We start from the raw sequence: 110,540 nt of genomic DNA, 5'->3' as shown, positions 1-110,540 counted from the left end.
CGACAAGCGATACCGCGGTGATTTCGGAGGCGCGAGGGTAGGTCTCAGATGTCGGCATAGGCGGATCCTTCTCGGTGCCGACGCGGCCGGGGGCAAAGCCGAGGCCGGCTGTGACCAGCAGCGGATGATCGGAGCCTTGGAGGGCTTCGCCGAGTGCCTCGATGGCGCGCCGGTCGGCGGCGCAGTTCTCTGCGAATTTCGAGAAATCATGGTTGAATGCCGTATGGATCACGGCGCCTGCCTCAGCCGCACCGCTTTTCAGACTTCCCAGATCGTCGAGCGTGCCGTGATGGACTTCGGCGCCGGCAGCGGCCAGTTGATCCGCTCCCTTGTCCGAGCGGGTGAGGCCGAGCACCTGATGCCCAGCGGCGATCAATTCATTGACGACAGCCGAGCCGACCCAGCCGGTGGCCCCAGTGACGAATACGCGCATGTGATATCTCCAGTTTTTGCCGGAGACAGATATCGGCTCTGTCGATATCATGGTAAAGTAGTGACATTATCATGGTATAAAGGCTAACAGGATGGGCGAGTTCGTCACCTCGGATAACCGGCTCGGTACCTATTTGAAGGACCGTCGCGTGCGGCTCGATCCCGCCGCCTTCGGCTTCGCGCAGGAGAGACGGCGCACGCCCGGCTTGCGCCGCGAGGAGGTGGCGAGCCGCGCCAATATCAGCCCGACCTGGTACACTTGGCTGGAGCAGGGCCGTGGCGGCGCGGCGTCTGCCGATGTGCTCGACCGGATCTCTCGCGCGCTGATGCTGACTGATGTCGAGCGCGAGCATCTTTTTCTGCTCGGTCTTGGACGCCCGCCCGAGGTGCGCTACCGCAGGCAAGAGGGGGTGACACCGCGGCTGCAGGGCGTGCTCGATGCGCTGGACCCGAGCCCGGCGCTGATCCGCACCGCGATTTGGGACGTCGTCGGTTGGAACCGGGCAGCAACCGTGCTCCTGACCGATTACGGCGCGCTGCCGCCTGAGGAGCGCAACGTACTGCGCTTCATCTTCCTCGATCCGCGCGTGCGCGCCGCCCAGTACGACTGGGAAAGTGTGGCCCGTTTCGTGATCGCGGCCTTCCGCGTGGACGCGGCCCGCGCAGGTGCTGCGGCCGAGGTCGAGCCTCTCGTCGACGAACTCTGCCGCAAGAGCCCGGAATTCCTGGCAATGTGGCGGGATAACGACGTGCGCACCCACGGCGAGGGCGCCAAACACATCCGCCATCCCATCCTTGGTCCACTCGCTTTCGAATATTCCGCCTTCCAGGTGGATGGCCGGCCGGATCTCAGCATGGTGGTGTACAACCCGGCGACGGCGGAGGATGCGGCGAAGATCAGGGGGTTGGTGGGCTGAGGCGAGGGCGGTTGCTTGAGGGAACCTCGGCAGCGCTTCTATTAGTTGTTGCCGATCCGGGAACTCCCCGCAGTCCCGGTCGTAAGAGTGGCGAACCGTGCGGAACATTTATGGCGAAGGCGAGCCCGGAGGGAGACCGAAGGGCACCTTCCGACCATCAAAGACCGTTGATCGGCGATTTCGGGGCGAGAACGTTTCAAGCATATAGGAGGACATCATGGAAGACAGAGAGCAGCGGTCGGACAAGATGGCCGGGACGCCAGACAGACACCCGGGCCGTGAGCCGCCGATCCGAGAATCGAGCGAGCAGCAAGGCATGGCGCCTAGCGTCTTTGACAAGGACCGCGTCATGCCCATCGGCAAACCGGGCGTCAGAGTCAAAGGCGACAAGAAGGGGTGATTGGTTTGCCTGATGCCGGTAAACCCGCACGCAGCGGGATGATGATTTTCGTGCTCGTCATTTTCGTCGTCGCCATTCTCCTGGCGCTCGGATATCTGCTGTTTGCCCATCCCGGCGAGGCGCCGTCGAACGCGCCGGCCGTCCAGTCTGCTCCGACCCAGTAGCGGGTTATGTGCGTCCGTCTCGGAGGTGACCGGCCGCCGACATGTCTCACAAGCGCCGGTAGCCTTCGGCTTCGGCGCCTTGAGAGGAGGCTGTCTTCAGCTTTGACGTCGCTAAGGTTAGAGCCAGGGCGAAGCCCCCCCCGAACGTGATAAAGCTGTGAAATGCTAAATTACTACCTTTGCTAGAAAATTTGTTGACCGAGCCGATCTCAGCTGCTTTCCTCCCGATAGACCAAGGCGAATGGATCTTGAAGGAGATATCCATGACAGTGATAAAACCTGTAGCGGTCGATGATGTCAGCAGCGCTTCCGAGAATGACGTGATCTCGGGCAATCTGCTGGATAATGATCTGGCCGGTGGCTCCGGCAACATGTTCCTCAACTTCTTCGATGGCGAGCGAGTTCTTGCCAAGACGGCCGGGCAGGTCACCGATATCGAGGGCGAACACGGCACGTTCCACATCAAGGCCGATGGCTCCTACACCTATACGCTGAACGAGGCCGCCAAGGCGGGCTTCATTGACGGAATGACGTTGACGGAGACGATCGGCTACAAGATTTCCGACGGCGCCGGCAACACCGATTTCGGCCATTTCAAGCTCGACATTCACGGGGTCACGAGCCCGCCGCTCGCGGTCGACGACGCCTTCTCCTTCCGCGAAGGAAGCGAGATGGCCCGCAACGTGCTTGCCAATGATCACGCGGGAGAGGCGGGCACGCTCTTCCTGCGTTCGGTCGAGGGCACGAGCATTCCTGCCGGTCAGGGGCAAGGGCAGACGACCGACGTGGCGGGTGAATTCGGCATCTTCCATTTCGCAGGCGATGGAAGCTTCACCTACGATCTCAATCCGGCCGTGAAGGCTGGCCTCGATGATGGCGAGCATGTCACCGAGAAACTCCAATATTACAAGGTCTCCGACGGCGCCGGTCACGCAGATGCCGGCGTGATTACTCTGACCGTCGACGGCGTGACGGACGGGAAGTCGTTGAATACCCATCATGTCGAGGCCCAGGCGGAAGTGGTGCGCCCCTTCTTGGACCATTACGAACTCCAGGGGGTCGCGATCGATCCGCTAACCGGCAAGTATTACGTCAGTTCCGGCCATGGTTTCCCAGATGGTCCCATGGTGAGCATTTACGACAACGCCGCGGCATTTGAAGCCGACCATGCCAGCGGCGCCATCTCTTTTGGCGACTATGACAAGGGCGAATATGACATCGGCGGAACCTATTTTTCTGTCCGCGGCGGTGAGATCATCGGAAGAACCAACGAGGCGAGAGGCCTGGAGGATCCTTTCCCCGATCAGACCTATCTCGCAAAGTGGGATGCCGCAGACGGATCGCTCGATCAGCGGGGCGACCCAATCCCGGGCCTTCTCGGTGAGAATTGGGCGGGTACGTTCGATTGGGGTGGATTCACGGCCGTCAATACGATGCAGGATTCGACCGGCATTTACGTCGTCGGCCGCATCAATGATTCCACCTGGCAGGTCTCCAAAATCGATCCCGAAACGCTGAGCCCGATCGAATCCAAGACCTTCGCCGCCGGTGGGCTCGGCTACGGCTTTGCCGTCGACGGCACGTTCTTCTTCGGCGATTCCTCCAGCAGCGAGCATATCGGCACGGCCTTCGACTTCGAAACCGGGGTCAAGACAACGGTTGACGTCAACATTGCCATACCGGGAGACGACTTGATCACCAACGCGGTCTATGACTCAGCGGCGGATAATCTCTACATCACCAACACCGGGATCGACGAAATTTCCGTGGTGCACAATATCTCGGACGTCCTGTTCGGCTAGCGCATGATGCCGAAAATGCGCGATTTTCGGAAAGCACGCGTCTCCGGCTGCCCCGGCAGCAAGAGCGGCGGGCCGTGCGGAACAAGGATGGCGGCCGACGCCTTCAGCGGCCGCGTGGACCGGTTTCGGCCGATGATTTGGAACCATGATCCCGCCGTACTGTTTAACTGGAAGGCGTGGAAGCGCCGATAACGGGGATGCCGATTGCCGGCCAACCCGGTAATGACGATCGGCCTTTCGGTTCGCCTAAGGAGGAACACGACATGCAGACGACCCGATCGAAAGAACTGGCGGACGAATACCTGCGGCTTGGCGGCAAACGGCTGGCGAAGATCGATGACAATATCGTTAAAATCCGCCACTGGGAGGATGACACGCCGCAGGCCGAGGCCTTCTGGCAGAAGCACATTGAGCCGCTGGATGAGAAGCGCCGCGTAGAGGTCGAAACGCACCTTCCCACGATCAATGACAGGTGATCGCGAATCAACGACTGGTGATCGCGGCGACTTCCCGGAGCGCATGACATTGAAGCACGACAGCGCTGCGCGTCTGAAAAGACGCGGCAGGCTGTCGTGCTTGGATATGTTGCGCCGCTGCGCTTACTGCAGCGTGCGCGTCTGGATCTGTTCGGCGGCGTGAGGCGCGGATGCAGGCAGCGGGCTGCCTTCCAGGCCGGTCGCCACCACCGAGACGCGGAACTTGCCGTCGAGGCTGCGGTCGAAGATCGCGCCGACGACGATATCGGCGTCTTCCTGGACTTCGTCGCGAATGCGGCTTGCCGCCTCGTCCACTTCGAACAGCGTCATATCCGAACCGCCGGAGATCGAGATCAGCACGCCCCTGGCGCCCCGCATCGAGATATCGTCGAGAAGCGGGTTGGCAATTGCCGCTTCCGCCGCCTTCATCGCGCGGCTCTCACCGGAGGCTTCGCCGGTGCCCATCATCGCTCGGCCCATGCCTGACATGACCGACTTCACATCGGCAAAATCGAGGTTGATCAGGCCTTCCTTGACGATCAGATCGGTAATGCAGCCTACGCCCGCATAAAGCACGCGGTCGGCCGTCATGAAAGCATCGGCGAACGTCGTTTTTGCATCGGCGATGCGGAAGAGGTTTTGATTGGGAATGACGATGACCGTATCGGCCGCCTGGCGAAGCGCCTCGATGCCGATTTCCGCCATCCGCATGCGGCGGTTGCCTTCGAAGGTAAAGGGCTTGGTGACGACGCCGACCGTCAGGATGCCGGCGGCACGCGCGGCACGTGCGATGACGGGTGCAGCACCCGTGCCCGTTCCGCCGCCCATGCCGGCGGTGACGAAGCACATATGCGAGCCGGCCAGGTGATCCATGATCTCATCGAGCGACTCTTCGGCAGCCGCATGGCCGACCTCAGGCAGCGAACCGGCGCCGAGACCCTCGGTCACATTCGCGCCAAGCTGGATGCGGCGCGTCGCCTTGGAGGTGGCCAGCACCTGAGCATCCGTGTTTGCGGCAACGAATTCGACGCCTGCCAGCTTTTCCGCGATCATATTGTTGATCGCATTGCCACCACCGCCGCCGACGCCGATGACTGTAATATGCGGCCGTAGTCCAGAAATGCCGCTCTTGGCGTCCGACATCGCGCTCTCCTTTGATGCTTCGTTCATGCCCACCCTCGTTTGCGGACGGCGAATCGTGTGTCAGGATACGCGAGCAACAAGGCAGAGGCGAGGCGAAAGACGCCTCGGCGAGAGCGGCGATGATGGGGAAGGGGACTGGGTTGTGGCTTTGAGGGGAGTATTACGCGACGCATCGCGCGATAAAATTTCTCGAATAAGTTGACGATTGTAGTCTATCCCGGCGATGCCGAACGCTTCGGTGTCAATCTCTTTGGGATTCGGGACTATCTTTCTCAGAGCTTGCAAGTGTGATGTCGCTTCATAACAGGGGAAGATATGGCGAGATACTTTGGAGACAGGTGGCCAGAATGCTGGACGCATCGCCCGATACCAGAAGATATAAAAAACGTTGTGCTGGATGCCAACGTGCTGCTTGATGCGGCTCTCATATCGGAAGGAGCGGGTTGGATAGCGCTATCGCTTCTCGCTTCTCGCGGCATTTCTTTCTATACGACCGAGCGCGCAAAAGACGAAGCTTTTGAGCGGCTAGCAGACTTCCGTCGCAACCTTTCCCCGATCGATCTTATCCTTACCAATTTCTTGGATGCCAACGTAAAAGTTTTGGCGAGCGGCAAAGATTTTGCCAGTATCAGTCAGCATGACGCTCATCTCGCAGCTCTGGCTGATGAACTGGCTGCTGTCGTCCTGACCGAAGACTTAGTCTTCGTGTACGATGCCAATATAGCCAAAATTCACGCCCGAACAGTCAGAGAGATCTTGCTTTCGGATCTTAGTTTCGCTCAGTCGAGCGATGCCAAATTTTTATTTTTCTTTGGAACTTCTTTCGGTGCTGATGGGCACATTTTTGTAAAAGCTATCGCAGACGAAAAGGTGTTTGCAGAAAATCGTGAATGGAATCTTTTCGCTATACGTGGGCTCGGTCGGCTCGCCTTTGATAGCGGAACAGCATCATTTTGTTTCTTTGACGACCAGGATCTGTTGCTTACGAAGGTTGATTTCGATCTTAGGGCCGGTGAGAGCTTCGCTGCCGTCCTAGAATATGCCACAGGTCACCGTACCGTTTACACGCTGAAAGTATCCCACGGTGACGACGAAAGCACATCGGTAGCTTCGGTCGAAAGAACTGCTTTAAAAAGGCCGCCGGCCTCGGAAGTTAGGTGGCTCAATCGCTACGATAAGCCAGAAGGCTGGCTCGGGAGTATTCAAGTCGGGACATTTGGGCCTTTCCGTTTGAACCGCAAGACATGGCGAGCCTGCCGAAGTTTAGTCGGGGTTGCTCCCAGCACGCTCACTGCAGACTTATCCTTTTCAGCGGCAATATTGTGCGAAGTGAGAGGAGACATGATGCGTCGACCAAGCTGGGACAACGTCCGAGAACTGACGTATTTTGGTTCTGGCGGGTTCTATCCAGGCAGTCGGCGCTCGGAACGCGATGACAAGTGGTTCGGTGACGATTAAGCGGTGCTGCCCTTTCACCGCCGCTCACCCCCGCCCAACACCCACCGCCCTAACCCCACCGGCAAACACAACACACACCGCAACCCCACCGCCCCATTCGCCAAGGTCGCCGAGATCCACGCCAACAAGTTCGTGCTGCAGGATGAGAGCGGCAAGGCGCTTGTTGAAACCGGCCGGGCTGGCGAGGATGGGGACCTTGTCGCGAAGGATGAAGCCGTCACCGTCCAGGAACGCTTCGACGACGGCTTTGTGCATGCGAGCCACCTTGTTCGCCACGATGGACGAACCGAAGCGCTGCGTCCGCTGAAAGGTCCGCCGCACAGACAGTTTGGAGATTTCGATCACAGGCGCTGACGGGCGTGAACCAAAGCCGCGCTGCGGTGTTTACCCACGCAGTTGATATCTCCGACACAGGAACGTTCCCATGCAAAGACTTCTTCTCTCAGGCATTGCCCTCGCCGCGCTCTCCGGCGTCGCTTTCGCGCAACAAACGCCCATCCCGCCATCGGCCGGCACACCGCCCGCCGTGCCCGAATCCAGCACACCGCCTTCGCCGCCGCCAGCGCCTCCATCTGCCTCCGGTGATGATGGGTCGACGATGGATGGGCCGACGATGGACCGGCCGGACGCGAGAGAACGTCCCGATGGCCCCGATCGCCAATGGCATGGCCCGAGAGGCGAGATGGGCTTCCGCGATGACGGCGGCTTCCGTGGCGACAGGGGCTTCCGCGGTCATCACCCGATGCTCCCGCCGCCCTCCAAGGCGGCGCATTTCCGCATAGAGGACGGCAACACCAGGATCGACCTCAAATGCGCCGAGGACGAACCGATGAAGGCCTGCGCCGATCTCTTGCTCCAGGTCATGGACCGCCTGCAGGGCCAGGACTGATCGTATGCGCGTGAGGCTGATGCCGCACGACGATGCTGTCGCCCGCGTCTTGCGGGCGGCTTTGGAGGTTATCGGAGGCGTCACTACGACCTGGATCGTAAAGATCGGCGAGCGCATGACACGCGTGCCGCCGCTCCATCCGCTCGCAATGCTGGGTCGATCCAGCGGCGCGGCGGCCGATCTGGGCCTGCCCGCCCTGTGTCGCCTCTCGAGGCTACATACAGGAGGACATGCTCGACGGCGGCATCGTCGTCAGCGCCAGCGCCATGCATGTCGAGATCAGACAAGTTCGGTGACGCTGTCGTTTTGACAGCGCACCGGCCGGGCCGAAGCTATTCTTGCGCTCTGAGATATACTTGTGCGATTGTAGTGTAATACATGCGATACTGCATGATGCGGGCGCAGGGGTTTCGATGACATCCGTGAAGGTCAATGAGCTGATAACGGTGGCGGGGCAGCCCGACGCCGCAGGTTTTGCCGCCTTCGCTGCTGATGGCTTTGCCGCCGTCATCAATGCCCGGCCGGATGGCGAGGAGCCGGGGCAGCCGGGCAATACGGCGGAAAAGACTTCCGCCGCCGCCGTCGGGCTCGCCTACAGCTTCGTGCCAGTGAAGGGGGCCGAGATCACCGAGGCCGATATCCGCGCCTTCCAGACGGCGGTGACGCAGGCGAAGGGGCCGGTCATCGCCCATTGCAAGAGCGGTACGCGGGCGCTGACGCTCTATGCACTGGGCGAGGTGCTGGACGGGCGGATGAAGCACGGGGATATCGAGGCCTTCGGTCAAAACCTCGGCTTCGATCTTGCCGGCGCGCGCCGCTGGCTGGAAAGGCGGTCGGGGCAGGCGGCTCATGTGAAGGCCTTCTTTGAGCCCCGCACCTGCAGTGTGCAATATGTCGTTTCCGACCCGGCGACGAAACGCTGTGCCATCATCGACCCGGTGCTCGATTTCGATGAAATGTCGGGGACGACCGGAACGGCCAATGCCGACGCCATCCTTGCTCATATCGAAAGTGAGGGGCTGACGGTCGAGTGGATCCTCGACACGCATCCGCATGCCGATCATTTCTCCGCCGCACATTACATCAAGGGAAAGACCGGTGCGCCGACGGCGATCGGCGCGCATGTCACCGACGTCCAGACGCTCTGGAAGGAGATCTACAACTGCCCGGCGCTTAAAACCGACGGCTCGCAATGGGACCGGCTGTTTGCCGATGGCAACACGTTCGAGATCGGCACGCTTAAAACCCGCGTGATGTTTTCGCCCGGGCACACACTCGCCTCGATCACTTATGTGATCGGTGACGCCGCCTTCGTGCACGACACGGTGTTCACGCCGGATTCCGGCACTGCGCGCACGGATTTTCCGGGCGGCAGTGCTAGCTCCCTCTGGCACTCGATCCAGGCGATCCTGTCGCTGCCCGAGGAGACCCGGCTCTTTTCCGGCCACGACTATCAGCCCGGCGGCCGGCACCCGCGCTGGGAAAGCACGGTGGCTGCGCAGAAGCGCGCCAATCTTCATATTGCGGGTGTTGACGAGCCCGGCTTCGTGGCGCTGCGCCAGGCGCGAGACCGCACGCTGCCCAAGCCGAAGCTGATGCTGCACGCGCTGCAGGTGAATATCCAAGGCGGGAGATTGCCGGAGCCGGAGGGGAATGGCCGGCGATATCTGAAGATACCGCTGGATGCGTTGTAGCCGCGTGGCGGCGAGGAAATCCACTGCTATGACCCTCGTTGCCTATGAAGGCGTGCTGCTTGCCGCAACAGTGGTGCTTCCGTCCCGTGAGGGCGCATTTTCGGCAGCGGTCGTGGCTGATGTTCTGTTGATCAATTCTCTCGCGGCGATTGGGCTCATCTGCCTGCATGCCGGCGCGGCAGCCGGCCGTGCACTCGTCGCAAGACAGCCGGGACCGCTGTTGTCTTAGGCTTGAGACGCCGGAAACCGCATTGTCTCCCGCAGCAACTCGATGGCCTCTGAGACCGATGGCCCTTTGACCGGTGGCGGCTCTGCGCGTTCGCAGAACTCCCGCCAGACAAACAGCGTCAGTTCCGCGCCATCCGTTGCGGTTTCCCCGGGTCCTTCTGCGAAATTCTTGAGCAGACGATATCGAGCGTCCTTCCAGAACAACTCCTCCACCCAGTCATATATCGGGATCACATGGAAATGGATCGGATAACCGGGCGCATGTCCATACCGGCCGATATAGACGCGCTGCGCATTCAATTGCCGTTTCAGCGTACTCTGAGCCCTTGCGAGCAATGGGCCGAATTCGGCCAAAGCGTCTTCAGGCAAATCCGACAGGTCGTTGGTGTCGGTCTTGGAGCTGATCATGAGGTAACCGGGAAGGGCGGAGTTCATGCGGTGGTTCACAAGCCATCCGGCCGTCTCGACAACGTGAAAGTGCTGAGGGATTTCCACGGACTGCCTCTTATCCTGAGCACCCTTCAGGGGCTTCGATGAATTCAGCTGGAGATGGTATTTTGGCGATGTGCGAAAGGGCGCTGTAACACATTGGATTGGTGCATCATTTTTATTCTTAAATCGACACCGATTTAAGGTATGGGTTGAGATGGCAGGCGGCAACGGTTATCTCAAGCCGACCGGCAAGCGGATCGTCCGCGAACGACAAGGCGCATAGCTTCCATGATCCCCGATTTCCTCGTCACCCATTCCGGTGGCTTTCATGCCGACGAATTGCTGTCGAGCGTCATCCTGACCCGGCTTTTCCCGCAGGCGCGTATCGTCCGCAGCCGGGCGCCGGAGTGGATCACGCCGGGCGAAGACCGGATCATTTATGATGTCGGCGGAGCCTATGATCCTGCTGCCGGGATATTCGATCACCACCAGCGCGCCGCGCCGCTACGCGACGATGGCCAGCCCTACAGCTCGTTCGGCCTGATCTGGAAGCATTATGGCCGTGATTATCTGGCAGCCTCCAGTCTTCCCGAAGCACATGTGGAAGCGATGCATGGCTCTTTCGACGCCAGCTTCGTGCTGCCGATCGATCGGACCGACAACGGTGCGCTTAGCCCGTCGGGGCCGCTGGCCGGGCTGACACTGCCGGCGCTGCTGGAGACCCTGAAACCGGTTTTCGACGAGACGGGCCCTGAAGCCGACGATCACGCCTTCCACGCGGCCCTTGCGATTGCCCGCAGTTTCGTCGAGGCCAGGATCGCCCAGAGTGCCGCAAAATTGCGGGCCGAGGCGATCGTGCATCGGGCGATCGAGGCGGCGGGAGAGGGGCGTGTTCTGGAATTGCCGAGGGGGATGCCCTTCCGTCCCGCCATCGTCAAGGCTGGCGCCGATCACCTGCTGTTCGTCGTTCATCCGCGCGAAAAGGACTGGTGCGTGACCGGCATTCGCCGCGGCGACGAGGGCTTTGAACTCCGGGCCGACCTGCCGGCGACCTGGGCCGGGCTCACCAATGGCGCACTGGAGGCGGTTTGCTGCATAGAGGGGGCGAGCTTCTGCCACAACGGCCGCTTCATCGCCGCCGCGAGGACCCGCGAGGCAGCGCTTTCCATGGCGGAGTTGGCGGTGAACGAGGCGCTTTCGATCGGGGCATAGTCGCGGCAGCTGAGGTGGCGCGGGACCTGCATCATCTGCGCCGGATCCGCCGACATCAGATTGCGTCCATGTGGCCCACTGGAACGGATTGACTTGCACCCGCGAAGGACTAAGCTTTAAGGATAGAACCACTACCCGCACGCGAATGATTGTGGAGGGTGCGAGTGGGTGGCGACCTTTGGGAGGATGAGGTTTGCCATGGATTACCGTGTTGTTCTGCTGATCGCCGCATCCGTTATTACCCTTTTCCCCGGTAGCGCCGGGGCGCAGGCGGGCGATCCGACGGCGGGTGCTGTCGTTTTCAAGAAATGCGCGACCTGTCATATCGCCGATTCCGATACGAACAAGGTTGGCCCGTCGCTGAACGGGCTGTTCGGCCGGAAGGCCGGAACGCACCCGAACTTCGCTTATTCGTCCGCAATGAAGGCGGCCGGAGACGGCGGTCTCGTCTGGGACGAGGCGACGCTACGCGACTATCTGCACAATCCTAAAGCGAAGGTGAAGGGCACGAAAATGGCCTTCGTCGGCCTGAAGGACGATCAGGAAATCACCGATCTCATCGCCTATCTGAAGCAATATTCAAAATGATGGGCAATATTCCAACTGCGGGCATTACTGCAAATGACGGTTCGCGGCCGGTGGCGCGTGCCTAAATTGCCGTAATTGCCGATATTTTCTATCTATGCGATAATAAAGACGGACTTTTTACGCAATGCGGTTTCACGGGTCACTGCTCGAGGAGGAGCGGACATGGCTGTCGTGCTGATTCTCGCCCTGATTGTCGTCGGCTCCGTGCTGTTCCATGTGCTGAGCCCGTGGTGGTGGACGCCGATCGCGTCCAACTGGACCTATATCGACAGCACCCTCGTCATCACCTTCTGGATCACCGGCATCGTCTTCGTGGCGGTGGTTTCGTTCATGGCCTATTGCGTCTTTCGCTTCCGGCACAAGCCAGGCAACCGGGCGCATTACGAGCCCGAGAACCGCAGGCTGGAATTGCTGCTGGGAGGGGGAACGGCGATCGGCGTTGCGGCGATGCTGGCCCCCGGCCTGATCGTGTGGAACCAGTTCATTACGGTGCCCAAAGATGCTGCATCGGTCGAGGTCGTCAGCCAACAGTGGCAGTGGAGCTTCCGGCTGCCCGGAGCCGACGGAAAGCTCGGCCGGGCCGAGACGCGCGACGTCACCCCCGAAAATCCGCTCGGCCTCGACAAGAATGATGCAAGCGGCCTTGACGACGTCATCATCGAGGGCGGCGAGCTGCATCTGCCGATCGGCAAGTCGGTGCACATCTTGCTGCGTTCGGTCGATGTGCTCCATGATTTCTACGTGCCGGAGTTCCGCGCCAAGATGGACATGATCCCCGGCATGATCACCTATTTCTGGTTCACGCCGACCCGGACGGGGACCTTCGAGATTCTCTGCGCCGAACTCTGCGGCGTCGGCCATCCGCAAATGCGCGGCACCGTCGTCGTCGACGAGGATGCGGACTACCAGACCTGGCTCGGGCAGCAGCAGACATTCACCCAGTTGACAGCGTCATCGGGAGAACCGCCGCCGGCAAACTGAACCGGCGTAGCGGTCACAGATCGCTTGCCGGTTCGGTTAACCGGCGGGGAAAGGGAAGAGAAATCATGGTCGAGATTCCATCCGGCAGCATTCCATCCGCTGAAGTCGAGGATGTCGAGCTTTATCATCCACATAGCTGGTGGACGAAATATGTGTTCAGCCAGGATGCGAAAATCATCGCCGTGCAATATTCGATTACCGCCATCTCGATCGGCCTGGTGGCGCTGGTGCTCTCATGGCTGATGCGGATTCAGCTCGCCTTTCCCGGCGCTCTCTCCTTCATCGATGCCGATCACTATTACCAGTTCATCACCATGCACGGCATGATCATGGTGATCTATCTCCTGACCGCGCTCTTCCTCGGCGGCTTCGGCAATTACCTCATTCCGCTGATGGTCGGCGCCCGCGACATGGTGTTTCCCTATGCGAACATGCTGAGCTACTGGATCTATCTGCTTGCCGTGCTGATCCTCGTTGCCGGCTTCTTCGCCCCCGGCGGCCCGACAGGAGCCGGCTGGACGCTTTATCCGCCGCAGTCGGTTCTGTCAGGCACACCCGGCGGCAAGGACTGGGGCATCCTCTTGATGCTCTCCTCTCTGATCGTCTTCATCATCGGCTTCACCATGGGCGGGCTGAACTATGTGGTGACGGTGCTGCAGGGGCGGGCGCGCGGCATGACGCTGATGCGGATGCCGCTTACCGTCTGGGGCATTTTCACCGCCACCGTCATGGCGCTGCTTGCCTTTCCCGCCCTCTTCGTCGCCTGCGTCATGATGCTGTTCGACCGCGTGCTCGGCACCAGCTTCTTTATGCCCGCCATCGTCGAGATGGGCACGCAGCTGCAGCATGGCGGCGGCAGCCCAATCCTGTTCCAGCACCTGTTCTGGTTCTTCGGCCATCCCGAGGTCTATATCGTTGCTCTACCGGCCTTCGGCATCGTTTCGGATCTGATCAGCACGCATGCGCGCAAGAATATCTTCGGCTATCGCATGATGGTCTGGGCGATCGTCATCATCGGTGCGCTGAGCTTCGTCGTCTGGGCGCACCACATGTATGTCAGCGGCATGAACCCGGCCTTCGGCTTCTTCTTCGCCACCACGACGCTGATCATCGCCGTTCCGACGGCCATCAAGGTCTATAACTGGGTGCTGACGCTCTGGCGCGGCGACATCCACCTGACGCTGCCCATGCTCTTTGCACTCGCCTTCATCGTCACCTTCGTCAATGGCGGCCTGACCGGCCTCTTCCTCGGCAACGTCGTCGTCGACGTGCCGCTGTCGGATACGATGTTCGTCGTCGCGCATTTCCACATGGTCATGGGGGTGGCGCCGATCCTCGTCATCTTCGGGGCCATCTATCACTGGTATCCGAAGGTGACGGGACGCATGCTCGACGAGGTGCTCGGCCAGATCCACTTCTGGATTACCTTCCTCGGCACCTATGCAATCTTCTTCCCGATGCATTATCTCGGCCTGCTCGGGGTGCCGCGCCGCTATTTCGAGATGGGACAAACGGCCTTCGTTCCGCCTTCGGCCCATACGCTGAATATCTTCATCACCGTCATGGCGCTTGTTGTAGGGGCTGGGCAGATGGTGTTCCTGTTCAATCTGGTCTGGAGCCTTTTCCGGGGCAGGGAGGCCGGCGGCAATCCATGGCGGGCAACGACGCTCGAATGGCAGACGCCGCAGACGCCGCCCGCCCACGGCAACTGGGGCAAGGATCTGCCGGTCGTCTACCGCTGGGCCTATGACTACAGCGTGCCCGGGGCGACCGAGGATTTCATTCCGCAGAATGTGCCGGCAAGCGACGGCATCACCCGGGAGGTTCCGGCATGAGCGTCGTGCTGATCTTCCTGGCCGCCATCGCCGCCATCATGATCTGGTGGCTTTCCGGGCAGCGGTTGACCTCGAAGCCCTGGCTCGAAACCGGGTCGGTGCAGATGCCGGATCATATCGGCACTGAGCGGCAACAGCCGCCGGCGGTGAAGATCGGCCTCTTCGTGTTTCTCGGCGTCGTCGGCGCCGTCTTCAGCCTTGCCGTCAGCGCCTATTTCATGCGTATGGCGTCGGCCGATTGGTGGGGCATGCCAATCCCCCGGCTGCTCTGGGTGAACACCGCAGCACTCGCCTTGAGCAGTGCGGCGCTGCAATGGGCGAGACGAGAGGCGGGGCAGGGCCGCATGGAAAGCCTGCGGCCGGCGCTCGTGACAGGACTTGGCCTTGCCGTCTTCTTTCTCGCCGGGCAGATCCAGGCATGGCGGGAGCTAACGGCGGCCGGCTATGTGCTGGCCGATAACCCCGCCAACAGCTTCTTCTACATGCTGACCGGCCTGCACGGCCTGCATATCCTCGGCGGACTCGCCGTGCTCACGCATACGACGGTCAGGGCATTTTCAACCGACGTCACGCCGGACAGGCTGCGCCTCAGCGTCGATCTTTCCGCCATCTATTCGCATTTTATGCTCGCCGTCTGGCTGCTGCTCTTCGCGCTCTTTGCCGGCTGGGCGAATGATTTCGTCGATCTCTGCCGCACCCTTCTGAATTAGGAGCTTTGCAGATGGCACAGACTATCGAGACACACGGCGAGCCAGGCCTCAGGCCGGCCGGTCTGCGCGGTGTCGCGGCCGATTTCAGCTCGGATCAGCGCGCCTTCAAGACCGCCTCCTGGGGCAAGGCGATGATGTGGATCTTTCTCTTGAGCGACACCTTCGTCTTCGGCTGTTTCCTGATCGCCTATATGACCGCCCGCATGTCGACGCCCGTTCCATGGCCCAATCCGAGCGAGGTCTTTGCGCTCCATATCGGCGGCCAGGACGTGCCGCTGATCCTGATTGCGATCATGACCTTCGTGCTGATCTCGAGCAGCGGCACCATGGCGATGGCGGTCAATTTCGGCTATCGCCGCGACCGCCGCACGACGGCGATCCTCATGCTGCTGACAGCGCTTCTCGGCGCAACCTTCGTCACCATGCAGGCCTTCGAATGGACGAAGCTGATCACCGAAGGGGTGCGCCCCTGGGGAAACCCGTGGGGGGCGGCACAGTTCGGATCGACTTTCTTCATGATCACCGGCTTTCACGGCACCCATGTCACGATCGGCGTCATCTTCCTCATCATCGTCGCCCGCAAGGTCTGGCGGGGCGATTTCGATGTGGAACGGCGCGGCTTCTTCACCAGCCGGAAAGGCCGCTACGAGGCCGTCGAGATCATGGGCCTCTACTGGCACTTCGTCGACCTGGTCTGGGTCTTCATCTTCGCATTCTTTTATCTGTGGTGAGGTCGTCATGAGCGAGACAACGGCGCATGCACAAGTCCAAACGCATGCACAGGCACACACCGGACAGCAGCATCCGCTCCGGCTCTATTTCCTCGTCTGGGGCCTGCTCTTCGTGCTCAGCGCGGGGTCCTACATGGTCGATTATCTCGGCGTCCAGAGCTACTTGAGGTGGACGCTGATCCTGGTGTTCATGATGCTGAAGGCCGGGCTGATCGTCGCCGTCTTCATGCACATGGCCTGGGAACGGCTGGCGCTCGTCTACGCCATCCTGCTGCCGCCGCTGCTGGTGCTGGTTTTCGTGGCGCTGATGGTGTCGGAGGCGGACTATACGATTTTCACGCGGGTGGCGTTCTTTGGGACGGGGCCGTAGGGTCGGTTGGACAAGATCGATTTCGGTCATGACTCAGGAAATCCGGCTCTTTGGCGCTATTGCGGTCCGACCTGCCGTCCTTGCTCTCATATCCCGGTTCGAAACTGCCACAGGATTCACGGTTGCGGTCAAGTGGGAACTCAATCCTGTCGTCAAGAAGCAGATTGAAGCCGGGGAAGCTTTTGACCTCGTCATCACCAATCCGAACCTGGTTGAGGATCTGACCGCCTTGGGAAAAGTCAAGGCGGGGAGCGAGGTCGCGTTCGGCCGGATCGCAATGGGGGTAGCGGCCAAGGCAGGCAATCGGCCGCTCGACATTGGGTCGGTGGGAGCATTCAAACATGCGTTGAAGAGCGCCAGATCAATCGCCTTCGCCAGTGAAGGAAGCAGCGGCGGCTATTTCTCCGGTTTGCTGGAAAGCCTGGGAATTGCCGATGAGGTGAAGCCCAAGCTGGTGGCCATATCAGGAGGGCAGACAGCGGCGGCCATCGGCCGTGGCGAGGCCGAGTTGGGCGTCGTTCCCGTGACGTCGATTCTCGCCGCTGCTCCCGAGGTCATGCTTGTGGGTCAATTTCCGGCAGAACTCCAAAGTTACATCGACTTCGCCATCGGCATCAGCGCTGATTCAACCGACGCAGACGCTGCCGAGCAACTGTCGGAATTTCTGACGTCAACCGCCGTCGACGACATCCTGGCGGCAAAGGGCGTCGAGCGCCGTCACCGGGCAGGCGCAACGCTCAAGAGAGCCTCATCCTGAGGTGCCCCGAAGGGGCCTCGAAGGGCGAGGCAGGTGTTCCGGCGTTAGATGCAATGGCGCAAGAAGCGGCGCTGCGGCGTGTCCTTCGAGGCGATCCTTTGGATCGCAACGTACAAGGATGAGGCGCGTTGGAGAATGCCGCGATCTGGCGTGGGCAGCTATCGGGCTATCTCCGTTGCCATGCTTCTTCGATCAACCTGTCGAAGATGGGTCGTTCCCCTTCTTTTCCCAGGATCGCAGTGCACGCCATAGCACCGTGTTGTCTGCATAACCCAGCACACTGGCAATCTCGGACATCGGTGCGGCATGTCGGTCGCCGAGATAGTGGGCGGCAAGTGTCTGGCGGTGCTGGCGAACGAGATCGCGAAGCGACACGCCTTCCTCCGACAGCCGGCGCTGCAGGCTTCGCGGCGACATCTTCAGTTCGGCGGCAAGGGTTGCGACCGTCACCGGCTTGCGGCCGAGATAGATGCCGATCAGAGCCTGGACCTTTTCCGTGACGATATCGCCGGCCGCTGGCTCGTTGACGAGATCGCCGATATGCCGCTCCAGGATCTCGACCAGGCTTTTGTCTTCCGCACGGTGCACACGATCAGCCTCCGCCCTGTTCATGACGATCCGGTTGCCGGATTGGGCAAACAGGATGGGCGCGCCACAGATGCGTTCCAGCACACCGGCGTCGCGAGGGGCGTGATGCTCGAGTTGGATTTCGATCGGCCGCCAGCCACGGCGGAAGCACGAGCGGACGAGTTGACAGGAGGCGGCGATCGTGAATTCGCTGTCCTGCCGGCGCGGCCACATCGCTGGATCGACGATCCGGTAGCTCCAGACAAAATCGCCATTTTCCTCGAACACGCCGGAACTGGTCGCGCCTTGTACCGCGTTCACATATTTCGACAGCCGTTCGAAAGCGCTGCGAATGGTCGGCGAGAGCGCAAAGAGCATGCCGATGGGGCCGATGTCGGCGGGCTTGAACCCGGTGCCCATGCGAGCTCCCAGTGCCGGTTCGCCGGTTATCGTCGCGGCCTCCTCGAACAGCGCGACATAACGCGCCATGGGCAGGACAGCGTAGGGATCGTCCAATTGCGAGCGCAAAATGCCGTGCGAAGCGAGAAGGAGGTCGGTTTTCCCGGATCTTTTATCGATTTGTTGCACCAGCGGGATCAAGACGGAGGCTCGAATTGAAGCAACTGTGGGCATGCGGCTGATCAAATGCGATGCAACTGCCATTTTCAGCGTCTCCGGTGACCGTCGTGGCGCGAATTATCGATTCATTGGCATAAACTGCAATTTCGGGGCCAGATCGCCGCGCTTACCTTCTTGGCAACAAACAAGCAAAGAGGGGTTCTCCATGACACTGGAAGCAAGCATGCCCGCACCATTATCGCCGGAGCGTCGTCTGGCCAGGAACTCGGTCGGCCTCGCCCACATCGTGTTCTTCGTCGTTGCCGCGGCCGCGCCACTCACGGCCGTCGTCGGCGCTTCGCCGGCTGCCTTTGCTTTTGGCAATGGCGCCGGCGTCCCCGGCGCTTTCGTGCTCGCCGGCCTGCTTTACCTGCTCTTCTCGGTCGGCTTCACCGCCATGAGCCGGCATGTGGACGGGGCAGGCGCTTTCTACACCTATATCACCCATGGCATCGGCAAGCCGGCTGGCGTGGGTGGCGCCTTCATGGCGCTGGTCACCTATAGCGCGGTTCAGATCGCCATCTACGGCCTGTTCGGTTTCTTCATGGCCAATGCCATAGCGCCCCTCGGTTTGGTCCTGCCCTGGTGGGCTTGGGCTTTCACAGCACTGGTCGTCGTGCTGGTCTGCGGTCAGCGCAACATCGCCTTCTCAGGCGCGATCCTCGGCGTCTGCATGATTGCTGAAATCGCCATATTGCTGGTTCTGGATCTCGCGATCGTCTTTTCAGGTGGCGGACCGGAAGGCATCAGCTTCTCCTCCTTCATGCCATCGTCGGTCTTCGCGCCCGGCCTAGGTGCGGCGCTGGTCTTCGTCATCGGTTCGTTCATCGGCTTCGAAGCTACGGCCATTTTTGGCGAAGAAGCCGAAAATCCGGAAAAGACCATTCCCCGTGCCACCTATGTCGCGGTGCTGCTCATCACACTCTTCTATGCCTTCTCCACCTGGGCAATCGTGCAATTCTACGGTCCAAGCAAGGTGCAGGCCACTGCTGCTGCCGGCCTTGACAGCTTCTACTTCGCCGCCGCCAATTCCGTGCTCGGCGCATGGTCGAGCCAGGTGATGAACGTGTTGCTGATCACCAGCCTGTTTGCCTGCATTCTGTCCTTCCACAATACGCTCAACCGCTACTTCTTCGCCCTGGGCCGTGAAGGCCTGGCCGCACAGGTGCTCGGCAAGGTTCACGGCAAGCATGGCTCACCCTATGCTGCGGGTCTGCTGCAAAGTCTGATCGCGGCCATCGTCCTTGCCCTATTCGTCATCTTCGGCGCCGACCCCTACACTGTCGTGTTCTCGTGGATGGCAGCGCTTGCAGGTATCGGTATCCTGCTGGTGCAGGTGCTGGTCTCCGTCGCGATCGTCATGTTCTTCCGCAAGACGCCGAACGGATATAGCGCCTGGACCACGATGATCGCTCCGGCGCTGGCGCTGCTCGGCCTCGTTGGTTCGCTGGTGCTGGTCAGTTCCAATCTTTCACTCCTTTCCGGCAGTGAAAGCCCGATCGTCAAGGCTTTCCCCTATGCCATGGTGCTGGTGGGCATTCTTGGCGCGCTGTTTGCGGTCCAGATCAAGAGATCCAAGCCCGCTCTCTACGCCTCCCTTGGAAAGGTCTTCGAATGAGTGCCGTTTTCGAACTTGCACCCGTCGATCGCCTTCTCGTTCTCGCGGTCGCGACCCTTGCCGGCGCAACATTGTTGGTTGCCATTGAAGCGCACGCCTTCTGCTCAGTGTTCTGCATTCATCGAGGCACGATGATGATCGAGACGCAGATCTGCTCCGGTCGATCCTGATCACCGTAGCTAGCGACGCGCCATGCTGCGTCGTCTCTTCCGAAACCAAGAGGCCCAAAGCCAAAGAGGTATATCCATGGACGCCGTTGTCGCAGTTACCCATCCGCTCGATCCTCTGAGCCTTGACGAGATCGCTTCTGCCGTTGCCATACTCAAGGATACGCAGACACTCGCACCCACCTTCCGCTTTCCGATAACCCGGCTGGAGGAGCCGACCAAGGCGGATCTTGCCGCCCATCGCTTGGGCGACAGGCTGCCGCGCCTCGCCTTCATCCTGGCGATGGATATCAGCAATGGCGAGACCTTCGAGGGCATCGTCAACCTGACTGCCGGCACGGTATCCTCCTATATCCGGCTGCCTCTCGATGAATTGCCTTATGGCCAGCCGCCGGTCATGCTGTGCGAGTTCGAAACCGTTGAAGGCACCGTCAAATCCGATCCGCGCTGGATCGCTGCCGTCAAGAAGCGCGGCATTACCGACGAGGATATTCCGCTCATCCAGATCGATCCTTTTTCCTCGGGCTATTTTGGCCGCGAATTCGAGAAGGGAAAGCGTATCGTCCGCGCCGTGTCCTATTGGCGCGAGGATGTCCGTGACAACGGCTACGCGCATCCGATCGAGGGCGTAGTCGCGGTCGTTGATCTGATCACCAACCGAGTGGTCGATCTCGTCGACGATGAGAAGATCATTCCGGTCCCGAGGAAGAAGCGCAATTATGGCCGCGAAACCTTCCCGGAACCGCGGCCCGATCTCACGCCGCTGCATATCGTTCAGCCGCAAGGGCCGAGCTTTACTGTCGACGGCTGGAAAGTCGAATGGCAGAACTGGAGTTTCCGTGTCGGTTTCACCCCGCGCGAGGGCCTCGTTCTGCATGAACTCGGCATCACGGATCAGGGCAGGCTGCGGCCCGTCGTCTTTCGCGCCAGTGTCACCGAAATGGTCGTGCCCTACGCTGATCCGACCGCGAACCACTATTGGAAGAGCGCCTTCGATGCCGGCGAATATGGTCTCGGACGCCTGGCCAATTGTCTCGAACTCGGCTGCGACTGCCTCGGCCATATTCACTATTTCGACGTGCCGGCGGCGGACGATTTCGGCCAGCCTTTCATCATGAAGAATGCCATCTGCATGCATGAGGAGGATTACGGCATCCTCTGGAAGCATTACGAATTCCGCAACGGTGTTTTCGAAGTGCGCCGTTCGCGCCGCCTCGTCATCTCCTTCTTCGCAACCGTCGGCAATTATGATTACGGCTTCTACTGGTATCTCTACCAGGACGGCACGATCCAGCTCGAAGCCAAGCTCACCGGCATCATCCAGACGGCGGCGGTCGCGACCGGCGAAATCTATCCATGGGGCGGCATGGTCGATGACAATCTCGGCGGTCCGACCCACCAGCATTTCTTCAATGCGCGCCTGCACATGGATGTCGACGGCGGCGACAATACGGTAACCGAGCATGAGTTCGTGCCGCGTCCCTGGGGTGAAGACAATCCCTATGGCAATGTCTTCGATACCAAGAGCCGTGTACTGAAACGCGAACTCGATTCGCCTGCACTCGCCAGTGGCGAGACCGGCCGTTACTGGAAAGTCTCCAACACCAACATAGAGAACAGCGTCTGCAAGGCGCCGGGCTACAAGATTGTCGTCATGCCGTCGCCGGTCATGCTTGCCCAGCCGGATTCGACCGTTGCCCAGCGCGGCGGTTTCGCCAAGAAACACATCTGGGTCACGGCCTTCGATGCCAAGGAAAAATATGCGAGCGGCGATTATCCGAACGTGCATGCCGGCGGCGACGGCCTGCCGAGTTACGTCAAGCAGAACCGCGAAATCGAGAATGCCGATATCGTGCTCTGGCATTCCTTCGGCCATACCCATGTCTGCAAGCCCGAGGATTTTCCGATCATGCCCGTGGAATATGCCGGCTTCACGCTGAAACCGAACGGCTTCTTCGCATCCAACATCGCCATGGACCTGCCGCCGGAAGGAAACAGCCAGAGTGTCGACAATCGCCTGCAACGTTCGGCCGATGACACCGGAAATGGTTCCTGCTGCCACATGTAGCTGCAATGCTCGACGGCCTGGCCCACGACTAACATCTTCCCGGTGAGGCGAGGCGCTGTAGAGATGCAGAATGTGTGCCCTACTGTCCCACCCCCGGAGGCTCCCTATGGCTGGGGTCTTGTTGTTTCATCACACACAGGGGCTGATCCAAGGGTGCGCGCGTTCGCCGCAAAGCCTCACACGGCAGGTCGGGAGAGCGTTAGCTCTGCCGGGCTGCTGCGATGAAATCGGCCGACTGGCAGATCACCGCATCTCCCATGAAGGCCATGTTGGCGAATGAGCGCTCGGCGGCCTCGGCATGCCCGGCGCCGCAGGCGTCGCTGATGACGAGCGGCACGAGCCCGAGGTCGGCACCGTGGCGAACCGTCGGCTCGATGCCGATTTCGGTGGCGACGCCGCAAATGGCGAAGCTGGTCAGACCCAGATCGCGCAGAATGATCGACAAAGGCGTGCCTTCGAAAGCAGAAAAGGTAATCTTGTCGATCACCGCCTCGTCGTAGCGCGGCTGAAGTTCGGGCACGATCTCGAAGCCTTCGCTTCCTCTGAGAAACCAGGGCTTGATGGCGGCCGGATCGTCGATCCTCTGCCAGGCCATGGCCTGACGGCGCTGGAAGGCGCCCATCAGAGCGAGCGGCATCGACATGTGCCGCATGAAGATGACGGGAAAGTTCGATGCTCGCGCGGCGGTCAGAACCGACAGGACGCGGGCGGTGATGCCGGCGCCGTCAGGCATTTGCCGCATAATGCCGATCTGCATATCATAGACGACGAGAGCCATTTGATCCGGCCGGCAGAAATCGCCGATCGTCTTGCCGGGGTGTTTGATGGAATGCATGCTCGGCCTCCTCTTTTTCCTGCCTATGTAGAGGAGATGAATTGCGTCCGGCAAGCAGAAGGTGACAGTTTCCGGGGCGAGGTTAATGTTGTCGGCGACCAACTGCCTGCCGGGCATAGTCTATGCCGGTTCTCGTTTGCTCTGAGCGGCTGCGAATACGCGACCCTCCAGGCTGAAGGGGAAGCCGATGTCACATCTTGACTCGCTCCGGCGCCGTGTCAGGCTTCAGATATGAGATGCTTCGGGTTCGCATGCTCTCGATACCCCTCTACGTCACCTCGGGGATTTCAGCCATGGATAACGCTCAAGGCAAGAAAGTGATCTTGGAATTCTTGCGCCGGCACACCCTGGCGGTGATCGCGACATCGCATGCGGACGGCAAGCCTGAAGCTGCGGTCATTGACTTTTCGGTGCGTGACAACCTCGAAATCGTGTTCGATACCTTCGAACAGACGCGCAAGTTTGAAAACCTGTCCGATAGGGGAAGCGTCGCACTTGTCGTCGGCTGGGACAAGAACATCACGGTGCAATATGAGGGCGATGCCATGAAGGTTTCCGCCTCCGACGTGCAGGAATACCAGAAGGCGCATCTTGAAAGCGTTCCAGTCGAGAGAGAGTTTGTCGAGAACGGCGCCGTGTTGTTTAAGGTCGTTCCTCGCTGGATACGATATTCCGATTTCACCAAAGACCCTGTCGAAGGTTTAGAGCTCCGCTTTTAGGCCACGCGGGCGTGCACTGACGCTCTACCCCAACCTTCCTTAGAAAGGCATATCTTCTGTTGCCGATCGATCGCCTGGCGGCTATGTTGCCGATGTCGGAAAAGGCATGATTTGGTGTGGTTGGCCCAAGTCCTTTCGGAAACGAAAGCTCTGTTCCTTGCCTCGTGCATGAGTTCTCCACGACGAACACGGACGCTGCTCAAGCGTCCCACTGTTCGTCCGTGTGGTTCTCGAAACGACGAACTGCTCCGGTCGAACGACCATAAAGGAGTAGTTCATGCCCGATTTTCTCATGATTCATGACGTTGTGATTGCTGGTGCCGGCCCTGTCGGTCTATTTCTCGCCTGCGAACTGCGGTTGGCCGGCCTCTCGGTGTTGGTGCTGGAGCAGGCCGAGGACCCGCATTCGCCGTTGAAACGGCTGCCGTTCGGCATGCGCGGCCTTTCCGCGCCGACCATCGAAGCCTTCTACCGTCGCGGGTTGCTGGATGACATCTTGGCGCCGCAGCGCGAAAAAGATCAATCGACTTCAGCGCATTGGATGCAACAGCCGCGCCGCCCGGGCGGCCATTTCGCCGGCATTCAGTTCTTCCACGACACCATCGACACCTCGAAGTGGCCCTATCGTCTGCCAGGTCCGGCCGGCACCAGCATGGCGGTCGAGATGGAGCGCCTTGAATCCATCCTGGCCGCGCGCGCAAGCGCGATGGGCGTGGAGATCCGGCGCGGGCTCGGTGTCGACGGTTTCGACCAGTCGGATGAAGGCGTGACCGTTCGCGGCGGTGGTGAGAGCTTTCGCGGACGGTGGCTCATCGGCTGTGACGGCGGGCGCAGCACCGTGCGCAGGGCAGGTGGCTTTGAATTCGTTGGCACCGATCCCGAGTTCACCGGCTATTCCGTTCTACTCGAGATGGCCGATCCGGAGAAACTCGCCCCGGGCCGCCATTACACGCCGACGGGGATGTATACCTACCAAAAGCCCGGCACGATCGCGATGGTCGATTTCGATGGCGGCGCGTTTCACCGAACGCAGCCGATCACGCCGGAGCATGTGCAGCAGGTGTTGCGGCATATCTCCGGCACCGATGTCACGCTGACGGGCCTCGATCTTGCCACCACCTGGACGGATCGCGCCTATCAGGCGACGGCTTACCGCAAGGGCAGGGTGCTGCTTGCGGGCGACTCCGCGCACATCCATTCCCCCTTGGGCGGCCAAGGCCTGAATCTCGGGCTCGGCGACGCGATGAATCTTGGATGGAAGCTTGCAGCGACGATCCGCGGCGATGCGCCGGAGGGCCTGCTCGACAGCTACTTCTGCGAACGGCATCCAGTTGGAGCCCAGGTTCTCGACTGGTCGCGCGCCCAGGTCGCGCTGATGCGGCCAAGCCGGAGTTCGCGCGCGCTCGAAGCCATCATCCGCGATCTGATCGACACGCGCGACGGCGCGACATACTTCGCCGAGCGCGTCTGGGGTGTGTCTCTCCGCTACGATCTCGGCGGCAGTCACCCGCTGGTCGGCCGCAGCGCTCCGGACTCCGAGCTGGCCGACGGAACGAAGCTCGGCGATCATCTCAGGGAGGGCAAGGGCCTGCTTTTGGACTTTGACGCCGGCGCACCGCTGCAAGCGCTGGCAGGCCGCTGGAATGGGATCACCTATGTTGCAGGCGATGCGAGGGATCGGATGGGGCTGAGCGCGCTGCTCGTGCGCCCCGACGGCTTTGTGGCGTGGGCTGGTGAGGCTGTGCCTGACATTGAGGAAGCCGCGCAGGCCGCATCGCGGTGGTTCGGCAAAGCCTGAAACTATGAATGGGGCAATCGATGTACAGGTCTCGGAAAGCTTCTTCAGCCTTATCAGTCCGGTAGAGCGTCACGGAGATTTCCCGTTATCGGTTTTCGGCGGGTTTGCAGACGTTGCTTCGCAAGTATCCGCACTCTTCCCGGCAAGGCTGCGACGCTGTAGAGTGGCGATGCGCCCGACCGTCCCGCCCGGAGGCTCCTCATGGCTGAGATCCTGTTGTTCCATCACGCACAGGGGCTGACTCCGGGTGTGCGCTCGTTTGCCGACGATATCAGGGCAGCCGGTCACATCGTGCACGCGCCCGATCTGTATGACGGGCGCACCTTCCCGAGCATCGAAGCGGGGATCGCCTATATCGGCGAGATCGGATTCGACGCCATGCGGGAGCGCGGCGTGCGCCTCGCCGACGAATTGCCTGCCGGGCTCGTCTATGCCGGGTTCTCCTTCGGTGTGCTGCCGGCGCAGAAGCTGGCGCAGACACGGCCCGGCGCCCGCGCAGCTCTGCTCTTTTATTCCTGCCTACCGATCAGCGGCGAGTGGGCCTTCGGGCCCTGGCCGGGCGGTGTCGCGGTGCAGATTCACGGCATGGACAACGACCCGATTTTCGTCGGCGAGGGCGACATCGATGCCGCCCGCGAGATCGTGGAGAAAGTCGAGGACGCGGAGCTTTTCCTGTACCCCGGTGATCAGCATTACTTCGCGGACAGTTCGCTGCCGTCCTATGATGCGGATGCAACCGCGCTGCTCACGCTCCGCGTGCTCGAATTCCTAAATCGTGTCTGATACAGACATTCCGGCCCGGATAGGACTATTCGGACGCCACGCAGAAATTGTTGCCTTCGGGATCATTCAAGACCGTGTAGCCATCCGCTTCCCGGACGAAGGTCGCTCCGAGGGATAAAAGCCGCTCTACCTCCCTGGCCCGATCGGGGGTGGCAATATCGAGATGAAGTCGGTTGCGGGCGGGACGTTCCCCGTGGCGAAGGTGAAAGCAAAGGCGGGTTCCGGGACCTTCGACCATCACGGTCGGGTCAGTCTCGGGTGTCAATCCGAGAGCGGCCAGGCGGGCCAGTTCTTCGTCGTCATATGGCATCACCTCGTAGCCATCGAGCGCCTCCGCCCAGAACCGGGCGACGCGCGAGGGAATGTCGCAATCAATGACGATTTCTTTCAGCCTTGCCATGGACCCTTCAAGAATTGTTGGGCCGGCGACGGCAAACGCGTTCAACGAGAGCGCCACCGATGGCCGGCAGCAATGCGAAAAGCATGAGCTGCGGTGTCTCCGTCAGCGCCAACAGGCTAGACATGAGGAAGGCGACCAATAATCCTGCCAGCACCCCGGCTGCGTAGGGCAGATAATCCTTCAAGAAAGCCTCCGTCTTGTGCCGATCTCAAACAGAAGGGGCATTATTGGCTTGAGATAGAGATCTTTGCGGTATCGGCAATGGCTGGTTGCGGCCGAACCTCACGTCGTCCGATCGGCGGCGTATCTCAACGTTGGTGGGGACAGGTCGGCCAATCGACGTGACGCGGTGCGCGTGCTTTTGCGGGAGACGACCAATTTCTTTCGCGCTATGAAGACTGACCGCATATCCCGTCACATCCGACACCGAGGTCCTTCATATGGCTTTGAGAATTCTTTTCGTTGGCGGTACCGGCCAGATTTCATATCCATGCGTCGAGCGCGCTGTGGCTCAGGGCCACCATGTCAGCGTCTATAACCGCAGCTTAAGAGGCGACCCATTGCCTGCGGGGGTTACCGCGATTGTCGGCGACCTGGCGGCACCGGCCTATGCCGACTTGGCCAAGGCCAATTACGACGTCGTGTGCCAGTTCATTGCCTTTACACCCGATCAGATCGCGCGTGACGTCGATGTGTTTGCCGGGCACTGCGGCCAGTACATATTCATCTCTTCGGCCTCGGTCTATGAAAAGCCGCCGCGCCACTATGTGATTACCGAGCAGACACCGGCGATCAACCCCTACTGGCGCTATAGCCAGGACAAGATTGCCTGCGAGACGCTGCTCAAGAATTCCGAGAAGCTCGCCTGGACCATCGTCCGTCCCAGTCACACCGTTCGCACGGGTCTGCCCATCATGATGGGCGACAGCGATGTCATGGCGAGACGCATGCTGGATGGCGAGCCCACCATCGTGGCGGGCGATGGCCACACGCCCTGGACACTGACCCGCTCGGTTGACTTCGCAGTGCCCTTTGTCGGGCTTTTCGGCGAGCAGGCGGCGTTGAACGAGATCTTCCACATCACCTCGGACCGCGCCCACATTTGGAATGATATTCAAAAGACGATCGCCAGATTGTTAGGCGTCGAGGCCAGGATCGTCCATGTACCGACCGACACTTTGATCAAGTACAATCCGGAATGGATTGGTCCGTTGCTCGGTGACAAGGCATGGTCGGCGATCTTTGACAATTCAAAGGTCAAAAGCGTGGCAGGCGACTTCACCTGCGCCGAAAGCCTTGATGAAATTCTGGCGGAGCCGATCATGCATCTCAAGCAGCGCCTGGCCAAGAACCGGCCGCCAAAGGGCGATCTCGATGCTTTGGTCGATCGGATTTGCGCTGCGCAAAGCGCTCTCGGCTAGCAGGTCCTCGTAGAGCAACTTTCCGAAAGACCCGGCGCAGACGGTCCTGCCCGCGCTGATCACCCGGACTTGCGATGTTGCCGATCTCGACAGCCTGTCGGATTGGCTGGAAGACAATCATACCGACCTGATCGGCGATTGAGACTTGTGGCTGGCGACCCGAGGGCCGGTGAGGGTGGCACGGCATGCCGTTCACAAAAAATCCCTGCCTAAAAAGCGTCCTAAAACATGATGGAGGTCGCGCCGGGTGAGGATCTCGGCAATGATGGCCAACTTTTTTCCACTCCGATCCTGTCAGGCCATGCTGTTCATTCCGCTTCCCTTCGTCGTTGCTCTTCTGCTGCTCATCCTCTTCGTCACCGTTCTCAGGCGCGACGAGGAGGCGCAGCCCAATCGGCCGTTTCTGGCACTGATCCTGCTTGCCGTGCTGCAATCCGTCCTCTCCGGACTGCGCTGGGGCTACGGGGTGCAGGCGGTGAGCGTGATCGCGCCGGTCACCGCGGCGATGGTGCCGCCGCTTGCCTATGCCGGGGTTTTCAGTCTGGTGAGGACGAGCCGGCGGTCGCTGCCGGCGCGGATTGCGCTGCATGCCGTGCCCGCTGCCGTCATCCTCTTGTTGATGGTGGTCTGGCGGGATGTGATCGATCTCGCGCTGGTGCTTGTTTTCGTCGGCTATGCCCTGGCGATCCTGCTTCTGATGCGGCCGGGCGCGGATGCGCTTCGGCTTGCGCCCTTCGAGGGAGCGGTGCCGGCCTATCGGGCCATCATCTTCGCGGCGGCGGCCCTGTGCCTGTCGGCCTCGGTCGATATCTTCGTCTTTTTCGATTTCACATGGGCACATGGCGAGCATGCGCTGACGCTGATCAGCCTCAGCAATCTCGCCGTTCTCGTCATCCTTGGCAGCGCGGCAGCCTCCGCCAGCCGAAGCCAGGCGCCCGCCGAGATGGCGGAGGCGGCGCTGAAGCCTGAAACGGCCGAGGATAAGGAGACGATCGCCACGGTCGATGCGCTGATGGAGGCACAGAGGCTCTATCGCGACGCCAATCTCAATCTCGACCGGCTTGCCCGTAAGGCCGGAATTCCCGCCCGCCAGATCTCGGCGGCGATCAACCGGGCGATGGACAAGAACGTGTCACAATATGTCAATGACTACAGGATCGGCGAGGCCTGCCGGCTGCTTGCCGTGACTCAGAAATCGGTGACCGAAGTGATGTTCGAGGTCGGCTTCCAGACCAAATCCAACTTCAACCGCGAATTCCGCCGCGTCACGGATATGACGCCGGTTGCCTGGCGGGAGAAGAAGGCAGAGCGGTGAGGGGCAGGCCCGACGGGCTTTGGTCCTCGTCAGGTTCGCTTGCCTATAACGCCCAGATGGGTGTGGCTAAAGGCGGATGCGTATTTCAATCCATAGCCCAGGCTTCGGTCAAAACCGGCATGAGCCGCCAGAATGAGGGCAACCTGCCAGAGCAGGTCGATGCCCAGCAGCCAGCTCGCGCCGGCGAGCAGTATTGCCGAGATGTAGCTGTGAACCATATTGTAGACGATTGCTCCCAGCCGGGCATTGAGAGCATAGGCTGCGAAGCTGAGATCCGGCGTGAAGAACAGAATGGCATAGAACCAGGGGTTGCCGCCGGAGACGAAATAGGCCGTTGTCGCGGCGGCCATGATCGCGAAACCCTCGAACCGCAGCACCTCACGCACGCCGCCGGTCACCGATCCTGCCGAAGGAGAAATGATGTTCGCTGCCTGGTTCATCGGTCCTGTTCCTTCATGACAATTGTCGCCGCGCTGCCCGCGACCTGATGCGGGATTTCCTAGCACGAACATTGCGGGTACCAAATTCGCGATCGATGAATAAGCGTTATACATATTTGTATCTTTGGATCGTAGGTACTGACGTTTTCGAATGCCGAAATCCCATTCGTCTGGATGGTCATTGCCGTACAATTCCGCAATTATGAACGACGTGCCGTGCCGGCCTTGCGCCGGGGGGTAGATAGGAGGTCGCTGCCACACATATCTTCTCACGGCGGGGGGAGGCGCTGGCAGGCGAATGAAGGGGTGAGCAGTGGAACTGCGAATGCTCGGAGCGTAAGCGAAGGGCAATGAAGGGCGTGCCGTGTGGCCCGTCCATCCGACCTCCACCGACAGGGAGGCCCGACCCGTCCCACGGACTCCCGGAGAAGAAGCGAGCAAGCCTCAGCCTGCGACAATTGCCGCCACCGCGTACACAATCGCGATCGAGGACTGTCAGAAACGCGTTCGAGGTCGCGGTTTTGCTGCCGTTGGTCATTCTCGCGGCATGAACACGACATCAGAACATGATCGAGACCTTGCCGCCAAGCTGAGATCACTTTCGATCGAGCCTGCGCCCTTCAAGACAGAGCCGCCGGAGCCCCGTGTCCGGCGGCGTGTGATCCCCGGAGCGATGCTGGCCTTTGCCGCGACGGCATCGCTGGCTGTGGCGTTTGTCCATCGGCCCGATACGCTGGAGCGCATGCTTGCGGGTCTCATAGACAAGGACGAGGCCGCAATATCCGTCGATGGAACCGCCGCGCCCGCCGCCGGTCCGATCCGGGCTCTGACCTCCAATAACCCAGCGGACAGGGCATTGCCGTCCCGGGAAGTCACCGGCTCCGGCTACGTCGTGGCACCTGACATCGCGACTGTCTTCTCCAAATATGAGGGCCGGATCGTTGCCGTCGAAGTCGATGCGGGCGACAGGGTCCCAACGGGCCAGGTGCTGGTGCGGCTCGATGACGCCGGTGCCCGCTTTGCGCTTCAAAGCGCCGAGATCGCCCGGCAATCGGCGGAGCTGGCGCTGACGGCGAAGACTATTGAATTGGCGCAGGCGCGATCTTCCCTGACGCGCACAGAGCGGCTGGCCGGGCGCGATGCGATGTCGGCGCAGACGCTGGAGGAGGCGAAGACGGCGTTCGACACCGCCGAAAATGCCGTCCTGCAGGCACGGCAGGACGTGGCCAAGGCCGATCTCGATATCGACAGGGCGCGCGAGCAGGTGGAAGCGCTGACCGTCCGGGCGCCGATATCAGGCACCGTCACGCGGCTGACCGCGCACGTCGGCGACACCGTGCTGTCGCGCGAGGACAGCGTGCGGGAGAATGAAAGCCTGCTTGCGATTGCCGACATGACCACCATGGTCATCGATGCCGATGTGGCCGAGGCGAATATCGCGTTGATGCGGCCAGGCTTGCGTGGCGAGGCGGTGCTCGACGGCTTTCCCGACCGGCCCTTTGCGGTGGAAGTATCAAAGATCGCGCCGATGATTTCGCGGGAGAAGGGGACGGTGACGCTTCGCCTGACACTCTCCTCGCCGCCGCCAGACATGCGCCCCGCCATGGCCGCGCGCATCCGCCTTGTGGTGGGTAAGACCGCGGATACCACAGACAATCAGCAAGGAGCAAAGCGATGACCGACACTCAAGAACCCTATATCGCGCTTCGCGGCGTCAGGAAGGCATTCAAGATCGGCGCGGAGACGATCCCGATCTTTTCCGGACTCGACCTTTCGATAGCACGCGGCGATTTCGTCGCCGTCATGGGCCCTTCAGGCTCGGGGAAATCGACACTGCTCAACATGCTCGGCGGCATCGATAGCCCCGACGGAGGGGAGATCAGGATCGGCCGCAGCCATATCGAGCAGATGGGCGAAGGTGCCAGAGCCGCTTGGCGGGCACACAGCATGGGCATTATCTTCCAGTTCTACAATCTGCTGCCGATGCTGAATGCGGGCGAGAATATCGAGTTGCCGCTGCTGTTGAAGCCGCTCAAGCGGAAGGAGCGGCGGGCGCGGGTCGAGACCGTCATGGATCTCGTCGGGCTTTCGGGGCGGCAGCGGCAGTTTCCATCCAGCATGTCCGGCGGGCAGCAGCAGCGCGTCGGCATCGCCCGCGCCATCGTCGGCGATCCCGACCTCTTGCTCTGCGACGAACCGACCGGCGATCTCGACCGGAAATCGGCCAACGATATCCTCGAGATGCTGGGCTTTCTCAATCGCGAGCTTCAGAAGACCATCATCATGGTCACGCATGATCCCGAGGCGGCTTCCTTCGCCCGGCGCACGCTGCATCTCAACAAGGGCGAATTCGTCGAGCAGGAAAGGTTGGCCTAATGACCTTCTTCCAGCTGATGCGCCGCAATGCCTGGCGCAAGCCGCTCAGGGCCACGCTTCTGATGTTCTCGGTCGGCGTCGCTTTCCTGATCTATGGGCTGACGGCGAGCTTCGTCAGCGGCTCGCAAGGGGCGGCCGGGGCGAGCGATACGCTGCTCGGCGTCTTCAACAGATCGGGGCGGGCGCAGCCGCTGCCGCTTGGCTATCTCAACAGGATCGCCGCCGATAGCGATGTCGCCGCCGTCGCCTATATGACGCGCATGCGGGGCTTCGTCGATGTCGAGAAGAATGTCGTGATGACGAGCGCGGTCGATCCACGATTGATCGCCGCAGCCAATGGCGACGAGCTCGGGCTGACGCCGCAACTGATATCAGCGCTAGAAGAGGGCCGTGACCGGGTGCTGGTCGGCCGGGCGCTGGCGGAGGCGCAGGGCTGGTCGGTCGGCCAGCGCATCGGGATCACCAGCCACCTGACAAGGGAAGACGGCAGCCGAAACTGGAGTTTTGAGATCGCCGGCATCTTCGAAGGGGCCGACGCTAGCACCGACACCTATTTCATGATCGCCTGCTATGATGCCGTCAATGCGGCACGCGCCCGCGGCAAGGATACAGTCGATGGCTTCGTGGTGCGACCGCGACCGGGCGTTTCATCCGGCGTGCTGGCGGCAAGGATCGACGCGCTGTTTGCCAATTCGGCGGCACCGACGCGCACTCAATCGGAAAAGCAGTTCCTCGAGGCTTTCTTGCGGCAGTTCGCCGATATCGGCCTGATCGTCAGCCTCGTCGTCGGCGCCGCCTTCGTGACCATCCTGATGATCGTGGTCAACACCATGCTCTTTGCCGTGAGGGAGCGCAGCTTCGAGATCGGCCTCATGAAGGTGCTCGGCTTTTCCAGGGGGCGGATCATTGCGTTGATCCTCGGCGAGACACTGTTCGTCTTCGCCGTCGGCGGGGCGGGCGGGCTCGTTCTCGCCAAGCTCGCGACGCTGTTCGTCGGGCCGGAATTCGGCCTCGCCTTCACTACGTCCGTGCTGCTGAAATCCGTCGCCATCATCGCCGGCCTCGGGCTCGCGACCGGGCTGCTTCCTGCCGCCAATGCCATGCGCCTGCCCATCGTCAACGCCTTCAGATCGAGATAGTCCAATGTCATCAGCGCTCAAGCAGATCTTTCTCATGATCAGAGTCAATCTCGGCAGCCTGCCGCGGCGGCTGTGGATCTCGCTGTCGATGGTGTTGTCGGTGGCCCTGGTGGTGGCGGTGCTTGCGGGTTTTCTCGCGATGGCCAGGGGCTTTGAAGCAGCCCTTTGGGGCACGGGGTCGCCAGGCATCGCCGTCATTCTCGGCGGCGGCACCAACCAGGAGACCGGCTCGGATGTGCCGGCCGAAGCGATCCGCAGCCTGACCGCCGCAATCGGCGAGATCGGCGTGGCGCGGGATGCCGCCGGCTTGGCGCCTGCCGGCGAACTGGCGCTGTCGCGCGAGATCGTCGTTCCCGTCGATGTCGTCAGAGCCAGCGACGGCGCTGAGCAGACACTGTCGCTGCGGGGCATGGATCTGGCCGGCCCCGGCTTGCGCGACCGCGCCACGCTCTCCCAAGGGCGGCTGTTTTCGCCGGGCGCGCGCGAAATCGTCGTCGGCGGCCGCATCGCCGATGAATTCTCCGGCTTCGCCGTCGGCGACAAGGTGCGACTCGGCGCAGTCGACTGGACGGTCGTCGGGCATTTCACGTCAGGCGGCAGCGCCTTCGAATCCGAGATCTGGGCGGATCTGGAGGCGGTGCAATCGGCCTTCGACCGGCAGGGACAGGTGCAGAGCCTGCGCGTACGGCTTGCGGGGGCAGGCGGATTGCCGGTGCTGCAGGAGCATATCTCCGCAATTCCCGGCGCGCCGCTCACCGCCGTCTCCGAGGCCGATCTCTATGCCGCGCAATCCGAGCGCACCGCGAGCCTCATCCGCCTGTTCGGCTGGCCGCTGGCGCTTTTGATGGCGGTCGGCGTCACCGCTGGCGCGCTGAATACGATGATGAGCTCGGTCTCCGACCGCACCGTCGAAATCTCAACGCTGCGCCTGCTCGGCTTCGGCCGCCTGTCGGCCTTTACTGCCACCTGGGTCGAGGCCGTGGCTCTCTCGGTCGTGGGGGCCGCCCTCGGCATCCTTGCCTCGTGGCTCGCCTTCAACGGCTGGCAGGCCAGCACGATGGGCGCCAACAACACCAAGATGGCCTTCCAGCTCGACGTCACCGCCGACGTCGCGCTCACCGCTGGGCTGCTGGGGCTTGCCATCGGCATTATCGGCGGAGCGTTGCCGGCGCTTGCCGCGACAAGGTTGCCGCTGACCTCGGCATTGCGGGCGAGGGGATAGAGGCTGGTTGTCTAAACCTTCCGGGCGGGTCACGTCATCGGGGCGACCGCCCTGATCGGCCCGAAGGAGACATCCGCTACAGGCGGAGCGCCGCCGCCTCATCTGTGCAGCCCGCGGAAACTATGGCATAACTAGGCCATGGCAATGAATGTCTTGGCGGTCCATCGCGACACGGTTGGGACGGACCAGGCGGCAGACAATTCGCTTGCTGCCGGCTATTCCGTGGGCATTCTCTGTTGGCTGCTGTCGGCCGGCGTCTATATCGCCGCGAAATGGGTTTCTTCGGAGATGCCGCCTTGGGCGCTCTGCTTCTGGCGCGTGCTGATCGCCTTCGCGATCCTGATGCCGATCGTGCGCCGGCATTTCGCCGACATGGTCGCGCTGGTGCGGGCTCGCGCCCTCGAACTGCTTGCGATTGGCGGCGTGGGACTGGCGATCTGCCAGGGCATGATTTTTGTCGGCCTCGAACATGCCGATGCCACCACTGCCGGCATCATCATTGCCCTGATCCCGATCATCACCATGATCCTTGCCCGCTTGATGCTGGCCGAGCCGATGGGACGCTGGCAGGTGATCGGATCGATCTTGGCCTTTCTCGGAATCGTGGTCATCATCATCAAGGGTAGTCCGGCCGCGCTGATGCGGCTCGACTTCAACCCGGGTGAACTGTGGATCGTCGCCGGCGCGTTCTGTTTCAGTCTCTATACTGTCCTGCTCCGCCGCGCGAAATTCGATATGAATCGCCTTGCGCTCCTGGTGCTGCTGCTCGGTGCGGCGGTGCTGACGGCGCTGCCCTTCTACCTGTCCGAGCTATTCTCAGACGAACGCTCGACGCTCAACGGCAGCGGGCTTATCGCGCTCGCCTATGTTGCGATCCCTGGCGGGGCGGTCATGTACTACCTCTTCAATCGTAGCATCGAGGCGCTGGGGGCGGCTCGGGCTGGCGTCCTCCTCTACATTCAGACCATCTTCATCGCTGTGCTCGCCTATCTGATCCTTGGCGAGCAGTTGCAACGCTATCACCTCGAAGGCGCGGCACTCATCATCGCCGGCTTGCTTCTCATCATCCTGCTGAAGCCGAAGATCAAGGCCGAAGCGGCTACTGCATAATTCCTTAAATCGGGATCGATTTAAGGATAAAATTATGCAGCAATTCAAAGTGCTACAGCGTCCTTTGCGCGTCTGAAAAGACGCGCGGCGCTGTAGGGCCTGAGGTCTCCCCATCGCTGCGACATGGTTGCCGCTGACCTCGGCTTTGAGGGCGAGGAGGTAGGGTTTCACCTTGGAGTGCGCCTTTCGCTTGCGCTCAGGGCGGTCGTCGCTGGCGCTCCTCCCCCTGAGCGCAAGCGAAGGCACGAATCACATGACGCGCAGACAGAAGGCGACGTACACCCCGCGCAAACACGCGGCGATTTATTCATCTCTAAGTCGCTGATTTCTCGGCCAAAGTTGTAACTTTCGTCACACCAGGCCATTGCCTGTGGAATAAGGTCCGCGAGGCGCGCATTGCCCCATTGACAACATCTTATCGCCTTTTTGCCGTGGCCGGTTGCCCCCGCCGCATGCGATCGGCCGATCCTGGGCGGTCCCGGCGGCGACATTAGCGATCCGACGAACAGGGCAACATGGCGATATGACAGTCTACTATGTGAACTCAGCGACTGGTTCCGACCGCAACGGTGGAACGGGCCAGAACTCGGCTTTTGCGACTTTGTCCAAAGTGGAATCCTTGAAACTGAAACCCGGCGACAGCGTGCTTCTTGCCAAGGGAAGCGTGTTCAACGAGCAGTTCGATATCAAATATTCCGGCAGCGAGAATGCGCCGATCAAGATCGGCAGTTACGGGACGGGCGCTGCGCCCGTCATCCACAGCAGCGGCGACGGCATCCACAGTCTCTATGCCTCGAACATCGTCATCGAGAACCTGAAGATATCGAATACAGCAGGTGCGGGCATCTATGGCGGCAGTGTCACGAACTGGACGGTCCGCGACGTCGAGATCGCCAAGACGGGATTGTCGGAAAACGCCGGTGCCGTCACCTTCCGGAGCAGCAAGAACGTCACGATCGAAGACAGCAAGATATCGGACGTCAGAGGCGACGGCTTCTGGATCGAAAAGGTCGCAGGCATCAAGCTTCTCAACAATACCGTGACCAACGCCCATGGGACGACGGCCGATGCCGTGCAGATGAACGACAGCAGCGACATTCTGATCAAGGGCAATCATCTCGACCAGACGCATGCCGATAGCCCGAAGGGCGTTATCGCTCTCGTCAGGCCGGTGAATGCCGTGGTCGAGGATAATGTGCTTACCGGCGGCGGCTTCGGCATTAGCGCGCAGGCCGGCAAGAATGTTGCCATCCGCGACAACGACATATCGGGTTTTCACGGCTACAGCTGGTCCTTTGCCGTCGGTCTCGGCGACAAGGGCGATACGAGAGACTACGATATTGCGGGCAACCACATCCATGATGGCGCCCGGGGCGTGGTCATCTCCGCTGCCGGCAGCCCGAGCTATGACCGCACGAATATCAAGGTCCACGACAATGTCTTCGACGACCTCTCACAGGCGGCGTTGAAGGTCGACAGGCCCGCATCCGGCTCCTTTTCCAACAATACCATCGAGAGCGGCGTCAAGGCCACCAGCATATCGCCTGATATCGTCGGCGCGCACACCTTCTCCGTCAGCAACAACCATACGGTCGCCAATGTCGAGACGGCGCTGGCGAGCCCGGTTGCCAAGACCGCTGCAGCGACGGAGTCGGCTGCGGGTCCGGCAGTCGTCGCTGTCCATGACAATTTGAAGATCCTGACCGATACGGGCGCTGCCCATCATGGCAATCTCCTCGAAAACGACAGCTCGGACAATGACACCCTGGTGCTTCGGCGCTTCGGGGACGAAACCGTCGGCAAGCACGGCCTGACGCTGACCGGGGAATACGGCGATATCCATGTGGACCGGGAAGGCAACTACGCCTACACGCTCGATGAAACGAAACTCCCTGACCATAGCGGACATGTAAGCGAATCCTTCACCTATGGGATCAACGATGGAAGCTCGCATCATAGCGACGGGGATACGTGGACCGTCTTCATCCACCTGGATGGCTTGCTGAGCTGAGGTGAGGGTGCCGGGAGCGGCGCTACGCCCGGAGACCTTCCTTCCGGGGAGGCGTTGCTCTCGCCACCAAATGGCTTCGCAGCGTCCCTCATCCGGCTGCCGCCGGGTGAGGGTAAGGGGCTGCAAGCGGCCTCAACCTTTCCGGCTGGCGACTGACCTGAAACAGAACGTCTACACTCCTGCGACCATACGTCGCCAAGGAGGACGATTACCGTTTATTCACCTTTCGGTCGCTTTTTGGTAGATTTTTTCCGTATAAGTTGTCATTTTTAGGATACCGCCTCCGCCAGGCGTTCTCGGGACCAAGGCAGGCCCACAGGGTCTGCCGACCGTCGTGAAGGCAACTCGAAGGCCACGGCCTTTAGCCGCGACCACATCCGATCCACGTGTCGCAGCCGATCCAGACGGCTGCGCGGCAATTCGAGAACAAGGCGATATGACGATCTATTATGTGAATCCGGCGACAGGCTCCAACGGCAACAGCGGAACGAGCGAGGACACGCCGTTTTCGTCGTTCTCGGCGGTGGAAAGCTTGAAGCTGCAGCCGGGCGACAGCGTGCTGCTTGCCGCCGGAAGCGTGTTCAATGACCAGCTCGATCTGAAATATTCCGGCACAGTGAGTGCCCCGATCACCATCGGCAGCTACGGGGTCGGCGATGCGCCAGTCATCCATAGCCCCGGCGATGGTATTCACAGCCTTTATGCATCGAACATCGTCATCGAGAATATCAAGATATCGGACACAGGCGGGGCAGCCATCTATGGCGGATATGTTTCGAACTGGACCGTGCGCAACGTCGAGGTCGATCATACCGGTTTGGCGGGCAAGTCAGGTTCCGTCACGTTCAGGACCGGCTCGAACATCACCATCGAAAACAGCACGATCAACGACGTCAACGGCGACGGCGTCTGGATCGAGAAGATCAACGGCGTCAATTTTCTCAACAACACCGTCACCAACGCTCACGGCACCGCCGCAGATGCCGTGCAGATGAACGACAGCAGCAACATCGTGATCAGCGGCAATTACCTCGACCAGACGGGTGCAGCGACGCCGAAAGGCGTCATCGCGCTCGTTCGGCCTGTCAATGTCCTAGTCGAGGACAACGCGATTATCGGTGGCGGCTTCGGGATCGGCGCACAAGCCGGCACCAAGGTCGCTATTCACGACAACGATATTTCAGGTTATGGCGGCTACAGCTGGTCCTACGCCATCGGCCTCGGCGACCAGGGCGACACGCGGGATTACGATATCTCGGGCAATTACATCCATGACGGCGTATGGGGCGTGGCGATCAGCGCTGTCGGCACCCCCACTTACGTTCGCGAAGATATCAATATCTACGGCAACGTTTTCGATGACCTGTCCTCAGCGGCGCTGAAGGTCGACAGGCCGGCATCCGGCTCGTTCCACGACAATGTCATCGCCAGCGATGTCACGCCCTCCAGCATCTCCCCCACCATCATCGCCGCGAACACTTTTCCCGTCAGCAACAACACGACGCTCGACGAGGCCCAGGCGACGATGCTTGCGAGCAGCGATAGTCTCGCGGTCGGCGATGTGACGCACACGGACACGGCGCCTGCGCTTGTCGCAACCCATGACAGCCTGAAAATCTCGTCCGATCTGGACGCCGCCCATTACGGCAATCTCCTCGAAAACGACAGCTCGGCCAACGGAACCCTGCTGCTTCGCCGCGTCGAGGGCGAATTCGTCGACAAGGACGGCGTGACGCTGATCGGCAAATACGGCACCATTCATGTCGATAGTGACGGCGATTACACCTATACGGCCGACGCGGCGAAACTCGCCGGGCTCAGCGGAGACGTGAGCGACACCTTCCACTACAAGATCTCCGATGGGACTTCGCTGCATTTTGACACGGATACGCTGAGCGTCTCCATCCATGTGAATGTCTTGCTGAGCTGATAGGGATTGCCGACAGCAAATGGCGTTGCATCATCGCGGCGGCAGTCCGCCCAGCACTTGCGAAGTCTCATTGATCGCCGAGCAGGATCCTGATGACGTCGACTTCGATTTCCGCGCAGATGATCTCGTATTCGGTGATGATTGCGGGATCGGCCGATCTATCCCGGCGCATGCGATCGAGGACGGCGCAGGCTTCGCCGTAGGCGCCGCATAATTCGTAAAAATGGGGCTGGCTCGCCGCGGCTGTTCTGATCGTCGCCCGCGTCGCAGGCAGCCTCATCATCAGCCTGGCCAGCCCCTGTTCCGCGACTTGCCGTGTGATATGGGCTACGCCTTCTTTCCTGACCATGCCGTCATTCCTCGCCGCCTGTCTTTTCCCATTCAGGGGGTACGCAAGACCCATCCCCTGAGTAGTACGCAGGAATGTTGCATCTGGTTTCATGCCGGATGAAGGATTATCGTCTCAGTGCTGGGCGTCTTCGACCGAACTCGGCATTGCGGGACAATCGGCACAGCAATCCTACCGACGGTTCTACCAGCGCAGGAGGCGAGGCCCGAGGAGCGCGCCGATTGCACCGGTCAAGAGGATGCCGAGCGAATACCAGAGGGTGACGAAGGGCAGCCCGTTTTCCGTGCAAAACCAGGAATAGACCCAGGCGCCGGATGCGCCGGCGGCGATGCCGGCGATGAAGCCTGTGATGCCGAGGTTGCTCGGCGCGCCGCCACGGAGAACCCAGGTATTTGCGATCAAGATCGGCATGGCGAAGGCAAAGATCAGCAGCGGGCAATGCAGGGCGGAGGAGCCGAGCACCAGCACGGGGTAACTTGCGGCCGGGGACAAAGCGAGCTGGATGACCGCCATGACCGCGAGAGCGAGTATGATGGCCGCGGCAATTCCGAAAAAGCGGCCTTCCGAGCCATCCGGCCGGGACAGGCGGTAAACGGCCGCGAAGGCGGCGATTGCGAGCAGGGCATTGTAGGCGGACTTGATCCAAAAGACCGGCAGCATCAGAGCCTGAGCCATATCGGTGCGAAGGCCGACGACGATAAGCATCAGCAGCAGCGAGACTGCTAAGGCCGGCAGGATGGCGAGCGCGAAGCGGCGTTCGAGCGCATGCGTCGGCACCGGCTTCAGATCCCGGACAAGGCTGTCGATCACGTCCTCAGTTTCTCTCACATTCCACCTCGCAATCTTGCCGCCAGCGCCTTGATGCCCCTGTGAACGCCGACCTTGACCGCCGATTCCGACTGTCCGGTGCGGCTTGCCGTGTCGGCCACCGACTGCCCCTCGAGCTTGACCTGCCGGATCAACTCCTGCTGGTGCTGCGGCAGGCCGTTCAACAGCCGTTCGACATCCATGCGCGCTGCAATCGCATCCTCCCTGAAGTCGTCTTCGATCTCTTCGTCCAGTTCTATTTCCGCCTTGTACCGGCCGCCATGCTTTCGGTGGTGGTCGATCAGCTTGTAGCGGGCGATCGAGAAGAACCACGCGGTGAACGGCCGCTCCCTGTCATAGGTCGCCCGGCGCGAATGCAGCGCCAGCAACGTCTCCTGCACGAGATCTTCCGTGTCGGACTTCGCGGAGGTACCGATCCGCCCGCCGTAATAACCGACGAGCAGGGTTCGCAATGTCACGAGCAGACGCCGATAGGCTATCTCGTCCCCATCGAGGGAAAGAAGCATCAGCATCTTCAGTGCTTGTTCCGAATGGGTGCTCGTCATGTCGTCTGCAATATCATTCGGGTGGATGACGTTTTGGTTACAGGCGGTTCAAAATCTTTCGGCGGCAATTCAAAGTGTACAGCGTCCTTTGCGCGTCTCCAAAAGACGCGCGGCGCTGTAGCGCTATCACATAAGCGTGAGGCTGTAACCGTCTTCGCAAGGAGATCGAATTCAGGACTGTGAGTCGTCGGCGGGTGCCGGCGGACATGTCAATCGATCCGAGGAGACCCTCATGACCAAGATCCTTTCCAGCCTTGCCGCCTGCAGCTTCGTTATCGGCCTGTCGCTTGCCGGCGCCGCCAGCGCCCAGAGCAGCGATGCCATGAAGAAAGACAGCATGAAGACCGATGCGATGTCGAAGGACGCCATGTCCAAGGATGCAATGTCGAAGGACGCAATGGCGACCGGCAGCACCAAGGCCGACTGCATGCACAATGCCGGCATGGAGAAGGACATGATGAAGAAGGACACGATGATGAAGGCCTGCGACGCGATGAAGTAGGTTTAGCCGCGGCCGCTGAAACTTTATCGTCGGCGGCCGCGTCTTCTTTTGTCAGGCCTTTCATGTCGATTTGGAGGAACTATAATGGCCACGACCGATGCCGGCACGGCGAGCGGATCTACGCTCTTCTACCGCCATGGCCTGCTGGTGCGCCTGTCGCATTGGGTGAACGTGCTGTGCATGACGGTGCTGCTGTTCAGCGGCCTGCAGATATTCAATGCCCACCCGGCGCTCTATTGGGGGCAGTACGGCGCTGATGACGATCCATCCTTCATTTCCATGGAGGCGGAGCAGGAAGGCGATGCGCTGAAGGGGGTGACGCGCGTGGGTGGATTGAGCTTCGACACGACGGGCGTTCTCGGGGTTTCGAACGTCGACGGCGAGGCTGCAGTGCGCGGTTTTCCGAACTGGCTGACCTTGCCGAGCTATCAGGATCTGGCATCGGGCCGGCGCTGGCATTTCTTCTTTGCCTGGCTGTTCGTCATCAACGGCTTCATCTATCTTGCCTACGGTTTTGTCAGCCGGCATTTCCGACGCGATCTGCTGCCGGCGGTCGAAGAGCTGAAGCCTTCGCATCTCGGCCATGAGATCGTCAGTCATGCCCGGCTGCGCTTTCCCAAGGGGGCCGAGGCACGCCATTATAATACGCTGCAGAAATTCGCCTATGTCGCCGTGATCTTCGTGCTGCTGCCACTGATGATCGGGACAGGCCTTACCATGTCGCCGGGCTTCAATGCGGTCGCGCCCTGGCTGCTCGATCTGTTCGGCGGCCGGCAATCGGCCCGCACTCTGCATTTCCTGACCGCTTTCTCGCTCGTCGCCTTCGTCGCCGTGCATGTGGCGATGGTGCTGGTTTCCGGCGTGTTCAACAATCTGCGCTCGATGGTCACCGGTTATTATGACATCGGGCAGGGAGGAAAGTCATGAGCCGCATCATCACCAGACGTCGCTTCCTGATCGGCGCGACGATGACGGCATCTGCGCTGGGGCTCGCCGGCTGCGATGCCCTCGTCGAGAGCGATCGGACGAAATCCGTGCTCAAGATCGCCGAAGGCTTCAGCATGAAGACGCAACGCTTCCTGCTCGGCGACGACGCGCTCGCCCGCGAATTCACCGAAGCCGACATCTCGCCGACCTTCCGCGCCAACGGCACGAGCATGCCGGATAATGCCCGGTATATCGACTGGATGAACCAGCGGTTTTCGAGCTGGAAGCTCGAGGTCGGCGGGCTGGTCGACAAGCCGATGCAATTGTCGCTGGCGGAGCTGAAAGCCCTGCCGTCCCGCACGCAGATCACCAGGCATGACTGCGTCGAGGGCTGGAGCGCGATCGGCAAATGGACCGGCGTGCCGCTCGGCGCGCTGCTGCAGGCGGCGGGCCTGAAACCCGAAGCCCGCTACATCGTCTTCCACTGCGCCGACGAATACGAAAAGACGCTCGACGGCAGCGGCTGGTATTACGAAAGCATCGATCTCGTCGATGCTTTCCACCCTCAAACGATCCTTGCCCACAGCATGAACGGCCGCGATCTCGAAGTCGCCCACGGCGCTCCGCTCCGGCTCCGGGTCGAGCGTCAGCTCGGCTACAAGCAGGCAAAATACCTGACCGGCATCGAAGCCGTCGCCGATCTCGGCCAGCTCTACGGCGGCAATGGCGGCTTCTGGGAGGATCGCGGTTATGAGTGGTATGCGGGCATATAGTCCCCGACCGACATGCCGACCTTGACGCCTTCCGCATGTCGGGTTCCACCGCCGAAGAGGTAATCGTGGTCGAGGGTGCGGAGCTCAGGCAGAGAGACCGATCGTGATGGTGGCGGACAGCACGCCGCTGTCGAGCTTCTCGAAATCGAAGATGTGGTCGGCGGCATCCTCCGGGATGAGGCCGTCTTCGTCGTTGCGCGTATCGCGGGCAGGGCGCCCGAGATAGTCCGGATGCTCGCGATAGATGATGTCGCTCAGCACATCGTCGAAATAGATCTGGCCGACAAGAAGCTCCTTGCCTTCGACAAGGATGCGGCAATGAACGTGCGGCGTGCGGCCCTTGTACCATCCGGGATAGGCCGTCAAAAAGCTTGCCTGCCCCTTGGCATCCGTCAGCTGGCGGCCGCGGAAGGCGAGCCCGCTGATCGCCTCGGCATCGCCGAAAGTGCACATCTCCGCAGCCTCGCGGCCGGAATAGATGCCGCGATGATCGGTATGCCAGATTTCGATATCGGCATTTTCGATCGGCCGGCAATCGGCGGCATGAACGATGCGGACGGCGAGCCGCAAAGGCAGCCCGGTCTTTCCTTCCGAGACGTCCTGTCGGGCCGGGACATTGTTGACATGGCAGGGGCCAAGGGTCTGGGCGACGGTGACGACGCAATTCGGACGGCTACGGAAGAGCGGCTCGGGCAGCTTTTCCAAGGTAACCGATTTCGTGCCGCCGCTTACGAAATCGGTTCCCCTCCAGTCGAATGTCCTGGCGGCAACAGTGATATGCCGCCGTGGCCAGATCGCCGCCGCAGCCACGGATGATGCGACAATGGCCGCACCGCCAAGCACAAGGGTCCGCCTTTTCATCTGTCTTCCTTTGCCTCAAGACGCTGGATTTAAGGAGGATGCGCAGCAAACTCCAATTAAATCCAGGCAATGATCGATGGCAACGCGATCATCGGCGTCAGATGTTTGCCGAGATAATAGGCTGCGTCCCGAAGCGGCGATTCCGTGCGGCGCATTGACGATAAAGCGTATTCTGCCGATGCTGACACACGGACGGTTTGCTCTAACCTCTCCGCTGGGGTTCGTCGCGAAAATGCAGGGTAACGCTTTGAATTGTTATATAATTCTTTGAAACGACTCCAGATTTGAATTATGCAGAAGGTATCCGAAATTCGTTGCTGAGCCGGGGCAGAGGCACATGGAACCAACCCATTTATTCGAGCTCGTCATCGCGATGTTTCTGGCGATCATCGCGCTGCACTATGTTGCCCACCGGCTCGGATTGCCGCCGTCCGTCGCGCTGCTGACTGGGGGCGCCTTGCTGGCCTTTGTACCGGGGTTGCCGGCGATATCAGTCGATCCGGAGCTGGTGCTCGTCATCTTCCTGCCGCCGTTGTTGATGGACGGGGCCTGGTCCATTGCGGCGGCGCGGTTGCGGCGGCATGTGATCGGCATCGCCTCGCTTGCCGTCGGCGCGGTGTTCTTCACCTGCGCGGTCATCGCCGTCGTCGCCCATCTCATCTTTCCATCGATTCCCTGGGCAGCTTGCGCAGCCCTCGGCGCGATCGTTGCGCCGCCGGATGCAGTTGCGGCGCGTGCCGTGCTGCAGCGCGTCAGGCTGCCGCGGCGGCTTCAGATTCTGCTGGAAGGCGAGAGCCTGCTCAATGATGCGAGCGGCCTGGTGCTCTTCCGTTTTGCCGTTGCCGCTGCCGCAACCGGAGCCTTCAGCGCGACGGAGGCGGCCGGCAGTTTCCTCGTGCTGGCGCTCGGCGGCGCCGTCATCGGCATCGTGGTGGGAACGGCGTGGTTCAAGCTTGTCCGGCGCCTCGGCGACGAATATCTCGTCATCGCGGCCTCGGTGCTGCTTTGCTGGATTGCCTATCTCGCCGGAGAACAGCTGCATGTTTCGGGCGTCATCGCCACCGTGACCGCGGGCCTCATCATGAGCTGGCATCAGCACACCGTGCTATCAGCCGCAATGCGCATGCGCGGCGTCTCGTTCTGGACGGTGATGATCTTCCTGATGGAAGCGGCGGTCTTCATCCTGATCGGGCTGTCGCTGCGGGATGTCGTCGAACGCGGCGGCGGCTTTACCACCGTAATCGCGACGATGGGGCTACCGATGCTGGCGATCCTCGTCGCACTCGTTCTGGCGCGGTTTGCCTGGGTCTTTGCCTGCGATTTCGTCGTCAGGTTCTGTGCTTCGCTGGGCTTCGCACGGGCCCAACCGCTTGGCGTCGGCGGCGCTGCCGTGCTCAGTTGGGCGGGCGTGCGCGGTGTGGTGACGCTCGCTTTGGCGCTGAGCTTGCCCGAGGGGTTCCCGGGCCGCGACTTCATCCTCGCCACCTCCTTCGCGGTCATTCTCGGCACCGTGCTCATCCAGGGTACGACATTGGGGCGGGTGATTGCCTGGGCGCGGCTGGTGGAGCCGGAGTCGGAACATGCGCGCCTGACGATGAGCCAGGCCGAAGCCGCCATGGCGCAGGCGCAGTTCGGCATCGTCCAGAGCTTGGCCTATGACGCGGAAGGAAAACTCATCCACCCGCAATTGCTGGAGCGCTACCAGCGCCGCGCCACGTCGATCATCGACTACGCCGAGAAAACCGAGCAATACATACCGGCGCTGCATGCGCATTTCGACGTCGTTCTCGAAGCGGTTGCCATCGGGCGTCGGGAACTCATACGCCTCCATCGCGCCGGCGAGATCGACGATGAGACGCTGCTGGAGCTGGAACGGGATCTCGATCTCGAGGAGCTGAGTGCGATCTCGGCCAAGGCGTGAGGTTCAGCGCCTCGCGCCTTCGAGATCATTTTCAACGCATTGCGATATCGAGGCTGACACGAGCGCGGTCCGGACGACGAGGCCGCGCGGCGTCCTGCCCTAAATGGCGATCTGTTCGCCGAGTTCGACGACGCGGTTGGACGGCAGGTTGAAGTAATCGGAGGGATCGATCGCCAAGCCCTCCAGCGCCATGAATATGCGCTCCTGCCAGCCGGGCAGCCCGGTGTTCGGCGTCCTGACGAGGTTCCGGCGGCCGAGATAAAAAGAGGTTCTCATGATCTCGAACTTGAAGCCGCCCTCGCGGCAGAGAGCCAATGCCCTGGTGACATCGGGGTCGTCCATGAAGCCAAAGGTGATGTCGAGGCGCACAAAGCGCGGCGAGAGCTGGCTGATCTTGATGCGGCGGCTGTCGGAAACATAAGGTTCGTCCTCGGTCCAGACGGTCAGAATAACATTCTGTTCGTGGAGCACGTGGTTGTGCTTGAGATTGTGGAGCAGAACATTTGGCGTCCGGTCCGGAACGCTGGTCAGGAAGACAGCCGTTCCCGGAACGGTGACCGGCGAATGGTCCGACCTTCGCTCGATCGACCTGATGAAGGAATCGAGCGGGATCTCATTGTTGGCCCGCAGTCTCTTCAGATAGGCTTGGCCTCGGGTCCATGTCCACATCAGGATCATGATTGCCAGGGCAAGGGCGACCGGAACCCAGCCGCCATCGTGAATTTTCAACAGATTGGCCGCCAGGAATACCACTTCGATGACGAATAGCGGCAGCAGTGCGACTGCGGCAAGGACAAGGGAGTATCCCCAGGCGGCCCGAAGAAACTGGAAGGCCAGCATGGTCGTGATCACCATGGCGCCGGTCACCGAGATACCGTAGGCGGTCGCCAGCGACTCGGAATCGCCGAAGGAAAAGATCAGCATCAGCACGCCGATCAGAAGGAGAAGATTGACGCTCGGCACATAGATCTGGCCAGTGTTGGTCTCCGAGGTGAACTTGATCCTGAGCCTCGGCAGGAAGCCGAGGTGAACGGCCTGGCGGGCCAGCGAAAATGCGCCTGTTATCACAGCCTGGCTGGCGATGATCGTTGCGATCGTCGCCAGGAGAACTATCGGCAGCAAGGCCCAGTCAGGATACATCAGAAAGAACGGATTAATGGCGGCGTCCGGATGGGCGAGAACCAGTGCGCCCTGGCCGAGATAGTTCAAGAGCAGTGCCGGAAAGACCAGAACGAACCATGCCATCTGGATCGGGCGGCGCCCGAAGTGCCCGAGATCGGCATAGAGCGCCTCCGCACCCGTCACCGTCAGAAAGACGGCGCCGAGCACGATGAGGCCGACAAGGCCGGCATGAGTGAGGAACAGGAATGCATTGACCGGATTGAGCGCGCCCAGAATCCGCCAATCGTCACCGATATGGAGCAGGCCGCCCGCCGCCATGGCCAGAAACCACAACACCGTTATCGGCCCGAAAAACATTGAGACGGCGGCCGTTCCCCTTGATTGGACGGCAAAGAGAACGATCATGATCGCCGCCGACAGAGGCGGGACGTATCCGGCAAAGGCGGGCGTGATCAATTTCAGGCCTTCGAGCGCCGACATGACCGATAAAGCAGGCGTGATCATCGCATCGCCGATGAACAGGGCGGCGCCGATCAGGCCGGCGAAGAAGAGCAGCGGCACGTTTCGTCCCATTTTCTTCATCAGGAGGGCGAGAAGTGAAAGCGTGCCGCCTTCGCCGTCATTGTCTGCCCTGAGAAGGAAGAGCACATATTTGAAGGTCACGATGATCGTCAGCGTCCAGACCATCAGCGAAATCAGGCCGACGACCTCTGCCTCATGCACGCCATCGGCGGCAAAGGGCCTCAGCGCCTCGCGGAAGGCATAGAGCGGGCTGGTGCCGATATCGCCATAGACAACGCCGACCGCGCCGATGACCAGCCCGACAAAGCCCTTCCGGCCGACGCCATCCTCCGTCTTATCCATATGCGTCGACGTCATCGTACCCCGCTCATGCCACTTGCCTATGAGCACAAACATATGCCGCATTGCAGAACGGCAAGCAAATTGATGCGGGTTCGATTTTTTGTGAGGGGCGGATGCGGGGATCGGAGGGCGGCGTTGCGATCCGTTCAGCGTCGTCAATTCATATCCCTTGTGATTGGGCTGTCGCATGGTAAATATGGATGCATGACCTGCACCCTGAACCTATCGAGCTTCTATTACACGCTGCTCCCATAGAGCGGCGCAAGGTCATATCCCTGACACTCGAGACGCCGCACGGTCGGCGGCACGTGTGTCAACAGATGGTCTCCGGCCTCATCGGCTCAAATGGAGACCCTCGTGACACTATCCTCTCAGCCCACCGGACCCAGATCCGACTTTCTTCGCACTCTGAGCGAGCGCGGCTTCCTGCATCAATGCACAGACTTGGAAGCGCTCGACAGCTGGCTTTGTTCAGGAGCCGGCACGGCCTATAACGGCTTCGATCTCACCGCCGACAGCTTGCATGTCGGCCATCTCATTCCAATCATGATGCTGCGGTGGTTCCAGAAGACCGTTAACAAACCCATCGCTTTGCTCGGCGGTGCGACAAGCCGGCTGGGTGATCCGAGTTTCCGCGACACGTCGCGTCCTTTTCTCAGCCAAGGGCAGATCATGAAAAACTCGATCGGCATCCGGAAGGTCTTCGAGCGCTTCCTCGCGTTCGGGGACGGCCCGACCGATGCCGTCATGGTCAATAATGCCGACTGGTTGGGCGGGCTCAATTATCTCGATTTCCTACGCGATATCGGGCCGCATTTTTCTGTCAACCGGATGCTCACATCGGAGAGCGTGCGCCAACGGTTGGAACGAGAGCAATCGTTGTCATTGCTGGAATTCAACTACATGGTCATGCAGGCTTACGACTTCCATGTCCTCGCGGAAAGCCGCGGCTGCCTGCTTCAACTGGGTGGCTCCGACCAGTGGGGCAATATCGTCAGCGGCGTCGAATTTGGACGGCGGATTGGCGGGCGAGCGCTGTTTGGATTGACTGCCCCGCTGCTGACGACGTCGTCGGGTGCGAAGATGGGCAAGAGCGTTTCGGGCGCGGTTTGGCTGAACGCCGATCGGTTGTCGCCTTATGAGTTCTGGCAATTCTGGAGAAATGCGGCAGATGTCGACGTGGGTCGTTTTCTCAGGCTGTTCACTGAGTTGCCCTTAAGTGAAATTGCACGCCTCGAAGTGCTTCGGGATTCCGAGATCAACGAAGCGAAAAAGATCCTTGCCGACCAGATCACGAGCCTGTGCCACGGGGCAGATGCGGCAGCGCAAGCTTCCGAAACCTCCCGGCGCACCTTCGAAGCAGGCGAGGTGCCGACGGGTCTTCCGACAATCAATCTCCCGGATAGCCTTCGCGGTGATTTTCCGTTGACGCTATGGTCGTTGCCGGGCTCGCCAGGTCGAAAAGCGAAGCACGTCGATTGATCGTCGGCGGCGGTGTGCGGGTGAACGGCGGCAGCGTGAAAGACGAGACAACGCGGCTTGGCGACTCCGACGTCCAGGACGGCGTGATCCGGCTGTCAGTCGGCAGGAAGCGACACATCCTCCTTCAGCCGGCCTAGCGTGGCGTGTTCAATTCGGGGAGCGGGCAAATTCGACCACCTGTCGCGCTCCCCATTGATACAAGTTTGATGCGGCAGCGCCCTCTTTCACCCGAACGACCACGAGCCGCCTGTTCAAGTCGCTCCAGGCTGTCTCGCCACTTCGTAGCGAGCCCGGCTCAGGCTGACCAGGCTCGCTATTGCCGCGCAGCCGCCTGCAGTGACGATCGCAAATTCGAGCGCGCTCGACAACGGCAATGTTGCGAAGATGATCGACATGCAGATCCCACCCAGGGTTTGGCCGAGAAGCCGCGCGGTGCCTTGCATGGCGCCGGCGGCGCCGCTTCTGGCTTTCGGCGCCGATAGAAGGAGAATTCGGTTGTTCGGCGTTTGGAACAGTCCGAAACCGAGGCCGGCGATCACGGTGCCGACGAGAAACGCGATACCTTTCGGGTCGGGCGGGGTGAATCCGACCACCAGGAGGCCCAGGGCGAGCAGCGCGCCGCCGATGGCGCAAAGCCATGCCGTCTTGACGCGGTTTGCCAAACGTCCGGAAATGGGCGCGATGATCGCGGTCGCGGCAGGCCAGGGCATCATGTATAGACCGGCCAGAACCGGCGTCATGTGCAGCGTGTGTTGAAGGTAAAAGGGCAGCGCGATGTAGCTCAGCATCTGGCCGCAGAAACAGGATGCCGAGGCGATGACCGCGACGCGGAATGCCGGTTCCGCCAGCAGGTCCGTGGGAACGATGGGTGCGTCACTGTTCCGTTCAAGGCGCAGCAGGACGAAAAGGCAGGCCAGCGAGGCGGTAATGAGGACGGCACCGCTTATCGGCGCGATCGCTATCCGGTCGGCGCCGCAGAAGAATAGGATGAACATCAGAGTGTTGGCCAGCATCGCCTTGGCGTTCAGCTTTCGCTTCGCGCCCTGAATTTGCCCGAGCTGACCGCCGCCGAGCAGAACGATGGCGCCGAGTGGTATATTGACGGCAAACAGCCAGGGCCAGGTGGTGACGGAAAGAATGGCGCCGGCAATGCCGGGGCCGGCAGCGGAAGAAATGGCGATGACCATGGCATTGATGCCGATGATCGGACCCAGCATATGCTGCGGCACCGCCGAGCGCAGGTTCATCATGGCAAGCGCCATGATCGCGCCACCTCCCAAGCCCTGCGCGAAACGAGCAAGGATCAGCAAGGGAAGGTCGCCCGCGAAGGCGCAGGCCGCGGAAGCCGCGGTGAACAGCGCGACGCCGATCAGGAAGACCCGCCGCGCGCCGTAGATTTCACCCAGCGCACCACATGGAAGAATGGCGACGAGCACGGCCAGCTGATAGGCCGAGACGACCCATACGGTGCTACCCGCCTCCGCCTGCAGCGAGACCGCGATCGAAGGTAAGGCGACATTGGCAATGGCTCCGTCCAAAACGACAAGAACAAGCGTAAGAAGCAACATGGCAATAGCCAGGTACCGTCGAGGCGACGTCAGGCCATCTTGGGAAACTGGTGCGGCGTAGGTGAGGGACATGAGAACTCCTCGATGGTTGGTGGATGGTCGACTACTTAGGCTTTGCTGATTGCCTGCGCCAGACGCAACGAAATCAATTGACCGTTGCGTATTGCGACATGCCTGAATAGAATTCAGCCATGTCTGATCTCGATCTCAACCTCTTGGTGGCACTGGATGCGTTGCTGCGCGAGCAGAGCGTATCGGCCGCCGCTCGTCGGCTTGGCCTCAGCACGTCCGCCATGAGCCGGACGCTGTCACGGTTGAGGACCGCGCTAGGTGATCCGATCCTTGTGCCGGCCGGGCGCGGCATGGTTGCGACGCCCCATGCCCTGGCGATTGGCGCCGAGGTACATTTGTTGAAAGAAGCCGTGCAAGCCGTGCTTAGTCCGCCGTCGACCGTGGAGATCCGGGAGGTGCGCCGCCATTTCACCATCCGTGCCAATGAGGCATTCGTGCTTCTCTACGCCGCGGGTCTCAGCGCCGCCGTGACGAACGCTGCGCCGGGGATAAGGCTTCGCTTTGCGCCGAGATCGAACAAGGATGTTCAGGCATTGAGGGACGCAGCCATAGATTTGGACATCGGTGTCCTCCCGCGAGACAGCGGGGAGCTGCGTTGCCAAACCCTTTTCGAGGATCGGTATGTCGGTCTCGCAAGGCTAGGGCACCCGATCTTCGATGCAGATCGGATAACGGCGGAGCGTTATGCTGCCTGGGGCCATGTGCTCTTCTCGACGCAAGCGGATTTTGCCGGTCCGATCGACAGGGCGCTCGCCGAATTGGGCCATGTCCGTGATGTCAGACTGATCGTGCCAAGCTTTCCGGCGGTGATAGCCGTCGCGGCAGCATCCGACTTGATCGGCTCGATTCCGAAGTCATATTGCAAGTCCGCCGCGATAAGCCATATCAAAACCTTTGACCTGCCCGTGCCCGTGTCGGGTTTCAACATCGTGCAGGCGTGGCACCCCCGCATGGACGCAGATCCCGTGCATCGCTGGCTGAGGGCGCTGATTTTTGAGACCTTCCACTCAATGAACTGAGTGCGTGGCCCGCCAAAACAAGCGCTTCGTTCCCATTCCGCAGATGTGATCAGCGATCTTGTTCAGTGCAGCTTCCCGGTGATGCAGGGAGCGAGAATTACTGCTCGGCAGCGCCGAATGATGATCGCTGATGGCGCCAATAAGCGGACATCAGTCGTGAGCGGCTGCCAACGGCGACACATCCTGTTGTCGCGCTCGCAGGCTTCGGCCTGATAGGTATCGGCTGCTCTTCGGTCGATCCGCTTGCCATCTCGGCTGCGGCCCGACGCACAGATCGGCCCGCACCGATCAATGTTGCGGCTCTGGCGCAGCCGACGTTTCTCGTGTTTTTCGCAGGGCCGCCGCTGCTCGGTTTCGTTGCCGAACATTTCGGCATCCGCTTTTCGTACTGATGGTCGTCCCGGTTATCGGTGCCGCACTCCTGGTCACCAAGGCGCTTGCCGCTGCTTCCGCGCCGGTCAAAGGGCAGCCCGAACCGGTGCAACCGTAGGGTTGAGACGCTTGCGCTGCCCGTCGGCGATCCCAAGGTCGTACATGTTCGAAACAGGCAGGGCGCGACCACCGGCCTTTGCTGGTGAATGGAGCGAGGCGCAATGTATTTCCCATCGCGTCGAAGTATTACAAATGATCTCCTGAAATATAGCTCATATAGGTGACGAGCCAAGGTCATGCCCAACCGTCGACTCTGGACGAATGGTCTTGTCGTTCAAGTACTTGCGGGCGCGGTCTATCTCCTCGGAATGAAACTGGTTCGGATGGTGAAGTTCCAGCCTTTCGTGCTGGCAAAACATATGTTTGCGGGTTTTTCGATCGTCGCCTTCTGCCGCAAGGTGAGGCTCACAGGCGGCGTTCCTGCGCCTCGCTTTGGACAAATTCCTGCCGCCAAAATGCCAGTATCAGTTGTTTCTAATTCACGCCATAATTCGCATCTACGTTGCCCCGCCTGTTTTATTCTTCGCTACATTTCGGATTTTCAACATTATACAAACAATGGTGGGTAACTATGAAGGTTATTCTCGTCATCGTCCTCACGGCGCTTGCCGTGCCCTGTGAGGCGGACATGCTCGGCACGGCGTCCCGATACAAAAGCATGCATGAACGCTCCATCTCCTTCCTCGGCATCAATCCGCGCCGGGTATCGTGGTGCGGCGCATTTCTAGCCTTTGTCGCCAAGCGATCTTCGCGACAGCCGCCGCCCAACCCCAACATGGCAGCGTCCTGGAGGACGTTCGGCCAACCGGTCGGCGTCCGCTCCGCCAGGCGAGGGGATGTCGTGGTGATCCGCACCGGCCGGCGCTTTCATGTGAGCCTGTTCGATCACATCGACCCGGGCCGGCAGTACGTCTACCTGTTCGGCGGCAACCAATCCAACCGGGTCCAGCTGTCCAGATATCGCGCCAGTTCGGTCGTCGCGGTGCGACGATGATGCCGTGAGGAACGTGAGCAGGCATCGCTTCCGAAAAAGGCGAAGTATCACTCCTTGAAAACCTCTTGGCTGAAGAAGACGACTGAATTCAATATCTTGTCGTATGGCCGCTTAGAGATGCCGAGGTACCTTCGCCTTCAACAGTTCGACGAGCGCGGGGTCCATGAAATCGTAGTCGTCAGGAATATGAAGGCAGATCAACCGCTTGTCCTTGAGGGCTGACCGGTACTTGCCCTGGACTTTCGCACGGTGTGCCTTCTCCATGACGAAGACGATATCGGCCCATTCGATCAGTTCTGTCGACAGCGGGTTTTCGGCATCCTTGTTGGTGCCTGCCGAGGAGACTTCGATATCAGGCCAGCTCGCGAAGACCTGTTCGGCCGTCGGGCTGCGAAGCTTGTTCTGACTGCAGACGAACAGGACGTTTTTCACGTTTCGATCTCTCTTGGAGTGAGCGAGGCCCGCGATAGCACAATTCCGCGCCCGGGCGAACCAAGGGAGTTGGTGTGTCACCCCCGGCTGACGCTCTTGAACGCAGCGATGATGCTTTCTGCGGCGCGTTGCGCCTCGTCTGACGTCGTTTGGAAATTGGTGACGGAGAGGCGGAGCACGTCGCGGCCGCGCCATTTGGCGCCGCCGGCGAAGATCATGCCGTCCGCCTGGATCTTTTCGATCGTCTTTCGGGTCAATGTGTCGCCTTCTTCGGAGGGCAGGTCGGCGCCGAAGCGGATGACGAGCTGGTTCAGCGTCACCTTGTTCAGAATGGCGATGCCCGGTTGCTGCGACAGGAGATCGGCCATCAGCCGCGCTGAGGCGCAGCACTGGTCGATGAGGGTGGTGATGCCGTCGCGGCCGAGATGTTTCAGCATCGCCCAGGTGGCAAAGCCGCGCGCCCTTCTCGAAAGCTCGGGCACGTAGTGTGAGGGATCGCGTTCTCCTTGGCCGGCTAGCGGCAGATAGCTCGCGGCGATCGTCATGGCGCGGCGATGGGCGAGTTCGTTGCGGACGATCGCATAGCCGCAATCATAGGGCGTCTGCAGCCACTTGTGGCCGTCGGTCGCCCAGCTGTCGGCCGCTTCGATGCCGCGGCTGAGGTGGCTGGTCTTCGCTGAAGCCTGCGCCCAGAGGCCAAAAGCGCCATCAACATGCACCCAGGCGCCTTTCGCCTTCAGCGGCGGGATGATCTTGCCAAAGTCGTCGAAAGCGCCGGTATTGATTTGCCCAGCTTGAAGAACGGCGATCAAGGGACCGGCGACGGAATCGAGCGCCCCCAGGAATGCCGTCGGGTCGATCCGGCCCAACACGTCGGTGGGCAGGCGCAGCACGCGATCATGCCCGAGGCCAAGGAACTGAAGCGCGGAGAAGACGGTGGTGTGGGCGTCGTCGCCGATGAGCACGGTAATCTCAGGCGCACCGAACAGGCCCTTTGCATCGGCATCCCAGCCCACCTGGCGCAGCACCTCGCCGCGTGCGGCGGCAAGGCAGGTGAAGTTCGCCACCGTCGCTCCGGTGACGAAGCCGACCGAGCTTTCCGCCGGCAGCTTCAGGAGATCGAGAAGCCATCTCGCCGCGACGGTCTCGACAGCCGCCGCGGCCGGTGCGACGACATGGTTTCCGGCATTCTGGCCCCAGGCGCTGGTGAGGAAATCGGCGGCGACGCCGACCGGATGGGAGCCGCCGATGACCCAGCCGAAAAAGCGCGGCCCTGTGGTTGCATGCAGCCCAGGTTCGGCGCCATCCGAGAGGCGCCTGATGACATCAAGCATATCGGAACCGGCCGCCGGCAGCGGCTCGTCGAAACAGGCAAGCGAGGCTGCGTAGTCATGGGTGGGCATATGGCGGGCGGGTGCTGCCTGCCGGAACGCGGCGGCAAGGCGGGCGGCTTCTTGAAACAGAGATGCGATTGCCGACATGCGGATCCCCCTGCCGCCGCCGATCCTAAAGGACCGCCCTCAAAAAGCAGGCTGCTGGCGCCATGCTAGCCCATATCGCCGACGCTGTCTTTGCCCCTGGCTGTTCCTCGTCCTTGCCCAGACCCTCAAGACAATTTGAGCATCGGGGAGAGGCTTGCTAACTATATACAATAACTACATTATTCAGTGCTGTCCATTTTTCAAAATTTGGGGCTCTTGTTGAAAAATGATTGCCTTCGTCGCAAGTATCGTTCAATAATGCGGAAATATCATTTGCACCATTGTCAAGTTGGTGCTGCCAAACAGCGAGGGATATGCACTGAAATATTTCCTTCTCTACGCGCTGACATGCACGTTGGTCGGGATAGTTCTTGTCTTCACCATCGGCGAAGTTGTGCGGTTCAAGATCGACAAGCCAACCGATCAATCGGTGGCCGAACCAACTGATGAGCCAGTTGCCGCCGTCCAACCAGTCGATCCCTTGGTCGTCCGATCCACTGGCCAACCGGTCGACGGGCCAGCCCGTGAACCGATGGTCGGGCCAACCGGCGAACCGGCTGCGAGGCCGACCGATCAATCGGTGGTCGGCCCGAGCGATGAACCGGTCGTCCGGAAGGGCGGCCGGCTGGGTAGTCCGGCGCAGTAATCGGCGCTTGAGACGATGGATTTGTAGTCGATCTCATAACTCTAAACATAGGCCGAAGGACGAGACTTGCTGACACCGGTTGACGGCTGGGCCATCTGTATCGACAGTGCCTCTCATCTTGCAGGAGGTCCCGATGGATGGAAGCGGCACGACGATCAGACATATCCAGGCCGACGAAGTGGAGGCTTTCCGGCGCATCCGCCTGGAAGCGCTTCGCGCCGAACCTTCCCTCTTTGCAAGCCGCTACGAAGACTGGGCGGCTCTTTCTCTCGAGGAGTGGCGCAATCGCCTGAACGAGCCGGTTTTCATCGCCTTTCAGGATGGCGAACCCGTTGGCATAACGGGCCTGCTTCGACAGCGGTCGAGCAAGATGGCCCATCGCGCGACGATCATCATGGTTTACGTCAGAAGGAGCCTGCGCGGAACGGGCCTTGCGGGCAAGCTGCTCAGCGCGGTGGCCGACCATGCGCGCGACATCGGCATCCTGCAGCTCGAACTTTTCGTCAGCGCGGAGAACCCGGCCGCAATACGCTTCTATCAGCGGCAAGGCTTCACAGAGATCGGCCGGATTCCCGGCGGGGTTCTGGAAGAGGGCAGGGAGATCGACGACGTCATGATGGCTCGCCGTCTGGTCGGTTAACTCCCACCGAATATCAGCCCATATCCGTTCGTCTGACCTATTGACCTCAAGCGGGGTTGGGATTGCAGCATGCCGGCATGGGCTGGAGGTTTGGCCGTGACGAAAATTCTGAAAGACGAGGATCTGGTCGGCAGCACGCTGATGGCGGTCGCGATCGATGCGCTCGAGACCGCTTTTCTCGCGAGAGCCGGCAATCGACTGATCTCTCCGCCCCGGCACCATGTTTCGTTTCCCGATCGAGGGGATCTCGTCTTCACCGTCGGCGGCATCCTCGGCGACAAACCGCTCGCGGGCTTCCGGGTCTATGAAACATTCGACGGGGCGGAGCATTCACAGATCGTCGCGGTGTGGTCGGCCGACGACGGCAGGCTCAAGGGGATTATTCTCGGAGAGCGTCTCGGCAACCTCAGAACCGGTGCGATCGGCGGTCTCGCCATCCGGCATCTCAGCGCGCCTGATGCCAGCATCGTCGGGATCCTCGGAAGCGGAGCGCAAGCGCGAACCCCGCTTGCCGCAGCGGCCGCCGTTCGAAAACTGAACCGCGCCCGCGTCTATAGCCGCGACGAGAGGAATCGCGCCGCCTTTGCAGCTGAGATGCAGCACGCCTTGGGTATTGAGGTGGAGCCTGCCGGCAGCGCCTCTGAAGCCGTCGATGGTGCCGACATCGTCATCTGTGCGACGACGAGCCGAATGCCCGTCATTCATGCCAGGGATTTGAAGCCCGGCGTGCACGTCAGCACCGTCGGCCCGAAAACGCGTGAGGGATACGAACTCGGCCTGGATATCGCCGATGCCGCAGCTGTGATCGCAGCGGACTCTCCCGAACAGACGCGCGCCTATGCTTCGCCCTTTTTCCTAGCCGGCTCGGGCAATGAGCACCGCATGGCCGACCTTGCCGATATCATGGCCGGGAAAGCGGCGGGGCGAGGATCGCCTGGCGATACGACCTTGTTTTGCTCCGTCGGCCTGGCTGGAACCGAAGTCGTCGTCGCCTCGGCAATCCTCGATATGCTGTGAGCCTGTTTCCCTTTATTCACGCCAGACCCAGCACATCCCCCATGGCGTATTCGCCGGGCGCGCGCCCTGCGATCCAGCGGGCGGCGGCAAGCGCGCCGCGGGCGAACATGCCGCGATCGAGAGCCGAATGCGAGAGCGTCACGACCTCCTCGGCGGCGGCAAACAGGACGCTGTGTTCTCCGACAAGCCCGCCGGCGCGCAACACGGCGAAGCCGATTTCGCCGGGTGGGCGCTCGCCGGTGATGCCGTCGCGCCCGCGCCGCTCGACGGATGCAAGGGAGACGCCACGGCCCTCGGCGGCGGCTTCGCCGAGCATCAACGCCGTGCCGGACGGTGCGTCGATCTTCCTGTTGTGATGGGCCTCGAGGATTTCGATATCCCAGCCATGTGCGGGAAGGGCGCGGGCGGCCTGGGCGACGAGACCGACCAGGATGTTGACGCCGATGGAGAAATTGCCGGAGCGCAGGATCGGAATCGTGCGGGCGGCCTCTGTGATCCGTTCGAGTTCATCCGGCTCGAAACCCGTCGCCCCGATCACCAGGGCAGGTCCGCCGGCCGAAGCGCACAGGCCGGCAAGTTCGGCGGCCGCACGTCCCGTCGTGAAATCCAGGATCACGTCGGCCGCCCCGATCGCGGCCGATCGGTCGATGGGCCCGGCGCCTGCGGAGCCATCACGGCCGATGCCGCCGACGAACGCAAAATCCGGATCGGCCGCCAGCAGCGGCAGGATGGCGCGCCCCATGCGGCCGTTCGCGCCGGCGACGGCTATTTTGATTGGTGAGATCACGGATTTTCCTTGGGTGGCGATGTTTCCGGCTGAACGGTTATTTGCATCCAGCATTCGCGCCGGAGAAGACGAGCTGCAACTACCTCATTCCGCTCCCGGCGCAAAACCGTATTTCCTGTGGTCCCTCTGGTCGTCTGCCGCTTACCAGTTGCCGGGGTCGGCGGTGTGATCGATGGTGGCGAATTCGTCGGCCTTTTCCCGGTCCAGCTTCACCTCCGTGGCATCGTTCGTCTCGTTGGTGACGGAGTAGCGGTCAGGGATCGGTCCCGTTGATAGTTCCTGGTACATGAGCAAGGCGGCCTCCTCGGCGGTATCGGCCTCGATCTCTCGGGTGATTGATACGGTGAATTTGTGCATGGCTTCGGCCTTCTCGATCGGCGCGCCAGCATGCGCGCAGCTTGTACAGTCTGACACGAGTTTTGTATCGATGACACTAAAACTGCTCGCTTAGAATTTGATTCATGCGACGGCTTCAGGTCTTTGTTTCTATGAATGTCGCGGTGCCAAGCCGCCGCACCGTTTTGGGCGAACTCAGCCGAGGAGGTAGTTCATGCGCCTCAATCAAGTAACCGTTACGATGCCTGACCTCGATGCGGGCTGGAACTTCTACTGCGCTCTCGGTCTCACTCCGGTCGTCGACGCTCGTCCTCGCTATGCGCGCTTCGTCTGCCCGGACGGGGACAGCACCTTCTCCCTGCATCAGGGCGAAGGCGGCGGTGGCGGCACCACGGTGTATTTCGAGTGCGAGAAGTTGGACGAGACGGTCGGCAGTCTCAGCGAGGCTGGTGTTCGTTTCGTCACCGGACCGGAGGACAAGAGTTGGCTCTGGCGCGAGGCGGAGTTGTTCGACCCGGGCGGCAACCGCATCATTCTTTATTTCGCCGGTTCGAACCGCCTCGATCCGCCTTGGCGGGTGGATCAAGGTCAGCCCGCTTGAGGTAGGTGCTCGGCAGCCGATCCCGGCCATTCCCCGAATTGACGAATCGCGGTCGCCTCGGCATCTTTGTGTCGGCGTGGCCTAGCGCCGAACCTCCCAGGACCTTCCCCAGCAGGGTCTTCAACCGGAGGCAAAGGGACTTTCGTCTCGGGTCGTGAACCTTGGTCCTGATGTTTCGGGCCTGTTGCTGGGGAGCGATGTCCGGAACGTGAGAGGCCCTGATATGACTGAGAATGGAAATTTCAAACGGCGGGTGCGTGCGCGCGCCGCCAAAACGGGTGAATCCTACACCACCGCCCGCATGCATGTTCTCCCCAGGTCGGCGAACGATGCACTGCCTGCGGCAGGACGCTTGCGTCTCGCCGTGGCCCAGACCATCCATGCAGACGATCCCCGCGATGCCGACAAGCTTCGCCAGAGTGGACAGGAGATACGCCTGCTGATGCGGCAGGCGCGGGAGGCGGGGGCGCGGCTCTTGCACTTTTCCGAAGGGGCGACATCATCGCCGAACAAGCGCATCATGTCGGAAATCGGGCCGAGGGAGATCGGGCCCTCCGATTGGCGGCGGTTCGAATGGGCCGTGTTGCGTGAGGAGCTGGATGCAACGCGCAAGCTGGCGCGCGAGCTCGGCCTCTGGACGGTCATCGGGGCGGTGCATCCGTTGACGGCGCCGCATCGGCCGCACAACAGCCTCTATGTCGTCTCCGACCGGGGCGAACTGGTGACGCGTTACGACGAGCGCCTGCTGTCGAACACCAAGATCTCCTTCATGTACACGCCGGGTTCGATCCCCGTGACCTTCGAGGTCGACGGCATCCGTTTCGGCTGTGCGCTTGGCATGGAGTGCCACTTTCCGGAGATTTTCAGCGAATACGAGCGACTCGATGTTCATTGCGTGCTGTTTTCGTCCACTGGGGGGACGCCGGCCAACGATACCTCCTTCGCCGCCGAGGTGCAGGGGTATGCGGCGAGCAACAGGTACTGGGTGAGTTTTTCCATACTCGCACATCCCGGTTTAGCTGATCCGGTGTCTTCCGGAATCGTCGCTCCCGGTGGCCGGTGGGCGGCGCAATGTCCTGCGGATGGAACGGCGGCGATATCGCTCGCCGATATCGACGACAATCCCGACGATCTTGCCCGGCCGTGGCGACGCAAAGCGCGGAGCGGCCTCTATGAGCCGCACCGCGTGGCCGGCGATCCGCGTAGCGACGGGCGGGATAGGTTTTAGAGCTGCGTCGCGTCGGCGGAATTCCGGCAAATTGAATGTAGCCGATGCTATATGCACTTGCGGAATCCTACCAGCGGTTCCGCAATCGCCTCATACCCGCTTGTCCCGAAGTCCACGCATTGAACCTGAACGGTGGCAACGGTCACCCCCGGGACCTCATTTAGCAGTGCCGCGCAATCGTCCGCGTGAAATCGCTTCCATGGGCTGGAGAAAGACGGTTTGCTTCTTATTTCACCGGGGAATGCGAAACGAAGTGCGAAAGGACCGCGCAATGGCAAAGAACACGATCTGCGTATGGTACGACAAAGACGCTGAGGCAGCCGCCCGCTTTTATGCCGCGACTTTTCCCGACAGCGCCGTGGGTGCTGTCATTCGTGCACCAGGAGATTATCCTGACGGCAAGCAGGGAGACGTCCTGGTTGTTGAATTCACCGTTGCGGGTATTCCCTGCATCGGCCTGAACGGCGGTCCCGCGATCAAACATAACGAAGCCTTCTCCTTTCAGATCGCAACGGACACTCAGGAAGAAACCGATCGCTATTGGAACGCGATCGTCGGCAATGGCGGTCAGGAAAGTGAGTGCGGCTGGTGCAAGGACAAGTGGGGCGTGTCCTGGCAGATTACGCCGCGCGTCCTCTCCGAAGCCCTTTCGGCAGGCGGTGGCCAGGCAAAGCGAGCTTTTGACGCGATGATGACCATGAGGAAGATCGACATTGCGGCGATCGAGGCGGCCCGGCGCGGGTGAGGTGGCCTTGCGCAGAACGATCTTTTGCCGGGCTCGCATCTGGCGGCGCCCGGCCGCGTGTCGATCCCCGCAATCGGCTCAGAACCAGAGATCGCGCACGCAGCGCCCCTTGGATGGAAGGTCTTCAAACGTGTCAAGGCCGTCGAAATGATCGATAGGCAGATGCTGAACGAGATCCGCCGGCGCAAGCCGCATGTTGACGGCCATGCGCCGGCGGCCATCCTTTCCAAGCCGCAGGCCGCGCCAGCTCAAGACACAGGCGCAGGATGGGCAGAACAAGATTTCGAGAGACGGCTCGTCCCTGTCGGCGCGGGTGTAGGAAGCGGTCTCACCGATGAGAGCGATGCGCTCTCCTTCGTAGTCATAAGCCCACAGCGTGCCGTAGCGCCGGCAAAGCGTGCAGTTGCAGGCGGTGACCGAGCCGGGATCACCTTCAAGTGTCCAGCTCGCCTTGCCGCAATGACATGAGCCCGTCAGCATGAGCGTCGATTCAATCCTGTTCCCCGTTCAAGTCCGGCATCCTGCCCCAGTGGCGCGATGACCGCAATTGGCGCTTTCCGGCGCCGCTTGCTTCTCTGGCTTCCTAACTGGCTGGCGTTCGCGATACGGCAGGCTTCGTAAGGCTTTTTGAAATTTCTAATTGAGATTGCAGCGTGAAGATGATTTTCTGCGACCCAGCGTAGCTGAGTCCGTGCCTCCTCCCGATTTTGATCCGAGTGGCCCATGTCAATTTCAGATGCGATTTACCGTCCCTTCGAAACCTTGATCCGGCCGCTCGACATCCCCTACCGGCCAATGCCCACCAAGGGACCTGTCGCGGTTCTTTTGCACTTCATCGCGATGTTTCGGGGCGTCATCATTACCATGGCGCTGACCTCGATGGCCATCGAAGCCATCAACCTTACAATCATCTGGGGTCTTTCGGTGATTGTCGACGGAGTGACGACACAAGGCGTGGAGCTCTTCGTCGACAGTAAATTCCGGCTGCTGGCAGTCCTCGCCTTTCTGCTTTTTCCGGTGATGCCCGTTCTTTTCTACATCACCAATATTCTCAACTCGCATACGATCGGCATCAGCCTGCCCGTTGCGATTCAATGGCAGGGGCACAAGGCGGTCGAGCGGCAGGACCTCGCCTTCTTCCATGATCTTTTCGCCGGCCAGGTCGCATCCCGACTCGGTCAGGTCGCCAGTGCCGTTCAGCAACAGATCCTGATCGCGTTCCAGACGGCACCCCGCTTCCTGCTTCAGATCATCGGCTCCGTTGTTCTTCTGCTCGCGCTTTCCTGGCAGCTTGCGCTGCCAGTCATCGTCTGGGTTGCCTTCAACGTGCTCTTTACGATCAAGGTCGTTCCTGATTTCACCGAGCGCGCCCGCCGCTCGGCAAAGCAGAACAGCCTCATCTCCGGCGCTTTGACGGACATCTACGGCAACATCCAGATGGTCAAGCAATTCGCAGCAGAAGATAGCGAGGCGGGTGCGCTGAGAAAGATCATGTCCGACGGGGTCGATACGCTTCATCACGAGCAGCGGATCTACCGGACAACCGAACTCGTCGTCATCAGCCTCAACATGGTGCTCTGGCTCGTCATGCTCGGCATTAGCTTCTGGGGGCTGTTTGACCGATTCCTGACCGTGGGCGATTTCGCCGCAACGGTTTACATCCTTCAACGCCTCTCGGCAGGGTCCTTCACATTCCTGCAGATGGGACAGCAGGTCTTCCGCGCGCTCGGGACGATCAAGGATGCGATGCCGGTCATGACAACGCCGCCTACCATCACCGACCGGCCGGATGCGACTGAACTGACGGTCAGCCGCGGGGAGATCCGTTTCGAGAACCTCCGCTTCGCCTACAAGTCGGGCAAGCCTGTCATCGATGACCTGTCGCTGACGGTTCGGCCCGGCGAAAAGGTGGGGCTCGTCGGCCTCTCGGGTGCCGGCAAGACAACGCTGGTGAGCCTGCTGCTGCGTTTTTACGACATAGAGGATGGTGCGGTCCTGATCGATAGGCAGGACATCCGCGAGATCACGCAGGCAAGCCTTCGCCGCGCCATTGGGGTCATCGCGCAGGACGTCGCGCTGCTGCACCGTTCGGTCGGCGATAATATCCGCTACGGCCGGCCGGAAGCGACGAAGGACGAGATCGAAGCGGTGGCGAAGATGGCAAGCGCCGATGTCTTCATCGCCGATCTTTCCGACGGCGAAGGCCGCAGCGGCTATGACGCCTTCGTCGGCGACCGCGGCATCAAGCTCTCCGGCGGCCAGCGTCAGCGCGTGGCTATCGCCCGCGTTCTCCTGAAGGACGCGCCGATCCTGGTGCTCGACGAAGCGACCTCCGCCCTCGACAGCGAATCCGAAGCCGCCATCCAGGAAAGGCTGAACCTCGTCATGGAGGGAAAGACGGTGATCGCCATCGCACATCGCCTGTCGACCATCGCCAGGATGGACCGGATCGTCGTACTCGATCGCGGGCGCATCGTGGAAGAGGGCAGGCCGGATGAGCTGGTCGAACGCGACGGCTTGTTCGCGCGCCTGTGGAAACGCCAGACCGGCGGTTTCATTCCCGAAGACATCGACGAGCCCTTGCCGGCCTCGCCGGCGACCTGACCATCTGACTGAAAGAATTTGTCGGTGATGTCGGAACGCGGGCCGTTCGTCCGTCCTTTGTCCGTGAAACAAAAAATGGAGATGCCGGATGGGCGACCTTACCCTCACCACCTTCGACTGGGTCCCCGAGCCTCCCAGGGGTTATGTGCGTGACCTGCGTGTGCGTTGGGCGCTGGAAGAGAGCGGCCTGCCTTATCGTGTCGAGAGCGTACCGTTTCGCGGTCGCAAGCCCGAGCATTTCGCGCACCAGCCCTTCGGCCAAGTGCCGTGGTTGACCGATGGCGACATCTCGATTTTCGAGAGCGGCGCCATCCTGCTCCATCTCGGCAATCGCAGCGACGCGCTGATGCCCGCCGATCCGCGCGGTCGCGCCGAGGTTTTGGAATGGCTGTTTGCGGCGCTGAATTCCGTCGAGGCGGCAAGCCTGCCCTGGTCGATACTGATCTTCTCCGGCATCACGGGTGATGCGCCGGCATATGGGCTCATGGACTCGTTTCTCAAGGACCACCGGCTGAAGCACATGGAGCCGGTCCTGGCAGGGCGCGAATGGCTGGCGGGCACCTTCCCCGTCGCCGATATCCTCATGGCCGATGTGCTGCGGCTCATCAACCGGTTCGACGGGTTGGCGGAATATCCCGCCTGCCGTGATTATGTCGCGCGCGCCACGGCCCGCCCATCTTTCGCAAAGGCGCATGCCGATCAGATCGCCCATTTTGCCGCGGCAGACTGAGCAGGCCGGCGCCCAAAGCGTAGGAGACCGGGACCTTCTCCGTCGCCGCACCCCTTGACGGCCATGGCGGCCGTCTGCCTATTGCCCGCAAGGGAACCGAGGCAGGGTAGTCATGATCAATTCGTCGAGCAGGTCGGGTGGGCGCGACCCCGATGTCACCATCCGTCGCATTCTGAAGGTCAACCATGCGGGCGAGTTCGGCGCTATCAGGATCTCAAGAATTATGCAGTGGAGGGAACATAGCCGCCCTCCGCTGCTTTGACTCGCATTCCAAGTGAGCAGGTCCAAAGCCATGCACGTGCGGGTGATCACGTTCAATGTCTGGAATGTCGAGGGCGACAGCCGGCGGCATCAGATTATCAATCAGGAGCTTCGCCGTCTGAAGCCCGATCTTCTGGCATTGCAGGAGGTCATTCAAACGCGCGAGAAGGCGAGCCTCGATACCATCGTCGACGGGCTCGAGATGCACATTACGCACCAACAGGACGTGCAGGCTCTCCAGCCGGCTTATTCCGACAGATATGGCGGCACGGCGATCGCGACCCGCTGGCCGCATAGGGTTGTCGAGGTGCTCGATCCAAGAATGCCACAGGCGCCTGATGTGCCCTGGGCGACCCTTGCCGCTGTCGTGAATCTTGGGGATGTTGGCAGCCTGCTCTTCATTGCGACGACTGCGGCCTGGCGCCCGGCTGCCGAGGTTGCGCGCGAGCGTCATGCAGTTGCGATCAGCGATCTCGACGCTAGGCATCGGCAGGTCCTGCCGACCTTGATTGCCGGCGACCTCAATGCAGAACCGGATGCCGCATCTATACGGTTCCTGACCGGGCGACAGTCACTCGAGGGAAGAAGCGTCTGCTATTACGATGCCTGGGAAATAGCCGGTATCGGGACCGGCAAGACCTGGACCGGCGTCAACCCGAACGCCATGGCTGGCGCCGAACGGATCATCGGACAGAGAAACTATCATCGACGATTTGACTACGTGCTGGTCGGATCGTGGGATGCGCATCCCAAGGGTCGGGCAGAGATCCAGTCGGCCGAATGCGTCCTCGATCGGCCGGTGGATGGAATATGGCCAAGCGATCACTACGGGGTCATGGTCGATCTCGACGTCCGGCCAAATGCAAAGGCCGGCTGACGAGATCGTGGGCACCTGCCCCGGTGCGCTACTCGACAAGCCCGAAAATGGGGCCGTAGCCGCCGTGCCAGGACCGGTCGTTGCGGCCCATCTCGGGATTGTAAAATCCGACACCGCGTCCGCCATCGAGAAACAAGGCATCGGGGCATTTCAGGTGGTCGCGGAAGAGCCGTGCGAAATCGTGGAAATTCACCCCGTCTTCGCTGATCGCGAAACGAACCGTGCCATGCTCGCAGACGCCGACACCGCTGCGGCGGGTTCGGTCCGTCGAGCCGACGATGAAGATCGGGTTCAGCTTGTTGGCGATGACAAGCATCGGGCCGGATTGCGTGGCGAACCGCACCTTGGGCCGACGCTTCAGAAATTCATCGCTCGGGAGTATCCCGGCACCTGCCTCACCCAGAAAGAACACGCCGTTCGGCTTCTTGTAGAAATTCGGCATCTGACCGGCGGAGCTTTCGGCCTTTGTCGTATTGGCGGGCTGCAATTCCCTGGCGTTCTCGACATAAAGTCCCATCGGCGAAAAATCGGCCCGGTACATCCCGGCGTTGACGGCCAAGGCCAGCGTTCGCCCCTCGGCGCGAACGGCCTCGGCTAGGCTTGAAAAAGCGCGGTACGGCGCGCCATCGGCATTCTTCCAGAACAATCGCAGGTCGGCTTTGCCCGGCTCCAACGTGCAGACGACGTATTTTGCCTCTTCGAAGCCTTCCTGCTCGCATGGTTGCGCATGCGCCTGATGCAGGGATGTCATCGTTGCTGCCAGCATGATGGCCGCGGCGAATATGCCGTGTTTGAGATGGATCATGGTGTCACGTCCTCGAACTGCCTACCATGTGCCTGACAAAGCCGTGCAGGCGAGCAACACCCCGGTCAGGATATTCGCCAGGAACAGGCGATAATTCACCTCCGGGCGGGCAAGATCGATCCGCCGGGTCTGCCGGGCGAGATGGATGGCGATTACCAGCATTCCGATCGTATAAGGCGGCGACATTTCCAACAGCCAGCCCCCGAGTGACCACGCGCCGACCGCCAGGGCATAAAACAGGCCGATCAAGGACTGGCCGTGCCGGCCGAACAGGATTGCCGTCGATTTCAGGCCAAGGCGGGCGTCGTCCTTCAGATCGACATAGGCATAGATCGTATCATAGCCGATCTGCCAGGCGATGGCCCCGGCCCACATCAGCAGGGCGCCAACCGGGATATGTCCCGTAGCCTCGGCCCATGCCATCAGCATCCCCCAGTTGAACGCCGCGCCCAGGACGGCCTGGGGCCAGTGGGTGAAACGCTTGCAGAGTGGATAGACGAAGACAAGCGGCAGGACACATATCGCGATGAGGCGCGTGTGGGGCGTCAGGAAAAACAGAAGCGAAGCCGCCAGTGCGAGTTCAACGGTCAGGAAGATAAAGGCCTGTCGCGTGACGATCTCTCCACTTGCCAGAGGTCGAAAGCGGGTCCGCTCGACATGGCCGTCAAACTTCCGATCGGCGATGTCGTTGACCGTCGAACCGGCACTTCTCATCAGAAGAGCGCCGAGAGAGAAGATTGCCAATTGCCTGAGATCCGGGTGACCGTGTGATGCCTGGATAAGGGCGGCCCAGCACGGGAAGAGCGTCAGCCATATTCCGACCGGGCGATCCAGCCGCGCCAACCGCGCATATGGCCGCCATGCGATGGGCAGCCGGCGATCCACCCAGTCGCCACGGCGGATATCGCTGAGATCGGGGCGGCTCAGAGTCGTCATGATGTGATCCAAATTTCCTGTCGCAAATAGCCATGAAGCCTCAGGTTTTTGTCGCCAGCGGCGCTGCCCAGAATAGGAATTTTTGCAGACACGGCAATAACCGTCCGTTGCGATTGGTCGCTGACCTTCTGCGGAAAATGCGGCCAGCTGTTCTTGTTGCGTTCGCATGCTTGCGGTATGAATTCTTCCGATCTTGGAGCAGCAGAAGGGAAGATCATGAGCGTCTACGCAACCGTCGGTGCACTCGATTCCGTCAAATCGAATGGTTTTTATGATGCGACCCTGGCAACGATCGGTTGGAGCAAACATCGGGAATTTCCCGGATGGAGCGCCTATTCCGAAGGCGGGAAGGGTGACGGTTTCGTTCTATGGGTTTGCGAACCGTTCAACGGCGAACCGGCGAGCGCCGGAAATGGCTCGATGGTCGCATTCATGGCCAAGTCCCGCGCCGAGGTGGATGCGTTTTACGATGCTGCCATGACGAACGGCGGAACGGACGAGGGCGCACCTGGTTTACGTCCGCACTACGGGCCGAACTGGTATTCCGCCTACGTGCGCGACCCCACCGGAAACAAGATTGCTATCGTCTACAATAGCTGAGGTCAGCTCGATTGCCGCAACTCGACGTCTCGGGGATTTTCCTATGTGCCGGCGAATATGACGTGGGGACCGGCGCCGCGGTCCGGCGCATCCCGGGGCAGGCCGAAGAAGCGTCTTGCCATTTCGGTCGGGCCGATATCTGCCAGGGATGTAAAGCCCAGGCTCAGCAATCGGTTCGCAAGATCCTCGGGATCGAAGTGCGTCAGCCACGGCTCGCCGGCTGCGGCTGTGCGCGCGCCTATTTCCGCGGCGCGGGCGCGGCGTTCGGGCGAATAGTTTTCGAGGGGTTCGCTGTAGTCGAAGACGATGGATGCGCTCGGCAGGCCGGCGACGAAGCGTAGCAAGGCAAAGACCGACGCCTCCGTGAGATATGGCACGACGCCAAGCCAGATGAAGAAGGACGGTGCCTCGGGCTCGAAGCCGGAATCGACGAGACGCGTTTTCAAATCCTCATGTTCGAAATCGACAGGAACGAATGTCGGCAGGCTTTGCGTCAGTCCGATCTCGCTGAGCCGCATCTGCTTCCAGCTCTGCGTGGCGGGATGATCGACTTCGAAGACTTTCAGGCCGGCATGGGGATTGCGCAGTGCAAAGGTGTCGAGCCCGGCGCCGAGGATGACGGCTTGCCTGACGCCCTTTGCGACGGAGAGGCCAAGGCAGTCTTCGGCATATCGGCTTCGCGCCGCCATGAACAGGCGAAAGGATCGCGTGGCGGGGTCCTGGGCTTTCAAATCTGCCTCGGCGCAGCCCGCCTCGCCGAGGATGCGGCGGGCATAGGGGTCCAAGAAGATGGCGCCGCCATCCGCGCTCTGATGTGCTGCTCGATAGGCTGCCGCACCCATCGCGGTGCGGCTTGGTTCGGATGCTCGCATGAAGGCCTCTTTCTCTGTAAATCTGCTGCTGGCGCCGGCGGGAAGCTTGCCGGCACCCGAACCGCGGCGGATACCTTGTCATTACGGGAAGACTAGAGCATGATTTTAACACTGTAAAGATTAGATCGAGATATGGCCACACACGACGGATCGCCCCGCTATCATCACGGCAATTTGCGCCCCACACTGCTGTCCGTGGCGAGGGCGCTGTTGGAGGAAGGGGGCCCGGCGGCGCTGAGCATGCGGGAGATCGGCCGCCGCGCCGGCGTCTCGGCTCCGGCGGCATACCATTATTTCAACAGCCTCGACGCCATCGCGGCGGCACTCGCCGAACAAGGATTTGCCGAACTCAGCGAAGGCATCGATGCAGCGCTAGCCGGTCCTCGGCGTCATCTGCTGGCCGGCGGCATCGCCTATGTCGCCTTTGCCCGCGCGAATCCCGGTCTCTACCGGCTGATGTTCGGGGAGGGCTTTCAAGCCTATTCCAAAGGAAACGAGGCGATACGCGCCCTGCGGATGCAGGTCTATCGGCAGATGAAGGACGACCTGGAAAAGCGACTGACACCCGGAGACGTGCCGAACGCCGCGCTCTTTCTCTGGTCGCTAACGCATGGCCTTGCCTTGCTGATGATCGACGGTCAGGTCGAACCCGGTGCCGACCCCGACGCGAAGGTCGAGGATATCCTGAAGCTCGTGGGCATGGGGCTGCCTGCCGAGAGATAACACGCGCCGGCTTTATCCATCCCGCATAGGCGGTCCAGCCAGGATCACTTCGATCCTATTGTGGACGCCGATGCCGGGACATTCAATTCCTACCAGGCGGTACGGGCGGTGCCGAGCGCGGTCGTATGAGAGGATGAGACCTGAGCGACGTGGGCCTTGAGCGACACAACGCAGTTTCCCGGAACACTGAGATTATGCGACGTCAGGTGTTTCAGCAATGTCTCGGCGTCGCGCTTCTCGGTTAGCGGAAATGTCACAGTCATGCGAGTTCTCCAACGAATAAACTGAGCATCCGCACAAATTAATGTCTAAATTCCTTTGCGCTGCAACAAGAAAATTTTAACGATAAAATTAAAATCGATTAGCTTCCGGAGTGGCTATTTTAAAATCGTTTGAAATTGGATCCGGGGCATCCCCGTTGCCTTGACCGCTCGGCCAGCCGCGAGGGAAGATGCCGTCAATGTGGGCATTGACCTATCCCTTAAGATCCGAACGGGCTCGTTTCGCCCGGTTCCCGCCGGTCCAGCATTTCGCGCTCGGGCGCGAACCAGAAGCCGTTGTAGATCAGTTCGGCGTAGCGGGGCATGATCCCTATCCCAGGGGAGAGGCGTTCCTGTTCCTTGCCAGCCAGACGAGGCCAGTGACCAGGAGCAGGATCATCACGGCATGGGTGATGTAATCGAGCGTGGTTTGCGGGCCGACGCCGACGGCGATGGTGAAGGCGCCGATGAGAGTGCCGAGGAGGGCGAAGGACTGGGCCGAGATCGCAGCCGTTCGGCTCCACGATCGGTCAAGGCCGAGCGAGATCAGGCCGAGAAGGAGGACGGCTGATATCACCGCTTCGGCAATCATCGCCTGCCGGTGTTCGTGGCCTTCTAGGACGAACCCGGCATGGGTGAGCGAGGCAATGGCATAAAGACAGGTTTCGATCAGGAAGAGGATCGCGACAGCTGAACGCATGGCATAGCTCCTTGGCAAGGTGGACGCCCAATGGACTTTCCGGGGGGAAATCGCCAATAAGGTTTGATCGGTACGATAATTTGAGTAATAGAACTATTTTTCAAGTGTGTTGCGAGGATATTTGATGCCTTCTGCCTCCGGCCGCCATGCCAAAGCCGCCGCCTCGGCGTGGCGGATGATGTTCGATCTCTTGATGAAATCGGCGCCACAGCGGGTGGAAAGCCTTCAGGCGAGGGGGCTGACGCCAAACGATTCCAGGACTCTGTTCACCTTGCACGACGAGGGGGAGCCGATCAGCGCGCTCGCCCGTCAATGGGGATGCGACGCCTCGACTGCGACGTGGCTGGTCGATCGGCTGGAGCGAGCGGGCCTTGCCGAACGCGTGACGCCGGAACACGACCGCCGCATAAAGCTGGTACGGCTGACCCGGAAGGGTGCAGCCACCAAGGATGAGCTTTTGAGGGAGCATTATCGCCCGCCGGCGGAATTCCGGCACCTTTCGACCGGAGAGCTCGAAGAGCTGGCCAGGCTGCTTTCCAAGACCGAAGGAGAGGGGTGACGGGGTTCGGGACCGATTGCCGTTTACTGCCCCTCTGGACGATCGCCACCAACGCGAGGTCAAGGCATTTCGTGATTGGCTCCTTGCCGAAATCGGTCATTCTTGAGATGCCGGGTGCACCAGGGCTCGGCTGAATGGAGTCCGCGATGAAAAGGGTAAAGCTTGACCGGCGGTTTGGCCGCGAAGCGTTTGGCGATGATCCTGCCAATTATCACCGCGCGCGACCGGCTTATCCGCAAGCGACCTGGGCGGCCCTGCGCGAGCGCGCCGGTCTCAGGGCCGGCATCGATATATTGGAGATCGGTGCCGGTTCGGGGCTGGCGACGATGGCGCTGCTCGGTGACCGGCCGCGCAGCCTCGTTGCCGTCGAGCCCGATGGCCGGCTTGCGGATTACCTTCGCGTCTCGATCGACAATCCCTGTCTCGATATCGTGGAGGCTCCCTTCGAGGCCGTCAATCTCAAGCCGGCCTCCTTCGATCTGGTCGCTGCCGCGACGATGTTTCACTGGCTTGACCCGACAGCTTCGCTAGAGAAGATCCATGGTCTGCTTCGGCCGGGCGGAGCCGTCGCTCTGTGGTGGAACGTCTTCGGCGATGCGGGCCGGCCGGATGCCTTCCACGACGAAACGGTGCATCTGTTCGCAAGTCATCCGTCGAGCCTGTCGAGCGGCGATGCGGAGCGATTGCCTCACGGGCTGGACGCTAACGCGCGTGTCGGGGAACTGGCCGCCACCGGCTTCATTGCCGACGAGCCGCAATTTCTCTCGTGGACGCTGACGCTCGATCCGGCAGCCGTCCGCAGGCTCTACGCAACCTATTCCAACGTGACCATACTGCCGCCGTCCGAGCGCTTCGCGCTGCTCGATGCCCTGGAAGCCATTGCCGCATCCCGATTTGGCGGACGCGTTGAACATAACATGACAACGGCGATCTATATCGCACGGCGACGCTCCTTAAAGGCGGACCATTAGTCGACCTGGATATGAATATGGTCGTCGTGGCGGGCAGCGCGACAACCTTGAAAGCGGATATGGCTGTCGGTGATGCCGAGCTTTGAGTGCTCGGAATTGACAGGATCAATTATCTGACTAAAGTCAGGTAATATGACCTACGATCCTGTCTCTCGTGTCCGACGCTTCAACCGTGCCGTCACCTCCGAAGTCGGCGCTCTCGATACGTCTTTCCTCGGACGCGGCCGTCCGCTGGGCGCTGCCCGTGTCCTCAATTCGATCGGCCGGGGACAAACGGATGTTGCGGTGATCCGCGATTATCTCGGTCTCGACTCCGGCTTGATGAGCCGTCTGCTGCGCAGTCTGGAGGAGGAAGGTCTCATCGAGACGCTACCGAACCCTCAGGACGCGCGCCGCCGCATTGCCCGATTGACCGAAACCGGCCATTGCGAGTTTCAAGCCTATGAAGAGCTTTCCGATGCGCAGGCGAAATCGTTTCTGGCGCGCCATCGCCGCCCGGACGAACTGCTGCGCGCCATGGATATCGTCGCTTCTTCGCTGAGGCGTGAGCAGATCGTGCTCGAGGAGAAAGACCCGCGGCACGAGGACGCCAGCTATTGTCTGCGCGAATACTATGGTGAACTTGCACGCCGCTTCGAGAAGGGTTTCGATGTATCGCTTTCTCGCGATCCCGACGCCATGGATATGATCCGCCCGCGCGGTGCGTTCCTGGTGGCCATGTCGGATGGCCTGCCGATCGGCTGTGTCGGGCTGAAGGGCAATGGCGGCGAGGTCGCGGAGATCAAAAGGCTCTGGGTCGCCCCCTCCGCGCGCGGCCTCGGGCTCGCAACGCGCCTTATGATGGCCGCCGAGAACATCGCCCGTGAGTTGTCCATCAAGCTTCTGCGCCTGGATACGAATAGCGCGCTGCCCGAGGCAACACAGCTTTATCGCGGGACCGGCTGGCGTGAGATCGAGCGTTTCAATGACGACCCGTACCCGGACACGTTTTTTGAGAAACGCCTTTAAGTGAAGGTCGCTTTGTGCTGCCCGAATTAGGGAAGGCGCCGCTGCTGGCCCTTCGCATGGTTCAGGGCGTTCGGCCCTGCGATCGATTCACTGGATAGATCGCTCCTGCTTTGCAGGACCGGGCCTCACTCCCCTGCCGGTCAGGCGGCGAAGCGCTCCGTTATCGGGCGGCGGCGCAGGTTCGGCTGCATTACCGCAGGCGGATTATAGGCCGCCTCCAACGGGCCGGTGTCGGTGCCGGGCGGGACGATCGCGTCGATCCGGTCGAGGATTTCGTCCGTCAAGCTCACCCCGGCGCCGGCAAGCAGATCATCGAAGTGCTCCATCGTGCGCGGGCCGATGATCGCCGAGGTGACGGCGGGATGGGCGATGGTGAAGGCCATCGCCATGTGCGCCAGCGAGAGCCCTGCCTGCTGGGCGAGCGGGATGAGCCGTTCGACCGCGTCCAGCCGACGCTCGTCGTTCATCTGCCTGGGGAAGCGTTTGGCGCGGGCGCTATCGGGCTGCGGCGCGCCCTTTCGGTATTTGCCGGTGAGCATGCCCATCGCCAGCGGGCTCCACACCATCGCGCCCATTCCGTAACGTTCGCAGGCGGGCAGAACCTCGCGTTCGATGCTGCGGTTGAGGATCGAATAGGGCGGCTGCTCGGCGCGGAAACGTGCCAGCCCGCGGCGCTCGGAAACCCATTGCGCCTCGATAATTTCCGAGACGGGGAAGGTCGACGATCCCACGGCACGCACCTTGCCCGCACGTATCAGGTCGGTGAGGGCCGATAGTGTTTCCTCGATGTCGGTATCGGGTGCCGGCCGGTGGATCAGGTAGAGATCGATATGGTCGGTCTGCAGGCGGCGGAGCGAATCCTCGATCGCCCGCGTCAACCAGCGGCGCGAATTGCCCTGCCGGTTCGGGTCGTCGCCCATCGGCAGATGTGCCTTGGTGGCAAGCACGACGTCGTCGCGCCGGCCCTTGAGCGCCTTGCCGACAATCTCCTCGGATTCGCCGCGGCTGTAGATATCGGCGGTGTCGATGAAGTTGATGCCGGCATCGAGAGCCTTGTGGATGATCCGGATCGAATCCTCGTGGTTGGGATTGCCGGCAGCGCCAAACATCATGGCGCCGAGGCAATAGGGGCTGACCTTGATGCCGGTTCTTCCAAGCGTGCGGTATTGCATGGTCTGTTCCTTTTATTGGGGAGGCGGACTTCGTGCGCATCGATGTGGCCAACACCGTCGCGCTGTGTTAATTTGCATAAACGGAACCGTATTCCGTTTTTATACGGAACAACGTTCCGTTTTGCAAGAGAGTGAATGATGAGCGACGAGAGAAAGGAGCAGGAGGACGGCGTGAATCCCGGGGAAAGGCCGGACAGGCGCGTGCGCGCCGATGCCAAGCGCAATCTCGACGGGCTGCTTCAGGCGGCGTTGACGGTGTTTGCGACCTCCGGCGTCGATGCCCCGGTGCGTGAGATCGCGGAGAAGGCCGGCGTCGGCATCGGCACCGTTTACCGGCATTTTCCCGAGCGTTCCGACCTCGTCGTCGCCGTCTTCCGCCGCGAAATCGAGGCCTGCGCTGACGCTGCGCCCATCCTTGCCGCCGAACATGCGCCGGGCGAGGCGCTGGCCAGATGGATGCAGCGTTTCGTGGATTTTATCTCGGCCAAGCGCGGGCTTGCGGCGGCCCTGCACTCCGGCAACCCAGCCTTCGATGCCTTGCCCGCCTACTTCCAGCAGCGGCTGCAGCCGGCCCTTCGCTCGCTTCTCGACGCCGCCGCTGCCGCCGGTGAGGTCCGCACCGATATCGCCGCCGAGGATCTTTTGAATGCGGCCGCAAGCCTCAGCATGCATGCCTACCCGCAAGGGTCCGAACATGCCCGGCGTATGGTTTCCCTGCTGGTCGACGGGCTGCGCTACGGCGCTGTACAGCGATGAAGGTGTGCCGATGAAATGGGCCGTTGCCCGGCCGGCAAGCGCGCTCGGCCGGGCAACGGCCTGGCGTCATCAGGTCCGCATCGACAGTTCGATATCCTCTTCGAATGGTGTCGAGACGTAGCCGGCCGCGGGCGAGCGTACGCGGGCGAGATAGTCCGGGCAGAGGTCGGCATTGTCGGCGACGATGAGAGCGCCAGGCCTCAGGCGGTCTTCCACCAGTTCCAGGATATCGCGATAGAGCGCCTTGGCGCCATCGAGGAACAGCAGGTCGATCGTTTCGGGGAGATCCGTGCTCAGGGTCTCAAGGGCATCGCCTTCGCGGATCTCGACGAGATCGATGAGGCCGCCGGCCACCAGGTTGGCGCGGGCGCGGGCCAGCTTCGACGGCTCGAACTCGCTGGTGATCAGCCGGCCGCCGCCATTGTCGCGCAGCGCGGCGGCGAGATGGAGGGTCGAGATGCCGAAGGATGTGCCGAACTCGACGATCGTTCGTGCGCGGCTGCTTCGCGCCAACATGTAGAGCAGGGCGCCGGCCTCCCTGGAGACGGGAAGCCAAAGATCCCTGAGGCGCCCGTAAAGCTCGAGATATTCGGTCTTGCTGCCGATCAGGCGCATTCGCTCATCGCCTGATAGGCCCGACATTGCCGGGCTCGTTGCCGCGGCTGCCTCCTCGAATAGGCCGTCGAGCAGGGGTGCCAGCGGCGCGGTGGTCAGTGTCGTCATGTAAAATCTCCTTGATGACAGGTTCTTGTGTGGGACGAAAAATACGAGTAATTCGTCGCATCTGCTATTCGCATTGCGGAGCGCTGCCATGACCGATCGTCCAAGAGCCCGGATTTCCTCACGAAAACAGCCCAAGCAGGCCCGATCGAGCGAGCTCGTGGCGGCGATCCTGGATGCCGCTGCTCAGGTTTTGGCGCGGGAAGGCGCCCAGCGCTTCACGACGGCGCGGGTGGCCGAAAGGGCGGGCGTCAGCATCGGATCGCTCTACCAATATTTCCCCAACAAGGCGGCGATCCTCTTTCGGCTGCAGAGCGACGAATGGCGGCAGACGACCGACATGCTCGGCGGCATTCTCGCGGATGCGCAAAGGCCGCCGCTCAAACGGCTGCGCCGCCTCGTCCATGCCTTCCTCCGCTCGGAGTGTGAGGAGGCGGCGATGCGCGTGGCGCTCCATGACGCAGCACCCCTTTATCGCGATGCACCGGAGGCGCAGGCGGCGAGGGCATCGGGAGACCGCATCGTCGAACTGTTCATGCAGGAAGTGCTGCCTTCTGCGCCGGAGGCGAGCCGGGCTCTCGCCGGCGAGCTGATCACCACGACGCTCGGCACGGTGGGCAAGCAGTTCTCGGAGGCTCCGCGGAGCCTTGCCGAGATCGACGCCTATGCCGACGCCGTGGCCGACATGTTTTGCGCCTACCTCGAACGGCTTGGGTCTGGTCTGGGCCGGGCATAACGTTCCCGGCGGCACACCGGCCTCGTCCGACATTTTGGAACTGCCCGTCTGGTTCGACAATGGCGATCTCGTATGCCTGTGGTTGCCGCAGGCACCCTGCGGCATGACTTAGCGTGAAGGAGCCCGAAGGGGTCGTTCATTTGGCCAGCACGATATGCGTGGCGTGTTCGGTCGCGACATGCTCGGCGACGCGGAAGCCGAGAGCCGGCAGGTCGATGCGTGCAAACATCGCCTCGCCCTTGCCGAGCACAACGGGCGAGATGGCGAAATGCAGTTCATCGATCAGGCCGGCCTGTAGGTATTGACGGACGGTGCTGACGCCGCCGCCGATTTTCACATCCTTGTCGCCGGCCGCGGCCCTCGCCTTGTCAAGCGCTTCTTCGATGCCGCCGGTGATGAAGTGAAACGTCGTGCCGCCCTCCATAGCGATCGGTTCGCGGGGATAATGCGTGAGGATATAGGTCGGCGCGTGATAGGGCGGGTTCTGTCCCCACCAGCCTTTCCAGGCGTCATCCGGCCAATTGCCGCGGATGGGGCCGAACATGTTGCGCCCGAGAATGAAGGCGCCGAAATTGGCCATGCCGCGGGCCGCATAATCCTCGTCAACGCCCTCAGAACCGCCGTCCTTTCCGGTCATCGCGCGGAAGGTGCGGGTACGGAAAAACCATTCGAACATCTCCGTTCCCCGCTTGCCCAGCGGATCGTTCATGCTTTGCTCCAGCCCGGCGCCGAAACCATCCACGGAAAGGGAAAATGCTGCGACGCGCACCTTGGACATGCTGTTCTCCTTAATCTGATTGCATATTGAAACTAGTTGCGTTGTTGCATAAGTGATCCTATAATGCAACCAGTTTTTCGAAGGAGAATATCGTGGATATCGAACTGCGGTCGGGTTGCCCGATCAACCTGACGATGGAAGTGTTGGGCGACAGGTGGAGCCTCATCATCATCCGGGACATTATGTTTGGCAACCGCCGCCATTTCCGCGATCTTCTGACCCATTCGGAGGAGGGGATCGCCTCCAACATTCTGGCCGCCAGGCTGAAGCGCCTGCTCTCGCTCGGGTTCATCAGCAAGCGGGACGATCCGAGCCACAGCCAGAAAGCGATCTACAGCCTGGCGGAGCCAGCGATCCACCTCGTGCCCGTCTTCGCCATGATCGGTGCCTGGGGCCGGCGACATATGCCTGTGAGCGAGGAGTTGAGCATTCGCGCGCAGCTTCTCGAAGAAGGCGGGCCGCCGCTGTGGGACGCATTCATGGAGGATCTCCGGCAGATCCACATCGCCGATCCAATCGGCGGCGCCAATGGTGCATGCACTTCGCCGGTGCTCGCGAAGCTGACGGCTGCGTTCCTCGAGGTCCGCGCGAGATCGTTGTCGCAGGCATCCTGATATCGAGGGAGGTCGGTCCGATCAGCCGCCGGCACCCTGGTACTTGCCGGTGGCATACCGCCAGTGAGCGATTGATATCAACACCCAGATCGGGCCGGCCAGGAGAGCCGCGGGCCCGGCCCAGACCCCGAGGATCGGGATGGGTTTGCCAAGCAGGGCGCCGATGGGGACCGAACTGGTGAGGGCCAACGGGACCGCTGTGACGAGGATGGCCTGGATGCCGCCCGGAAAAATATTGAGCGGGTAGCGCGTCAATTCCCAAAAGCCGAAGAAGATCGAGAACAGATGGTTGGACCGCACCCAGATCAATGCCGTGGCGCCGATCATGGTGATGAGCGCACCCGTCAGCAGCGTCGCGCTGATAAGCGCAGCAATGAAGAATGACGCGGACCAGACCGACCAGGTGAAGTCGACGGACAGAACGGCCCAAGCCATCAGCGCCACTGCGAGGATGATGTGGCCGGCATAGCCGATATTAAGGCCGGAAAAGACCAGATAGGCCCAGGGGCTGAAAGGCTTGACCAACAGCGTGTCGTAAGTGCCGAGCCGCACCAGTTCTTCGAGCTCGCGCAACTGCACGAAGCTCATCGCAGCGCCGAGCGAATAAGCCAGCAGTTGGAAGCTGAACAGCAGCGCAAGCTCCGGCCAGGTCCAGCCGCCGAGGGTGTCGAAGCGGGCAAGCAGGATTCCGATGGTGGCGAAGACGCTGCCATAGGAAAAGATCTGCGCAAGACGATCGAGCCAGAAAGCGCCGCGATATTCCATCTTGGAGCGGACATGCATCCGGACCAGCAGCGGAAGGACGCGCAGGTGATGAAAGAGCACGATTACCCCCCCTGCACGGTGATGCGGGTGGAGGCGCGGCGCCACAGCCAGAGGACGCCGACGAGGAATAACGCGGCCCAGGCAAGGCCCAGGCCGAGATGGAGCCAGACCTCGGCCGTGGAAAGCCTGCCGAGATAGACGGCATTGGGGTAATAGACCACCCAGGCGAAGGGCAGGTGGCGGGCAATCGTGGCGACAGGTTCGGGGAAGAACCAGAAGGGCACCAGCAGGCCGGAGAACAATTGCAGCAGAGCGCCCAGGATCCAGTCCAGCGAGAAGCTGGTCATCAGCCAGAATGCGATGAGGCCGAAGAGCGCCGACATCAGGAACAGCAACGTAAAGGACAGCGCCCAGAAGGCGCCGAACATCAGGCCATCGAACAGGCTCGCCGGCGGCAGCATGCCGTAAAACAACGCGGTGAAGGCGACGGTCGGAATGACCTGGGTCATCAGGCGATAACCGAAGCTGCCGCATTCGTTGGCGAAGAGATAGAGCGGATAGGACAAGGGCTTGAGCAGCCAGACCGCGATATCGCCTGTCTTGAGTGACTGGCCGATCTCGCCGATGATCCTTTCGGGGCGGGTCGCGCCCATCACGGCGCCGCCGAGCAGGGCATAGGTCACCATCTGCTGCAAGGAAACGCCTTCGACCACGATGCCGCCGATGCCGGCATAGGCCGCCTGCCATATGGCAACACGCGCGAAGACCTGTACGAGTTTGCCGAAGATATTGGCCCATACTTCGTTGCGGTAGGCGAGCTGCGAATGGAAGGAACTGCGCGCGAAGGCGAAATAGGCGCTCATGATGCCCGGGCCTTGGCATTGCTATGCTGGTCGGCGTTGCGGCGCTGGTAGAAGGTGCGGATGACCTCTTCGATGTCGGGCTCGTGCAGCGCCACGTCCTTAAGGTCGCGCCCGCTGCCGACCTCCGACAGGACTGCCACCAGCGAGATGTCTTCACGTTCGATGAGATAGTTCTTGCGCAGGCCCTCGTCGCTGACGAGAGCCGCGGTGCGCAATGGCAGCGGTCCCGGGTCACTGGCAAATTCGAGTGTCAGCCGCCGGGCCGAGCCCAATGCCGTGCGCAGGCTCTTCAATTCGCCGTCGAAGATGAGCCTGCTATGGTCGACCATGATCAGCCGCGGGCAGATGGTCTCGATGTCCTGCAGGTCGTGGGTGGTGAGTATGATGGTGACGCCGCGTTCGCGGTTGATCTCGGCGAGAAAACGCCGCACGGCATCCTTGGCGACGACATCAAGCCCGATGGTCGGTTCGTCGAGAAAGAGGATCTTGGGATCGTGCAGCAGTGACATCACGATCTCGGCGCGCATGCGCTGACCGAGGCTGAGCTGGCGCACGGCGCGGTCGAGAAAGGGCGTCAAGTCAAGCAACTCGCTGAAGCGCCGGAGATTATCCGCATAGCGGGCGATGGGGATATCATAGATGCGCTGGTGAAGAGTGAAACTGTCAACCAGCGGCAGGTCCCACCATAGCTGGCTGCGCTGGCCGAAAACGACGCCGATCTCGCGCGCATTGTCCATGCGCTTCAGGTGCGGCGTCCGGCCGAGCACCGAGAGCGTGCCGGCGCTCGGCACCAGGATGCCGGTCATCATCTTGAACATCGTCGATTTGCCGGCGCCATTGGGGCCGAGATAGCCGACGGCTTCGCCCGCCGCGATGTCGAAACCAATGTCGGAAACGGCCAGAACTTCCGTATATTCGTTGGTCACCAGTGTCTTTAGCGCGCCCAGCAGGCCCGGAAATCTCTTGTGCTGCCGGAAGCGCTTGCTGACGCCCCGCGCCTCGATCAAAGCCGTCATATGTATTTCCCCGGGGATGATTCCAGCCGATTCGGCAGCAGCACCCAGGCTAACGCGGGGTTCGGCCAGTTCAAGCAAAAGTCGCTTTTTTGGCGTTACTCAATCGAACCTAGCCTTTTGCGTTGACAGCCATGAGCAATCGATTCCTGGTAGGATCATGAGGATTCTCGCAATATCTGGCAGCGCCCGGCTCAATTCCACCAACACGGCTATGCTGCGGGCGATCCGTGCCGTTGCGCCAAGTGAGATCGAGATTTCGATCTTCGACGGCGTCGGACGGTTGCCGGTATTCTCGCCTGACCTAGAAGGAGAATCTCTGCCGGAGGCGGTGCGGGATTTCATCGATGCGATCGCCAAGAGCGACGGGGTGATCATTGCCAGCCCGGAATATGTCCGATCCATCCCCGGCGGCCTCAAGAATGCGATCGACTGGCTCGTATCCGGAGATGAGATCGTCCATAAGCCGATTGCCCTGCTGCACGCATCGCATCGCGGTGATGACATGCTGGCAGGTCTTCGCACCATCCTTGCGACCGTCACCGACCGGTTTGCGTGCGATATTTTCCTCAGGCTTCCTCTCATGAAACTGGAGCCGGCCGAGGTGTTCAAGGTCGTCGGAGCAGCGGAGAACCGTTCCAGGGTGCAGGCCTATCTTCAGGCGTTCTCGGCCTATTGCATGGCAGACAGCAAGACCGCCTGAGGTCCGCTCGCTGCATCATCGAACCTCCATCAGCAGGCCGTTCTCGAATGCCGTCTTTTCGTGAAGCGTGTGGAGAATGACGAGCGGAGCTGCGAGCAGTACGGCGAGGATGAAGGCAGAGAGGAAGTGTCTCGTCAGGAAACGGAGGATAGGTCGGATCATCTTGATCTCCAGCTGCCGCGAATATTCTTCGTGCTGGACCTCAACAATTGCGGCAGCATGACCGGCTGCCTTGCAAGCTCCGCAATGCTGCCGCAACCCTTGTGGCGGATAGAGAGGAGAGCGAGACAATGGGCGGGCGATGCGGATACTGTTGATAGAGGATGAGAGGGAGCTGGCCGAGGCGCTCTCGGTCGCACTCGGCAAACATGGGATCGTCACCGACCACACGGTGCATCTGGCCGACGCCGTCGAGTTGACGCGGCAGAACCTCTACGATGCGATCCTGCTCGACCGGCGCCTGCCCGACGGAGAGGGGCTGAGCTTCATTCCCGAGCTCAGGCGGACGGGGAAGGATACGCCGATCATCGTGATGACGGCGCTGAACGAACCGAAGGAGCGGATCGAGGGCCTCGACCTCGGGGCCGACGACTATCTCGGAAAGCCGTTCCTGGTTGAGGAATTAATGGCGCGGCTCAGGGCCGTGCTGCGGCGATCGCCTGAACTGGCCGAACTCAAGATCACCACCGGGCGGATGGTAATCGACCCGCTGCATCTCAGCGTCACCGTCGATGCCGTGCCGCTCGATCTGCCCCGGCGCGAACTTCTGGTGCTCGCAGCCCTTGCCAGGCGCAAAGAGAAGACCGTGCTGCGCTCGACGCTGGAGGCGGCGGTTTATAACTACGAAGAGGAAATCCAGTCGAATGCGCTCGACGCGCATATTTCGCGGCTGCGCAAGCGGCTGATCGATGCCTGCGCCGGCGTCGCGATCCACAATATCCGCGGCGTCGGTTATCTCATGAAGGAGGAGTGATGCGCGAGGCGACCAAGTCGAACCCTTCACTCTGGTGGACACTCAGCTGGCAGCTCAGTATCGTTTTCGTGGCTGTTGTTGCGACGGTGATCATCGGGCTTTGCATTTACGCAACCAGCGTCCTCTCTCCCAATGAAGGAATGCAGGTTCAGCTGACTGCAGCCCTCGAAGAAGCTCTTACGCGTGACTCACAGGGCAGGATCGCCATCGCTGATAGCCCGCGTCTCAGGTCTTTGAAGGCTGAGAACAACAGGCTCTGGTTTTTAGTCGCAACACCCGATGGACAAACGGCCTCCTACGGCGCAATACCGGCGCCCTATGTGGACCTAGCCCGGTACGTCTACCTCATCAAGGACGCCGACATACGAGGGGCGTCTGGTACGACCGAGGTTGCCTCCATCGACCGTGTCGACACGGCAGAAGGCGAGTACAGAGTGATGTACGGCGGAAACGCCAGCAGAAGCTCCGCATTTCTGGCAATACTCGGCAAAACCTACCTCATTTACACACCACTTTTGGCCATCGCTTTGCCCGGGGTTTTTCTAACGATCCCCCGTGTCGTAGCGCGCGCTTTGGCCGGCGTGAAGGATATAGCGAGCAAGGCATCGGAAATCGAACCCCGCCGGCAAGGAGCCCGATTGCCGGTGGATGGCATTCCCACGGAAATCGCACCATTGGTGATTGCTTTTAACGGAACGCTTGAGCGGCTTGAGAACGAGTTTAAGAAACGCCAGCGTTTCCTGATCGATGCGGCGCATGAGCTGCGGACGCCGATCGCTATCATGCAGACGCGCATCGACGGCATGCCCGATGGGCGCGAGCGGCAGCGGCTGCTTGACGACGTGGCGCGGCTGGCCGAGGCAGCCGAACAATTGCTCGATTTCGAGCGGAACCACCAGGCGGCCGATCTCGACGAAACGGTCGATCTCGTCGAGATCGGCCGGACGGTGGTCGCCGACCTTGCGCCGCTGGCCATCGCCGGCGGCTACCAGATATGCTTTCAAAGCGAGACGGAGAGCATTGAACGCCGCGGCAGCCCTTCCGCCCTGCCGCGGGCGGTCAGCAACTTGGTGCGCAACGCCATCGATCACGGCGGCAATAGGGGCATGATCACGGTCTCGGTATCGCGTCTGGCCTCCGCCGGCAGCAGGGTCAGCGTCGCCGACGAGGGACCGGGCATTGCGGCCGAACATCGCGAGCTGGTGTTCGAGCCCTTCTATCGCGTTACCCCAAGAAGCAGGGGCGCCGGTCTCGGCCTCAGCCTCGTCAAGCAGGTCGCCGTAAATCATGGCGGTGAGGTTAGCATCGAGAGCAGTGCTGCCGGGACGCGGGTGACGATCGAACTCGCATAAAGGTCGGGCCTGCTTGAGCAATATCCGCCCCCAGAGCCTTTCCTGGTTCTGATCAGGAAAGGCTCTGGGAAGCGATCTGTAATGTTGCGGCAATTGTCGACCGCCACTTTCGCCGGAGTTCATCGGCGACGGAGGCCAGACAGCGTGCGCAGCAATCCATTCCTATTTTCCTTTCCCGTGGCGTCGAGAAGCTTGTCCCTCGCTCTGCCGGTGGCGCTCGCCATGGCCGCGGCCGGTTGCAGCTCGGTGCCGCTGAAGGAAGCCGGCACGCTTTCTTCCTATGGTAATCTCGGAGCGCCGAAGGGCAAGCTGTCGAAATCGCGCGTCTATGTCGACGGGACGCGCCTTAGTCCGGCAAAGACGGTGAGCATCGTGCCGACGACCTTCGCCTTCAGCGCCGCGACCCGCGTCAAATCCGACGCCGACCGTGTAATGGTGGCGAACGCGCTGGACCGGGCGCTCTGCATCTCGCTCAGCGACAAATATCAGCTGGTCTCTGCCGGCCAGCCGGCGGATCTGACAATCCGCTCGGTCGTCACCGACATTGTACCGACCAACAAGGCGATGGCTGGTGTTTCGACCGTCGTGACCGTTGGCACCGGTTTCGTGCTGCCGGTCGGCGTGCCGCGGCTGCCGGCCGGCCTCGGCGGATTGGCGGTCGAGGCGGAAGCCGTCGATAGCGGTGGCGTGCAGCGGGCGGCGATCGTCTGGTCGCGCGGGGCAAACTCGCTGCAGAACAACCCCCGCGTTTCCGAAGTCGGCGACGCCTATAGCCTGGCTTCGAAATTCAGCAGCGAGTTTTCCAGCATGCTGATCAAAGGCAAGGAGCCGAAGGGACTGGATATCTCGCTGCCCTCAGGGCAGCGGATGAAATCCTGGCTCGGCGGAAAACCGAAATACGCCGCCTGCGACGCCTTCGGCCGGCCGCCCGGACTGATGGGGGCGGTAGCCGCCAAATACGGCGCGCCGCCGCAATGGACCGAGAAGAAGCCGAAACCAGCCGCGACCTACTAAACAGACGATCTATGGCGGCAGGCGACCGCCGCCGCGACCGGCACTCAGCCGCCTCGCCTAGGCTACCGCGACGGACGGAGCAAAGGCGGGCAAGGCTTGTGCTCCGTCCGTTTCATGTCAGCCGGCGGCTCTGGGCTTCAGCCAGAAATACAGTTTGATCTGATCGGGCCTGTCGGAGGGATGCGGGCCGCGCATGAACAATTCGCCGCCATTGCGCTCGATCACGCGCCGCGAGGCGTCATTGTGCTCGTTGCAGAGGATGACCAGTCGGTCGAGGCCTTCCTTTGCCGCAACGGTTAGCAGAAGGCTCAGGGCGGCCGTCGCGCGGCCATTGCGTTGTTTCCACGGCACGAGGGAATAGCCCACACGGCCCGGCACCTCGGGCGGCAGCTCTTCGGTGCTAGCTTGAAAGCGCAGGCTGATGCTGCCGCAGAATTCGCCGTCCCAGATCCAGAACAGACGGGTGGTGAGAGGCGGCGATCCGGATCCGGCGCGCCATTGCCATCAGGAATGAGATCGTCGAGAAACCTCGATCTGTCCTGGCGCAGCCGCTGAAGCTCACCGTGAACATAGGCTTCATCGCCGGCGCGGCGCGGATCGGGAGGCCAGCCGGCGGCGAGCGCCGCTTCGAAGCCTGACAGGTTTCCAGATCAGGGGGAAGCAGGACGATGCGGGTGCCGGGCTTTGCCGTCTCTGCAGATATCGATCACCCGCGCTCTGTCAGGCGGCGGGGCGACTCGGCAGGTTCGATCCGCGCGGCTGGAGCCGGAAGACAAGCACGGCTGAGGGCCGTTGGAAAGCAGACGAGGTTGTTTTGGGACACATCGGCATCAAAAAGCCCCGCATCTTCATGCGAGGCTTGTTCCGATGGATGGGCCGGACTACTGGCACTGGCGGCGCGGGCCGTAATTCGGCTGGTAGGTATTGTCATAGGCGCGGTATGACCGGTAGCGGCTATAGCAATAGTCGGCGTGCGAACTATAGGCATTCGTGCGCGGCTGGGAAGCGATGATGCCGCCGATGAGCGCGCCGGCCGCCAAACCGCCGATGATTGCGCCGGTGTTGTCGTGGTCGTGATACCGGTGGTTATAGCGCCGATCCCAGCCATAGCGGTCGTCGCGGTAGTAGTCCCGGTCGCGATAGTAGTCCCGGTCGCGATAGTGGTGGCGGTTGCGATACCAAATGCGATTATGGCCGAACTGACCCGGGCAGTTGGTGAAGTTATTGCAGCCAACGGTCATGATGCGAGCGTCGGCGCTTTGAGGCGCCAGCTGCGCCGATTGCACCGGGCTCGGCACGAACGCCGGGCCTGCCGAGGCCGGCATTCCGGAGAAGGCCGTCGCTATCGACAGGGCAATGATGGCGATTCTGTTCATTTCACTCACCTTGGGTAAACGGATCTATCAAGGGGATAACGCAGGGGAAGGGGAATGGTTCATTTTGAGAAATTCAGCAACAAGTTCAAATTGAAAGTAGATAGTCAATTAGATCTTTATGGATGGGCCTGCATCAATGACCGAGATGTAACAGCACTCCTGTGCATGTCGTAAGGATTAGCATGCGGCTCTCCAGAATTCTCGGTGTTCTCTGTCTCTCGATGAGCTTGGCGATTGCGCCTCTCAACATCATCTTCACCGATTTGTATCCTGCTTTCGCCAAGGGCGGCAACGGCGGCGGCAATGGTGGTGGCAACGGTGGTGGCGGCGGTGGCCACGGCGGCGGAAACAGCGGCGGAGGTCATGGAGGCGGCAGCAGCAATAGCGGCGGGGGAAAGGGCGGCGCCAGTTCGAGGGGGAAGACAGAAAGCGGCCGGACCGGAAGCACGGGCAAGGCCGCCAAGACGAAATCGGCTAAGCAGACCGTCAGTACGAAGGGCACGTCCAAAAAGACGACCATCGCCAAAGCGCCTGCGACAAAACCTGCAAAGAAGCCAGCAGCAGAGCTCGCCGGTCTCAATTCGCTGAAGCGCAACTTCCACGCTCTCATGAAAACGGCCGATCCTCGGATGGCCGCGATTGCCGCCTTCAGCACGGCGTACGCTCAATATGAACTCACCAACGGAGTGGCGCCACCGGCCGACGATCCGCTATTGGGCGATGCCGCCCTGACTGCGGCGCTGGCCGCCGCAACCAAAACAGGCACGGTCACGCCGGCGGCTTTGGGCTGGGCACAGGAGACGCTCGGTGTCGGAACAGCTGTCGGGACGATCGACCAGATGAGAGACGCCTTGGCGGCGGCCGCCCCGACACCGGAAACCCCGGCAGCAGAGACCGAGACAGCGATCGGCGAGACGGCCGACGAGAGCGCGACGACAGACCCGGTCGCGACTGAGGAGACCTCTGAGACTGGAATGGAAGGCACAGCGGACACCACTGAAGCCGCCCAGAGTGTTGACGAAACCGAGACCTCTGCCACAAGCACCGAGACGACAACGAACCCGTAATCCTCTTTGAGGAACCTTCGGGATTTGCCGAATTCATTGCCCCTCCGACGACGGGGCAATGCTGTTTGTCGTTGGCGACATGCACTGTGTCAGCACTGCAGCCGTGCAACTGCCCGCGGGCTTCAGACCCCGGCTTCGTTGCCGGCCGTTGCGTATGTATGTCGGCCCGCTCGAACTCACCGCCTACGCCGACAGCCTGCTGGCCTCACCGGACGGCGCTGGTGCGGGCTGTCAACAGGTCCATGGCTAAGGCACTGGCGAGCGAACGGGATTGGTGAAAGTTCTTTTGAACCTGAAGGCGCTCTATCAGGCTCACCTTCCGCCGGCCAGCAACCGAAGCTGGCTTTCGTCATGCACACCCTGGCGGTAAAGCTCGATGATGAGGGCACCAAGACGGTCGGCCTCCTTGCCTGTTCTGTCGATCTTTAGCCCGCTACAGAGGGCTTCGTGGACACGCCTGCACACGTGCAGATCTTCGGAGGCGAGCGGTTCGTCACGTGTGCTAAACAGCTTGTCTGACATCGCAATCCCTTTTTTGGATGCCGTGAATCGCTTTCGTGGAAAAAAGATAATTTCGCGATCTTTGCTCTGCAAGATGGGCGAAGGTCCGAAATTCAAAAACAATTTTGGCCGCCGGGAAGATACGGGCGCGGGCGGCGGCACGAGATGAGTCCGATCAAGGCGTCGGCCGGACGGATGGTGCGAGCGTGAGATCTACTTGGTTGCGGGGCCCTGGCCGCTTTGTTGCGCCAGGCGCAGCTCTTTCAGCCGCTTCGTTTTTTCGCGGCGGGCCCGCTGCTCCGCCTCGATGGTTTCCTTGGCGGCTCGCTCGGTGTTTTCGAAACGATCCTGTCGGTAAGCCTTTGATGAGGGTTCACGTTCTCTTTTCATGGCCGCTAAACGCAAATCGGCGAAAACGGTTTCATGGGAAAATGCGTCACTGGCTGTCAATCGATCGACATAGCCGGCGTGCCTACGTCTGGAGTCACAGCCATAATAGCAACCGGGCGCCTCGTCGGCGCCCGGCAACATTGCGGATCAGCCTTTGATGAAGGCGAGGATGTCGGGATTTATGATGTCGGCATGGGTGGTGCACATGCCGTGCGGGAATTTCTCGTAGACCTTCAGCGTGGCGTTCTGCAGGAGCTTGGACGAGAGCAGGGCGGAGTCGGCGATCGGCACGATCTGGTCGTCATCGCCGTGCATGACGAAAGTCGGCACGGTGATGCTCTTCAGGTCTTCGGTGAAGTCGGTTTCCGAAAAGGCCTTGATGCCGTCGTAATGCGCCTTGGCGCCGCCGATCATGCCCTGGCGCCACCAATTGTTGATGACCGGTTCCAGGACCTTCGCACCCGGCCGGTTGAAGCTGTAGAACGGGCCGGCCGGCAGGTCGTGATAGAACTGTGCGCGATTGTCGGCGAGCTGCTTGCGCAGCCCATCGAAGACTTCGATCGGCAGTCCGCCGGGATTGGCTTCCGTCTTCACCATGATCGGCGGCACGGCGCCGATGATGACGAGTTTGGCGACACGGCCCTGCGGCTGGCCATGGCGGGCGACATAATGGGTCGCTTCGCCACCGCCGGTGGAGTGGCCGACATGGACGGTGTTCCTGAGATCGAGATGCTCGACGACGGCTGCGGCATCGGCGGCGTAATGGTCCATATCATGACCGTCGCCCACCTGGGTCGAGCGGCCGTGGCCGCGCCGGTCATGGGCGACGACCCGGTAGCCCTTCTCAAGGAAGAACAGCATCTGGGTATCCCAGTCGTCGGAGCATAACGGCCAGCCGTGATGGAACATGATCGGCTGGGCGGTCTTCGGCCCCCAATCCTTGTAGAAGATCTCGACGCCGTCCTTGGTGGTAACCGTGCTCATCTTTTGGCTCCGTTGGTGGGGTTGGTTGGATTAATGCGCTCAGAAGTTTGCGCTGTTGCCTGCAGAATTGACAAAACCGCGAGCGCCGCTGGGCCGGGGGCTAGGGGCGAGAAGGTCGCGTCTGATCAACCCGAATATGTTGATGTGCTTATCGAATGCCTCTTTCTATTCTATTGATATGACAAACGTTTGTATGTTTCCACGAGGATGGGTGTGAACCCGCCCATTTCGCATGGCTGCTTTGCGCTGCAAACATTCTTTTGATCCACAGTATCTTGGCTGTTGGCCGTCTCAGGCTAGTTCGTCAGGGGCGTAGCGAAGGGACTGATTTAACGGCGAACGTCTGTAATGAGCCATTTTTTTGATATTCGTTCAATATATCCGTCCGGCTAGTTCAATATATCTGTCCGGGGTAGGTGGGCTCCCGTTCTACCGTGCATGCAGCTGCCGGCGCTCACTTGAACGCGGTTCATCGCCCAACCATCTAATCCTCATACAACAGCGCCATGGCGGAGCGTCGCAACCGCGACGGCTTTGCCGGCGGCGGGACGGCCGTTATTGCCGCCTGAGGATCAAATAATGGGTTACATGGATAAGGACATAGCGCCTCAGAACGACGGGGCGCTGATCGATGCCTATTCGCAATCGATCGCAGCAGCAATCGACATCGTCGGGCCGGCGGTCAGCCGTATCGAGAGGGCGGCCGGCCGGCAGGGGCACGGGTCGGGTTTCGCCGTCTCGCCTGACGGCCTGATCATCACCAACAACCATGTCGTCGATGACGCCAAGGTCGTTCGCATCACCACGCCCGATGGCTTCGTTACCGAGGGCCGCGTGCTCGGCCGGGATGTGGATACCGACATCGCCCTCATTCGCGCCAATACAAGCACCGGCGCCTGGGCGAAGCTCGGAGATTCCCAGCGCCTGCGCAGGGGCCATATCGCGATCGCGATCGGAAACCCGCTCGGCTTCGAGTGGACGGTTACCGCCGGCATCGTCTCGGCGCTCGGCCGGTCGATGCGGGCGGCCAGCGGCCGGCTGATGGAGGACGTGATCCAGACCGATGCGGCGCTCAATCCCGGCAACTCGGGCGGGCCGCTGGTGTCTTCGGGCGGGGAGGTCATCGGCGTCAACACTGCCGTCATCCAGGGCGCGCAGAGCATCGCCTTTGCCGTGGCATCGAACACGGCCAATTTCGTGGTTTCGGAGATTCTCCGCTATGGCCAGGTCAGACGTGCCTTCATCGGCATAGCAGGCGATACGATCGTGCTGCCGCGCCGGGTGGCCCTTGCGGCGGGCACGGTACAAACGACCTCCGTTCGCATCCGCCGCGTCGAGCCGGACGGGCCGGCGGCAAAGGGCGGCCTGCAGGAGGGCGATTATATCCTCGCCATCGACGGCAGCCCGGTCGGCGGCGTCGACGATATCGTGCGATTGATGGATGGCAGCAGGATCGGCAGGGATACGGAGATCCTGGTGTTTTCGGTGGCGGGCCGCATCGAGAAGAAGATCTTGCTGCCGATGGCGCGGTCCTGACGCCGCACTTCGGCGCCATGACGTGACGTCACCTACGTCAGGCGCTGACCGCCTCCTGCTCCGTTCCCGAAAAATCCACCGCCGCAAAGGCTGCCGCCAGCACCTCCGGCCCGGCGCCGGTTTTTGCCGCATCGGTCGACAGGATCTGACGGTAGCGTCTTGCGCCGGGCAGGCCGGTGAAGAGGCCGACCATGTGGCGGGCCACGTGCTGCAGCCGGCCGCCGCTGGCGATGTGGCGTTCGGCATAGGCCATCATCCGGTTACAGAGCCCTTCCCAATCCGGTTCGGCCGCAGGCGCACCAAAGAAGCGCTGGTCGATGTCGGCAAGGATCGCGGCATTCTGATAGGCGGCGCGGCCGAGCATGACGCCATCGACATGGGCGAGGTGGCTTGCCGCCTCGTCGAGCGTGCGGATACCGCCATTGATGCCGATGAAGACATCGGGCCAGCGCTGTTTCATCCGATAGACGATCTCGTAGTCGAGCGGCGGGATCTCGCGGTTCTCCTTGGGACTCAGGCCCCTCAGCCAGGCCTTGCGGGCATGGATCCAGATCGCGTCGGCGCCGGCATCGAGAACGCGGGTGATCAGCTCGGGCAGCGCCTGTTCCGGTTCCTGCTCGTCGACGCCGATCCGGCATTTCACCGTCACCGGCACGGTCGCAACCCTCTTCATCGCAGCGATGCATTCGGCCACCGTTTCCGGCGTCAGCATCAGGCAGGCGCCGAAGGTGCCGGACTGCACGCGGTCGGAGGGGCAGCCGACATTGAGGTTGATCTCGTCATAGAAGTAGGGTTCGGCGATCTTCACCGCCTCGGCAAGCTTTGCCGGGTCCGATCCGCCGAGCTGCAGCGCCAGCGGATGCTCGGCGGCGTCATGACCGAGCAGCCGGTCGCGCGGGCCGTGGATGATTGCATCGGCTACCACCATCTCGGTATAGAGCAGCGCCTCGCGGCTGATCTGGCGGTGGAAATAGCGGCAATGCCGATCCGTCCAGTCGATCATCGGGGCGACCGCAATAATCGGCCTCTTCTGCGTCATCGACGTTCCATAGTTCCTTGTTCCCGGGCGCCGCACTGCGGTGCCCTCTGCCGCAGCGCGGCGCGGTCACCGCCGTATGGGGCGGGCATCCATAAATCGCGCATATAACACTTGCCGGTGCGATCGACAAATGATCGCAGCGCCACAAACAGAAACGGCGCCCCTTGCGGAGCGCCGTTCATGCCGCGTGAGCGGAAGTCTGACTTACGAAGCCGAGATGTTGACAGCCTTCGGGCCCTTGCCCATGCGATCCGGCTCGGTGTCGAAGGTAACCTGCTGGCCTTCGCGCAGCGACTGGATGCCAGAAGCCTGCAGCGCAGAGATATGGACGAAAACGTCCTTTGCGCCGCCGTCCGGCGTGATGAAACCAAAACCCTTGTCCTGGTTGAAGAATTTTACGGTGCCCTTGGTGGCCATTGGGATCGTCCTTTTCCCTTAGTCTGTGTAGTATCCGCGCCCCCGAGAGGAAGCGGACGGCTTTAGCTTTCGCCCCGATCGATGGGGACGAAGGGTCAGTCGGAGAAGTCACGTACGGGGAAAGAACGTCTACGTAGGCGGGTAGTCCCGCGCCGCCTTCCAAACGGAAGGGATTACCACATCAGTCCAGTCACCGGCATGCAAATGCCCGAGTAAGTCAATTCGTGCCAGCATTTCGGGCAAAAAGCAAGCGGGATTATTGTGGCATGCCCGCATCGATGTCGGGAAATGCCGAAGATTCAGATACTTGACTATGGGTTACCAGATCCTTGCACGGCTGTGCCATAGCGGGATTCCGTGCCGAAACGGGATGGCGGGCGGATTCGATAGCCGGACAGGGATTTCGTGGCAACGAAAGAAGCTATTCGGCGCTGTGGCGTTCCCCCTTCTCCCCGACGGGGAGAAGGTGGCCCGAAGGGTCGGATGAGGGGGCCGCGCGGCACGCCCTTCATTGCCCTTCGCTTGCGCTCAGCGCATTCGCTCCTGTTGCTACTCACCCCCTCACCCGCCTGCCGGCACCTTCTAGCCGCTGGGGAGAAGGGATTGGTCGTGGGCGCGTAACTCCCTCATCTGCCCACCTACTGCGCATCCCCCAGCAACCCGCTCAGGCTCCATGGATTATCACCTTTCTGGTTGGCGATGTCATCGACCTTCCAGCCGCCGTGTTCGCGCACCAAGGTATAGAAGAGCGTCACCTCTTCGCCGTTTTCGAACTCCACCTCCACCTCGGCATTGTCATCCAGCAGGATCGGTTGGCCGATCCTGACGTCGCTGGCCGCGCCATCCTGACCGGCGATGACGGGGTCGAAGTCGATCGCGCCGACATCGCCCTCCGGCGTGTTGTCGAGATCGGTCTGAAGGAGCTCGTTCAGGTGGTCGGAGAAGAAGGTCGAATAGGGCGAGGGTGCCTCGGCGTCGCTGTTGTCGGTGTCGTAGCTGTAGAGCGCCTTGAGCAGCGCCTTCGGCGTCTTGTAGGTCGCCGCCGATGCGGGCAAGGCTGCGACCGCCGAGACGGCGAGGGCGAGGATGAATGTGGGCAGGCGCATGCGAACTCTCCTCCGATGAGCGAGGAATCATAGCGGAATCGGGGGGCGAGGTGGAGCGGCATTTTTGGCGGTGGTTACCAGGGATTGGCGCGGCCATCGCTGTTGATGAAAGGCCCCGCGCTTGTTGGGGTTTGGGCGCGTACGCCAGCCTACCCACCTCGCCAATTCCTGTGCTCGTCATAACCAGTGCGCCCAGGTCTCTGGGCGCAGGAGAGTTTCTATCTTGCCACAGAGTCATTCACGGCGCGGACGCGCCGTGGCTGGATTCTTGTGACAGGCACAGGAATGGGGGAGGAAAGGTGGACCGATCTACCCTCGGCAACGTATCCATAGACGATCAGAACGCCAATCAACTTTGTATAGGGGGCTTGCATAACCGCAAGCCCCACCTCTGTGTTTAAGTCCATCACGATGCAACTCTCCATCGCATGCAATCCGGTCGCGGCTAAATCAACGCCTCATGCGGCAAGCTCGAAACCAACGGCTCGAAGACGTCCTTCACAGCCAGCGTGAAATCGTGGCTGGTGACGTTTCCGGCCGCGTCATAAGCTTCGGCGGTGAAGGTCAGGCTATGGGTGCTTTCGAAATCGATCGCCGCCTTCGTCTGGATCTTGTTGCCGACGAGCTTGAAGATGCCGTCGGCATCGTCCGTCAGCCGCCATTTCACCGTGTCACCTTCCGGATCGACGGCGGAGAGAAGGCCGACCGAGGTGCCGATCGCGATATTCTCGGAGACCGAGCTGCGCGAGAAGGCGAGATTAACAGGCGCCTTGTTGACCGGCGTCTCGTTGACGTCGAGGACGTTGATCGTGATGTCCTTTTCGACCGTGACCTTGCCGTCGGAAACAGCGACCTTGATCGTGTGCGACTTGTCCGTCTCGTAGTCCAGCGCCTTCGAGGTGACGATGCGATTGCCGTTGAGCCGGAAGTGGTCGTCCGCCCCGTTGATCAGCGTATAGGTCAGCGTGTCGCCGTCGGCGTCCTTGGCGCTGAGCAGGCCGACCGTGGTCCAGATCGGGGTACTTTCCAACAGGGAGGTTTTCGAAAGCTGGATATCGGTGGGCGCGCTGTTGCTGCCGTCGGACGTGAACTTTCCCTTGGCAAAATCGTAGACGCCGTCGGCAAAACGGGCGAATTCAACATCGGTCAGCGTGTCCTTGCCCTCCAGAGCGCTCGTCAGGATGTGGCTGCCATTGTTCAACGCGAAGGAGTATTGGGCGAAATTGCCGGAGAAGACCGCCGTATCGATGCCTGCACCGCCAAGGAGCACGTCGTTGCCGGCGCCGCCTTCGAACCTGTCATTGCCGTCGGTGCCGTAGAAGTAATCGTCGCCGCCGCCGGTCTTGACGTCGATGCCGAAGGCGGTGCCGAAGATATCGACGTGGCGGTTTGCCAGCTCGTCGGAGAGATCGGCATGGGCGCTGTCCGTCAATGTCAGCGCCAGGACATCATTCTCGTAGCCCGGCTTGTCGTATTTGACGATCTTGTCGAAGCTTTCGAACTGGACGGCCGAAGCGAGAACCTCGGCTCCTGCCGTTTCGAGTATTTCGACGTTCTTGATCGTGAAACCGGCAAGCCCGATGGATTCCTGCCCAGGGCCTAAAGTAGGTTTGATGACCTGCAGCGTGTCCGTGCCGGCGCCGCCATCGATTACTCCGGAAAGCGCGGAAGAGTGTGACTGCAAGTTGATGGCATCATTGCCATCGCCGGCATCAATATCGAAGGCCTCAGGGGCGGTGGACATATTATCGCCATCGGTGATTTTATCGTCGCCCGCGCCGCCTTTGATGACGTCATTTCCGACGCCGCCGAAGATCTGATCGTTGCCATCCCCGCCGGTCAATTTGTCGTTGCCGGCATTGCCGTTGATCGTGTCGTTGCCGCCGCTGCCATCGAAAATATCGTTGCCGTCGGTTCCCGTAAATATGTCGTCACCGCCGCCAGTCTTGACGTCAATACCGGAGACCGTGCCAAATATACTAGCCCGACTGTTTCCAAGCTCGTCGGAAAGATCGACATGGACCTTGTCCGTCAATCTCAAGATGGCGATGGAGGAGCCGAAAGCGTCCTTCGTTCCCGAGATTTTGTCAAAGCTTTCTAACTGCGCGGATGAACCGGTAAAGCCATACTCATTCGTTTCAAGAATTTCGAAATTCTTGATCGTCAGCTGGGCAAACCTGGACACTCGCAGTGTATCAATCCCGGCACCGCCGTCGATCGTCCCGGAAAGCGCCTGAGACGGTGTCTGGAGGGTTACGACATCGTTCCCGTCGCCCGCATCAATGTCGAAGACTTCCGGCGAAGAGCTGGAAAGCTGGCCATCGACGATCGTGTCGTCGCCCTTGCCGCCGATCAACCGGTCATTGCCACCATTGCCATTGATATAATCGTTGCCGTCGCCGGCGTCTAAGATGTCTCTGCCCGCAGTCCCGGTGAGAAGGTCGCGAGCGCTCCCGGTCGTGACGTCGATGCCGGAAACGTTAGGGCCGCCAAAGATGTAGTTTAGCTTGCCTGCCAACTCGTCGGAAAGATCGACATGGGCGCCGTCAGTCAAGACCAGCTGGACGGAAGAATCGGAGCCGGTACCGATGATTTTATCGAAGGATTCGAATTGTGCCGTCGATGCGGTCACGCTGGATGTCGCAGGCTGGAGAATCTCGACGTTCTTGATCGTCAGGCCTGTCAGATCATTGGCTTGCAGCGTGTCGGTGCCGGCCCCGCCGTCTATCGTTCCCGATATCTTGGCGAAAGGGCCGGTGAACAAAATCACTTTGTCGTTGCCATCGCCGGCATCGATATTGAAGGTTTCAGCGACATCGGAAAAATAATCTCCGTCGCTAATCGTGTCATTACCCGCGCCGCCCTTGATGACGTCATTGCCGACGCCGCCGTAAATCTCGTCATTGCCGTCGCCGCCATTCAGCGTGTCATTGCCAGCTTCACCATTGAGCAAGTCGTCGCCGCCGCCGCCGCTTAGCGTGTCTGCGCCACCGCCGCTCACTATGGTATCTTTGCCGGCGCCCGTTGTGATCGTGTTGTCGCCGCTCGAGCCCCTGACGCTCGCGGATACCGAGCCCAACTCGTCGGCGAGGTCTGCCACGCTGGAATCTGAGACGGTGAGGTCGACGGCGGAGAGAGGATTAGCGGCGGAGTAGCGGATAACGTCGTAAGCTTCGAACTCAGCGCCGGTCTTGGTAACTGTGGCGCCGTTCGTGTCCAGAATATTCAAGGCCATATATATCTTTCCCCAAAAGATGCATTGTACTCGGCAATATGAGACATCCCCCGAAAGAACTGTTTTATTGCTCGGCGGACGACAACCCCTCGGGGATCTATGCCAATCCCCGATTAAGTTTTCAATGCAAAATTGTGTCTTTTCATTGCTAATTAATGAAAAACTAAGGATGAAATACTGGGAAGCGAATTTTAATTAGAGAACTCAAGATGATACTTTGGTCTCCTAAATAGTATTACCTTTCATTTTTGAGTGAGATGCTCTCGGGAAAATTGTGTTTTCAGTGGGTTCTTCGGCGGTGCCGCGCCGCGTGACCATCCCCGTCGCTATCGTAGGTTGGTGCTGGCTTCGACTTGTCCGGCTTTCCGCGCGGGAGGTGTCACTCGAGTTTGATGAGGCCTGCTTCCGTGGGTCTGAAGCCGCAGGCGCGGTAGAGGCCGGTAAGATGCGGCTCGAAATCGACATGCAGCCATTCGGCGCCGCGCTCGCGAGCGAGGTTCGTCGCCTGGCGGACCATGCGCGTCGCGATGCCTTGCCTTCGCATGTCGGGACGGACCGATGTATCGAGGATGAAGGCATGGATGCCGCCATCCCAGGCGACGTTGACGAAGCCGACGAGCCGGTCGTCCTGATAGGCGCCGATATGAGCGAGGCTGCGGGGCAGAATGGCGGTGAAATCGCGGCTGTGCGGGCTGCCCCAGGCGGCGGAAAAAAGGGCGTTCAGTTCGGCGGCGGAGGGGAAGGGGTCAATGCGAATTTCTGGCATTGGAAATTCCATTCTGTGAGGCGCAGCAAGCCAGAGAGGTTGATCCAAAAATCGCCCATAGTGTCTCGAAAGCGATTGCCTAGACACGCGCCCATGGTGTTAGCATCCGAGATTCGCCAACCGCGCCGATTGGGAAGCAGCCGCTGACCCAGTGACACAAATCACTTTAAGCCAGCCCGCTTGGTTGGGCGGTTTGTCGTTACCGCCCCGGCCGCCCAGTCTTCCCCTTCGTCCTGCTCTTGCGCTTCTGCTCGCCCGGATCCTCATAACTCCCTACGCCCGTTTTCCCACGCACAATCGGCCGCACGTCATCGCGCTCCGGCTGGCTTTCAAGCAGCGGTGAAAACCGCTTCGTGCCCTTGGCGGCTTCGGGCTTTTCCGGCAGCGCGCCGGTGACCGGCTTTTCCGTTCGGCCGACGGTCATTTCGTCGAGGTCGTTTTTGCGGAAGAGGGTCTTCTTGGCGGGTTCGGCAATGTCGCGGCCCATGTCGTCGAGATGGGGTCTGTGGAAGAGGGGGGTGGCGGTGTCGGTGCCTGGGCCCATGTCGTCGATGGAGGATTTGGCGAAGTAGGAGGGTGTAGCCCCCTCATCCGCCCTTTGGGCACCTTCTCCCCGCGGGGGAGAAGGGGACTTGCCGCGGGCTTTTCCTTCCATCGCCTTCGACTCCTCGCGTGCCATGGGATCGTCCATAACCGCCAGCTCGGCAGCCTTGAGGCGTTTGATTTCGTCGCGGAGGCGGGCGGCTTTTTCGAAGTCGAGGTCGGCGGCGGCGTCGCGCATGCTCTTTTCGAGCGCGTTGAGATGAGTCTGCAGGTTGTTGCCGACGAGGTTGCCGCCATCGGCGAAGCCCTTGCCCGAAACGCCCGAGATATCGGCGCGGACGTGGTCGCGCTCATAGACGGAGTCGAGGATGTCGGAGATCCTGGCCTTGACCGATTCCGGCGTGATGCCGTGTTCCTGGTTATAGATCATCTGCTTTTCGCGGCGACGGCCGGTCTCCTCCATCGCCCGCTTCATCGAGCCGGTGACCTGGTCGGCATAGAGGATGACCTTGCCGTCGACGTTGCGGGCGGCGCGGCCGATCGTCTGGATCAGCGAGGTTTCCGAGCGCAGGAAGCCTTCCTTGTCGGCGTCGAGGATGGCGACGAAGCCGCATTCGGGAATGTCCAGGCCCTCGCGCAAGAGGTTGATGCCGACGAGCACGTCGAAGGCGCCGAGGCGGAGATCGCGGAGGATCTCGATACGCTCCAGCGTGTCGATGTCGGAGTGCATGTAGCGGACGCGCACGCCCTGCTCATGCAGATATTCGGTCAGGTCCTCGGCCATGCGCTTGGTCAGCACGGTGCAGAGGGTGCGGTAGCCCTTGGCCGATGTCTCGCGGATCTCGCCGAGCACGTCGTCGACCTGGCTGCGGGCCGAGCGGACCTCGACCGGCGGGTCGATCAGGCCGGTCGGGCGGATCACCTGTTCGGCGAAGACGCCGCCTGATTGTTCCATCTCCCAGGCGCCGGGGGTGGCCGAAACGGCGATGGTATCGGGGCGCATGGCGTCCCATTCCTCGAAGCGCAGCGGCCGGTTGTCCATGCAAGAGGGCAGGCGGAAGCCGTATTCGGCCAGTGTCGCCTTGCGCCTGAAGTCGCCCCGGTACATGCCGCCGATCTGCGGCACGGTGACATGGCTCTCGTCGATGAAGACGAGGGCGTTGTCGGGGATATATTCGAACAGCGTCGGGGGCGGATCGCCGGGGTCGCGGCCGGTGAGATAACGCGAATAGTTCTCGATGCCCTGGCAGGAGCCGGTGGCTTCGAGCATTTCGATATCGTAGCGGGTGCGCTGCTCCAGGCGCTGGGCTTCCAGCAGGCGGCCGGCTTTTTCCAGCTCGGCAAGGCGAAGCCTGAGCTCCTCCTTGATCGACTTGATGGCGCCGTTCAGCGTCGGGCGCGGGGTGACATAGTGCGAATTGGCGTAGATCTTCACCGATTTCAGGTCGCCGACCTTCTGGCCGGTGAGCGGGTCGAATTCGGTGATGGCGTCGATCTCGTCGCCGAACATCGAGATGCGCCAGGCGGCATCCTCCAAGTGGGCGGGGAAGAGCTCGATCGTGTCGCCGCGCACCCGGAAGGAGCCGCGGGTGAAATCCATGTCGCGGCGCTTGTATTGCTGGGCGACGAGGTCGGCCAGCAGCTGGCGCTGGTCGAGCCGGTCGCCGACCGACATCTGGAAGGTCATCGCCGTATAGGTCTCGACCGAGCCGATACCATAGATGCAGGAGACCGAGGCGACGATGATGCAGTCGTCGCGTTCGAGCAGTGAGCGCGTCGCCGAGTGGCGCATGCGGTCGATCTGCTCGTTGATCGAGGATTCCTTCTCGATATAGGTGTCGGAGCGCGGCACATAGGCTTCCGGCTGGTAATAATCGTAGTAGGAAACGAAATATTCCACCGCATTGTCGGGGAAGAAATTCTTGAATTCGGAATAGAGCTGGGCGGCCAGCGTCTTGTTCGGCGCCAGGATGACGGCCGGGCGCTGCGTCGCCTCGATCACCTTGGCCATGGTGAAGGTCTTGCCGGAGCCGGTGACGCCGAGCAGCACCTGGCTGCGGTCGCCATTCTCCAGCCCCTCGACGAGGTCGCGGATGGCGGTGGGCTGGTCGCCGGCCGGCTCGTAGTCCGACTGCATGCGGATGGCGATACCGCCTTCGGACTTGTCGGGGCGGGCAGGGCGGTGAGGCGTCCAGATCTTGCCGTTCTTGTGCAGCGGATTGCCGCTCTCGATCAGCGCCGACAGCGCCTCGACCGTGGCGGTGACGGCGGTGCCGGCCTGCAGCGACGAGGCCTCCTCCAGCGTCGTATCCATACCGGAGACGGGATTGAGGCCGGCGGCCGCGCGCGTCTTCGGGTCGGTCGAGCCGCCCATGGAGGTGCCGCGCGCACTCTTTGAAGCGCTCACGCTGTCGGCGCTTTGCGCCTTCGCTCCGCGAGGGCCTCGCAACGGCTCGGACGCCCGTTCGGGCTTGCGGCCTTCGGCCGATTTGGCGGCAATTTCGACCTTCTTGCGATGTTTGCCGGCCTTGGAGGCGATCTGGCGCTGTGTCTCGACGCCCGAGGCTTCGGCATCGGCCTCCAGCTGCTTCACCCAATCGGCAACCGAGCCTGAGAGTGGGGCTCCCTCAAAAGACGATTGGGGAGCTTCCTCGAAGCCATTCGGGGCGGGGGATTTCTTCGGAGATCTGGCCATGGCGGGAATATGGAGGGAGTCAGGGCGAAAGTGAAGAGGGAAAGAGTACAAAAGGGAAACGAATGAATCGTTCGGATTTTTGAATAGTGGGGTGGTGGCTCAACGTGCGATATCAAAGAGCCCGCCCCACAATACCAAAGACCCCGCCCCAACCCCTCCCCACAACTAGGGCATATACATATCTCGCAAAGCCCATCCATCGGCGACGGCTCGAAAGTATTTGAGGCCGTTGAAGAAGGTGATTGGGCCCGGCGGCTTGGCCGAGGCGTAGCCGTTCCAGCCGCCGAGCTTGGCGATGATCCAGGCGGCCCAAGCCAGCGAGGCCTTAGAGTGGGGATTGGACTGCAGCTTGGTTGTGCCCTTGAAACGGCTTTCGAGGGCGGCGAGGGTATCGATCTCGGCTGCCGTGAAGGTCAGGCTTGCCGGCTGGTGATCGCCGCCGCTGCGGGCTTGGACGAGCTGGAGGACGATTGCTGCGGCCTTGGCGGCGATGGCGACGAGCTTTTCCAGCCGTGCCGCCAGATGCAACTGGCTGTCCTCGATCTTGAAGCCTTGGTTCTTCATCACCCGAAAGAACTGCTCGATCATCCAGCGCTGCTTGTACCAGGCGACGATCTGCCAGGCATCGGCCGGGCTGCTGAGCCAATGGGTGGTCAGGAGCAGCCAGTGCAAGGGCTCGACACCGTCGGGGGCGGCCGGTTCAACGATCTCGACCCAGCTCAGCCTGACGCCATCGGGCAGGCCGGCCTCGCGCAGGTTTTGCGGCCGCCGGATCGTCGCTTCGCCGAAGCGCAGGCACACCGTCGCCTGCCGCGCCGGACGGTCGGCGCGCTCGCGCAGATCAATCGTCTGAGTATCGCAAAACGCCACCGTTTCGACCGCGCGGCGCAGTTTGGAACCGTCGATGAGCGCATGGTCATGCATGACGCGCGACAAAAGATCGAAGCGCCGATCGGGCAGGCGCGCCCACATGATGAAGAAGTCACCCTCCCGGTCGGCGATCGCCGTGACCCGGGCCGCACGCGAAAGCACCAGTTTGGCCGCCTCTGCCGTCTCCACCCAGCGCCGCGATTCCTTTTCGTTCAACGGCCGCTCGGCATGCGGCGTAAGCTCTTCGCTACCCCGCGTCCAGACCCGGCCGCCCACCAGGCCAAGGCAGCTGCCGGTGTCGGCATCGAGCGCCAGCATCGGATGCAGCAAAAGGCCAAAGCAATTGCCTTTTTTGATCTTGCCCAATTCCCGCCGGCTGTCCGGCGTCGTCGCAAACTTGATCTCGCTGGTGTCCTGCAGCGCCAGCACGTGGCGACCCTCAACCGCAGACCGGGTCTCCTGGCTCCAGCCGGCAATGATCTCTTCCACGCTCACCGCACTGTTGTTGAGAAAACGCCCGAACCGGATCTCCTGCGAATGGTTGCCCTCGGCCAACTGGCGAAGGCAAACCGTCTCGCGCAGCACAATGCGACGGAGCAGCACCGCCCCCCTTTATCGAGACGACGATCTCCAAACCGGCCCAACGAAAAATCATGCCCTACATCCATCGGCGACGCTCCCAAATCAAAACGTCGCCAAAACAATCATACGGCCCGCAGTAAAGGAATCCGACCCCCGCAAACCGAGTCAATCCGTCGCACCGACTTATGTATATGCCCTAGCTCCCCACAAGGGGGAGGGGCTTAATTTGCGGCACCCGCTTTTCCAATTCCTCAACGTTTCGGAAGAGGCAAGGCGGTGTCGCCGGATTAGCCCCTCCCACCTGTGGGGAGGGGTTGGGGAGGGGTCTTTCTTCAGCGGTTCTACACTCATCAAGCTGAACGCTGGTCCTCCGGCCCCTCCAGGGGCGCGAGGTTCAACGCACTGTTGATCAACCCGACATGGCTGAAGGCCTGCGGGAAGTTGCCGAGCATGCGACGGGCGGCGGGATCATATTCTTCCGCCAAAAGCCCGACATCGTTGCAGATATGAAGCAGCCGCTCGAACAGGCGCAGCGCATCGTCGCGGCGGCCGATCATGCCGAGGGCGTCGACGAGCCAGAAGCTGCAGGCGAGGAACGCGCCTTCGCCTGGCGGCAGGCCGTCGTCCACCTCCTGCGTCTCATAGCGCAGCAGCAGGCCATCGCGCAGCAGCTTGCGCTCTATCGCCTCGACTGTCGCGACATAGCGCGGATCATCAGGCGCGATGAAGCCGACCATGCCCAGATGAAGCAGGCTGGCATCAAGCGCCTTGGAGCCGTAGGCCTGCACGAAACAGCCGAGTTCGGGATTGAAAGCCTTCTCGCAAACCTCGGCATGGATGTGATCTGCGAGCGTGCGCCAACGTGCGGCGGCCTCGGGCTCGCCGTCCACCTCGGCAATCTGGACGGCGCGGTCGAAGGCCACCCAGGCCATGACCTTCGAATAGGTGAAATGCTGGCGCTGGCCGCGCACCTCCCAGATGCCTTCATCGGGTTCCACCCAGATTTTTTCGAGAAAGGGCAGAATGGCCGCCGCCAGTTCGCGTTCGCGGTGATGCGGCGGAAGCCCGCCCTTGCGGGCCTGCAGCATGGCGTCGGCCACCTCGCCATAGACATCAAGCTGCATCTGTTCGGCAGCGGCATTGCCGATGCGTACAGGTGCCGAGCCCTCGTAGCCACTCAGCCAGGAAACCTGCCATTCCAGCAGATTGCGCTCGCCGGCGACGCCATACATGATCTGCATCTGCGCCGGGACGCCGGCGACCGCGCGCAGCAACCAGTTGCGCCAGGCACTGGCTTCCTCGTAATAGCCGATTTTCATCAGGGCGAGCAGGGTCAGCGTCGCGTCGCGCAGCCAGCAATAGCGGTAGTCCCAGTTGCGCGGCCCGCCGATCTTTTCCGGCAGGGAGGTCGTCGCCGCGGCGACGATGCCGCCCGTCGGCATGTAGGTCAGTGCCTTGAGCGTGATGAGCGAGCGTTTGACCTGTTCCGTCCACCGGCCCACTTTCGGGCAGGCAGCGGCAAAGGATTGCCAGAATTCCTCTGTGTCCGGCAGCGCATATTCCACCTGCCGCCGAACCGGCTGCGGAATATGCGAGGGGGACCAGGTCAGGGTGAAGATCTGGCTCTCGCCAGCGGCAACCTGGAAGGAGCCGACCGTGCTCAGGCCGCGGCCTTCGAGCGGGACGGCGCAGTTCAGGGTTAGCCTGTCCGGGCCGGCAATGGCGGTGATGCCGCCATCCTCACCGTGCGTGACCCAGGGAACGGTTCGGCCGTAATCGAAGCGAAGGTTGAGTTCCATATCGAAGGCGACAGTGCCGCTCTTGCCCTCGACGATGCGCATCAGATCGCTCGTGCTATCGCGAAGCGGCATGAAGTCGATGAGAACGGCGGTGCCGGTCTCGGTCTGAAACTCGGTTTCGAGAATGAGCGTATCGTTGCGGTAGCGGCGCGTGAGACGGACATTTACACCTGGCGGTGACAGCGACCAGAAGCCGTTATCCTCGCCGCCGAGCAGGGCGGCAAAACAAGCGGGGGAATCGAAGCGCGGAAAACAGAGCCAGTCGATCGAGCCGTTCTTCGAGACGAGTGCGGCGGTTTCGCAATCGCCGATGAGCGCGTAGTCCTCAATGGGTACCGACACCGGAGCCTCCTTTGCATAGCATTCGGGCTTTTAGGTAGAGGCCGTGCGCGGAGATCAAGCGCGGAAACTAACGGGCGGTCGGCGTGCGGCTATCATGCAAACTCCGGATCAGCAATGCCAATCCGAAACGGGAAGTGTCCCGATAAAAAAAGTCTGTGGTTGAAGGCTCTGCCGGCTCCCGCATTGCGGGCGCCGATGTTACAGCTGCTGCGGGAATTGGGGACCATTCATGAACAAGACAATCATCGCATTCGCGGCCGCCGCGGCAGTGGCCGGCTGCGCCAAACGTCCTGACGCCATCGTCCAGGTCGATATTCCGATGGCGGCCTATACGAACCTCAGTTGCGAGGCGCTCGCAGTGGAACAGAAAAAAGAGAAGGTCAAGCTCGACGACCTGTCCAAGCAGCAGATCAGCGCAGCGAACGGTGATGCTTTCGGTGTCTTCCTCGTCGGCGTCCCCATCGGCAGCGTCGCCGGGGGAGACAAGGAAGGCGAAATTGCCGCGTCCAAAGGTAAGGTTTCGGCCATGCAATCCGCTGGACTGAGCAAGGGCTGCAAGCTGCCCGGCTGACGGCCGGGCGGCAACCATCGAAATCGGCCCGGCCAAAAGTGGGCATTGGCCGGGGCGATCCCGCTTTCAATATCCATTCGCCACCCGTTGTTTCTTCGCCCGAAAGCTCGACGGCCTTCGTGAAATGCCGCGCGGCGATCGTCCGCACCCTCGTATCGGAACCGAAATCGGCCTTCCGCAGTTAGTTTCCTGTGACTTCAGCTTCAGGTGCAACTGCCATTAGCGACCATTCCGCCTTCTGGAAAAAAACGATCTCGATCGACCTCGATACCGGCGAACGCCTGGTTCTCCGCTCACCGCAGGATGCGCTTTATGCACTCGTCTCGGACTGGCCGGTCAATGGCGGCGTCCATCAGCAGAGGGCGATCGATTTCTGCCGCGCCTGGCTTGCCGGGCGCATGCCGGCCGAGACGGTGCGGCAGGCCTTCATCCTGGCCGCGCTGGAAGCCGGCGTTACGATCAATGATGATGAAGACGGCGCAGAAGCCTCCGCCTTGAACCCTGCGGTATAGGTGGAGTGACGCTGCTAGATTTGCGCGTCCCGCAGCGCCAACAATATTCCTTTCATGTATTGCAAATATTATTCCCGCTGTGGTTGTAGGAAATACGCAGCGTCGCCGCGTTCCGATTCTTTGGGGATTCAAACTGAATGAGAATAAAGGTCCTTGCTTGCGCTGCCCTGCTGATGCTGGCCGGCTGCAACGCCTCCGTGTCGCAATCCGTTGCGGATTCCCAGCGTCCTCCCTCGAATGACGTCCGGCAGAACTTTATCAATATCGTGTTCAAGAGAAGTTATCGGCACGAAGCAGGAGAAGTCGTATGGGCCCGCATTTCCAGCGTGGTGGTGCTTGAACCTGAGAAAAAGATCTATGCTTACTGCGTGCGTTTGGTGCCCAAGCGCGGCTGGGGAGACTGGGCCTACCTCGGCGTCTCCTTCACAGATGGCAAAATATTAGGCGCGACGGTGAATGACGATCGCTGCCGCGACAAGCGGCTGCGCTATTACCCGTTTCCTGAACTGACCGGCATGAAGACCTGACGCAGGGGCGAGGGCTCCGGCCGCGTCGCCGCTCAAGGCGTTGTTGAGCGGTGCGCGAAAGGCATTGGTGTCGTTGAGGCGCGGAATCCTGCGACCTTCCTGATGCTGAGGTGCGCAGCCCGCGGGGCGGAGCCTCGAAGCACAGGCTGCGACATTGCTGTTTTCAGCCATCGCCTTCGGGAAACCCGGTCCAACAATTTTGATAGAGGGAGATCCAACTGAATGAAAATCAAAATCCTTGTTTGCGCTGTCCTGCTGGCACTGTCTGGCTGCCAGACTCCGGCACCGCAGTCCGTGGTCGATTCCCAGCGGGCGCCTTCCAGCGCGGTTCGACGCGAATACGTCGACGCTTTGCGTGGAACCATCAAACCGGGGAACTTCGTAAAGGCTGAGATTTCCAGCGTGGTTCTGCTTAATCCGGAAAAGCAGATTTATGCTTATTGCACGCGCACGACGGAACGTGCCAACCCGAACTGGTCCTATATCGGCCTGGGCTTGCAAGACGACATGATATTGTACCTGAAAAAGAACGACCATCGCTGCCACGACGAACGGCTGCGTTACTATGATTTTCCCGAATTGCGGAATATGAAGTACTGACAAAAGAGGCTAGAGCGGGATTGTTTTAGTCGGAATCGGAACAGGGATTCCCTTTCTGGTGCAAATCAGATTCACCATTCTGGCCGGTGCAGGAGGCCGGTCTGGATGGCGAAACCTTTTTCGGATGATCTTCGGGAACGCGTTGTTGGCGCAGTAACGCGCGAGGGCCTGTCGTGTCGAGCGGCGGCAAAGCGCTTCGGCATTGGCATCAGCACCGCGATCGACTGGGTCCGGCGCTTGCGTGAGACGGGCAGCGCGGCTCCCGGCCAGATGGGCGGGCACAAGCCACGGGCGATCTCAGGTAAACATCGGGTCTGGTTGATCGATCGCTGCCACATGCAGGCGTTCACCTTGCGCGGGTTGGTGGCGGAACTCGGAGAGCGCGGCCTGAAAGTGGATTACAGCGCCGTCCGGACCTTCGTGCATGAGGAAGGGCTGAGTTATAAAAAAAGACGTTGGTCGCCAGCGAGCGCGAGCGGCCCGATGTTGCCGCCCGGCGGGCGCGCTGGCTGAAGCATCGCCATCGCATCGATCCATCTCGCCTTGTCTTTATCGACGAAACCTGGACGAAGACGAATATGACGCCGCTCAGGGGCTGGGCGCCGCGCGGCGAACGGCTGTTGGGCCATGCGCCCTTCGGCCACTGGAATACCATGACTTTTGTCGCAGCCCTCAGGGCCGACCGCGTCAGCGCACCGTGGATCATCGACGGCCCGATCAATGGCGAACGCTTTCGCATCTATGTCGAGAGGGTGCTGGTACCGGAGCTCAAACCCGGCGACATCGTCGTCATGGATAATCTCGGCTCGCACAAGGCCGGCGCTATCCGTGCCGCCATCCGCAAGGCCGGCGCCAGATTGTTCTTCCTGCCGCAGTATTCCCCCGATCTCAATCCGATCGAAAAACTCTTCGCCAAGATCAAGCACGAGCTGCGCAAGGCGCAGGCTCGAACCCGACAGGCCATCGACGACGCGCTGGCAGCCACCCTTCAAACCGTCTCGCCGAAAGAGTGCCAAAACTACTTCAAGGAAGCCGGATATGAACGGACATAAAACAATCCCGCTCTAGGCTTCGGAAGCGTTACTTTTCGGCCCTGGGAGAAGATACCGGACTGCGGCCATGCGATGTTGTTTTCAGAAACGCACCGGTGAAACAGCCTCCGGCGGCGTGCTAAGCGGTGCCGCGCACCGCAAAGGCAACGCTCTCGAATCCGCGAGGGCCATCCTCGCTCCCGCCGCCAAGATAGACCGCTCGCATCGCTTCCAACAGACGATCGCGCCTTGCCTTTGGCAAGGCATCGAAATAGGCCGCGAAGGTTCCCTGACCATAGACCTTTGGAAGCCAAAAGTCGTCGAAGCCAGCGTAATGCATCGTGATCGTCAACGTCGTCTCGGCAACATCGGCGAAGCCCGCGTTTTCGAACACCTGACGCAACTCGTCTTCCGCCGTCAGCGGCCGCCTTCCCGTGGGGATGCCCTTGCCTGAGGCTTCGGGCTCGATGGCGCGGACCGTGTCCCAGAACAGGCGCCAGCTCGGCATGCCATCATAAGACCAGACGGCAGCGGCAGCGATGGCGCCCGGTTTCGAGACGCGGCGCATTTCCTGCACGGCCCGGTCGGCATCGGAGACGAAATGCAGCACCAGCAGGGAATAGACGGCGTCGAAAGTCTGGTCATCATAGGGCAGGGCGCAGACGTCGCCTTGTTGGGCATTGATCCGGGGATCGTCAGTGCGCATGCGCAGGGTGGCCGCGAAGTCTTCCTCGAAATCGATGGCTTCGATGGCTTCCAATTCGGGGTAAGCGGAGAGGGAGAGTGTCAGGCTGCCGGTGCCGCAGCCTGCGTCAAGGACGCGACCACAAGATGGCACGCCTGCGAAATCAAGGAAGGGTGCTGCCAGCCGCTGGCTCCAGCGCCCCATGCTGGCCTCATAAGCCTTGGCACCCTTGGCGACGAAAGTGGATGGCATGGGCTTTCCGACACCTCCCGGTCAGTTGACGAAGCAATGCCGTGAGAAAAGGCCTGCAGCGTTGGCAGTCGTTCAGCGCTTGATCAGAACGCTGGCCTGCACCGGCTGCTCGATGCCCTTGAGCACAAGCATGCGGGTTTCGGCGCCTGCGGCGAGATCGGCAGCCTTCGCCGCCGTTTCAGCCGAGATCAGGATCTCGCCGGCGGCGGCGTGGGATTCCAGCCTTGCGGCCTGATTGACGACGCCGCCGATGGCGGTGAAATCGCTGCGGAAGCTCGAGAATTCGCCGATCTGGACCTTGCCGGAATGGATGCCGACGCCGACGCCGAGAGTGCGGCCGGGCAATGCCTCGAGTGCCAGGCCGTTCAGGGCTGCGGCGCAGTTTTGCTGGATCTCCCGTGCCGCCAGGATCGCGGCGCCGGCGTGGTCCTTTCTGACGATCGGGAAATTGAAGATCGCCATCAGGCCGTCGCCCATCTGCTTGTTGACGATGCCGTCATGCGCCCAGATTGCCTGCGCGCAGCGATCCTGGAATAGGCTGACGATCCCGCTCAGTTGCACCGCATCGATGCGCTCCGACAGATCCGTGAAGCCCCGGATATCGGCAAACAGGATGGTGGCGTCGACAGTGATCTGGCGCTGCTTCTTGACATATTGGAAGGAGCGCTCGCAGATCGTGCAGATATCCGGGTTCATCTTGCTGCGGGTGATGCCGAAGGCGCGGAAAGGCAAGGCGAGGGGGCCGCCGATCGGAATCGGCATATGCATCTGGTCCCAGCAGCCGCGGCAGATCCGGGCGCTGCCGTGCCTGGCTGGCTCCGTTGATGAGGCTGTCGTCATATCTCGCAATCCATCGCCTAGCCAAAAAATAAGCTTCCGATACTCGGTTGTTTTTGGCAACTCTGTTGATAGCCTGAGAGGATAATGGCTCGAACAATTTCGTCTGGCGCCGTCCCCCTATGGGCGACTTCGCGCAGAGATGTCGTTGTCAAGCCGCTCAGGCGACGGAAGGGAGGAACGATGAAACGGCTTTTTGCATTTGTCTTCCTCCTGACATTTGCCGCCATAAACGGGCATTTTTCAAAAACCGTGTTCGGGTTGATAACCGCCGCAGCTGCACAACTTGATCGGGGCGAGACGTTTCCGTCTCTGCCTGGTGTAGCCGCCACCGATAAACTCCAGATAGCACGCGGTGGACCACGGCCTAGCGGGTTATGGATCGTATGTTCGGAAGGGCCCCAAATCAGGCTCGCGCTGAATACACGCCTGCCTATAGAGGAAGAATTTGCTCGCAATGGGACTCGTTCCGAGTCGCTAGCCCGTCTTATCGTTCTCGCTGAAAATATACGAACATTTCAGGCCATCAAAAACGCTCCCAGCATTCTTTTCCAGGAGGCAATGTGGCGTCGCGATGATGAAAACGATGTGGTACTGACGTCATCGCTGTCGGCTGAAGAGATTAGCATTCTATCCCGGGCGTTCTCGCCCGCTTCCCCCGCGGTTGTCAGAATAGACGTCGCGGAGACTGGAACGGAAATGCGTGGAACAGCGGACGGGGGAGCCATCGCGGAGTTCGCCACGCATTGCCTCACAAGGGAATAGCCGCCGGACGGCAACTCGGGATACCTGCGCGCCAAGGCTGCCACCGACGGTTCCAAGGAATACGGTCACACTTGTTACTCCCCCTGTTCGATTTCCGGTGCGAAACTATCTCAGACCAATGCGCGATGAACCGGGCGTCCAAGCCTGGGAAATCGCCTCAATGAGGAGATTGAAAGCCATGACTGCTTCAGCCGAGAATGCCAAAAGCGGACAAGCCAT

Annotated in this window: 114 protein-coding genes and 6 pseudogenes (2 of these 120 running past the window's edge); 73 read left to right on the top strand and 47 right to left on the bottom strand. The window is 61.2% G+C overall.

The features are described from left to right. Positions 1-433, bottom strand: the 5' portion of a protein-coding gene (locus N2600_RS13495; protein WP_260296494.1) for an SDR family oxidoreductase. The gene continues 452 nt to the left of window position 1, outside the view; 433 of the gene's 885 nt are visible here — the first part of the coding sequence; it begins with the start codon at positions 431-433; the stop codon falls past the left edge of the window. Between the two features lie 91 nt (positions 434-524). Between N2600_RS13495 and N2600_RS13490 the strand changes: the two genes are divergently transcribed. From N2600_RS13490 to N2600_RS13470, 5 genes are all read left to right on the top strand, one after another. Then, a complete protein-coding gene (locus N2600_RS13490) occupies positions 525-1,349 on the top strand; it encodes a helix-turn-helix transcriptional regulator (protein ID WP_260296493.1) in 825 nt (274 codons plus the stop codon). A 217-nt stretch (positions 1,350-1,566) separates the two neighbouring features. Next, a complete protein-coding gene (locus N2600_RS13485; RefSeq protein WP_162116136.1) occupies positions 1,567-1,749 on the top strand; it encodes a hypothetical protein in 183 nt (60 codons plus the stop codon). A 38-nt stretch (positions 1,750-1,787) separates the two neighbouring features. Continuing rightward, positions 1,788-1,913, top strand: a complete 126-nt coding sequence (locus N2600_RS13480; RefSeq protein ID WP_017964882.1) for a hypothetical protein — start codon at positions 1,788-1,790, stop codon at positions 1,911-1,913. Between the two features lie 263 nt (positions 1,914-2,176). Then, the gene (locus N2600_RS13475) at positions 2,177-3,715 is read left to right on the top strand and encodes an Ig-like domain-containing protein (protein ID WP_260296491.1); all 1,539 of its coding nucleotides are present in this window, start codon (positions 2,177-2,179) and stop codon (positions 3,713-3,715) included. 263 nt (positions 3,716-3,978) lie between these two features. Beyond that, on the top strand, positions 3,979-4,191 hold the full coding sequence (locus N2600_RS13470; RefSeq protein WP_260296490.1) for a hypothetical protein: 213 nt from the start codon (positions 3,979-3,981) through the stop codon (positions 4,189-4,191). Between the two features lie 123 nt (positions 4,192-4,314). On the opposite strand, the gene ftsZ is transcribed toward N2600_RS13470, so the two are convergent. Further along, positions 4,315-5,334 (bottom strand): cell division protein FtsZ, encoded by a 1,020-nt coding sequence (gene ftsZ / locus N2600_RS13465; protein ID WP_017964879.1) that lies wholly within the window; start codon positions 5,332-5,334, stop codon positions 4,315-4,317. A 315-nt stretch (positions 5,335-5,649) separates the two neighbouring features. Here ftsZ and N2600_RS13460 point away from each other — a divergent pair, with 315 nt between their 5' ends. From N2600_RS13460 to N2600_RS13440, 5 genes and pseudogenes are all read left to right on the top strand, one after another. Then, entirely contained in the window at positions 5,650-6,792 is a 1,143-nt protein-coding gene (locus N2600_RS13460; RefSeq protein ID WP_260296489.1) for a PIN domain-containing protein, read from the top strand. Between the two features lie 102 nt (positions 6,793-6,894). Continuing rightward, positions 6,895-7,146, top strand: a pseudogene (locus N2600_RS13455) (hypothetical protein); the annotation flags it as partial. A 70-nt stretch (positions 7,147-7,216) separates the two neighbouring features. Then, the gene (locus tag N2600_RS13450; RefSeq protein ID WP_222291317.1) at positions 7,217-7,681 is read left to right on the top strand and encodes a hypothetical protein; all 465 of its coding nucleotides are present in this window, start codon (positions 7,217-7,219) and stop codon (positions 7,679-7,681) included. 413 nt (positions 7,682-8,094) lie between these two features. After that, positions 8,095-9,375 (top strand): bifunctional sulfur transferase/dioxygenase Blh, encoded by a 1,281-nt coding sequence (blh, locus tag N2600_RS13445; RefSeq protein ID WP_222384077.1) that lies wholly within the window; start codon positions 8,095-8,097, stop codon positions 9,373-9,375. Positions 9,376-9,412: 37 nt separating this feature from the next. Beyond that, positions 9,413-9,604, top strand: a pseudogene (locus N2600_RS13440) (hypothetical protein); the annotation flags it as partial. On the opposite strand, the gene N2600_RS13435 reads toward N2600_RS13440, so the two are convergent. Further along, the gene (locus tag N2600_RS13435; RefSeq protein ID WP_260296488.1) at positions 9,601-10,098 is read right to left on the bottom strand and encodes an HIT family protein; all 498 of its coding nucleotides are present in this window, start codon (positions 10,096-10,098) and stop codon (positions 9,601-9,603) included. The pseudogene N2600_RS13440 and the gene N2600_RS13435 overlap by 4 nt on opposite strands. Positions 10,099-10,323: 225 nt before the next feature. Here N2600_RS13435 and N2600_RS13430 point away from each other — a divergent pair, with 225 nt between their 5' ends. The 8 genes from N2600_RS13430 to N2600_RS13395 all read left to right on the top strand — a co-directional run bounded on the left by N2600_RS13430 (position 10,324) and on the right by N2600_RS13395 (position 17,219). Further along, the gene (locus tag N2600_RS13430) at positions 10,324-11,247 is read left to right on the top strand and encodes an MYG1 family protein (protein WP_260296486.1); all 924 of its coding nucleotides are present in this window, start codon (positions 10,324-10,326) and stop codon (positions 11,245-11,247) included. A gap of 198 nt (positions 11,248-11,445) precedes the next feature. After that, on the top strand, positions 11,446-11,835 hold the full coding sequence (locus tag N2600_RS13425; protein WP_170280783.1) for a c-type cytochrome: 390 nt from the start codon (positions 11,446-11,448) through the stop codon (positions 11,833-11,835). A gap of 162 nt (positions 11,836-11,997) precedes the next feature. Further along, positions 11,998-12,816: a cytochrome c oxidase subunit II gene (locus tag N2600_RS13420; RefSeq protein ID WP_222384080.1), complete on the top strand. Its 819-nt coding sequence runs from the start codon at positions 11,998-12,000 to the stop codon at positions 12,814-12,816. Positions 12,817-12,881: 65 nt separating this feature from the next. Then, the gene (gene ctaD, locus N2600_RS13415) at positions 12,882-14,651 is read left to right on the top strand and encodes a cytochrome c oxidase subunit I (protein WP_260296484.1); all 1,770 of its coding nucleotides are present in this window, start codon (positions 12,882-12,884) and stop codon (positions 14,649-14,651) included. Further along, complete coding sequence (locus tag N2600_RS13410; protein ID WP_170276503.1) at positions 14,648-15,361, top strand: cytochrome c oxidase subunit 3; 714 nt, start codon at positions 14,648-14,650, stop codon at positions 15,359-15,361. The genes ctaD and N2600_RS13410 overlap by 4 nt, the downstream gene beginning before the upstream one ends. An 11-nt stretch (positions 15,362-15,372) precedes the next feature. Continuing rightward, positions 15,373-16,092, top strand: a complete 720-nt coding sequence (locus tag N2600_RS13405; RefSeq protein WP_222384082.1) for a heme-copper oxidase subunit III family protein — start codon at positions 15,373-15,375, stop codon at positions 16,090-16,092. A gap of 7 nt (positions 16,093-16,099) precedes the next feature. Next, positions 16,100-16,462: a cytochrome C oxidase subunit IV family protein gene (locus tag N2600_RS13400; protein ID WP_222384083.1), complete on the top strand. Its 363-nt coding sequence runs from the start codon at positions 16,100-16,102 to the stop codon at positions 16,460-16,462. A gap of 28 nt (positions 16,463-16,490) precedes the next feature. Next, positions 16,491-17,219, top strand: a complete 729-nt coding sequence (locus tag N2600_RS13395) for a molybdate ABC transporter substrate-binding protein (protein WP_222384084.1) — start codon at positions 16,491-16,493, stop codon at positions 17,217-17,219. Positions 17,220-17,411: 192 nt separating this feature from the next. On the opposite strand, the gene N2600_RS13390 is transcribed toward N2600_RS13395, so the two are convergent. After that, positions 17,412-18,449 carry an AraC family transcriptional regulator gene (locus N2600_RS13390; protein WP_222384085.1) on the bottom strand — a complete coding sequence of 346 codons (1,038 nt, stop codon included), beginning with the start codon at positions 18,447-18,449 and terminating at the stop codon, positions 17,412-17,414. Between the two features lie 121 nt (positions 18,450-18,570). Between N2600_RS13390 and N2600_RS13385 the strand changes: the two genes are divergently transcribed. The 3 genes from N2600_RS13385 (at position 18,571) to N2600_RS13375 (ending at position 22,257) form a co-directional block, all read left to right on the top strand. Further along, a complete protein-coding gene (locus tag N2600_RS13385) occupies positions 18,571-20,022 on the top strand; it encodes an APC family permease (protein ID WP_260296483.1) in 1,452 nt (483 codons plus the stop codon). Continuing rightward, positions 20,019-20,192 (top strand): hypothetical protein, encoded by a 174-nt coding sequence (locus tag N2600_RS13380; RefSeq protein WP_170255122.1) that lies wholly within the window; start codon positions 20,019-20,021, stop codon positions 20,190-20,192. The genes N2600_RS13385 and N2600_RS13380 overlap by 4 nt, the downstream gene beginning before the upstream one ends. Before the next feature lie 76 nt (positions 20,193-20,268). Then, entirely contained in the window at positions 20,269-22,257 is a 1,989-nt protein-coding gene (locus tag N2600_RS13375; protein ID WP_260296482.1) for a primary-amine oxidase, read from the top strand. A 199-nt stretch (positions 22,258-22,456) separates the two neighbouring features. On the opposite strand, the gene N2600_RS13370 is transcribed toward N2600_RS13375, so the two are convergent. Continuing rightward, entirely contained in the window at positions 22,457-23,092 is a 636-nt protein-coding gene (locus N2600_RS13370) for a cysteine hydrolase family protein (RefSeq protein WP_017964860.1), read from the bottom strand. A 293-nt stretch (positions 23,093-23,385) separates the two neighbouring features. Between N2600_RS13370 and N2600_RS13365 the strand changes: the two genes are divergently transcribed. The 3 genes from N2600_RS13365 to N2600_RS13355 all read left to right on the top strand — a co-directional run bounded on the left by N2600_RS13365 (position 23,386) and on the right by N2600_RS13355 (position 26,392). Beyond that, on the top strand, positions 23,386-23,811 hold the full coding sequence (locus N2600_RS13365) for a pyridoxamine 5'-phosphate oxidase family protein (protein WP_017964859.1): 426 nt from the start codon (positions 23,386-23,388) through the stop codon (positions 23,809-23,811). 277 nt (positions 23,812-24,088) lie between these two features. Then, complete coding sequence (locus tag N2600_RS13360; protein ID WP_260108944.1) at positions 24,089-25,609, top strand: FAD-dependent monooxygenase; 1,521 nt, start codon at positions 24,089-24,091, stop codon at positions 25,607-25,609. A 201-nt stretch (positions 25,610-25,810) separates the two neighbouring features. Next, positions 25,811-26,392: a dienelactone hydrolase family protein gene (locus N2600_RS13355; protein ID WP_260108943.1), complete on the top strand. Its 582-nt coding sequence runs from the start codon at positions 25,811-25,813 to the stop codon at positions 26,390-26,392. 25 nt (positions 26,393-26,417) lie between these two features. On the opposite strand, the gene N2600_RS13350 is transcribed toward N2600_RS13355, so the two are convergent. Continuing rightward, positions 26,418-26,792: a VOC family protein gene (locus tag N2600_RS13350; protein WP_222291277.1), complete on the bottom strand. Its 375-nt coding sequence runs from the start codon at positions 26,790-26,792 to the stop codon at positions 26,418-26,420. Positions 26,793-26,799: 7 nt separating this feature from the next. Continuing rightward, positions 26,800-26,976 (bottom strand): hypothetical protein, encoded by a 177-nt coding sequence (locus tag N2600_RS13345; protein ID WP_018485750.1) that lies wholly within the window; start codon positions 26,974-26,976, stop codon positions 26,800-26,802. A 256-nt stretch (positions 26,977-27,232) separates the two neighbouring features. Between N2600_RS13345 and N2600_RS13340 the strand changes: the two genes are divergently transcribed. After that, positions 27,233-28,213: an SDR family oxidoreductase gene (locus N2600_RS13340; protein ID WP_260108942.1), complete on the top strand. Its 981-nt coding sequence runs from the start codon at positions 27,233-27,235 to the stop codon at positions 28,211-28,213. A 262-nt stretch (positions 28,214-28,475) separates the two neighbouring features. Beyond that, the gene (locus N2600_RS13335) at positions 28,476-29,528 is read left to right on the top strand and encodes a helix-turn-helix domain-containing protein (protein ID WP_260296481.1); all 1,053 of its coding nucleotides are present in this window, start codon (positions 28,476-28,478) and stop codon (positions 29,526-29,528) included. 29 nt (positions 29,529-29,557) lie between these two features. Here the strand turns inward: N2600_RS13335 and N2600_RS13330 are convergent, their stop codons facing one another. Beyond that, positions 29,558-29,968 (bottom strand): DUF4260 domain-containing protein, encoded by a 411-nt coding sequence (locus N2600_RS13330; RefSeq protein WP_170276638.1) that lies wholly within the window; start codon positions 29,966-29,968, stop codon positions 29,558-29,560. A 547-nt stretch (positions 29,969-30,515) separates the two neighbouring features. Here N2600_RS13330 and N2600_RS13325 point away from each other — a divergent pair. The 7 genes from N2600_RS13325 to N2600_RS13295 all read left to right on the top strand — a co-directional run bounded on the left by N2600_RS13325 (position 30,516) and on the right by N2600_RS13295 (position 39,756). Then, on the top strand, positions 30,516-31,646 hold the full coding sequence (locus N2600_RS13325; RefSeq protein WP_260296480.1) for an efflux RND transporter periplasmic adaptor subunit: 1,131 nt from the start codon (positions 30,516-30,518) through the stop codon (positions 31,644-31,646). After that, positions 31,643-32,344 carry an ABC transporter ATP-binding protein gene (locus N2600_RS13320; RefSeq protein WP_260296479.1) on the top strand — a complete coding sequence of 234 codons (702 nt, stop codon included), beginning with the start codon at positions 31,643-31,645 and terminating at the stop codon, positions 32,342-32,344. Before N2600_RS13325 ends, N2600_RS13320 begins: the two co-directional genes overlap by 4 nt. Then, positions 32,344-33,483 carry an ABC transporter permease gene (locus N2600_RS13315; protein WP_222291265.1) on the top strand — a complete coding sequence of 380 codons (1,140 nt, stop codon included), beginning with the start codon at positions 32,344-32,346 and terminating at the stop codon, positions 33,481-33,483. The genes N2600_RS13320 and N2600_RS13315 overlap by 1 nt, the downstream gene beginning before the upstream one ends. 4 nt (positions 33,484-33,487) lie before the next feature. Next, the gene (locus tag N2600_RS13310) at positions 33,488-34,705 is read left to right on the top strand and encodes an ABC transporter permease (protein ID WP_260296478.1); all 1,218 of its coding nucleotides are present in this window, start codon (positions 33,488-33,490) and stop codon (positions 34,703-34,705) included. Between the two features lie 138 nt (positions 34,706-34,843). Beyond that, positions 34,844-35,815, top strand: coding sequence for a DMT family transporter (locus N2600_RS13305; protein ID WP_260296477.1), 972 nt, complete (start codon positions 34,844-34,846; stop codon positions 35,813-35,815). A gap of 523 nt (positions 35,816-36,338) precedes the next feature. After that, positions 36,339-37,826 (top strand): right-handed parallel beta-helix repeat-containing protein, encoded by a 1,488-nt coding sequence (locus N2600_RS13300; RefSeq protein WP_260296475.1) that lies wholly within the window; start codon positions 36,339-36,341, stop codon positions 37,824-37,826. Positions 37,827-38,262: 436 nt separating this feature from the next. Next, positions 38,263-39,756, top strand: coding sequence for a right-handed parallel beta-helix repeat-containing protein (locus tag N2600_RS13295; protein ID WP_260296474.1), 1,494 nt, complete (start codon positions 38,263-38,265; stop codon positions 39,754-39,756). 67 nt (positions 39,757-39,823) lie between these two features. Here N2600_RS13295 and N2600_RS13290 read toward each other — a convergent pair whose 3' ends face one another. The 3 genes from N2600_RS13290 to N2600_RS13280 all read right to left on the bottom strand — a co-directional run bounded on the left by N2600_RS13290 (position 39,824) and on the right by N2600_RS13280 (position 41,478). Further along, the gene (locus N2600_RS13290) at positions 39,824-40,105 is read right to left on the bottom strand and encodes a hypothetical protein (RefSeq protein WP_026154210.1); all 282 of its coding nucleotides are present in this window, start codon (positions 40,103-40,105) and stop codon (positions 39,824-39,826) included. A gap of 183 nt (positions 40,106-40,288) precedes the next feature. Next, positions 40,289-40,933 (bottom strand): NrsF family protein, encoded by a 645-nt coding sequence (locus tag N2600_RS13285; RefSeq protein WP_222384099.1) that lies wholly within the window; start codon positions 40,931-40,933, stop codon positions 40,289-40,291. After that, a complete protein-coding gene (locus N2600_RS13280) occupies positions 40,930-41,478 on the bottom strand; it encodes a sigma-70 family RNA polymerase sigma factor (RefSeq protein WP_170276519.1) in 549 nt (182 codons plus the stop codon). Before N2600_RS13280 ends, N2600_RS13285 begins: the two co-directional genes overlap by 4 nt. A gap of 232 nt (positions 41,479-41,710) precedes the next feature. Here N2600_RS13280 and N2600_RS13275 point away from each other — a divergent pair, with 232 nt between their 5' ends. The 3 genes from N2600_RS13275 (at position 41,711) to N2600_RS13265 (ending at position 43,680) form a co-directional block, all read left to right on the top strand. Beyond that, on the top strand, positions 41,711-41,980 hold the full coding sequence (locus N2600_RS13275) for a pentapeptide MXKDX repeat protein (protein WP_017964840.1): 270 nt from the start codon (positions 41,711-41,713) through the stop codon (positions 41,978-41,980). Between the two features lie 84 nt (positions 41,981-42,064). After that, the gene (locus tag N2600_RS13270) at positions 42,065-42,907 is read left to right on the top strand and encodes a cytochrome b/b6 domain-containing protein (protein WP_170280803.1); all 843 of its coding nucleotides are present in this window, start codon (positions 42,065-42,067) and stop codon (positions 42,905-42,907) included. Continuing rightward, a complete protein-coding gene (locus N2600_RS13265; RefSeq protein WP_260296473.1) occupies positions 42,904-43,680 on the top strand; it encodes a molybdopterin-binding protein in 777 nt (258 codons plus the stop codon). The genes N2600_RS13270 and N2600_RS13265 overlap by 4 nt, the downstream gene beginning before the upstream one ends. Positions 43,681-43,764: 84 nt before the next feature. Here N2600_RS13265 and N2600_RS13260 read toward each other — a convergent pair whose 3' ends face one another. Continuing rightward, complete coding sequence (locus N2600_RS13260) at positions 43,765-44,541, bottom strand: dioxygenase family protein (RefSeq protein ID WP_260296472.1); 777 nt, start codon at positions 44,539-44,541, stop codon at positions 43,765-43,767. Between the two features lie 337 nt (positions 44,542-44,878). Here N2600_RS13260 and N2600_RS13255 point away from each other — a divergent pair, with 337 nt between their 5' ends. Beyond that, complete coding sequence (locus tag N2600_RS13255) at positions 44,879-46,462, top strand: Na+/H+ antiporter (protein WP_170262358.1); 1,584 nt, start codon at positions 44,879-44,881, stop codon at positions 46,460-46,462. Positions 46,463-46,561: 99 nt separating this feature from the next. Here the strand turns inward: N2600_RS13255 and N2600_RS13250 are convergent, their stop codons facing one another. Next, positions 46,562-48,463, bottom strand: coding sequence for a potassium transporter Kup (locus N2600_RS13250; RefSeq protein WP_260296471.1), 1,902 nt, complete (start codon positions 48,461-48,463; stop codon positions 46,562-46,564). Positions 48,464-48,805: 342 nt separating this feature from the next. On the opposite strand from N2600_RS13250, the pseudogene tyrS reads away from it, so the two are divergent. Continuing rightward, a pseudogene (gene tyrS / locus N2600_RS13245) lies at positions 48,806-50,067 on the top strand (tyrosine--tRNA ligase). Between the two features lie 114 nt (positions 50,068-50,181). Here tyrS and N2600_RS13240 read toward each other — a convergent pair. Next, positions 50,182-51,498: an MFS transporter gene (locus tag N2600_RS13240; RefSeq protein WP_260296470.1), complete on the bottom strand. Its 1,317-nt coding sequence runs from the start codon at positions 51,496-51,498 to the stop codon at positions 50,182-50,184. Between the two features lie 191 nt (positions 51,499-51,689). On the opposite strand from N2600_RS13240, the gene N2600_RS13235 reads away from it, so the two are divergent. The 4 genes and pseudogenes from N2600_RS13235 (at position 51,690) to N2600_RS13220 (ending at position 54,015) form a co-directional block, all read left to right on the top strand. Continuing rightward, the gene (locus tag N2600_RS13235) at positions 51,690-52,589 is read left to right on the top strand and encodes a LysR family transcriptional regulator (RefSeq protein WP_260296469.1); all 900 of its coding nucleotides are present in this window, start codon (positions 51,690-51,692) and stop codon (positions 52,587-52,589) included. 170 nt (positions 52,590-52,759) lie between these two features. Next, positions 52,760-53,079 (top strand): annotated as a pseudogene (locus tag N2600_RS13230) (MFS transporter); the annotation flags it as partial. 178 nt (positions 53,080-53,257) lie between these two features. After that, positions 53,258-53,590, top strand: coding sequence for a hypothetical protein (locus tag N2600_RS13225; RefSeq protein WP_260296468.1), 333 nt, complete (start codon positions 53,258-53,260; stop codon positions 53,588-53,590). A gap of 2 nt (positions 53,591-53,592) precedes the next feature. Continuing rightward, the gene (locus N2600_RS13220; RefSeq protein WP_170255150.1) at positions 53,593-54,015 is read left to right on the top strand and encodes a TIGR02594 family protein; all 423 of its coding nucleotides are present in this window, start codon (positions 53,593-53,595) and stop codon (positions 54,013-54,015) included. A gap of 111 nt (positions 54,016-54,126) precedes the next feature. Here N2600_RS13220 and N2600_RS13215 read toward each other — a convergent pair whose 3' ends face one another. Further along, complete coding sequence (locus tag N2600_RS13215) at positions 54,127-54,447, bottom strand: low molecular weight protein tyrosine phosphatase family protein (protein ID WP_260296467.1); 321 nt, start codon at positions 54,445-54,447, stop codon at positions 54,127-54,129. Positions 54,448-54,524: 77 nt separating this feature from the next. After that, positions 54,525-55,928: a pyridoxal phosphate-dependent decarboxylase family protein gene (locus N2600_RS13210; protein WP_260296466.1), complete on the bottom strand. Its 1,404-nt coding sequence runs from the start codon at positions 55,926-55,928 to the stop codon at positions 54,525-54,527. A 289-nt stretch (positions 55,929-56,217) separates the two neighbouring features. On the opposite strand from N2600_RS13210, the gene N2600_RS13205 reads away from it, so the two are divergent. The 3 genes from N2600_RS13205 to N2600_RS13195 all read left to right on the top strand — a co-directional run bounded on the left by N2600_RS13205 (position 56,218) and on the right by N2600_RS13195 (position 58,231). Beyond that, positions 56,218-56,574: a PT domain-containing protein gene (locus tag N2600_RS13205; protein WP_246726657.1), complete on the top strand. Its 357-nt coding sequence runs from the start codon at positions 56,218-56,220 to the stop codon at positions 56,572-56,574. Between the two features lie 133 nt (positions 56,575-56,707). Beyond that, positions 56,708-57,214: a GNAT family N-acetyltransferase gene (locus N2600_RS13200; protein ID WP_260296465.1), complete on the top strand. Its 507-nt coding sequence runs from the start codon at positions 56,708-56,710 to the stop codon at positions 57,212-57,214. Positions 57,215-57,310: 96 nt separating this feature from the next. Beyond that, complete coding sequence (locus N2600_RS13195) at positions 57,311-58,231, top strand: ornithine cyclodeaminase family protein (protein ID WP_260296464.1); 921 nt, start codon at positions 57,311-57,313, stop codon at positions 58,229-58,231. Positions 58,232-58,247: 16 nt separating this feature from the next. Here the strand turns inward: N2600_RS13195 and dapB are convergent, their stop codons facing one another. Together dapB and N2600_RS13185 are read right to left on the bottom strand one after the other, a co-directional pair. Next, on the bottom strand, positions 58,248-59,072 hold the full coding sequence (gene dapB, locus N2600_RS13190; RefSeq protein WP_260296463.1) for a 4-hydroxy-tetrahydrodipicolinate reductase: 825 nt from the start codon (positions 59,070-59,072) through the stop codon (positions 58,248-58,250). An 87-nt stretch (positions 59,073-59,159) separates the two neighbouring features. Beyond that, positions 59,160-59,375 carry a hypothetical protein gene (locus tag N2600_RS13185; RefSeq protein WP_260296462.1) on the bottom strand — a complete coding sequence of 72 codons (216 nt, stop codon included), beginning with the start codon at positions 59,373-59,375 and terminating at the stop codon, positions 59,160-59,162. A gap of 193 nt (positions 59,376-59,568) precedes the next feature. Between N2600_RS13185 and N2600_RS13180 the strand changes: the two genes are divergently transcribed. From N2600_RS13180 to N2600_RS13170, 3 genes are all read left to right on the top strand, one after another. Beyond that, positions 59,569-59,955, top strand: a complete 387-nt coding sequence (locus tag N2600_RS13180; protein WP_260296461.1) for a VOC family protein — start codon at positions 59,569-59,571, stop codon at positions 59,953-59,955. A gap of 223 nt (positions 59,956-60,178) precedes the next feature. Then, positions 60,179-61,183, top strand: a complete 1,005-nt coding sequence (locus tag N2600_RS13175; RefSeq protein WP_260296460.1) for a carbon-nitrogen hydrolase family protein — start codon at positions 60,179-60,181, stop codon at positions 61,181-61,183. A gap of 271 nt (positions 61,184-61,454) precedes the next feature. Then, positions 61,455-61,928 carry a VOC family protein gene (locus N2600_RS13170; RefSeq protein WP_260296459.1) on the top strand — a complete coding sequence of 158 codons (474 nt, stop codon included), beginning with the start codon at positions 61,455-61,457 and terminating at the stop codon, positions 61,926-61,928. Between the two features lie 78 nt (positions 61,929-62,006). On the opposite strand, the gene N2600_RS13165 is transcribed toward N2600_RS13170, so the two are convergent. Further along, positions 62,007-62,408 (bottom strand): GFA family protein, encoded by a 402-nt coding sequence (locus N2600_RS13165; RefSeq protein WP_260296458.1) that lies wholly within the window; start codon positions 62,406-62,408, stop codon positions 62,007-62,009. A 243-nt stretch (positions 62,409-62,651) separates the two neighbouring features. Between N2600_RS13165 and N2600_RS13160 the strand changes: the two genes are divergently transcribed. From N2600_RS13160 to N2600_RS13145, 4 genes and pseudogenes are all read left to right on the top strand, one after another. Then, complete coding sequence (locus N2600_RS13160) at positions 62,652-64,532, top strand: ABC transporter ATP-binding protein (protein WP_260296457.1); 1,881 nt, start codon at positions 62,652-62,654, stop codon at positions 64,530-64,532. Positions 64,533-64,620: 88 nt separating this feature from the next. After that, positions 64,621-65,262, top strand: a complete 642-nt coding sequence (locus N2600_RS13155) for a glutathione S-transferase family protein (RefSeq protein WP_260296456.1) — start codon at positions 64,621-64,623, stop codon at positions 65,260-65,262. A 112-nt stretch (positions 65,263-65,374) separates the two neighbouring features. Next, positions 65,375-65,476, top strand: a pseudogene (locus N2600_RS13150) (demethoxyubiquinone hydroxylase family protein); the annotation flags it as partial. A 60-nt stretch (positions 65,477-65,536) separates the two neighbouring features. Then, the gene (locus tag N2600_RS13145) at positions 65,537-66,400 is read left to right on the top strand and encodes an endonuclease/exonuclease/phosphatase family protein (RefSeq protein ID WP_260296455.1); all 864 of its coding nucleotides are present in this window, start codon (positions 65,537-65,539) and stop codon (positions 66,398-66,400) included. A gap of 28 nt (positions 66,401-66,428) precedes the next feature. Here the strand turns inward: N2600_RS13145 and N2600_RS13140 are convergent, their stop codons facing one another. Genes N2600_RS13140 through N2600_RS13130 form a run of 3 tightly spaced genes read right to left on the bottom strand, consistent with a single transcriptional unit; the run spans position 66,429 to position 68,359 of the window. Continuing rightward, the gene (locus tag N2600_RS13140) at positions 66,429-67,205 is read right to left on the bottom strand and encodes a phosphodiester glycosidase family protein (RefSeq protein WP_260296454.1); all 777 of its coding nucleotides are present in this window, start codon (positions 67,203-67,205) and stop codon (positions 66,429-66,431) included. A gap of 21 nt (positions 67,206-67,226) precedes the next feature. After that, on the bottom strand, positions 67,227-68,141 hold the full coding sequence (gene ubiA / locus N2600_RS13135) for a 4-hydroxybenzoate octaprenyltransferase (RefSeq protein WP_260296453.1): 915 nt from the start codon (positions 68,139-68,141) through the stop codon (positions 67,227-67,229). Then, positions 68,138-68,359, bottom strand: coding sequence for a hypothetical protein (locus tag N2600_RS13130; protein ID WP_017964811.1), 222 nt, complete (start codon positions 68,357-68,359; stop codon positions 68,138-68,140). The genes ubiA and N2600_RS13130 overlap by 4 nt, the downstream gene beginning before the upstream one ends. On the opposite strand from N2600_RS13130, the gene N2600_RS13125 reads away from it, so the two are divergent. After that, positions 68,358-68,741 carry a VOC family protein gene (locus N2600_RS13125; RefSeq protein ID WP_017964810.1) on the top strand — a complete coding sequence of 128 codons (384 nt, stop codon included), beginning with the start codon at positions 68,358-68,360 and terminating at the stop codon, positions 68,739-68,741. The two genes, N2600_RS13130 and N2600_RS13125, sit on opposite strands and share 2 nt — an antisense overlap. Positions 68,742-68,782: 41 nt before the next feature. Here the strand turns inward: N2600_RS13125 and N2600_RS13120 are convergent, their stop codons facing one another. Continuing rightward, positions 68,783-69,613, bottom strand: coding sequence for a class I SAM-dependent methyltransferase (locus tag N2600_RS13120; RefSeq protein ID WP_260296452.1), 831 nt, complete (start codon positions 69,611-69,613; stop codon positions 68,783-68,785). Between the two features lie 132 nt (positions 69,614-69,745). On the opposite strand from N2600_RS13120, the gene N2600_RS13115 reads away from it, so the two are divergent. Next, a complete protein-coding gene (locus N2600_RS13115; RefSeq protein ID WP_260296451.1) occupies positions 69,746-70,336 on the top strand; it encodes a TetR/AcrR family transcriptional regulator in 591 nt (196 codons plus the stop codon). Positions 70,337-70,425: 89 nt separating this feature from the next. Here N2600_RS13115 and N2600_RS13110 read toward each other — a convergent pair whose 3' ends face one another. Continuing rightward, entirely contained in the window at positions 70,426-70,599 is a 174-nt protein-coding gene (locus N2600_RS13110) for a hypothetical protein (protein ID WP_003540843.1), read from the bottom strand. 328 nt (positions 70,600-70,927) lie between these two features. Beyond that, on the bottom strand, positions 70,928-71,296 hold the full coding sequence (locus tag N2600_RS13105; protein ID WP_222384116.1) for a hypothetical protein: 369 nt from the start codon (positions 71,294-71,296) through the stop codon (positions 70,928-70,930). A gap of 124 nt (positions 71,297-71,420) precedes the next feature. Between N2600_RS13105 and N2600_RS13100 the strand changes: the two genes are divergently transcribed. The 3 genes from N2600_RS13100 to N2600_RS13090 all read left to right on the top strand — a co-directional run bounded on the left by N2600_RS13100 (position 71,421) and on the right by N2600_RS13090 (position 73,834). After that, on the top strand, positions 71,421-71,855 hold the full coding sequence (locus tag N2600_RS13100) for a MarR family winged helix-turn-helix transcriptional regulator (RefSeq protein ID WP_260296450.1): 435 nt from the start codon (positions 71,421-71,423) through the stop codon (positions 71,853-71,855). A gap of 134 nt (positions 71,856-71,989) precedes the next feature. Continuing rightward, positions 71,990-72,826 (top strand): class I SAM-dependent methyltransferase, encoded by an 837-nt coding sequence (locus tag N2600_RS13095; protein WP_260296449.1) that lies wholly within the window; start codon positions 71,990-71,992, stop codon positions 72,824-72,826. Positions 72,827-72,958: 132 nt separating this feature from the next. Continuing rightward, positions 72,959-73,834 carry a bifunctional helix-turn-helix transcriptional regulator/GNAT family N-acetyltransferase gene (locus tag N2600_RS13090; RefSeq protein WP_260296448.1) on the top strand — a complete coding sequence of 292 codons (876 nt, stop codon included), beginning with the start codon at positions 72,959-72,961 and terminating at the stop codon, positions 73,832-73,834. Positions 73,835-73,974: 140 nt separating this feature from the next. Here the strand turns inward: N2600_RS13090 and N2600_RS13085 are convergent, their stop codons facing one another. Further along, positions 73,975-75,006, bottom strand: a complete 1,032-nt coding sequence (locus N2600_RS13085) for an aldo/keto reductase (RefSeq protein WP_260296447.1) — start codon at positions 75,004-75,006, stop codon at positions 73,975-73,977. A 135-nt stretch (positions 75,007-75,141) separates the two neighbouring features. On the opposite strand from N2600_RS13085, the gene N2600_RS13080 reads away from it, so the two are divergent. Next, positions 75,142-75,762, top strand: a complete 621-nt coding sequence (locus N2600_RS13080; protein ID WP_260296446.1) for a TetR/AcrR family transcriptional regulator — start codon at positions 75,142-75,144, stop codon at positions 75,760-75,762. Positions 75,763-75,831: 69 nt separating this feature from the next. Here the strand turns inward: N2600_RS13080 and N2600_RS13075 are convergent, their stop codons facing one another. Then, positions 75,832-76,485, bottom strand: coding sequence for an O-methyltransferase (locus N2600_RS13075; RefSeq protein ID WP_260296445.1), 654 nt, complete (start codon positions 76,483-76,485; stop codon positions 75,832-75,834). 88 nt (positions 76,486-76,573) lie between these two features. Here N2600_RS13075 and N2600_RS13070 point away from each other — a divergent pair, with 88 nt between their 5' ends. Further along, positions 76,574-77,218, top strand: coding sequence for a TetR family transcriptional regulator (locus N2600_RS13070; RefSeq protein ID WP_260296444.1), 645 nt, complete (start codon positions 76,574-76,576; stop codon positions 77,216-77,218). 136 nt (positions 77,219-77,354) lie between these two features. On the opposite strand, the gene N2600_RS13065 is transcribed toward N2600_RS13070, so the two are convergent. Beyond that, positions 77,355-77,996, bottom strand: coding sequence for a dihydrofolate reductase family protein (locus N2600_RS13065; protein WP_260296443.1), 642 nt, complete (start codon positions 77,994-77,996; stop codon positions 77,355-77,357). 92 nt (positions 77,997-78,088) lie between these two features. On the opposite strand from N2600_RS13065, the gene N2600_RS13060 reads away from it, so the two are divergent. Then, positions 78,089-78,610 carry a winged helix-turn-helix transcriptional regulator gene (locus N2600_RS13060; RefSeq protein WP_170262385.1) on the top strand — a complete coding sequence of 174 codons (522 nt, stop codon included), beginning with the start codon at positions 78,089-78,091 and terminating at the stop codon, positions 78,608-78,610. Between the two features lie 21 nt (positions 78,611-78,631). Here N2600_RS13060 and N2600_RS13055 read toward each other — a convergent pair whose 3' ends face one another. From N2600_RS13055 to N2600_RS13045, 3 genes are read right to left on the bottom strand one after another with little or no spacing between them, the layout of a single operon-like run. After that, positions 78,632-79,435: an ABC transporter permease gene (locus N2600_RS13055; protein ID WP_260296442.1), complete on the bottom strand. Its 804-nt coding sequence runs from the start codon at positions 79,433-79,435 to the stop codon at positions 78,632-78,634. Between the two features lie 2 nt (positions 79,436-79,437). Beyond that, a complete protein-coding gene (locus N2600_RS13050) occupies positions 79,438-80,238 on the bottom strand; it encodes an ABC transporter permease (RefSeq protein ID WP_260296441.1) in 801 nt (266 codons plus the stop codon). Continuing rightward, on the bottom strand, positions 80,235-81,254 hold the full coding sequence (locus N2600_RS13045; RefSeq protein ID WP_260296440.1) for an ABC transporter ATP-binding protein: 1,020 nt from the start codon (positions 81,252-81,254) through the stop codon (positions 80,235-80,237). The genes N2600_RS13050 and N2600_RS13045 overlap by 4 nt, the downstream gene beginning before the upstream one ends. 157 nt (positions 81,255-81,411) lie before the next feature. Here N2600_RS13045 and N2600_RS13040 point away from each other — a divergent pair, with 157 nt between their 5' ends. After that, on the top strand, positions 81,412-81,954 hold the full coding sequence (locus N2600_RS13040; RefSeq protein ID WP_260298835.1) for an NADPH-dependent FMN reductase: 543 nt from the start codon (positions 81,412-81,414) through the stop codon (positions 81,952-81,954). Positions 81,955-81,969: 15 nt separating this feature from the next. Here N2600_RS13040 and N2600_RS13035 read toward each other — a convergent pair whose 3' ends face one another. Next, entirely contained in the window at positions 81,970-82,116 is a 147-nt protein-coding gene (locus N2600_RS13035) for a hypothetical protein (protein WP_260296439.1), read from the bottom strand. Between the two features lie 139 nt (positions 82,117-82,255). On the opposite strand from N2600_RS13035, the gene N2600_RS13030 reads away from it, so the two are divergent. From N2600_RS13030 to N2600_RS13020, 3 genes are all read left to right on the top strand, one after another. After that, positions 82,256-82,927, top strand: coding sequence for a response regulator transcription factor (locus tag N2600_RS13030; RefSeq protein WP_260296438.1), 672 nt, complete (start codon positions 82,256-82,258; stop codon positions 82,925-82,927). Next, the gene (locus N2600_RS13025) at positions 82,927-84,279 is read left to right on the top strand and encodes a sensor histidine kinase (RefSeq protein ID WP_260296437.1); all 1,353 of its coding nucleotides are present in this window, start codon (positions 82,927-82,929) and stop codon (positions 84,277-84,279) included. Before N2600_RS13030 ends, N2600_RS13025 begins: the two co-directional genes overlap by 1 nt. An 81-nt stretch (positions 84,280-84,360) precedes the next feature. Continuing rightward, a complete protein-coding gene (locus tag N2600_RS13020) occupies positions 84,361-85,293 on the top strand; it encodes a DUF3313 domain-containing protein (protein WP_245483786.1) in 933 nt (310 codons plus the stop codon). A gap of 117 nt (positions 85,294-85,410) precedes the next feature. Here the strand turns inward: N2600_RS13020 and N2600_RS13015 are convergent. Together N2600_RS13015 and N2600_RS13010 are read right to left on the bottom strand one after the other, a co-directional pair. Further along, positions 85,411-85,996: pseudogene (locus tag N2600_RS13015) on the bottom strand (GNAT family N-acetyltransferase). A 178-nt stretch (positions 85,997-86,174) separates the two neighbouring features. Next, on the bottom strand, positions 86,175-86,669 hold the full coding sequence (locus N2600_RS13010) for a BA14K family protein (protein ID WP_260296436.1): 495 nt from the start codon (positions 86,667-86,669) through the stop codon (positions 86,175-86,177). Between the two features lie 182 nt (positions 86,670-86,851). Between N2600_RS13010 and N2600_RS13005 the strand changes: the two genes are divergently transcribed. After that, positions 86,852-87,736 (top strand): hypothetical protein, encoded by an 885-nt coding sequence (locus N2600_RS13005; RefSeq protein ID WP_260296435.1) that lies wholly within the window; start codon positions 86,852-86,854, stop codon positions 87,734-87,736. Positions 87,737-88,048: 312 nt separating this feature from the next. On the opposite strand, the gene N2600_RS13000 is transcribed toward N2600_RS13005, so the two are convergent. The 3 genes from N2600_RS13000 to N2600_RS12990 all read right to left on the bottom strand — a co-directional run bounded on the left by N2600_RS13000 (position 88,049) and on the right by N2600_RS12990 (position 89,611). Continuing rightward, positions 88,049-88,258 carry a hypothetical protein gene (locus N2600_RS13000; protein WP_222384277.1) on the bottom strand — a complete coding sequence of 70 codons (210 nt, stop codon included), beginning with the start codon at positions 88,256-88,258 and terminating at the stop codon, positions 88,049-88,051. A gap of 192 nt (positions 88,259-88,450) precedes the next feature. Continuing rightward, positions 88,451-88,687, bottom strand: a complete 237-nt coding sequence (locus N2600_RS12995) for a hypothetical protein (RefSeq protein ID WP_260111049.1) — start codon at positions 88,685-88,687, stop codon at positions 88,451-88,453. Positions 88,688-88,774: 87 nt separating this feature from the next. Further along, positions 88,775-89,611: an alpha/beta fold hydrolase gene (locus tag N2600_RS12990; RefSeq protein ID WP_170276557.1), complete on the bottom strand. Its 837-nt coding sequence runs from the start codon at positions 89,609-89,611 to the stop codon at positions 88,775-88,777. A gap of 579 nt (positions 89,612-90,190) precedes the next feature. On the opposite strand from N2600_RS12990, the gene N2600_RS12985 reads away from it, so the two are divergent. After that, positions 90,191-91,147, top strand: coding sequence for a S1C family serine protease (locus tag N2600_RS12985; RefSeq protein WP_260296434.1), 957 nt, complete (start codon positions 90,191-90,193; stop codon positions 91,145-91,147). A 37-nt stretch (positions 91,148-91,184) separates the two neighbouring features. Here the strand turns inward: N2600_RS12985 and dusA are convergent, their stop codons facing one another. The 8 genes from dusA to N2600_RS12945 form a co-directional block, all read right to left on the bottom strand. Next, entirely contained in the window at positions 91,185-92,186 is a 1,002-nt protein-coding gene (gene dusA, locus N2600_RS12980; RefSeq protein WP_017964779.1) for a tRNA dihydrouridine(20/20a) synthase DusA, read from the bottom strand. 204 nt (positions 92,187-92,390) lie between these two features. Then, positions 92,391-92,603 carry a cold-shock protein gene (locus N2600_RS12975; protein WP_003540801.1) on the bottom strand — a complete coding sequence of 71 codons (213 nt, stop codon included), beginning with the start codon at positions 92,601-92,603 and terminating at the stop codon, positions 92,391-92,393. 638 nt (positions 92,604-93,241) lie between these two features. Further along, entirely contained in the window at positions 93,242-93,709 is a 468-nt protein-coding gene (locus N2600_RS12970) for a YbjP/YqhG family protein (protein ID WP_260296433.1), read from the bottom strand. A 445-nt stretch (positions 93,710-94,154) separates the two neighbouring features. Beyond that, positions 94,155-96,944 (bottom strand): metal-binding protein, encoded by a 2,790-nt coding sequence (locus N2600_RS12965; RefSeq protein ID WP_260296432.1) that lies wholly within the window; start codon positions 96,942-96,944, stop codon positions 94,155-94,157. Between the two features lie 379 nt (positions 96,945-97,323). After that, on the bottom strand, positions 97,324-97,710 hold the full coding sequence (locus N2600_RS12960) for a GNAT family N-acetyltransferase (protein WP_260296431.1): 387 nt from the start codon (positions 97,708-97,710) through the stop codon (positions 97,324-97,326). A gap of 199 nt (positions 97,711-97,909) precedes the next feature. Beyond that, positions 97,910-100,948 carry an excinuclease ABC subunit UvrB gene (gene uvrB, locus N2600_RS12955; RefSeq protein ID WP_260296430.1) on the bottom strand — a complete coding sequence of 1,013 codons (3,039 nt, stop codon included), beginning with the start codon at positions 100,946-100,948 and terminating at the stop codon, positions 97,910-97,912. A 165-nt stretch (positions 100,949-101,113) separates the two neighbouring features. Next, the gene (locus N2600_RS12950; protein WP_017963437.1) at positions 101,114-102,421 is read right to left on the bottom strand and encodes an IS4 family transposase; all 1,308 of its coding nucleotides are present in this window, start codon (positions 102,419-102,421) and stop codon (positions 101,114-101,116) included. Positions 102,422-102,750: 329 nt separating this feature from the next. Beyond that, the gene (locus N2600_RS12945) at positions 102,751-104,541 is read right to left on the bottom strand and encodes a glycoside hydrolase family 15 protein (RefSeq protein WP_260296429.1); all 1,791 of its coding nucleotides are present in this window, start codon (positions 104,539-104,541) and stop codon (positions 102,751-102,753) included. 229 nt (positions 104,542-104,770) lie between these two features. Between N2600_RS12945 and N2600_RS12940 the strand changes: the two genes are divergently transcribed. The 5 genes from N2600_RS12940 to N2600_RS12920 all read left to right on the top strand — a co-directional run bounded on the left by N2600_RS12940 (position 104,771) and on the right by N2600_RS12920 (position 107,803). Next, complete coding sequence (locus tag N2600_RS12940) at positions 104,771-105,112, top strand: hypothetical protein (protein WP_260296428.1); 342 nt, start codon at positions 104,771-104,773, stop codon at positions 105,110-105,112. A 191-nt stretch (positions 105,113-105,303) separates the two neighbouring features. Next, a complete protein-coding gene (locus N2600_RS12935; protein WP_170255185.1) occupies positions 105,304-105,624 on the top strand; it encodes a DUF982 domain-containing protein in 321 nt (106 codons plus the stop codon). Between the two features lie 137 nt (positions 105,625-105,761). Continuing rightward, complete coding sequence (locus tag N2600_RS12930) at positions 105,762-106,151, top strand: hypothetical protein (protein ID WP_260296427.1); 390 nt, start codon at positions 105,762-105,764, stop codon at positions 106,149-106,151. A 222-nt stretch (positions 106,152-106,373) separates the two neighbouring features. Further along, positions 106,374-106,751: a hypothetical protein gene (locus N2600_RS12925; protein ID WP_260296426.1), complete on the top strand. Its 378-nt coding sequence runs from the start codon at positions 106,374-106,376 to the stop codon at positions 106,749-106,751. A 105-nt stretch (positions 106,752-106,856) separates the two neighbouring features. Further along, a protein-coding gene (locus N2600_RS12920; RefSeq protein ID WP_222282285.1) for an IS630 family transposase occupies positions 106,857-107,803 on the top strand; the annotation gives its coding sequence in 2 pieces (ribosomal slippage) (positions 106,857-107,195 and positions 107,198-107,803; 945 coding nt in all). Positions 107,804-107,921: 118 nt separating this feature from the next. Here N2600_RS12920 and N2600_RS12915 read toward each other — a convergent pair. Together N2600_RS12915 and N2600_RS12910 are read right to left on the bottom strand one after the other, a co-directional pair. Then, a complete protein-coding gene (locus N2600_RS12915) occupies positions 107,922-108,719 on the bottom strand; it encodes a class I SAM-dependent methyltransferase (protein WP_260296425.1) in 798 nt (265 codons plus the stop codon). A 72-nt stretch (positions 108,720-108,791) separates the two neighbouring features. Continuing rightward, positions 108,792-109,559 carry an adenylate/guanylate cyclase domain-containing protein gene (locus N2600_RS12910; RefSeq protein ID WP_017964768.1) on the bottom strand — a complete coding sequence of 256 codons (768 nt, stop codon included), beginning with the start codon at positions 109,557-109,559 and terminating at the stop codon, positions 108,792-108,794. Positions 109,560-109,739: 180 nt separating this feature from the next. On the opposite strand from N2600_RS12910, the gene N2600_RS12905 reads away from it, so the two are divergent. Next, on the top strand, positions 109,740-110,321 hold the full coding sequence (locus tag N2600_RS12905; RefSeq protein ID WP_260296424.1) for a hypothetical protein: 582 nt from the start codon (positions 109,740-109,742) through the stop codon (positions 110,319-110,321). A gap of 178 nt (positions 110,322-110,499) precedes the next feature. Next, on the top strand, positions 110,500-110,540 hold the 5' end (the start) of the coding sequence (locus tag N2600_RS12900; RefSeq protein ID WP_017964766.1) for a DUF899 domain-containing protein. The gene runs 748 nt beyond the window's last position; only the first 41 of its 789 coding nucleotides appear in the window; its start codon is at positions 110,500-110,502; its stop codon lies beyond the right edge, outside the window.

The organism is Rhizobium sp. WSM1274 (assembly GCF_025200775.1).
Classification (GTDB): domain Bacteria; phylum Pseudomonadota; class Alphaproteobacteria; order Rhizobiales; family Rhizobiaceae; genus Rhizobium; species Rhizobium leguminosarum_I.
The sequence above is the reverse complement of the archived record's forward strand: the minus strand, read 5'-3'. Positions and strand labels throughout refer to the sequence as shown.

Bases quoted from the DNA above. Each gene is read 5' to 3' on its own strand.
- N2600_RS13490 (WP_260296493.1), top strand. From the start codon at position 525: ATGGGCGAGTTCGTCACCTCGGATAACCGGCTCGGTACCTATTTGAAG.
- N2600_RS13485 (WP_162116136.1), top strand. From the start codon at position 1,567: ATGGAAGACAGAGAGCAGCGGTCGGACAAGATGGCCGGGACGCCAGAC.
- N2600_RS13480 (WP_017964882.1), top strand. From the start codon at position 1,788: ATGATGATTTTCGTGCTCGTCATTTTCGTCGTCGCCATTCTCCTGGCG.
- N2600_RS13475 (WP_260296491.1), top strand. From the start codon at position 2,177: ATGACAGTGATAAAACCTGTAGCGGTCGATGATGTCAGCAGCGCTTCC.
- N2600_RS13470 (WP_260296490.1), top strand. From the start codon at position 3,979: ATGCAGACGACCCGATCGAAAGAACTGGCGGACGAATACCTGCGGCTT.
- ftsZ (WP_017964879.1), bottom strand. From the start codon at position 5,334: ATGTCGGACGCCAAGAGCGGCATTTCTGGACTACGGCCGCATATTACA.
- N2600_RS13460 (WP_260296489.1), top strand. From the start codon at position 5,650: ATGGCGAGATACTTTGGAGACAGGTGGCCAGAATGCTGGACGCATCGC.
- N2600_RS13450 (WP_222291317.1), top strand. From the start codon at position 7,217: ATGCAAAGACTTCTTCTCTCAGGCATTGCCCTCGCCGCGCTCTCCGGC.
- blh (WP_222384077.1), top strand. From the start codon at position 8,095: ATGACATCCGTGAAGGTCAATGAGCTGATAACGGTGGCGGGGCAGCCC.
- N2600_RS13430 (WP_260296486.1), top strand. From the start codon at position 10,324: ATGATCCCCGATTTCCTCGTCACCCATTCCGGTGGCTTTCATGCCGAC.
- N2600_RS13425 (WP_170280783.1), top strand. From the start codon at position 11,446: ATGGATTACCGTGTTGTTCTGCTGATCGCCGCATCCGTTATTACCCTT.
- N2600_RS13420 (WP_222384080.1), top strand. From the start codon at position 11,998: ATGGCTGTCGTGCTGATTCTCGCCCTGATTGTCGTCGGCTCCGTGCTG.
- ctaD (WP_260296484.1), top strand. From the start codon at position 12,882: ATGGTCGAGATTCCATCCGGCAGCATTCCATCCGCTGAAGTCGAGGAT.
- N2600_RS13410 (WP_170276503.1), top strand. From the start codon at position 14,648: ATGAGCGTCGTGCTGATCTTCCTGGCCGCCATCGCCGCCATCATGATC.
- N2600_RS13405 (WP_222384082.1), top strand. From the start codon at position 15,373: ATGGCACAGACTATCGAGACACACGGCGAGCCAGGCCTCAGGCCGGCC.
- N2600_RS13400 (WP_222384083.1), top strand. From the start codon at position 16,100: ATGAGCGAGACAACGGCGCATGCACAAGTCCAAACGCATGCACAGGCA.
- N2600_RS13395 (WP_222384084.1), top strand. From the start codon at position 16,491: ATGACTCAGGAAATCCGGCTCTTTGGCGCTATTGCGGTCCGACCTGCC.
- N2600_RS13390 (WP_222384085.1), bottom strand. From the start codon at position 18,449: ATGGCAGTTGCATCGCATTTGATCAGCCGCATGCCCACAGTTGCTTCA.
- N2600_RS13385 (WP_260296483.1), top strand. From the start codon at position 18,571: ATGACACTGGAAGCAAGCATGCCCGCACCATTATCGCCGGAGCGTCGT.
- N2600_RS13380 (WP_170255122.1), top strand. From the start codon at position 20,019: ATGAGTGCCGTTTTCGAACTTGCACCCGTCGATCGCCTTCTCGTTCTC.
- N2600_RS13375 (WP_260296482.1), top strand. From the start codon at position 20,269: ATGGACGCCGTTGTCGCAGTTACCCATCCGCTCGATCCTCTGAGCCTT.
- N2600_RS13370 (WP_017964860.1), bottom strand. From the start codon at position 23,092: ATGCATTCCATCAAACACCCCGGCAAGACGATCGGCGATTTCTGCCGG.
- N2600_RS13365 (WP_017964859.1), top strand. From the start codon at position 23,386: ATGGATAACGCTCAAGGCAAGAAAGTGATCTTGGAATTCTTGCGCCGG.
- N2600_RS13360 (WP_260108944.1), top strand. From the start codon at position 24,089: ATGCCCGATTTTCTCATGATTCATGACGTTGTGATTGCTGGTGCCGGC.
- N2600_RS13355 (WP_260108943.1), top strand. From the start codon at position 25,811: ATGGCTGAGATCCTGTTGTTCCATCACGCACAGGGGCTGACTCCGGGT.
- N2600_RS13350 (WP_222291277.1), bottom strand. From the start codon at position 26,792: ATGGCAAGGCTGAAAGAAATCGTCATTGATTGCGACATTCCCTCGCGC.
- N2600_RS13340 (WP_260108942.1), top strand. From the start codon at position 27,233: ATGGCTTTGAGAATTCTTTTCGTTGGCGGTACCGGCCAGATTTCATAT.
- N2600_RS13335 (WP_260296481.1), top strand. From the start codon at position 28,476: ATGATGGCCAACTTTTTTCCACTCCGATCCTGTCAGGCCATGCTGTTC.
- N2600_RS13330 (WP_170276638.1), bottom strand. From the start codon at position 29,968: ATGAACCAGGCAGCGAACATCATTTCTCCTTCGGCAGGATCGGTGACC.
- N2600_RS13325 (WP_260296480.1), top strand. From the start codon at position 30,516: ATGAACACGACATCAGAACATGATCGAGACCTTGCCGCCAAGCTGAGA.
- N2600_RS13320 (WP_260296479.1), top strand. From the start codon at position 31,643: ATGACCGACACTCAAGAACCCTATATCGCGCTTCGCGGCGTCAGGAAG.
- N2600_RS13315 (WP_222291265.1), top strand. From the start codon at position 32,344: ATGACCTTCTTCCAGCTGATGCGCCGCAATGCCTGGCGCAAGCCGCTC.
- N2600_RS13310 (WP_260296478.1), top strand. From the start codon at position 33,488: ATGTCATCAGCGCTCAAGCAGATCTTTCTCATGATCAGAGTCAATCTC.
- N2600_RS13305 (WP_260296477.1), top strand. From the start codon at position 34,844: ATGGCAATGAATGTCTTGGCGGTCCATCGCGACACGGTTGGGACGGAC.
- N2600_RS13300 (WP_260296475.1), top strand. From the start codon at position 36,339: ATGACAGTCTACTATGTGAACTCAGCGACTGGTTCCGACCGCAACGGT.
- N2600_RS13295 (WP_260296474.1), top strand. From the start codon at position 38,263: ATGACGATCTATTATGTGAATCCGGCGACAGGCTCCAACGGCAACAGC.
- N2600_RS13290 (WP_026154210.1), bottom strand. From the start codon at position 40,105: ATGGTCAGGAAAGAAGGCGTAGCCCATATCACACGGCAAGTCGCGGAA.
- N2600_RS13280 (WP_170276519.1), bottom strand. From the start codon at position 41,478: ATGACGAGCACCCATTCGGAACAAGCACTGAAGATGCTGATGCTTCTT.
- N2600_RS13275 (WP_017964840.1), top strand. From the start codon at position 41,711: ATGACCAAGATCCTTTCCAGCCTTGCCGCCTGCAGCTTCGTTATCGGC.
- N2600_RS13270 (WP_170280803.1), top strand. From the start codon at position 42,065: ATGGCCACGACCGATGCCGGCACGGCGAGCGGATCTACGCTCTTCTAC.
- N2600_RS13265 (WP_260296473.1), top strand. From the start codon at position 42,904: ATGAGCCGCATCATCACCAGACGTCGCTTCCTGATCGGCGCGACGATG.
- N2600_RS13260 (WP_260296472.1), bottom strand. From the start codon at position 44,541: ATGAAAAGGCGGACCCTTGTGCTTGGCGGTGCGGCCATTGTCGCATCA.
- N2600_RS13255 (WP_170262358.1), top strand. From the start codon at position 44,879: ATGGAACCAACCCATTTATTCGAGCTCGTCATCGCGATGTTTCTGGCG.
- N2600_RS13250 (WP_260296471.1), bottom strand. From the start codon at position 48,463: ATGACGTCGACGCATATGGATAAGACGGAGGATGGCGTCGGCCGGAAG.
- N2600_RS13240 (WP_260296470.1), bottom strand. From the start codon at position 51,498: ATGTTGCTTCTTACGCTTGTTCTTGTCGTTTTGGACGGAGCCATTGCC.
- N2600_RS13235 (WP_260296469.1), top strand. From the start codon at position 51,690: ATGTCTGATCTCGATCTCAACCTCTTGGTGGCACTGGATGCGTTGCTG.
- N2600_RS13225 (WP_260296468.1), top strand. From the start codon at position 53,258: ATGCCCAACCGTCGACTCTGGACGAATGGTCTTGTCGTTCAAGTACTT.
- N2600_RS13220 (WP_170255150.1), top strand. From the start codon at position 53,593: ATGAAGGTTATTCTCGTCATCGTCCTCACGGCGCTTGCCGTGCCCTGT.
- N2600_RS13210 (WP_260296466.1), bottom strand. From the start codon at position 55,928: ATGTCGGCAATCGCATCTCTGTTTCAAGAAGCCGCCCGCCTTGCCGCC.
- N2600_RS13200 (WP_260296465.1), top strand. From the start codon at position 56,708: ATGGATGGAAGCGGCACGACGATCAGACATATCCAGGCCGACGAAGTG.
- dapB (WP_260296463.1), bottom strand. From the start codon at position 59,072: ATGCTGGATGCAAATAACCGTTCAGCCGGAAACATCGCCACCCAAGGA.
- N2600_RS13185 (WP_260296462.1), bottom strand. From the start codon at position 59,375: ATGCACAAATTCACCGTATCAATCACCCGAGAGATCGAGGCCGATACC.
- N2600_RS13180 (WP_260296461.1), top strand. From the start codon at position 59,569: ATGCGCCTCAATCAAGTAACCGTTACGATGCCTGACCTCGATGCGGGC.
- N2600_RS13175 (WP_260296460.1), top strand. From the start codon at position 60,179: ATGACTGAGAATGGAAATTTCAAACGGCGGGTGCGTGCGCGCGCCGCC.
- N2600_RS13170 (WP_260296459.1), top strand. From the start codon at position 61,455: ATGGCAAAGAACACGATCTGCGTATGGTACGACAAAGACGCTGAGGCA.
- N2600_RS13165 (WP_260296458.1), bottom strand. From the start codon at position 62,408: ATGCTGACGGGCTCATGTCATTGCGGCAAGGCGAGCTGGACACTTGAA.
- N2600_RS13160 (WP_260296457.1), top strand. From the start codon at position 62,652: ATGTCAATTTCAGATGCGATTTACCGTCCCTTCGAAACCTTGATCCGG.
- N2600_RS13155 (WP_260296456.1), top strand. From the start codon at position 64,621: ATGGGCGACCTTACCCTCACCACCTTCGACTGGGTCCCCGAGCCTCCC.
- N2600_RS13140 (WP_260296454.1), bottom strand. From the start codon at position 67,205: ATGATCCATCTCAAACACGGCATATTCGCCGCGGCCATCATGCTGGCA.
- ubiA (WP_260296453.1), bottom strand. From the start codon at position 68,141: ATGACGACTCTGAGCCGCCCCGATCTCAGCGATATCCGCCGTGGCGAC.
- N2600_RS13125 (WP_017964810.1), top strand. From the start codon at position 68,358: ATGAGCGTCTACGCAACCGTCGGTGCACTCGATTCCGTCAAATCGAAT.
- N2600_RS13130 (WP_017964811.1), bottom strand. From the start codon at position 68,359: ATGATCTTCCCTTCTGCTGCTCCAAGATCGGAAGAATTCATACCGCAA.
- N2600_RS13120 (WP_260296452.1), bottom strand. From the start codon at position 69,613: ATGCGAGCATCCGAACCAAGCCGCACCGCGATGGGTGCGGCAGCCTAT.
- N2600_RS13115 (WP_260296451.1), top strand. From the start codon at position 69,746: ATGGCCACACACGACGGATCGCCCCGCTATCATCACGGCAATTTGCGC.
- N2600_RS13110 (WP_003540843.1), bottom strand. From the start codon at position 70,599: ATGACTGTGACATTTCCGCTAACCGAGAAGCGCGACGCCGAGACATTG.
- N2600_RS13105 (WP_222384116.1), bottom strand. From the start codon at position 71,296: ATGCGTTCAGCTGTCGCGATCCTCTTCCTGATCGAAACCTGTCTTTAT.
- N2600_RS13100 (WP_260296450.1), top strand. From the start codon at position 71,421: ATGCCTTCTGCCTCCGGCCGCCATGCCAAAGCCGCCGCCTCGGCGTGG.
- N2600_RS13095 (WP_260296449.1), top strand. From the start codon at position 71,990: ATGGAGTCCGCGATGAAAAGGGTAAAGCTTGACCGGCGGTTTGGCCGC.
- N2600_RS13090 (WP_260296448.1), top strand. From the start codon at position 72,959: ATGACCTACGATCCTGTCTCTCGTGTCCGACGCTTCAACCGTGCCGTC.
- N2600_RS13085 (WP_260296447.1), bottom strand. From the start codon at position 75,006: ATGCAATACCGCACGCTTGGAAGAACCGGCATCAAGGTCAGCCCCTAT.
- N2600_RS13080 (WP_260296446.1), top strand. From the start codon at position 75,142: ATGATGAGCGACGAGAGAAAGGAGCAGGAGGACGGCGTGAATCCCGGG.
- N2600_RS13075 (WP_260296445.1), bottom strand. From the start codon at position 76,485: ATGACGACACTGACCACCGCGCCGCTGGCACCCCTGCTCGACGGCCTA.
- N2600_RS13070 (WP_260296444.1), top strand. From the start codon at position 76,574: ATGACCGATCGTCCAAGAGCCCGGATTTCCTCACGAAAACAGCCCAAG.
- N2600_RS13065 (WP_260296443.1), bottom strand. From the start codon at position 77,996: ATGTCCAAGGTGCGCGTCGCAGCATTTTCCCTTTCCGTGGATGGTTTC.
- N2600_RS13050 (WP_260296441.1), bottom strand. From the start codon at position 80,238: ATGAGCGCCTATTTCGCCTTCGCGCGCAGTTCCTTCCATTCGCAGCTC.
- N2600_RS13045 (WP_260296440.1), bottom strand. From the start codon at position 81,254: ATGACGGCTTTGATCGAGGCGCGGGGCGTCAGCAAGCGCTTCCGGCAG.
- N2600_RS13040 (WP_260298835.1), top strand. From the start codon at position 81,412: ATGAGGATTCTCGCAATATCTGGCAGCGCCCGGCTCAATTCCACCAAC.
- N2600_RS13035 (WP_260296439.1), bottom strand. From the start codon at position 82,116: ATGATCCGACCTATCCTCCGTTTCCTGACGAGACACTTCCTCTCTGCC.
- N2600_RS13030 (WP_260296438.1), top strand. From the start codon at position 82,256: ATGCGGATACTGTTGATAGAGGATGAGAGGGAGCTGGCCGAGGCGCTC.
- N2600_RS13025 (WP_260296437.1), top strand. From the start codon at position 82,927: ATGCGCGAGGCGACCAAGTCGAACCCTTCACTCTGGTGGACACTCAGC.
- N2600_RS13020 (WP_245483786.1), top strand. From the start codon at position 84,361: ATGTTGCGGCAATTGTCGACCGCCACTTTCGCCGGAGTTCATCGGCGA.
- N2600_RS13010 (WP_260296436.1), bottom strand. From the start codon at position 86,669: ATGAACAGAATCGCCATCATTGCCCTGTCGATAGCGACGGCCTTCTCC.
- N2600_RS13005 (WP_260296435.1), top strand. From the start codon at position 86,852: ATGCGGCTCTCCAGAATTCTCGGTGTTCTCTGTCTCTCGATGAGCTTG.
- N2600_RS13000 (WP_222384277.1), bottom strand. From the start codon at position 88,258: ATGTCAGACAAGCTGTTTAGCACACGTGACGAACCGCTCGCCTCCGAA.
- N2600_RS12990 (WP_170276557.1), bottom strand. From the start codon at position 89,611: ATGAGCACGGTTACCACCAAGGACGGCGTCGAGATCTTCTACAAGGAT.
- N2600_RS12985 (WP_260296434.1), top strand. From the start codon at position 90,191: ATGGGTTACATGGATAAGGACATAGCGCCTCAGAACGACGGGGCGCTG.
- dusA (WP_017964779.1), bottom strand. From the start codon at position 92,186: ATGACGCAGAAGAGGCCGATTATTGCGGTCGCCCCGATGATCGACTGG.
- N2600_RS12975 (WP_003540801.1), bottom strand. From the start codon at position 92,603: ATGGCCACCAAGGGCACCGTAAAATTCTTCAACCAGGACAAGGGTTTT.
- N2600_RS12970 (WP_260296433.1), bottom strand. From the start codon at position 93,709: ATGCGCCTGCCCACATTCATCCTCGCCCTCGCCGTCTCGGCGGTCGCA.
- N2600_RS12965 (WP_260296432.1), bottom strand. From the start codon at position 96,944: ATGGCCTTGAATATTCTGGACACGAACGGCGCCACAGTTACCAAGACC.
- N2600_RS12960 (WP_260296431.1), bottom strand. From the start codon at position 97,710: ATGCCAGAAATTCGCATTGACCCCTTCCCCTCCGCCGCCGAACTGAAC.
- uvrB (WP_260296430.1), bottom strand. From the start codon at position 100,948: ATGGCCAGATCTCCGAAGAAATCCCCCGCCCCGAATGGCTTCGAGGAA.
- N2600_RS12940 (WP_260296428.1), top strand. From the start codon at position 104,771: ATGAACAAGACAATCATCGCATTCGCGGCCGCCGCGGCAGTGGCCGGC.
- N2600_RS12930 (WP_260296427.1), top strand. From the start codon at position 105,762: ATGAGAATAAAGGTCCTTGCTTGCGCTGCCCTGCTGATGCTGGCCGGC.
- N2600_RS12925 (WP_260296426.1), top strand. From the start codon at position 106,374: ATGAAAATCAAAATCCTTGTTTGCGCTGTCCTGCTGGCACTGTCTGGC.
- N2600_RS12915 (WP_260296425.1), bottom strand. From the start codon at position 108,719: ATGCCATCCACTTTCGTCGCCAAGGGTGCCAAGGCTTATGAGGCCAGC.
- N2600_RS12910 (WP_017964768.1), bottom strand. From the start codon at position 109,559: ATGACGACAGCCTCATCAACGGAGCCAGCCAGGCACGGCAGCGCCCGG.
- N2600_RS12905 (WP_260296424.1), top strand. From the start codon at position 109,740: ATGAAACGGCTTTTTGCATTTGTCTTCCTCCTGACATTTGCCGCCATA.